Annotated in this window: 93 protein-coding genes (1 of these 93 cut by a window edge); 36 read left to right on the top strand and 57 right to left on the bottom strand. The window is 43.0% G+C overall.

Annotated elements, in window-relative coordinates; all coding sequences use genetic code 11:
* From AC1XUD_RS12080 to AC1XUD_RS12060, 5 genes are all read left to right on the top strand, one after another.
* A protein-coding gene (locus AC1XUD_RS12080) for a GH92 family glycosyl hydrolase (protein WP_483361257.1) crosses the window boundary here: on the top strand, nucleotides 1-1,450 show its 3' portion. 860 nt of this gene lie to the left of the window's left edge; 1,450 of the gene's 2,310 nt are visible here — the last part of the coding sequence; the start codon falls outside the window, past its left edge; it ends in the stop codon at nucleotides 1,448-1,450.
* A 304-nt stretch (nucleotides 1,451-1,754) separates the two neighbouring features.
* Nucleotides 1,755-2,903: an FAD-dependent oxidoreductase gene (locus tag AC1XUD_RS12075; protein WP_483361256.1), complete on the top strand. Its 1,149-nt coding sequence runs from the start codon at nucleotides 1,755-1,757 to the stop codon at nucleotides 2,901-2,903.
* 163 nt (nucleotides 2,904-3,066) lie between these two features.
* A complete protein-coding gene (locus AC1XUD_RS12070) occupies nucleotides 3,067-3,567 on the top strand; it encodes a hypothetical protein (RefSeq protein WP_483361255.1) in 501 nt (166 codons plus the stop codon).
* Nucleotides 3,568-3,664: 97 nt separating this feature from the next.
* The gene (locus AC1XUD_RS12065) at nucleotides 3,665-4,024 is read left to right on the top strand and encodes a DUF4180 domain-containing protein (RefSeq protein ID WP_483361254.1); all 360 of its coding nucleotides are present in this window, start codon (nucleotides 3,665-3,667) and stop codon (nucleotides 4,022-4,024) included.
* A gap of 171 nt (nucleotides 4,025-4,195) precedes the next feature.
* Complete coding sequence (locus AC1XUD_RS12060) at nucleotides 4,196-6,037, top strand: mechanosensitive ion channel family protein (protein WP_483361253.1); 1,842 nt, start codon at nucleotides 4,196-4,198, stop codon at nucleotides 6,035-6,037.
* Nucleotides 6,038-6,124: 87 nt separating this feature from the next.
* On the opposite strand, the gene AC1XUD_RS12055 is transcribed toward AC1XUD_RS12060, so the two are convergent.
* The 6 genes from AC1XUD_RS12055 to AC1XUD_RS12030 form a co-directional block, all read right to left on the bottom strand.
* Complete coding sequence (locus AC1XUD_RS12055) at nucleotides 6,125-7,474, bottom strand: alpha-L-fucosidase (protein WP_483361252.1); 1,350 nt, start codon at nucleotides 7,472-7,474, stop codon at nucleotides 6,125-6,127.
* Nucleotides 7,475-7,642: 168 nt separating this feature from the next.
* Nucleotides 7,643-9,358, bottom strand: coding sequence for an alpha-L-fucosidase (locus tag AC1XUD_RS12050; RefSeq protein ID WP_483361251.1), 1,716 nt, complete (start codon nucleotides 9,356-9,358; stop codon nucleotides 7,643-7,645).
* A complete protein-coding gene (gene fucP / locus AC1XUD_RS12045) occupies nucleotides 9,355-10,611 on the bottom strand; it encodes an L-fucose:H+ symporter permease (protein WP_483361250.1) in 1,257 nt (418 codons plus the stop codon). Before fucP ends, AC1XUD_RS12050 begins: the two co-directional genes overlap by 4 nt.
* Nucleotides 10,611-10,964 (bottom strand): L-rhamnose mutarotase, encoded by a 354-nt coding sequence (locus AC1XUD_RS12040; protein ID WP_483361249.1) that lies wholly within the window; start codon nucleotides 10,962-10,964, stop codon nucleotides 10,611-10,613. Before AC1XUD_RS12040 ends, fucP begins: the two co-directional genes overlap by 1 nt.
* Nucleotides 10,965-10,968: 4 nt before the next feature.
* Nucleotides 10,969-11,736 (bottom strand): SDR family NAD(P)-dependent oxidoreductase, encoded by a 768-nt coding sequence (locus AC1XUD_RS12035; RefSeq protein ID WP_483361248.1) that lies wholly within the window; start codon nucleotides 11,734-11,736, stop codon nucleotides 10,969-10,971.
* A gap of 248 nt (nucleotides 11,737-11,984) precedes the next feature.
* Nucleotides 11,985-13,208, bottom strand: coding sequence for an enolase C-terminal domain-like protein (locus AC1XUD_RS12030; RefSeq protein WP_483361247.1), 1,224 nt, complete (start codon nucleotides 13,206-13,208; stop codon nucleotides 11,985-11,987).
* Between the two features lie 173 nt (nucleotides 13,209-13,381).
* On the opposite strand from AC1XUD_RS12030, the gene AC1XUD_RS12025 reads away from it, so the two are divergent.
* Both AC1XUD_RS12025 and AC1XUD_RS12020 read left to right on the top strand, forming a co-directional pair.
* Nucleotides 13,382-14,257, top strand: a complete 876-nt coding sequence (locus tag AC1XUD_RS12025) for an AraC family transcriptional regulator (protein ID WP_483361246.1) — start codon at nucleotides 13,382-13,384, stop codon at nucleotides 14,255-14,257.
* 197 nt (nucleotides 14,258-14,454) lie between these two features.
* Complete coding sequence (locus AC1XUD_RS12020) at nucleotides 14,455-16,365, top strand: S9 family peptidase (RefSeq protein WP_483361245.1); 1,911 nt, start codon at nucleotides 14,455-14,457, stop codon at nucleotides 16,363-16,365.
* A gap of 457 nt (nucleotides 16,366-16,822) precedes the next feature.
* On the opposite strand, the gene AC1XUD_RS12015 is transcribed toward AC1XUD_RS12020, so the two are convergent.
* A complete protein-coding gene (locus AC1XUD_RS12015; RefSeq protein WP_483361244.1) occupies nucleotides 16,823-17,650 on the bottom strand; it encodes a glycosyltransferase family 92 protein in 828 nt (275 codons plus the stop codon).
* A gap of 307 nt (nucleotides 17,651-17,957) precedes the next feature.
* Here AC1XUD_RS12015 and AC1XUD_RS12010 point away from each other — a divergent pair, with 307 nt between their 5' ends.
* Nucleotides 17,958-18,983: a threonine aldolase family protein gene (locus tag AC1XUD_RS12010; RefSeq protein ID WP_483361243.1), complete on the top strand. Its 1,026-nt coding sequence runs from the start codon at nucleotides 17,958-17,960 to the stop codon at nucleotides 18,981-18,983.
* Nucleotides 18,984-19,123: 140 nt separating this feature from the next.
* Here the strand turns inward: AC1XUD_RS12010 and AC1XUD_RS12005 are convergent, their stop codons facing one another.
* The 3 genes from AC1XUD_RS12005 to AC1XUD_RS11995 all read right to left on the bottom strand — a co-directional run bounded on the left by AC1XUD_RS12005 (nucleotide 19,124) and on the right by AC1XUD_RS11995 (nucleotide 20,718).
* Nucleotides 19,124-19,525, bottom strand: a complete 402-nt coding sequence (locus tag AC1XUD_RS12005; RefSeq protein WP_483361242.1) for a DUF1398 family protein — start codon at nucleotides 19,523-19,525, stop codon at nucleotides 19,124-19,126.
* Nucleotides 19,526-19,552: 27 nt separating this feature from the next.
* Nucleotides 19,553-20,242 (bottom strand): DUF421 domain-containing protein, encoded by a 690-nt coding sequence (locus tag AC1XUD_RS12000; RefSeq protein ID WP_483361241.1) that lies wholly within the window; start codon nucleotides 20,240-20,242, stop codon nucleotides 19,553-19,555.
* A 68-nt stretch (nucleotides 20,243-20,310) separates the two neighbouring features.
* Nucleotides 20,311-20,718, bottom strand: a complete 408-nt coding sequence (locus AC1XUD_RS11995) for a hypothetical protein (RefSeq protein WP_483361240.1) — start codon at nucleotides 20,716-20,718, stop codon at nucleotides 20,311-20,313.
* 465 nt (nucleotides 20,719-21,183) lie between these two features.
* On the opposite strand from AC1XUD_RS11995, the gene AC1XUD_RS11990 reads away from it, so the two are divergent.
* Together AC1XUD_RS11990 and AC1XUD_RS11985 are read left to right on the top strand one after the other, a co-directional pair.
* Nucleotides 21,184-24,360, top strand: a complete 3,177-nt coding sequence (locus tag AC1XUD_RS11990) for a SusC/RagA family TonB-linked outer membrane protein (RefSeq protein ID WP_483361239.1) — start codon at nucleotides 21,184-21,186, stop codon at nucleotides 24,358-24,360.
* A gap of 26 nt (nucleotides 24,361-24,386) precedes the next feature.
* Complete coding sequence (locus AC1XUD_RS11985; protein ID WP_483361238.1) at nucleotides 24,387-25,982, top strand: RagB/SusD family nutrient uptake outer membrane protein; 1,596 nt, start codon at nucleotides 24,387-24,389, stop codon at nucleotides 25,980-25,982.
* Between the two features lie 92 nt (nucleotides 25,983-26,074).
* Here the strand turns inward: AC1XUD_RS11985 and AC1XUD_RS11980 are convergent, their stop codons facing one another.
* The 5 genes from AC1XUD_RS11980 to AC1XUD_RS11960 form a co-directional block, all read right to left on the bottom strand.
* Nucleotides 26,075-27,040 (bottom strand): DUF4249 domain-containing protein, encoded by a 966-nt coding sequence (locus tag AC1XUD_RS11980; protein WP_483361237.1) that lies wholly within the window; start codon nucleotides 27,038-27,040, stop codon nucleotides 26,075-26,077.
* Nucleotides 27,041-27,050: 10 nt separating this feature from the next.
* On the bottom strand, nucleotides 27,051-29,444 hold the full coding sequence (locus AC1XUD_RS11975; RefSeq protein ID WP_483361236.1) for a TonB-dependent receptor: 2,394 nt from the start codon (nucleotides 29,442-29,444) through the stop codon (nucleotides 27,051-27,053).
* A 551-nt stretch (nucleotides 29,445-29,995) separates the two neighbouring features.
* Entirely contained in the window at nucleotides 29,996-30,916 is a 921-nt protein-coding gene (locus tag AC1XUD_RS11970) for an SMP-30/gluconolactonase/LRE family protein (RefSeq protein WP_483361235.1), read from the bottom strand.
* Nucleotides 30,917-31,056: 140 nt separating this feature from the next.
* The gene (locus AC1XUD_RS11965) at nucleotides 31,057-31,536 is read right to left on the bottom strand and encodes a Dps family protein (RefSeq protein WP_483361234.1); all 480 of its coding nucleotides are present in this window, start codon (nucleotides 31,534-31,536) and stop codon (nucleotides 31,057-31,059) included.
* Between the two features lie 223 nt (nucleotides 31,537-31,759).
* Nucleotides 31,760-32,866 carry a Gfo/Idh/MocA family protein gene (locus AC1XUD_RS11960; protein ID WP_483361233.1) on the bottom strand — a complete coding sequence of 369 codons (1,107 nt, stop codon included), beginning with the start codon at nucleotides 32,864-32,866 and terminating at the stop codon, nucleotides 31,760-31,762.
* Nucleotides 32,867-33,081: 215 nt separating this feature from the next.
* Between AC1XUD_RS11960 and AC1XUD_RS11955 the strand changes: the two genes are divergently transcribed.
* Together AC1XUD_RS11955 and AC1XUD_RS11950 are read left to right on the top strand one after the other, a co-directional pair.
* Nucleotides 33,082-34,026: a ring-cleaving dioxygenase gene (locus AC1XUD_RS11955; RefSeq protein ID WP_483361232.1), complete on the top strand. Its 945-nt coding sequence runs from the start codon at nucleotides 33,082-33,084 to the stop codon at nucleotides 34,024-34,026.
* 100 nt (nucleotides 34,027-34,126) lie between these two features.
* Complete coding sequence (locus AC1XUD_RS11950) at nucleotides 34,127-34,747, top strand: alpha/beta hydrolase (protein ID WP_483361231.1); 621 nt, start codon at nucleotides 34,127-34,129, stop codon at nucleotides 34,745-34,747.
* Nucleotides 34,748-34,819: 72 nt separating this feature from the next.
* On the opposite strand, the gene AC1XUD_RS11945 is transcribed toward AC1XUD_RS11950, so the two are convergent.
* The 11 genes from AC1XUD_RS11945 to AC1XUD_RS11895 form a co-directional block, all read right to left on the bottom strand.
* Entirely contained in the window at nucleotides 34,820-35,224 is a 405-nt protein-coding gene (locus AC1XUD_RS11945; protein ID WP_483361230.1) for a hypothetical protein, read from the bottom strand.
* A 372-nt stretch (nucleotides 35,225-35,596) separates the two neighbouring features.
* The gene (locus AC1XUD_RS11940; protein ID WP_483361229.1) at nucleotides 35,597-35,974 is read right to left on the bottom strand and encodes a DUF3244 domain-containing protein; all 378 of its coding nucleotides are present in this window, start codon (nucleotides 35,972-35,974) and stop codon (nucleotides 35,597-35,599) included.
* 338 nt (nucleotides 35,975-36,312) lie between these two features.
* Nucleotides 36,313-36,690, bottom strand: coding sequence for a DUF3244 domain-containing protein (locus tag AC1XUD_RS11935; RefSeq protein ID WP_483361228.1), 378 nt, complete (start codon nucleotides 36,688-36,690; stop codon nucleotides 36,313-36,315).
* A 339-nt stretch (nucleotides 36,691-37,029) separates the two neighbouring features.
* On the bottom strand, nucleotides 37,030-37,407 hold the full coding sequence (locus AC1XUD_RS11930; protein ID WP_483361227.1) for a DUF3244 domain-containing protein: 378 nt from the start codon (nucleotides 37,405-37,407) through the stop codon (nucleotides 37,030-37,032).
* A 421-nt stretch (nucleotides 37,408-37,828) separates the two neighbouring features.
* A complete protein-coding gene (locus AC1XUD_RS11925; protein WP_483361226.1) occupies nucleotides 37,829-39,070 on the bottom strand; it encodes an MFS transporter in 1,242 nt (413 codons plus the stop codon).
* Nucleotides 39,071-39,288: 218 nt separating this feature from the next.
* Entirely contained in the window at nucleotides 39,289-40,062 is a 774-nt protein-coding gene (locus AC1XUD_RS11920; protein WP_483361225.1) for a 3-ketoacyl-ACP reductase, read from the bottom strand.
* A 136-nt stretch (nucleotides 40,063-40,198) separates the two neighbouring features.
* On the bottom strand, nucleotides 40,199-41,344 hold the full coding sequence (locus tag AC1XUD_RS11915) for a Gfo/Idh/MocA family protein (RefSeq protein WP_483361224.1): 1,146 nt from the start codon (nucleotides 41,342-41,344) through the stop codon (nucleotides 40,199-40,201).
* A gap of 143 nt (nucleotides 41,345-41,487) precedes the next feature.
* Nucleotides 41,488-42,309 (bottom strand): sugar phosphate isomerase/epimerase family protein, encoded by an 822-nt coding sequence (locus AC1XUD_RS11910; protein WP_483361223.1) that lies wholly within the window; start codon nucleotides 42,307-42,309, stop codon nucleotides 41,488-41,490.
* Nucleotides 42,310-42,466: 157 nt separating this feature from the next.
* Nucleotides 42,467-43,849 (bottom strand): glycosyl hydrolase, encoded by a 1,383-nt coding sequence (locus AC1XUD_RS11905; RefSeq protein WP_483361222.1) that lies wholly within the window; start codon nucleotides 43,847-43,849, stop codon nucleotides 42,467-42,469.
* 182 nt (nucleotides 43,850-44,031) lie between these two features.
* Nucleotides 44,032-44,937, bottom strand: a complete 906-nt coding sequence (locus tag AC1XUD_RS11900) for a helix-turn-helix domain-containing protein (RefSeq protein ID WP_483361221.1) — start codon at nucleotides 44,935-44,937, stop codon at nucleotides 44,032-44,034.
* 10 nt (nucleotides 44,938-44,947) lie between these two features.
* The gene (locus AC1XUD_RS11895; RefSeq protein ID WP_483361220.1) at nucleotides 44,948-45,499 is read right to left on the bottom strand and encodes a DUF4126 domain-containing protein; all 552 of its coding nucleotides are present in this window, start codon (nucleotides 45,497-45,499) and stop codon (nucleotides 44,948-44,950) included.
* Between the two features lie 257 nt (nucleotides 45,500-45,756).
* Here AC1XUD_RS11895 and AC1XUD_RS11890 point away from each other — a divergent pair, with 257 nt between their 5' ends.
* Together AC1XUD_RS11890 and AC1XUD_RS11885 are read left to right on the top strand one after the other, a co-directional pair.
* Nucleotides 45,757-47,523, top strand: coding sequence for an ABC transporter ATP-binding protein (locus AC1XUD_RS11890; RefSeq protein WP_483361262.1), 1,767 nt, complete (start codon nucleotides 45,757-45,759; stop codon nucleotides 47,521-47,523).
* 130 nt (nucleotides 47,524-47,653) lie between these two features.
* Nucleotides 47,654-47,998: a LuxR C-terminal-related transcriptional regulator gene (locus AC1XUD_RS11885; RefSeq protein WP_483361219.1), complete on the top strand. Its 345-nt coding sequence runs from the start codon at nucleotides 47,654-47,656 to the stop codon at nucleotides 47,996-47,998.
* 114 nt (nucleotides 47,999-48,112) lie between these two features.
* On the opposite strand, the gene AC1XUD_RS11880 is transcribed toward AC1XUD_RS11885, so the two are convergent.
* Together AC1XUD_RS11880 and AC1XUD_RS11875 are read right to left on the bottom strand one after the other, a co-directional pair.
* Nucleotides 48,113-50,677, bottom strand: a complete 2,565-nt coding sequence (locus AC1XUD_RS11880) for a penicillin-binding protein 1A (RefSeq protein ID WP_483361218.1) — start codon at nucleotides 50,675-50,677, stop codon at nucleotides 48,113-48,115.
* A gap of 105 nt (nucleotides 50,678-50,782) precedes the next feature.
* Complete coding sequence (locus tag AC1XUD_RS11875; protein ID WP_483361217.1) at nucleotides 50,783-52,249, bottom strand: DUF5723 family protein; 1,467 nt, start codon at nucleotides 52,247-52,249, stop codon at nucleotides 50,783-50,785.
* Between the two features lie 468 nt (nucleotides 52,250-52,717).
* Between AC1XUD_RS11875 and AC1XUD_RS11870 the strand changes: the two genes are divergently transcribed.
* Nucleotides 52,718-54,148 (top strand): circularly permuted type 2 ATP-grasp protein, encoded by a 1,431-nt coding sequence (locus AC1XUD_RS11870; RefSeq protein WP_483361216.1) that lies wholly within the window; start codon nucleotides 52,718-52,720, stop codon nucleotides 54,146-54,148.
* A 42-nt stretch (nucleotides 54,149-54,190) separates the two neighbouring features.
* Nucleotides 54,191-54,922 (top strand): esterase family protein, encoded by a 732-nt coding sequence (locus tag AC1XUD_RS11865; protein ID WP_483361215.1) that lies wholly within the window; start codon nucleotides 54,191-54,193, stop codon nucleotides 54,920-54,922.
* 192 nt (nucleotides 54,923-55,114) lie between these two features.
* Here the strand turns inward: AC1XUD_RS11865 and pheS are convergent, their stop codons facing one another.
* On the bottom strand, nucleotides 55,115-56,155 hold the full coding sequence (pheS, locus tag AC1XUD_RS11860; RefSeq protein WP_483361214.1) for a phenylalanine--tRNA ligase subunit alpha: 1,041 nt from the start codon (nucleotides 56,153-56,155) through the stop codon (nucleotides 55,115-55,117).
* A gap of 368 nt (nucleotides 56,156-56,523) precedes the next feature.
* Here pheS and AC1XUD_RS11855 point away from each other — a divergent pair, with 368 nt between their 5' ends.
* Entirely contained in the window at nucleotides 56,524-56,925 is a 402-nt protein-coding gene (locus AC1XUD_RS11855) for a LytR/AlgR family response regulator transcription factor (protein WP_483361213.1), read from the top strand.
* A gap of 96 nt (nucleotides 56,926-57,021) precedes the next feature.
* Here the strand turns inward: AC1XUD_RS11855 and AC1XUD_RS11850 are convergent, their stop codons facing one another.
* Nucleotides 57,022-57,738 (bottom strand): porin family protein, encoded by a 717-nt coding sequence (locus AC1XUD_RS11850; RefSeq protein ID WP_483361212.1) that lies wholly within the window; start codon nucleotides 57,736-57,738, stop codon nucleotides 57,022-57,024.
* 332 nt (nucleotides 57,739-58,070) lie between these two features.
* Between AC1XUD_RS11850 and radA the strand changes: the two genes are divergently transcribed.
* Nucleotides 58,071-59,438, top strand: a complete 1,368-nt coding sequence (gene radA, locus AC1XUD_RS11845) for a DNA repair protein RadA (protein ID WP_483361211.1) — start codon at nucleotides 58,071-58,073, stop codon at nucleotides 59,436-59,438.
* Nucleotides 59,439-59,443: 5 nt separating this feature from the next.
* Here the strand turns inward: radA and AC1XUD_RS11840 are convergent, their stop codons facing one another.
* The 3 genes from AC1XUD_RS11840 to AC1XUD_RS11830 are packed head-to-tail and all read right to left on the bottom strand — an operon-like array spanning nucleotide 59,444 to nucleotide 61,954.
* Entirely contained in the window at nucleotides 59,444-60,529 is a 1,086-nt protein-coding gene (locus AC1XUD_RS11840) for a hypothetical protein (protein WP_483361210.1), read from the bottom strand.
* A gap of 39 nt (nucleotides 60,530-60,568) precedes the next feature.
* Nucleotides 60,569-61,483 (bottom strand): DUF58 domain-containing protein, encoded by a 915-nt coding sequence (locus AC1XUD_RS11835; RefSeq protein WP_483361209.1) that lies wholly within the window; start codon nucleotides 61,481-61,483, stop codon nucleotides 60,569-60,571.
* A gap of 18 nt (nucleotides 61,484-61,501) precedes the next feature.
* Entirely contained in the window at nucleotides 61,502-61,954 is a 453-nt protein-coding gene (locus AC1XUD_RS11830; protein ID WP_483361208.1) for a septal ring lytic transglycosylase RlpA family protein, read from the bottom strand.
* A gap of 271 nt (nucleotides 61,955-62,225) precedes the next feature.
* Between AC1XUD_RS11830 and AC1XUD_RS11825 the strand changes: the two genes are divergently transcribed.
* Nucleotides 62,226-62,546: a DUF3276 family protein gene (locus tag AC1XUD_RS11825; protein WP_483361207.1), complete on the top strand. Its 321-nt coding sequence runs from the start codon at nucleotides 62,226-62,228 to the stop codon at nucleotides 62,544-62,546.
* A 171-nt stretch (nucleotides 62,547-62,717) separates the two neighbouring features.
* Nucleotides 62,718-63,818: a redox-regulated ATPase YchF gene (ychF, locus tag AC1XUD_RS11820; protein WP_483361206.1), complete on the top strand. Its 1,101-nt coding sequence runs from the start codon at nucleotides 62,718-62,720 to the stop codon at nucleotides 63,816-63,818.
* Nucleotides 63,819-63,897: 79 nt separating this feature from the next.
* Here ychF and AC1XUD_RS11815 read toward each other — a convergent pair whose 3' ends face one another.
* Nucleotides 63,898-65,166: a type IX secretion system plug protein gene (locus AC1XUD_RS11815; protein WP_483361205.1), complete on the bottom strand. Its 1,269-nt coding sequence runs from the start codon at nucleotides 65,164-65,166 to the stop codon at nucleotides 63,898-63,900.
* A gap of 262 nt (nucleotides 65,167-65,428) precedes the next feature.
* Nucleotides 65,429-67,363, bottom strand: a complete 1,935-nt coding sequence (locus AC1XUD_RS11810; RefSeq protein WP_483361204.1) for an ABC-F family ATP-binding cassette domain-containing protein — start codon at nucleotides 67,361-67,363, stop codon at nucleotides 65,429-65,431.
* Between the two features lie 193 nt (nucleotides 67,364-67,556).
* Here AC1XUD_RS11810 and AC1XUD_RS11805 point away from each other — a divergent pair, with 193 nt between their 5' ends.
* From AC1XUD_RS11805 to AC1XUD_RS11785, 5 genes are all read left to right on the top strand, one after another.
* Nucleotides 67,557-67,706 (top strand): hypothetical protein, encoded by a 150-nt coding sequence (locus AC1XUD_RS11805; RefSeq protein WP_483361203.1) that lies wholly within the window; start codon nucleotides 67,557-67,559, stop codon nucleotides 67,704-67,706.
* A gap of 78 nt (nucleotides 67,707-67,784) precedes the next feature.
* Complete coding sequence (locus AC1XUD_RS11800; protein ID WP_483361202.1) at nucleotides 67,785-68,369, top strand: precorrin-2 dehydrogenase/sirohydrochlorin ferrochelatase family protein; 585 nt, start codon at nucleotides 67,785-67,787, stop codon at nucleotides 68,367-68,369.
* 108 nt (nucleotides 68,370-68,477) lie between these two features.
* A complete protein-coding gene (locus AC1XUD_RS11795) occupies nucleotides 68,478-68,837 on the top strand; it encodes a BlaI/MecI/CopY family transcriptional regulator (RefSeq protein ID WP_483361201.1) in 360 nt (119 codons plus the stop codon).
* 21 nt (nucleotides 68,838-68,858) lie between these two features.
* The gene (locus AC1XUD_RS11790; protein WP_483361200.1) at nucleotides 68,859-70,820 is read left to right on the top strand and encodes a M56 family metallopeptidase; all 1,962 of its coding nucleotides are present in this window, start codon (nucleotides 68,859-68,861) and stop codon (nucleotides 70,818-70,820) included.
* Nucleotides 70,821-71,056: 236 nt separating this feature from the next.
* A complete protein-coding gene (locus tag AC1XUD_RS11785) occupies nucleotides 71,057-72,403 on the top strand; it encodes a glycoside hydrolase family 88/105 protein (protein WP_483361199.1) in 1,347 nt (448 codons plus the stop codon).
* Nucleotides 72,404-72,507: 104 nt separating this feature from the next.
* Here AC1XUD_RS11785 and AC1XUD_RS11780 read toward each other — a convergent pair whose 3' ends face one another.
* Entirely contained in the window at nucleotides 72,508-73,590 is a 1,083-nt protein-coding gene (locus AC1XUD_RS11780; RefSeq protein WP_483361198.1) for an alkaline phosphatase family protein, read from the bottom strand.
* A gap of 191 nt (nucleotides 73,591-73,781) precedes the next feature.
* Entirely contained in the window at nucleotides 73,782-74,627 is an 846-nt protein-coding gene (locus AC1XUD_RS11775) for a helix-turn-helix domain-containing protein (RefSeq protein ID WP_483361197.1), read from the bottom strand.
* A gap of 159 nt (nucleotides 74,628-74,786) precedes the next feature.
* Here AC1XUD_RS11775 and AC1XUD_RS11770 point away from each other — a divergent pair, with 159 nt between their 5' ends.
* Nucleotides 74,787-75,758 carry a phytanoyl-CoA dioxygenase family protein gene (locus AC1XUD_RS11770; RefSeq protein WP_483361196.1) on the top strand — a complete coding sequence of 324 codons (972 nt, stop codon included), beginning with the start codon at nucleotides 74,787-74,789 and terminating at the stop codon, nucleotides 75,756-75,758.
* Between the two features lie 96 nt (nucleotides 75,759-75,854).
* Here the strand turns inward: AC1XUD_RS11770 and AC1XUD_RS11765 are convergent, their stop codons facing one another.
* The 8 genes from AC1XUD_RS11765 to cobA all read right to left on the bottom strand — a co-directional run bounded on the left by AC1XUD_RS11765 (nucleotide 75,855) and on the right by cobA (nucleotide 87,239).
* Nucleotides 75,855-76,622 (bottom strand): carbon-nitrogen hydrolase family protein, encoded by a 768-nt coding sequence (locus AC1XUD_RS11765; protein WP_483361195.1) that lies wholly within the window; start codon nucleotides 76,620-76,622, stop codon nucleotides 75,855-75,857.
* A gap of 71 nt (nucleotides 76,623-76,693) precedes the next feature.
* Nucleotides 76,694-77,551 (bottom strand): DUF2306 domain-containing protein, encoded by an 858-nt coding sequence (locus tag AC1XUD_RS11760; protein ID WP_483361194.1) that lies wholly within the window; start codon nucleotides 77,549-77,551, stop codon nucleotides 76,694-76,696.
* Nucleotides 77,552-77,850: 299 nt separating this feature from the next.
* Nucleotides 77,851-78,339, bottom strand: coding sequence for a nitrate reductase associated protein (locus tag AC1XUD_RS11755; protein WP_483361193.1), 489 nt, complete (start codon nucleotides 78,337-78,339; stop codon nucleotides 77,851-77,853).
* Nucleotides 78,340-78,445: 106 nt separating this feature from the next.
* On the bottom strand, nucleotides 78,446-79,915 hold the full coding sequence (locus AC1XUD_RS11750; protein WP_483361192.1) for a rubredoxin: 1,470 nt from the start codon (nucleotides 79,913-79,915) through the stop codon (nucleotides 78,446-78,448).
* Between the two features lie 102 nt (nucleotides 79,916-80,017).
* Nucleotides 80,018-83,536: a molybdopterin-dependent oxidoreductase gene (locus AC1XUD_RS11745; protein WP_483361191.1), complete on the bottom strand. Its 3,519-nt coding sequence runs from the start codon at nucleotides 83,534-83,536 to the stop codon at nucleotides 80,018-80,020.
* A gap of 181 nt (nucleotides 83,537-83,717) precedes the next feature.
* On the bottom strand, nucleotides 83,718-85,034 hold the full coding sequence (locus AC1XUD_RS11740; protein ID WP_483361190.1) for a NarK family nitrate/nitrite MFS transporter: 1,317 nt from the start codon (nucleotides 85,032-85,034) through the stop codon (nucleotides 83,718-83,720).
* A 33-nt stretch (nucleotides 85,035-85,067) separates the two neighbouring features.
* Complete coding sequence (locus tag AC1XUD_RS11735; RefSeq protein WP_483361189.1) at nucleotides 85,068-86,423, bottom strand: alginate export family protein; 1,356 nt, start codon at nucleotides 86,421-86,423, stop codon at nucleotides 85,068-85,070.
* Nucleotides 86,424-86,474: 51 nt separating this feature from the next.
* Nucleotides 86,475-87,239, bottom strand: coding sequence for a uroporphyrinogen-III C-methyltransferase (cobA, locus tag AC1XUD_RS11730; protein WP_483361188.1), 765 nt, complete (start codon nucleotides 87,237-87,239; stop codon nucleotides 86,475-86,477).
* Nucleotides 87,240-87,506: 267 nt separating this feature from the next.
* Between cobA and nirB the strand changes: the two genes are divergently transcribed.
* From nirB to AC1XUD_RS11690, 8 genes are all read left to right on the top strand, one after another.
* On the top strand, nucleotides 87,507-90,023 hold the full coding sequence (gene nirB / locus AC1XUD_RS11725) for a nitrite reductase large subunit NirB (protein ID WP_483361187.1): 2,517 nt from the start codon (nucleotides 87,507-87,509) through the stop codon (nucleotides 90,021-90,023).
* Between the two features lie 114 nt (nucleotides 90,024-90,137).
* Nucleotides 90,138-90,491, top strand: coding sequence for a nitrite reductase small subunit NirD (gene nirD / locus AC1XUD_RS11720; RefSeq protein WP_483361186.1), 354 nt, complete (start codon nucleotides 90,138-90,140; stop codon nucleotides 90,489-90,491).
* 184 nt (nucleotides 90,492-90,675) lie between these two features.
* Nucleotides 90,676-92,103 carry an ATP-binding protein gene (locus AC1XUD_RS11715; RefSeq protein ID WP_483361185.1) on the top strand — a complete coding sequence of 476 codons (1,428 nt, stop codon included), beginning with the start codon at nucleotides 90,676-90,678 and terminating at the stop codon, nucleotides 92,101-92,103.
* 85 nt (nucleotides 92,104-92,188) lie between these two features.
* Nucleotides 92,189-92,878, top strand: coding sequence for a response regulator (locus AC1XUD_RS11710; RefSeq protein ID WP_483361184.1), 690 nt, complete (start codon nucleotides 92,189-92,191; stop codon nucleotides 92,876-92,878).
* Nucleotides 92,879-93,122: 244 nt separating this feature from the next.
* The gene (locus tag AC1XUD_RS11705) at nucleotides 93,123-96,491 is read left to right on the top strand and encodes a SusC/RagA family TonB-linked outer membrane protein (protein WP_483361183.1); all 3,369 of its coding nucleotides are present in this window, start codon (nucleotides 93,123-93,125) and stop codon (nucleotides 96,489-96,491) included.
* Nucleotides 96,492-96,511: 20 nt separating this feature from the next.
* Nucleotides 96,512-97,996, top strand: coding sequence for a RagB/SusD family nutrient uptake outer membrane protein (locus tag AC1XUD_RS11700; protein WP_483361182.1), 1,485 nt, complete (start codon nucleotides 96,512-96,514; stop codon nucleotides 97,994-97,996).
* A gap of 7 nt (nucleotides 97,997-98,003) precedes the next feature.
* Nucleotides 98,004-98,924: a zinc-binding metallopeptidase gene (locus AC1XUD_RS11695; RefSeq protein ID WP_483361181.1), complete on the top strand. Its 921-nt coding sequence runs from the start codon at nucleotides 98,004-98,006 to the stop codon at nucleotides 98,922-98,924.
* A 39-nt stretch (nucleotides 98,925-98,963) separates the two neighbouring features.
* The gene (locus AC1XUD_RS11690) at nucleotides 98,964-100,298 is read left to right on the top strand and encodes a DUF4302 domain-containing protein (protein WP_483361180.1); all 1,335 of its coding nucleotides are present in this window, start codon (nucleotides 98,964-98,966) and stop codon (nucleotides 100,296-100,298) included.
* Nucleotides 100,299-100,452: 154 nt separating this feature from the next.
* Here the strand turns inward: AC1XUD_RS11690 and AC1XUD_RS11685 are convergent, their stop codons facing one another.
* From AC1XUD_RS11685 to AC1XUD_RS11670, 4 genes are all read right to left on the bottom strand, one after another.
* Nucleotides 100,453-101,415, bottom strand: coding sequence for a metallophosphoesterase (locus AC1XUD_RS11685; RefSeq protein ID WP_483361179.1), 963 nt, complete (start codon nucleotides 101,413-101,415; stop codon nucleotides 100,453-100,455).
* A 434-nt stretch (nucleotides 101,416-101,849) separates the two neighbouring features.
* Complete coding sequence (locus AC1XUD_RS11680; RefSeq protein WP_483361178.1) at nucleotides 101,850-102,287, bottom strand: hypothetical protein; 438 nt, start codon at nucleotides 102,285-102,287, stop codon at nucleotides 101,850-101,852.
* A gap of 13 nt (nucleotides 102,288-102,300) precedes the next feature.
* Complete coding sequence (locus AC1XUD_RS11675) at nucleotides 102,301-102,813, bottom strand: DUF6973 domain-containing protein (RefSeq protein ID WP_483361177.1); 513 nt, start codon at nucleotides 102,811-102,813, stop codon at nucleotides 102,301-102,303.
* 203 nt (nucleotides 102,814-103,016) lie between these two features.
* Nucleotides 103,017-103,232, bottom strand: coding sequence for a hypothetical protein (locus AC1XUD_RS11670; protein WP_483361176.1), 216 nt, complete (start codon nucleotides 103,230-103,232; stop codon nucleotides 103,017-103,019).
* Nucleotides 103,233-103,903: 671 nt separating this feature from the next.
* Between AC1XUD_RS11670 and AC1XUD_RS11665 the strand changes: the two genes are divergently transcribed.
* Nucleotides 103,904-104,842 (top strand): TraB/GumN family protein, encoded by a 939-nt coding sequence (locus AC1XUD_RS11665; RefSeq protein ID WP_483361175.1) that lies wholly within the window; start codon nucleotides 103,904-103,906, stop codon nucleotides 104,840-104,842.
* 208 nt (nucleotides 104,843-105,050) lie between these two features.
* On the opposite strand, the gene AC1XUD_RS11660 is transcribed toward AC1XUD_RS11665, so the two are convergent.
* The gene (locus AC1XUD_RS11660; RefSeq protein ID WP_483361174.1) at nucleotides 105,051-106,268 is read right to left on the bottom strand and encodes a saccharopine dehydrogenase family protein; all 1,218 of its coding nucleotides are present in this window, start codon (nucleotides 106,266-106,268) and stop codon (nucleotides 105,051-105,053) included.
* Nucleotides 106,269-106,603: 335 nt separating this feature from the next.
* On the opposite strand from AC1XUD_RS11660, the gene AC1XUD_RS11655 reads away from it, so the two are divergent.
* On the top strand, nucleotides 106,604-107,089 hold the full coding sequence (locus tag AC1XUD_RS11655; protein WP_483361173.1) for a DUF456 domain-containing protein: 486 nt from the start codon (nucleotides 106,604-106,606) through the stop codon (nucleotides 107,087-107,089).
* A gap of 126 nt (nucleotides 107,090-107,215) precedes the next feature.
* On the opposite strand, the gene AC1XUD_RS11650 is transcribed toward AC1XUD_RS11655, so the two are convergent.
* The 7 genes from AC1XUD_RS11650 to AC1XUD_RS11620 all read right to left on the bottom strand — a co-directional run bounded on the left by AC1XUD_RS11650 (nucleotide 107,216) and on the right by AC1XUD_RS11620 (nucleotide 115,261).
* Nucleotides 107,216-108,583: an alkaline phosphatase family protein gene (locus AC1XUD_RS11650; protein WP_483361172.1), complete on the bottom strand. Its 1,368-nt coding sequence runs from the start codon at nucleotides 108,581-108,583 to the stop codon at nucleotides 107,216-107,218.
* A 209-nt stretch (nucleotides 108,584-108,792) separates the two neighbouring features.
* Entirely contained in the window at nucleotides 108,793-109,989 is a 1,197-nt protein-coding gene (eboE, locus tag AC1XUD_RS11645; RefSeq protein ID WP_483361171.1) for a metabolite traffic protein EboE, read from the bottom strand.
* Between the two features lie 148 nt (nucleotides 109,990-110,137).
* Nucleotides 110,138-111,331 carry a 3-dehydroquinate synthase gene (locus tag AC1XUD_RS11640; protein ID WP_483361170.1) on the bottom strand — a complete coding sequence of 398 codons (1,194 nt, stop codon included), beginning with the start codon at nucleotides 111,329-111,331 and terminating at the stop codon, nucleotides 110,138-110,140.
* 280 nt (nucleotides 111,332-111,611) lie between these two features.
* Nucleotides 111,612-112,481: a UbiA-like protein EboC gene (gene eboC, locus AC1XUD_RS11635; RefSeq protein WP_483361169.1), complete on the bottom strand. Its 870-nt coding sequence runs from the start codon at nucleotides 112,479-112,481 to the stop codon at nucleotides 111,612-111,614.
* Nucleotide 112,482: 1 nt separating this feature from the next.
* Entirely contained in the window at nucleotides 112,483-113,511 is a 1,029-nt protein-coding gene (locus AC1XUD_RS11630; RefSeq protein WP_483361168.1) for a TatD family hydrolase, read from the bottom strand.
* Nucleotides 113,495-114,361, bottom strand: a complete 867-nt coding sequence (locus tag AC1XUD_RS11625; RefSeq protein ID WP_483361167.1) for an EboA domain-containing protein — start codon at nucleotides 114,359-114,361, stop codon at nucleotides 113,495-113,497. Before AC1XUD_RS11625 ends, AC1XUD_RS11630 begins: the two co-directional genes overlap by 17 nt.
* Nucleotides 114,362-114,631: 270 nt before the next feature.
* Entirely contained in the window at nucleotides 114,632-115,261 is a 630-nt protein-coding gene (locus AC1XUD_RS11620; RefSeq protein WP_483361166.1) for an MgtC/SapB family protein, read from the bottom strand.
* Nucleotides 115,262-115,343: the final 82 nt, after the last annotated feature.

The raw sequence follows: 115,343 nt of genomic DNA, 5'->3' as shown, positions 1-115,343 counted from the left end.
AAGTATTGAAGGTGCTCGCCGTAATTTGGCGGCAGAGGTTTCTGGTAAAACATTTGAGGCTATCCGCTTGTCAAACCAACAGATATGGAACACTGCATTAGGAAAAATGCAGGCCAAGGGTTCTGAGCAGGATAAGGAATTGTTTTACAGTGCTTTGTACAGAACAAAATTGTCGCCCCGCCTTTTTTCCGACGTAGACGGTGGCTATCCGTCGTTTGCGGGAGGTACGCCGGAACAGAAAGCAGAAGGCTTTCAATATTACAACGATTTCAGTATGTGGGATACCTTCCGGGCCGCTTTGCCTTTGGGTAATATTCTCGAACCAAAGCAAGCCGGCGACTTGATGCAATCGCTCGTAAAAATGGCTGAACAGGGTGGGTGGATGCCCATTTTCCCTTGCTGGAATCACTACACAGCGGCCATGGTCGGCGACCATGCGATATCGGCGATTTCGGACGCATATGTCAAAAATGTGCGGAATTTTGATGTGAAAACTGCCTATACATACCTGCGGAAAAATGCCTTTGAAGTTAATGCAGACAGGAAGAGTTATGAATCTGGAAAAGGCCGACGGGCGATGGAGTCATATTTGAAATATGGATATGTGCCCTTGGAAGACAGTGTCTGGCAGGCTTTTCACAAACGCGAACAGGTGTCGCGTACACTGGAATACGCGTTTGATGATTTTTGTCTTTCAAAAATGGCACTTGGTTTAGGCGAGAAAAAGGATGCAGCAGATTTGGAAAAAAGAGCCCTCAACTATAAAAATGTGATCGATCCGGAAACTGGCTATGCGAGAGGGAGATATGCGGATGGGCGCTGGATCAGTCCGTTTGATCCTTTTGCAAAAAGGGTAAGCTTCATTACTGAAGGGTCGCCGGCTCAGTATACCTGGTTTGTACCCCAGGATATCCCCGGACTGGTCAGTCTTATTGGCGGCAAAAGTCGCTTCATTGCCAAATTGGATACGCTTTTTGAGCAGGGATATTACTGGCATGGCAACGAGCCCAATCATCAGATTTCTTACCTATATACCTACGGTGGACAGCCCTGGAAAACACAAAAATGGGTTCGGAAAATTCTGTCCGAAGAATATGATACATCCCCGGGCGGCCTAAGCGGGAACGAAGACGGAGGCCAGATGTCAGCCTGGCTGGTATTTAGTATGGCCGGTTTCTATCCCGTAACTCCTGCAACACCCGTTTACATTCTGGGTAGCCCTGTTTTTGAGGAAATGATACTCAAAACCGGTGAGGGAAAATCCTTTAAAATTGAAGCAAAAGGTGTCTCCGAAAAAGCCAGGTATATCCAATCTGCAACATTAAACGGCAATGCTTTCACCAAAACTTACCTGCTCCACGACCAGCTTCTAAAAGGCGGCAAACTCATATTGCAGATGGGCGAAAAACCGAATGAGAAATGGGGAACAGGGGTTGAAGATGTGCCTTGAAGAAGGGAGGAAGGAAAGGACGAAGGGAGGATGAAGGAAGGATGAAGGAAGGGAGGAGGGGGGAAGGGGATGGCAAACTGAAATTTTCTCGCAAAGCATTAATATAACCAACCAGCATTGATTGAGTGGCGAATTTGAACCCGCAGTTCCTTCCTCCCTCGTTCCCCTCCTCCGTTCTCCCTTCTTTCAAACATCATTTCTTAAGTATAAAATTGTCTGAAACTACGTTATTGCCTAATACTGTTTGGAGTTTTGGGCGGTCTTCCTTATTTTACGATACTTACCATCTTCCTTAACTCATCTGATGAATCGTAGAAATTTTTTCGAAAAGGCCTTGCCAGCGAGCTTTGCGGTAGGAGCTGTGGCTAGTGCCTGTGCTCCGAATTCTCCCAAGTTATATGCAGACAAGCATTATCATATCAACAAAGGATATCATCAGATACCTAAGCTGCGGCTTTCGATGGATCGGATTGTGAAGGAAACCGTGGGTTTGCGGCCGTTTCGGGCATCTGGTCCGCGGATCGAATCGCAGCAGCTGGGAAGCAAAACGTTGGTTCATAATTACGGGCATGGCGGAAGTGGCTGGTCGTTGTCTTGGGGAACGGGAAATATGGCGAGGAATATGGTATTGGCGACGAAGGAAAAGAAGGTGGCGGTCATTGGATGTGGTACGGTGGGCATTGCAACATCAAGGTTGTTGCAGGAAAGTGGATGTGAGGTTACGATTTATACGAAAGATGTACCACCGAGTGTGACAAGTAATCTGGCAACAGGAACCTGGTCGCCGGCGTCGCGGGTTTGCGATGTGAAGGTTGCCAAGCCTGAGTTTCAGAAGATATGGGAAGAGGCAACGCGGTTTTCCTTTCGCCGGTTTCAATTTATGCTGGGCATGGACGATATAGCCTGTTGGGCCGAAGAGTACAGCGTTTTTGCTGAGGAACCGGTATATGTGGCAGGAGGAGGAGGTGAGGATTTCGAGCTTCACGGTCTTATGCCTGAAAGAGTAAGATTGAGCTCGAAAGAGCACCCGTTTAAAGCTGATTATGTGACGAGACGCTCCAATTTGATGTTCAATATCCCGACTTACCTGCGCCAAAATCTGAATGACTTTCTGCTTTTTGGAGGTAAAGTGAAGATTCAGGAAATCAAAAGTCTGGAAGATATCGACGCGCTTCCGGAGAAAGTGGTTGTCAATTGTATGGGATTGGGGGCAAAAGCAGTTATGAACGATGAAGAACTTACTCCCGTTTCGGGCCAGCTTTCCTGTCTGATTCCGCAGTCGGACGTGAATTATAAGCTATACACTAAGGGAGCAAATTTCATTTCGCGCAAAGACGGTATCTATATCGGAAGTAACGGGATTATCGGTAACTGGGACACGACCCCAAGCAAAGAACAAACGGAAAAAACGGTGGGCATTCTCATGAAATTGATGGAGGATATGAAAGGGTAGTTGTCAGCCATTAGTTGTCAGCTTTTCGTTCGATCAGGAATATTCGGATGTTTAGCAATATTTATTAAAGTATGCAGGAAGACGAAACATCGCGAAGGGTTTCGTCTTTTCGTACTTTTTGGAATTTTAAGATACAAAAAGATCTCGCAGACATTAGATCGCTATGAATTTGAGTAAGACAACACGTCCTTTAACTGAATTTTTCTGGGCTGCAATCCCATTTGTTACTGCGATTATCATAATGCTGATATTTTTCGGTTTCCCTCAAAATGGAACTGTATCCTTGCAACTTTACGATACTTATTTTGCAGTACCATCTTGGATCGCCTTTATCCCGCCATTTCTGGTAGCAACATTTTTAGTTTATTTTGTTAAATGTTTTCTTAATTCGTTTGCTTCCGCCATATCAAATTTCATTTTGTTGGTTTCCGGATTGGTAATCGTTATTTCAATCACGGTTTCTATAAAGAAATATTCGAATATGTTCGCAGAAGCGTGGAGTATACTTCCGCCGATGTTAGCAATGAGTTCTGAAAAGATTGTGAATATGCAACTGGCGTTATTGCTGGATTTATTAGTTAACTATTTGATAGCGTTGCAAATAGGGGTCACTTTAATGTTGCTCTATGCACTGTATCGCAGGGGCGGAAATAAGTTGACATGAAAACGGCATGAGACTTTCCGGAAACGAAAGATGGGTATATTGGTTTTAGAACCGTAGGCTCGATAGTTTAAAATAGATAGTTCAACTACTTTATAATATGAACATCAAATCCCACGAAGCCAACCATATCAAAATAGCCGAATTGCAGGCTGAGAATATGGCTATTGCCAATGTTGGTGATGCAACTGATTTGTTGGGGAATCTATATTTTCAGGGTTTTGATCATGTCATCATCCATCAACACCATATCACCCCTGATTTTTTTGATCTGAAATCGGGTGTGGCGGGCGATATACTTCAGAAGTTTTCCAATTATCGGGTACGTTTAGCCATTGTCGGTAATTTTGAAGGTTTTCAAAGCAAGAGTATGAAGGACTTTATTTTTGAAAGCAATAAGTTAGGTAGTATCAATTTTGTTGATTCTGTGTCGGAGGCGATAACTAGGCTATCTGCGTGAAGATTTCACTGTCAAATATTCTTATCAATCCATAAATAACTATAAAACAACGAGTTAATGTATTCTCTTTCTGATGAAAATTATATGGTCTGGTAAATTTTATGTGTAGTAATTTCTTTAAATTGAGCTCCATTCTTCTGCTGGTTTCAATAATTCAGTTTCGCTCGATATATGAGTTTACTTCAATATTACTGGCCGATATTAATTATCGCTTTTTTTTGTGCAAGTGCTAATGCTCAACAGTCAAAAGGCAAGCCGGATGATTCGGGTAATTCTGAGATTTATCGGCAATATGATATCAAACTGAAGGAGCTGGAAAAGAGTCGTGCTGCTGATTCTCTTCGTCGCGTAATACTGGAAGAGGAGATAACAAAACTCGCCTCTACTGATAATTTGAAAAGGCGGGAATTGCTGGAGCAGATCGAGACCATTGAGCAACAAAGGGTTAGTCGCTTAGCGCAGAAAAAAGAACAGATCGAAAAGCTTCGGAGCAAGATTAAAGGGTATCCTGTGTTAGGCTTTTTTGAAGATACGCTCTTTAAAATTTATTCAAAGGCGGGGATGTTATCGGCCAGCGAACGGGCCCAAACCGTGACGCAGCGTATCAATAAGTTGGGTTCGGAATTATTATTTCGCCGCGATTCCCTTAAGATTGTTCCAAATGAGAATACGGTCGATGTGATGTTCCGCGACCAGATTCTTTTAAGTATCACTGAAAACGATGCCATTTGGAGTAATATCAGCCAGCACGAAGCAGCGGTTTTAACACGTGATAAAATTGCAAAGGAAGTAGAGCGATATAACAACGAAAGCAGTTTTTCCACTCTTGCCAAGAAGGCCGGACTGGCTGTGGCCGTTCTGGTCGCGCTTTCCCTGATTATTATATATATAGGGAAGCTATTTAGTTTTATAACACATCGAATTGAGATTCATAAAGACAGATACCTGCACGGGATTCACATAGGTGACTACGAGCTTTTAGACGTCAGGCGTCAACTAAGTTTTATCAGTACTGTCGGCAGGTTGATCAAATGGGTTTTGGTCATTCTTATTATATATATCGCGCTGCCACTATTGTTCGGTATCTTTCCTTGGACGGAAAATCTGGCAGGTCTTTTGATCAGTTATATAACGGATCCCACGATAAAAATCCTTCAGTCTATCTACGAATATCTTCCGAACCTTTTTACGATCCTGGTAATTGTCATTTTCTTCAAATATGTCTTGAAAGCGCTTCGGTTTTTGCGGCATGAAATTGAGCGGGGGCAATTAGAAATCGACGGTTTTTATGCAGACTGGGCAGCTCCAACCTTCCAAATAGTCCGCGTCTTGATTCTGGCGTTTATGCTGGTGGTTATTTTTCCTTATCTTCCAGGAAGTCAATCGCCTGTATTTCAAGGAGTTTCAGTATTCTTGGGGTTTTTGTTTACTTTCGGCTCTGCGAGTTCGCTGTCCAATATCATCTCGGGTCTTGTGCTCACCTATATGCGACTTTTCAAAATTGGTGACCGGATCAGGATAGGGGATGTAACAGGCGATGTGATCGAGAAATCATTACTTGTGACCCGCGTCAAAACGCCGAAGAATGAAATAGTATCAATCCCGAATTCGTCGATTATGAACAATCATACGACTAATTTCACCACTGAGGCAGAAGGGAAAGGACTTATAATTTATTCGACCGTGACCATAGGCTATGACGTGCCCTGGCACAAAATGCATGAAGCCTTAATTGAGGCGGCACTACGGACGGATGATATCCTCAGCGATCCCGCTCCATTTGTGTTGCAAACTGGCCTGGAGGATTTCTACGTGGCCTATCAGATCAACGCGTACATCCATTTGGCGTCGCAGCAAAATAGGATATACTCTGCCCTGCATCAGAATATTCAGGATGTTTGTGCCGAGCGCGACATTGAAATCATGTCGCCACATTACCGTGCTCAGCGAGACGGTACTGTGAGTACTATCCCCAAAATTGATCTTGATCTGGAAAAGAAAAATGAGGATTGAGCAAAGGACAAAGTCAGGCTTTATCCTCATTTTCGAAATTTTTCAATTTTTGCTAACGGGGTGCATCATGTTTATTTCAAAACCTTCTCAATACAGGTTTCGCTGTATCGTCTTCAACGTTTTCGTCTCTGTTCCAGTTTCAACTTCCAATAGATAAGGAACAGTGGTTGCCGGAGATAATTTCAATTTGACATTGGCTCCCTCCGTCTCAAACGGAACATTTTGACCGCCGTCCAAACGTGATATCTTTTTGAATTTAACCTTATCCGGTACCGGCAAAGTAAGTTCGGTCAAATCCTTGTTTAATATGTGCAGGTATATCTTCGTGCCTTTCCGGGTTGCGGCAAAATCCGTTGTTGGTTCATATGGTCCGCCATTGGTACTGTAGAAAGCTTCACCGTTCTTTTTTAACCAGGAACCCATTTCCAAAAGCATATCTGTCTGCCGTTTTTCAAACCGTCCATCAGGCATTGGGCCCACATTATATAACAGATTTCCACCGCCACCAACAGTTTTTGAAAGTGTTAAAAGACTTGTTTCCAGGCCTTTCATCTTGTCGTTTGGCTTCCAAGCCCACTGCTCACAAATGGTCATACAGGTTTCCCATGGTGAAGTGACATTATATGCTCCGACATGCTGCTCGGGACATTCCCAATCTCCTGCATATTTCTGTGCGTCCATCACTTTTTTGCCTTCTATACCAATAATCGCTTTGTCAACCCGATCATTGATAATCAGATTACCCTTCAATCCACGCAGATATGCATATAGATCCATACCCATTTCGTGCGTATAACAGTCTTCCCAGCCACCGTCAAACCATATCAGGAATGGATCGTAATTATCGATGATTTCTTTTAACTGGTTCTTCATGTAGACCAGATATTTGCTCATATCGGATGTCGACAATGGGCGTGGATCGCCGCCGTAACGGGTGGCATAATCCGGATGATGCCAGTCGGCAATAGAGTAATATACCCCAAAATCAATCCCGTATTTTTTACACGCAGCTGCCAGTTCTTTGAGAATATCTCTTTTATAGGGCGTCGACATCATGTCGTAATCGGTATACTTCGAATCCCAGAGACAGAATCCGTCGTGGTGTTTACTCGTTATTACGATATACTTCATACCGGCCGCTTTCGCTGTTTTTATCCACGTATCCGCATTAAACAAGACAGGGTTGAATTCTTTATACAGTGAATCGTAGTCCGTAATCGGAATAGTCCTTCCTCTTGACCAACCGATTTCCACACCTCGCAACGTGATAGGTCCCCAGTGGAGAAACATCCCAAATCGATCATCCTGAAAATGAGCAAGTGCTTCTTTATTAGTTTTCAAATTTGGATTGGCTTCTCCACCGCCAAATCGCTGGGCCTGTGTAGAAAGGGTGGTCAAGATTAAAGCAACGGATAGTGCGAATTTTTGATATTTCATGGGTTTAGGAATAAAAAGGGATTAAGGGGAAAGGGGTTAACAGGTTAAAGGTCAACGGGCTGGTCTCGTTCAAACGCAGAGTTAAAGGAGTAAATCGCTGAGTTACGCGGAATATATCTCTCTGCGAAACTCAGCGTAAAACTCTGTGCGCTCAGCGTTTAATCTTCATCAAAAAAGCTGAAACTCATTAATGCCGACATATCCTTTTGAATCCAATATGGCCAGACGGAATTTTTGGGCTGTTACTGGGGTAATGCTTTTTTTCCATTCACCCATTTGATTTCCACTGGCGATGGTTATCCATTTTCCATTCTGGAAATATTGGATCTCAAACTGTGTGATCTTCGAATTCTTATAGACTTTTTCGCTGAGTTTGATCTCGTCAACTGTAGCAGGTTTTCCAAGGTCGACGTCGAGATATCCTTTATGATTAAATAGCGCCATGCATTCTTCTGATTCGTAATGCAGTTTTTTACCATAATATTGAGTGAAATCTACATCTGAACGTCGGCCCGGTTTCCAGCATGTTTTGGCATTGTCATCAAAGGCCGCTTTTGGATCATGAAGGAATTGCCCCATCGAACTTGAAGCGGTCGCCGTTTTGCCATATGCCAACGATTTTGTGGTTGAGATGGGAATGACAGGGCGCAATGTGGCTGCTGGTTTGTCCAAAGTAAATTCAATAATTGTTGCGATAGAATCGCGCAGGTTTAACGGGACGTTGAGTTGAATACCGGTTTTGGTTTGAGTAAAACTGACAGACGGCCCATTCAGCAAATTAGCTTTGGTAATTTTTGCAGGTAAAGCAGGCAGGTCAATACTGGCAGATGAGTTTGTCAGCAAATGCAGGTATACCTTGTTGCCACGATAGGAGCTGATGTAGTCGGTTGCAGGAGTGAATACGCCGCCTCGGGTGCCATATACTGCTTCTTTATTCTTCGCAAGCCAGTCTCCCATTTCATGCGCTCTTTCGACAAAGTTGGGTGGGAAAACCCCGAGACTATCAGGGCCGATGTTGAAAAGCAAGTTTCCGTTTCCGCCTACACAGCGAAGCAAGGTATGGGTGGATTCTTTCAGGCTACGGGGTGTATCGTTGAATTTCCAGGCCCATTGGTGGCCCATATTGGTACAGGTTTCCCAAGGCACTGAGCTATATCCTGCCACAAATCCTTCGGGAGTTGTATAATCCGCATATTTCCCAAGATATGCATGGGACTCATCCGGATTAAAGGGCTCTAGTCTGTTATTAATAATAATGCCCGGTTGAAGTTTACGCGCCATATCAAAGATCCTCTTGGGTTCGATCGGGCTCGGATCTCCTTCGTAATCAATCCATAACAGACTGATTTTGCCATAGTTGGTCAGCAACTCCCGAGCCTGTTCGACAGCGCGATCGGCAAAGACAGGGTTCGTCTTTGGATCACGGCAATCCGGATCTTTCCAGTCGGCAACGGAGAAGTACCAGCCTATTGGCATTCCAGCTTTATGAGCCGCTTCTGCCAATTCTTTACAAACATCCCGGTTAAAGGGAGTATTCATAATATTGTATTCAATGGTCTTGGTATTGAAAAGGCAAAAGCCGTCGTGGTGTTTGGCAGTCAGTACGATATATTTCATACCGGAAGCCTTTGCCAGTTCAACCCACTTTGTGGCGTTGAACTGGCTCGGATTGAATTTCAGATAGAGGGAATCGTATTTTGTAGCTCCATAACCTTTTCGTGACCAGCTGATTTCCTTCCCGATTCTCGACACCGGTCCCCAGTGGATAAAAAGGCCCATTTTGGCGTCTTTCCACCAATCGAGTCTTTCAGATGGTTTCGTATTTTGCGCAAAACCGCTCAACGTACAAAGCAATAACAGGGTTAAACAAATGCTGGATTTCATGCTTTAACAGGTTCTAATTTTACAATTTGATGACCACTCTTGGCGTAATACACCAGGTAAGAATAGCATATTAAGGGAATAATAAATGCCCATTTGATGCCGAACGAGTCGGATATAAGGCCCATCAAAGGAGGAACAACAGCTCCGCCCACGATACTCATAATGATAAGCGACGAGCCGGTTTTGGTAAATGCACCCAGATCTTTTATGCTGAGTGTGAACAGGATAGGGTACATGACCGAAGTGCAAAGTCCGACGACGGACAATGCATAAACCGACAAATATCCCGTGCTTGCCATGGATATAGTGACGAGCACGATCGCCGATGCCGAACACGCTGCCAGCATTTTTGGTGGATTTAAGCTGCGGAGCCAGTATGCTCCTGCAAGCCGGCCGGTTAAAACCAGAGCCATGTATAAGGTAATGAACAATGCAGCATCACGTTCGGTCAAGCCGTTAATGCCGCTGGCTTTGGCATATCGAATCAGAAAGCTCACCACGCCAACTTCGGCTCCGAGGTAGCAGAAAACGCCGACGGCGCCCAACACTGTATGTCTGAATTTGAATATTGATTTAAGGCTGACCCGGCCTTCACCATCCTCTTTTATCTGGGGTAATTTTATAAAAAACAACAGACCGCCGATAACCACAAAAAGTCCCCCCAGGCTCAGATATGGCGTTTTTACCAATTGCGCTTCAGAATTGAGATGATTAACAAGTTCTGTTGAATTGAACTGCGCTACCGTAGCAGTCGGTATATCCGTAGCATGTAATAAAAATTGGCTGCCAATGTACGGGCCTATAGTTGCTCCGATGGATCCCACTGCCGACGCTAAGCTCAATCGGCTGGAGGCCCTGTCCGGATCTCCCAAAATGGAGATATACGGTGTGGCTGTCACTTCCAGAAAAGTAAAACCAGCTGCCATAATAAATAATGCTGCCAGAAAAAGTGGATAAAAACGGGTGTCGGCGGCAGGTATAAACAAGAATGCACCCGCTGCAGCAGTAAGCAAACCGGTGATCATGCCTGCGCGATATCCATACTTTTTAATATACTGCCCCACCGGAAGAGCCAAAAGGAAATACCCCCCGAAAAAAGCTGATTGCACTAGTGATGACTGGAAATCAGTAAGTTGGCAAGCTCTTTTTAGATGCGGAATCAATATGTCGTTGATATTGCGACTAAGGTTCCAGATGAACATCAGGCTCATGACCACCAAAAGAGGCACAACAACGCCGGTGCGGGTTTTCATTAAAGGCAATCGTTAAGTAAAAAAACTGGTGTCATTTCGGCCCAATGTTCGTTGGGCTGTGCTTCGGGTAATTTTTGTTGAAATCCTTCCATAAAAGCTGCCCATTCTGGTTGGCGTGGCATCGAACCCATGAGTTCAAAGGCGGCTTTCAGATCTGTGTTTTCTTCATGATCCAAAATCATAAATAGGTGATTTCCAATTCGGTATATCTGCATATCGAGTATTCCACCCACTTTGATTCCTTTCGGTATCTCAGGCCAGATGTTTTCCGGGCGGTGAATATTCTCATATTCAGCGATCAGCTGCGGGTCATTTTTCAGATCCAGCGCCATGCAGGTTCTCGTGGTTGGCATATGCTTATTTTTTATAACCTAGTTCTGCTCCACCACTCACCGGCATGATGCAGCCCGTAACAAAACGGGCCGAATCAGAAACCAGGAAGACGGCCACGTCGGCGATAACATCTCCCTCAGGACAATATCCCAGCGCGTGAATATTGTCAAGATATTGTTCAATTTGTTGAGTGTCTGGTTGTTCCTGAGACCACTTTCTGAGCATTGGTGTCCATACTCCAGCCGGACAAACTGCATTTACGCGAATACCAAAAGGCGCGTAGTCCAAGGCCATTGCTTTTGTTAGTGCACTCATTCCGCCCTTCGTGGCCACATATGCAGCATGATTTTCCTGGCCTATCTCTCCAACCATGCTACTTGTGTTTAGGATACAACCTTTGGTTTTCTTCAAAGCATCTAATCCGTGCACAGTCGTCCAGTATACACTTTTCAGATTGACAGAAAACAGATTATCCCATTCCTGTTCTGTTGTTTGATCAAGGGGTTTGGATGGACTTGCGATGCCGGCATTATTGTGAATGATATCAATCCGGCCGAAAGCTTCAATCGCCGAGTTGACCGCATTTTTTACATCTTCACCCTTCTCTACATCGCCAAGTGATATCAAGACAAACTCTTTTCCGAGTTCGGCTTGCAACAAATTCAACCTTTCATGATCCCGATCCATTACTAGCAGCCGAGCACCTTCCTTTACATATGCTTCCGCACAAGCCCGGCCAATACCTGCGGCTCCGCCAGTCAAAAAAACAATCTTGTCATTCAAAACTCCCATTGAACCGCTTTTTGCTGTTGGAAATTGGTTAATTTTTTATGTGTGTATGGTGTGGAGTTTTTAACCTTTGGGGAGTTAGCTGTTAATTGTGGCCCTTCGCCCAGTTGGCAAGGGTTAATTGTTAGCAAGCGTCTCCAAAACATGATATTGCTTTCATAACTAGGCAATTAGCTTTCGAGAATGGTCATGCGCCCCAGAACGAGTGATGTCTAACCAATCGCCAACCCCTAACAGCTAAAAACTAATAGCTACTTGAGGTCGCTGCTACTCCCTGCTTCCTGCGGAACCTGGTAATATGCGTCCACAATGTTCACAGGATTAACAAAATATTGCTTTAAATGCGGAATATGCTCTAAAAATAAATTTTCGTGCCCCATCCCGACGTGGTTAAACAAAACCAGATGCTGATGGATTTGTCCCATATCACCCACATGAGGAACTACCGGAATGCCCATTTTTTTAGACAAAAGACTGATCGTCAAAAACTCCGAGATACCGCCAACCCGAACGGCATCTACCTGGCAAAAGTCCATAGCCTTCGCCAGGAAAAAGTTTTTGAAAATCACCTTGTTCGGGATATGTTCGCCGGTCGCAACTTTGAGTGGCGCAATCGCCCGGGCGATGGTTTGGTGTCCGTAAACATCATCCGGGTGCGTAGGCTCTTCGATCCAAAACGGATTGATGTCGCCTAGTTTTTTACAAATATCCAATGCCTGCGGAACGTTCCATTTCTGATTCGCATCAACCATGATCGTCGCCTGATCGCCAGCGATTTTACGGATCAGACCAGCCCGGCGTATATCTCTGGACGGATCTTCGGATCCGACCTTTAACTTCAAGGCAGTGAATCCGTTAGCCATAGCCCTTTTAGTATTTTCAACAATCCTTTCGTCTGAGAAATTGAACCAACCCACCGAAGTATCATATCCCTTGTACCCGGTCTTTAAAACTTCGCATCTCGATTCACGTGTGGCTAAATTCTCTGTCAGTATATCCAGTGCTTGATCTCGCGTCAATATATCTTCCAGGTAACTCAGATCCAGTGTATTGACCAGTTGTTCAGGAGTTAAATCCAGCAATAACTTCCAAAGCGGAACCTGACGGGATTTGGCCCAGAGGTCATAACAAGCATTGACAATAGCAGCCAGAGCCAGATGCACAACACCTTTGTGTGGCCCAAGCCAGCGAAACGATGGAGAGTCGACCATTTGGCGATAAGTCACCGAGAAATCGGACATCAACTCCTCAATTTCCCTTCCCTGAACGCATTGGCTTAAATATTCGATTGCCTTGCAAACCAAATCTGTTCCGGCGCCCAGGGTAAAAGCGAGTCCGATGCCGTCCGTAAGTGAATTTGTCTTCAGGATACATACAGCATATGCATATTGCGGAGTGGTATGGGTTGCATCGGACCCCGCACCTTCTGCCAAAATAAATCTCCTGTCTTGTACCTCAATAGAGCGAATGATCATCGTTTTATTATCAATATAGTACTAGTATACTATAGGGCCGGGAGGAAGTTATTCCTTTAATAAATCAATTATGAGTTTGAACGATACAAAAAAAGATTAAAAAATCACGAATTCCCAATTATTGATTGATAATATTACGTACTATATTTGCATTGTATTTTGAATGATTTGTTATGAAAGCCACCTACACACTTCTGCCCGATTTTACGACCACGATCCGACCGTTTGTGATCAGAGAAATTGTGCGGCCGCAGTTCTCCTCAGACTTCCATTTTCATGACGAATGCCAGTTGGTATATGTTGTTTCTGGCAGCGGAAAGCGAATAATCGGAGATTCGATAGAGAGTTTTGAGCCGGGCGATATGACTTTTATAGGCCCTAACGTTCCTCATGTATGGTATTCAAATGGTGCGACACCTGATAACCCAAACCCTGATATTTCCATTGCGTTATATGTCAAGCCCGATCTGCTTGAAGGAGGATTAAAGCACTTGATCAACACCGATACTTTGAAGCAATTTTTTATCCAGGCAGAAAGAGGGTTGGTTGTTGTAGGAGAAAAAAAGGAGGTCATTACCCAACTGATGAAAGATATGCTGGGTCAGAATGGAATTCCGTTGCTTTCCAGTGTACTACAAATATTATCTCAACTCGTTGATCCTGAAGATGTCCGATGGTTGAGCGAGCCGAGTATTTTATCAGCGTACGCTACACGTAACGAAGGCAGGGTCTCGAAAACGATATCTTATATACATCAAAATTTCCGGGAGGAGATTTCGCTTGAAGAGGCGGCTTCTGTTGCAGGTATGCAGCTTCACTCATTTTGCCGTTTTTTCAAAACACTCACGAGCCGCACTTTTACTGATTTTCTAAACGAAGTCAGGATCGGTTTTTCCTGCAAACTTTTGCAACAGTCGGATCTGACGATTACGCAAATCGGTTTCGAATCCGGTTTCTCCAATATCTCCTATTTCAACCGTTCATTTAAAAAAATCAAAGGACAAACCCCGTCTGAATATAGGCTTGAGAGGGGTGGGAAGGGTATTTGAGAAAGATGAGCAAGCTTTCTCACAATAAATAAATCGAACATTTTCTTGTGCCAGTACTCATTATTGATACCTTGACCACTTAGTTCAAAAACACTTAACGCCCGTGAGAAAACAGCCCGGATTAGAAACGTAATTATTAATTTCAACTTTGGTTTGACTATTAATCTCTTCAACTAGTAGATAACTGCTCCTTTAATATGAAAAGAAATGTCCTGATTATCAGCCTTCTATTGTTTTCCGTTATAACTTTTGCCCAATCAAATCTAACCCCTGAGATGCTCTGGAAATTAGGTAGGGTGTCTGGTATGGGTATATCGAAAGATAAAAAGCAGGTGATCTATTCGGTGAGTACTATCGATATGGCCGACAACAGAAGCAATCGAAAACTGTATGCTATTCCCGTTGCTGGCGGAGATGCGCAGGAGATTCAAAACACGGACGCTTATCTGGCGAACGACCGTATTTCTGCAGATGGGAGGTATATCATTTCGAGTCAGGATGTGAAGGAGGAAAATGTGACAGGTGCTGACAAATATCCGGATCTGGCTAAATCCAATGCATATATTTATACATCACTTAATTATCGTCATTGGGATACTTGGGAAGATGGCAAATTTGGGCATGTTTTTGTGGCTCCATATGCGGATGGGAAAGCAGGTGAAGGTAAAGACATCATGGCGGGAGAGAAATTTGACTGTCCGCAAAAACCATTTGGCGGTGATGAAGACTATATCTGGCATCCGGACAGCAAGCACGTGCTATATGTAACCAAGAAAAAATCCGGGACTGCATATGCGGTGAGTACCAACACGGATCTGTATGAATATGATATCGAGAGCGGGAAAACCAGGAATCTGACCGAGCTTAACTTGGGCTACGACATAGCTCCTGCCTATAATCCCAAAGGTGAGCTGGCCTGGCTTCAAATGAAAAGAGATGGGTATGAGGCTGATAAACAGGATATTGTGGTAAGTAATGGTGTGAGTTCATTAAACCTGACGGCTCAGCGTGACGATATTCATGTAGAAGGATTTAAATGGGCAGATGACGGCAGCTATATCTATTTCACAGCGCCCATCGACGGTACTTTGCAACTTTTCAGAGTTAATTATCCCGGACTGACCAGAATGGCTGTTCGCATTGAACAAATTACAAAAGGCGATTTTGATATTGCGGGAATTGTGGGTGAGGCGGGTGATAAAATGATCGTTTCCAGAACGGACATCAATCATGCGACCGAGCTTTTTTCTGTTGATAAATCCTCAGGACAATTGATGCAGTTGACGCATGTGAACGATAAAATGTATTCGGATATCGGTATGTGCAAGACCGAGAGAAAGTGGGTTACAACGACTGACGGAAAGAAAATGTTGGTTTGGGTTGTGTATCCTCCAAATTTCGATCCTGCAAAAAAATACCCGACTTTGCTATACTGTCAGGGTGGGCCGCAGGCCGCATTGACACAATTTTATTCTTTCCGCTGGAATTTTCAATTGATAGCTTCGCAGGGATATATCGTGGTAGCTCCTAATCGCCGGGGTATGCCTGGGCATGGTACGCTTTGGAATGAGCAGGTGAGTAAAGACTGGGGTGGTCAGGTAATTCAGGATTATCTGAGCGCGATTGATTCGGAATCAAAACAACCTTATGTTGACAAAACGCGACTAGGGTGTGTAGGCGCAAGTTTTGGAGGCTTTTCTGTTTTTGCATTAGAAGGTATTCATAACGGCCGTTTCAAAACCTTTATTTCTCACGACGGTGTTTTTGATTTCCGAAGCATGTATGGCACCACGGACGAAATGTTTTTCGAGAATTGGGAAAAGGGAGGAAGCTATTGGGATAAGAACAATAAAGTGGCGCAACGGTCTTTTAGCCAATCGCCAAGCAACTTCGTTGATCAGTGGAAAACTCCGATTTTTATTATACAGGGAGGAAAAGACTATCGCGTCCCAATCGAACAAGGTCAGCAGGCATTTCAGGCGGTGCAGCTGAAGGGCATCAAAAGCAAATTCCTATATCTCCCCGACGAAAATCACTGGGTTCTCAATCCGCAAAACGCGATTGTTTGGCAGCGAGAATTTTTTGGGTGGCTGAAGGAGACTTTGTGAGGGTTGACTATTCTTTTATCGCGTTACAAACGCTTAACCAACTGAAACCGATTACAAATCGGTTTCAGCTCAAGCTAACTTCGATTTGCAATCGAAGTTGCATGGTACAGCGTTTGCAACGCGAATCACCGCTGCGACTGCAAATTTCGCTAGGATATCTATCGCGTTAAAAACGCTTAACCAGCTAAAACCGATTACAAATCAGTTTTAGCTCAAGCTAACTTCGATTTGCAATCGAAGTTGCATGGTATAGCGTTTGCAACGCGAATCACCGCTGCAATTGCAAATTCGGTTTTCGCTAGGATATCTATCGCGTTAAAAACGCTTAACCAGCTAAAACCGATTACAAATCGGTTTCAGCTCAAGCTAACTTCGATTTGCAATCGAAGTTGCATGGTATAGCGTTTGTAACGCGAATCACCAATAATAACAAGTCAGGTGAAGATATCCGGAAGCACTATTTTTCTTTGTTCAATATCTCCAATATCGTAACATCACGCACCTTATTAGATTCCGCATCATGATAGTAAAAGGCTTCGAGCTTCCGGGCTTTTCGTGTGTCGCTGATTCCCCGCTCTATTTTTTCGCGATATTCTTCAAGCGATCTGCAGTAATAATGGTTTAACTGAATTTTTTGCACGCTGATATCAGAAGTTGCATCATCAATCGAAACAAAATTTTCGTTAACACATTGTTTGTCATTGGTATAGCGAAAACAATGAGACTTAAATGCCGATTTTACATACTTAGGTTGGACAATACTTTTGATATGACTGTTTGCCGAAAATTCTTCATCCGAACGCATCGTAAAACTCTCCAACTGTGGTTTATTTGTTCGGTGCAAATGTCCGTTTGAGCCAAATATCAACCAGTTTACACCCAATCCGCCGTAATTTTCATATTCTCTCAAGAATTCAGGAAGGTTGCCGCTATCGTTTTTAGGCACAATAAATTCGTCGATATCAATGAAAGCTATCCACTGCGAAGTATTCCCATATTTTTTCAGACAGTGTTGATAGGCTTTCACGTGCATTGCTTTCCCGGGAAACTCTGTGACGGTGGCATATTGCAGTAAATTTAGATTCTCGAGAATATTTCTAACCGGGGTCTTACTGCCATTATCATAGATAAAAAAATGCTTCACACCGATTTTTCTATGATACTCTATCCATTCCTGAAAATACTGGTCTTCATCTTTTACAATGCAGCATATCGACAAATCATACGTTACCGGAACAGGTTTGGAAGAGAAAAATGAGCGGAAAAATTTAATGAAATCTGGCATTGATAATAAAAAAAATGAATTTTAAGACCCAAATAACGGATATAGGGCCGAAAGAACTATAAACTCAGCATCAATATTTGATATTGAAGTACATATTTGAAAACCTTTCTAAGCAGTTATGGTTGCAGGCGGCTAACTTCGATTTGCAATCGAAGTTGCATGGTAAAGCGTTTGCAGCGCAGATGTCGATTTGACAATATTAGGATAAAATGAGCCGATTCATGGAAATTTTAAATTGCCGTAGACATATGAAAAAGAGCGTAGTAAATTAGCCACTAAAAAAATACAGTACCGACAAATACGCAATATGATCATTGATTTGAGAAGTGATACCATCACAAGACCCACGAGAGGAATGCAGGAAGCAATGTGGAGTGCTGCGGTAGGTGATGATGTTTTTGGCGACGATCCGACGGTCAATGCTTTACAGGAAAAAGCAGCCACTCTGTTTGGTATGGAAGATGCGCTGTTTTGTCCGTCTGGTACGATGACTAATCAGCTGGCTATCAAAGTTCATACCTTGCCTGGGAGTGATGTAATCTGTGATAAATACTCGCATATCTATTTATATGAAGGTGGTGGGATTATGATGAATTCCCTTTCATCGGTCAAACTTCTGGATGGTGAAAGAGGAAGGTTAACGGCAGCGCAGGTCGCAGAGGCGATCAGTCCGGTGAACGATATCCATTCGACCGTTACGAGATTAGTTTCTTTGGAAAATACAATGAACAAGGGCGGCGGTGCTTTTTATGATTTTGAGGAGATAAAAAGAATCAAGGAAGTGTGTGTGGCAAATGAAATTCCCCTGCATTTGGACGGCGCCCGTCTTTTTAACGCTTTGGTCGAAACGCCGGAGACGACGGAGCAATACGGGCAAGTCTTTGACACGATCAGTATCTGCCTTTCCAAAGGTTTGGGTTGTCCGGTCGGCTCATTGCTTTTAGGTTCAAAAGCATCGGTTACCAAGGCCAGACGCTTCAGGAAAGTACTGGGCGGAGGCTGGCGTCAGGCAGGATTTCTGGCTGCTGCTGGTATATATGCGCTTGATAATCATATAGAGCGGCTTATAGAGGATCATGTTCGTGCAAGGAAAGTTGCCGCGATATTTTCAACACTTCCGGAAGTCCAGGAAATTTTCCCGGTAGATACCAATATCGTAATTATAAGGCTGGACGCAGCGGTATCTGAAAGGGATTATGTGCAGGATTTGTCCAAAAAAGGAATTCTGGCTTCTGCTTTCGGCAAAAATCTGGTCAGGTTCGTAACGCATCTGGATTTTACAGATGAGCATTTGGAATTATTGGAAAAGATTGTTTTGTATCGTGCGGGTTAGATATTAAATACTACTTTTCTTAAACCATTTAAGGGTACAGTCATTAAGTCCTGACTTTTCTTAACCCCTGATAGTTTAATCAAAAACCGTCAAGAAATTAAGGGCTATTAAGACTTGAACTTTCTGAAAAGTTCAAACAATTAAACTACCGGAATCGACTCCTCGTACTCATACTCCGAGTTGGGACCCTGATAGATTATGGTCATACCTTCCAGATCGGCCACATAGGACTGTATCCCGGCTGCACCGATTTCCCGCAGGAATGTGATATAGTCGATCTGGCCCTCCTGGGTCTTTTTGATCGCTTCTTTTACTTTTTCCAACTCAAAAGTTTCTGCACATTCGAAGGGCTCAAACTTCCCGTGAACAATCAGTTTTTCCCCATTCCTGGCAGTATATGTAGTTTTTTGGGATCCCACTTTCACCACATAATTGTCAATCCCCACTGCTTTCAGATTTTTTACAAGGTGTGGGTAGGGAAGCCCGGCTGACTTCTGGTCAACCGATTCGATTAGCTCTTCTGTTAATTCAATAAACTCCATATATGCTAATAATAAGAATATTCTAATTTAATTTCTGATTGTGTTAATGGCTTCAACCCACTCTTTCTTTTTACAAACGGGACACTCGTTTATGCCGAACGTCAATTCATCTGTGTGCCCGCAAAATGAACAGCTATATTTTCCTGGAAAGTCGATTGTAACATGCTTTTTCTCAAAGGCTTTCGGAAGAATAGGTAGTCCGAATTTTACTTTTGCGTCCGGAAAAAAAAATACGCTCACTTCACCTGACGGTTCAAGAAACGCATTTCTGACTTGTCCTAAGTGCTCAACTCCCCGTATTCTAAGTTCCGAAAAAAATTCGTCCTGCGCCAACACTTCTTTTTTAAAAGTTGTAACTGAAAAACGACCTTCCTCTATCAGACATACGGTTTTTCCTTCCACTAATACCTCGAACCACTTACTTTTGCCGGTCAGCCAGGTAACAAAGCGGTAGAGTGCTATCACGGTTGCAAATACCACGAAGGCTGGCAACAGCCCCACGTCATGGTAAAACATCGGGTCACCGGCGGCCGAACCTAATGCGATGATAATCACCGTTTCAAAAATAGATAATTGCCGAACTCCTCGTTTTCCTGTCGCCCTTAGTGCGATAAGTACAACAGAAAACATCACCATCGACCGAAAGATAACTTCAAACAGGAATTTTAAAGGGAGCTCATTTACCAAGAGCCGTTCCCATTCAAAAATTTCTTTCATCTATTTTATGTGAAGCCATAATTCTTACTTTTCTAAATATACCAATAATCAAGTTCTGTATCACAGCTTCATTTCCCCGTTTCATCTTCATCAGGAAAAATAATACCTGCCATTCTCGTATCAAGCTTTTGGATCATGTCATTAGACATCGCGTCAGCATAAACCCCATAACTACTTAAAAGTGTTCCGTTTACGCCATCCTGCGACTCGATCGCGTATAGAATCGAAGTGTCGGAAGGATTGCTCATTCCTTCAAACCTGTAAAATTCAACGATGTTGAACTGCTCCGGGGAAAGGGTAAGAATTACTCCGTCTTCCTTATGAACTTCGAGCGCGTGAGCAGTAAGGTTAAAATCGTATGTGAACCCTCTTTCTTTTAATTCTGCCAGTCTTTCCATTACGGTGTCTGGCTCGTTAGTATCCTGATTTTCAGGATTCATGCTTGGTTCTGCGGACGTATTTTCAGGGAGATTCATGATCGTTTCAGGTTAAAATTTAGACAGAATTTAACACGCGCCTCATATGGCAAGGAAGGATAAACCCTTCGCTCATTTCATTCTTAGACAAAAAGCGTGCCCATGTTTACAACCCGATGCCGTACCATAGGATTCTTCTTCTGGTGTAAGTAGATTTAGTTAAAAATATATTTAATTGATATAGTCTATATAAATAATAGGTTATTACCTTTGTCGCTCTTATCCAACTTCGGATGGAATGGTGCGTTTGGGGTAATCTGGTTAAATATTATTCCTTAATACTCGATCGTATCTAAGTTTTTTTGGACCTTATTTTGTTATATCTTTTATTTTAATAATACAATACAATTTGCGCTGTTTACTACTTATTGGTCAAATCATCGATCGGTCGCCCTTCATGCGCGCTTATCAGCGACAAGCATTTATTCCTAATCCATTAATAAAACTCTATCCAAATTTTGTAGTATGAGATCAATAATGTTTACCAAACGATTATCCACATTTGCCATGCATTTGTCCCTCGCCACGCTTGTTGGTGTTGGTACACATGCAGAATCAATTGTGAATAAATTGCCAGACGAGGCGTTGAAAAAAAGAACGAATATCTCGTTGGCAAGACTGGCAGCAGCCGATATTCAGGTATCTGGAAAAGTAACCGATGAAAAAGGGGAAGAATTGCCCGGCGTGAACGTCCTTGTGAAAGGCAGTAGGCTAGGTACATCCACGAATGCTAGCGGTGAATTTCAAATCAATGTAGCCGCAGACGGCGTGTTGGTATTTTCTTTTGTCGGCTATAAGGCGGAGGAAGTTTCAGTAGGTAACCGAACCAACATTAACGTTCAGCTAAAACCAGAACAAAGTTTATTAGACGAGGTTGTGGTTGTGGGATATGGTACTCAGAAGAGGAACAGTCTGACCAATTCAGTTTCGACGATCAGTGGGGCAGATGTAGCGCGTCGGCCGGTTTCGAATATTCAGCAATCATTTCAGGGCTTGATGCCGGGTGTTGCTGTTACCGATCTTGGGGGTTCGCCCGGGAAATCCAACGCGACAATTCGTGTGCGCGGGGTTACTACTTTTAATATCAATGGTAGCAGTACCAGTGGCTACGATATGAGCAAAAACGATGCACTAGTTATCGTTGACGGCATCGAGCAGCAATTGAGCGACATCAACCCGGATGATATTGAATCCGTTTCAATTTTAAAAGACGCCGCTTCGACTGCGATATATGGTTCGCGAGCAACCAACGGGGTTGTGATGATCACGACCAAAAGAGCAAAAGGAGGCAAAGTTCAGGTGGATTATCACGGATATTACGCGATTCAGAAGTCGAACAACGTGCCAGTGATGATGGATCTGGAGCCCTATATGAAAATGCAGGCAATTGCCTACACCAATGCGGGTTCGGCAGTGCCGGCAAGGTTTACCGACGAAGCTATAAATACCTGGGTGAACGCCACGGACCGCGAAAAGTATCCTTTGCCAAACACTTGGTTTAAAACTTTGTTACACGCAGCGCCACAGCAAAACCACACGCTATCGGTAGCTGGTGGTACTGATGTTTTGAGAACAAGATTGAGTGTTCGTTATCAGGATCAGGATGGTGTAATTGACAATTTCAGTAACAAAATCGGTGAAATCCGGTTGAATTCGGACTATACTGTTTCAAAGAGAATTCGGATCAGTGCGGATGTGAACTATCGCAATAATGTTTCCGCAAACCCGACGACCAATTCGGATCCATCAACCGGAACGGTTATCGCCCCTCTAAACAACTTCTTCCACGGCTCACTTTGGGCTGTTCCAAAATATTCTGACGGAACCTATGGATTAAGTACGCAGGGAAACAATCCACTCATGTTTATTGAAATCGGGGGTCAGTCGAAGCAAAGAACTGATTACCTGGCGGGATATATCAAGGGCGAATTTGATATTCTGGAAGGCCTGACTTTCTCGACGCAACTTGCAGGCCGCGGACTTTATACGCAGCAGAAGAATTACACGAATTCTTATACCAATACGGATAAGAATATGAACATCACCAAAGTTGTTGCAAATAACAGTTTGTATGAAATCCGGAATACGCTTCGGGAATATACAATCAACAATTTGCTGACTTACGAGAAATCTTTTGGTATTCATAATCTGAAAGCCTTGGTTGGTTATTCTCAAATCGGAAATACGCAGACTTATTTGACTGCATACCGCGAGCGCTTTTACAATAATGACATCGGTTCCATAGGGCAGGGAGCGAACGACGGTACGAAAAACAACAACGGACGTGATGCTCAATATGGCTTGAGATCGTTTTTCGGAAGAGTTAACTATGACTACAATGGTAAATACCTATTGGAAGTTAATGGCCGTTATGACGGTTCTTCCAAATTCACGGGTGATAAGCAATATAGCTTTTTCCCTTCTTTCTCAGCCGGTTGGAGAATATCAAAGGAGAGTTTCTGGGAGCCACTTGAAAATGTTGTTAACGACTTGAAGTTCAGAGGTTCGTGGGGTAAAACCGGAAATCAATCGGTGGATCTTTATAGCTACTACGCTTCTTTAACAGCCAACGGATACAGTTTCGGAGGAACGCCGGTTCAGGGGTATCGTCAGAATACGTTGGCAAACACGGGTCTTGGCTGGGAATCGACTACTCAGCTGGATTTAGGTCTTGACGCAGCGTTTTTTCACAAAAGGCTGAATTTTACGATGGATTATTATCGTAAACTCACTAACGATATCCTCTTAAACCTGGATATTCCGGCCACGGTCGGTCTGGCAGCACCGCCTCAAAATGCAGGATCTGTTGAAAATAAAGGTTGGGAGTTCAGTTTGAATTACCGAGGGGCACCCGGCAGATCAGGATTCCGTTACAGCTTTGGTGGAAATTTGAGTATTAATCAGAATATGGTGACGGACTTGAAGGGAACCGGTCCGTATATCACTGGTTCTGATATCGATCCAAGATATATCATCAAAAAAGGCTTGCCGATCAATACATTATGGGGATACAAAACGGATGGATTGTTCCAAACCCAGCAGGAAATTACGGACTATAAAGCTACCTATGCCGCTAATACTAAGCCCGGAGATGTTAAATACCTGGATCTGAATGGTGACGGAACGATTAGCGCGCTGGACATGACTAATATCGGGAATTCATTTCCGCGTTATACTTTCGGAGCGAACGGCGATTTCTCTTATAAGAATTTTGACCTGAATATACTGTTCCAGGGAGCGGCAAAAGTAGACGCACGTTTGGCTGGGGCATTGGCAGAGATGGGTAATCAGGAAGGTTTTACGCACGAGATTTATACAAATAATTACTGGACACCGGAGCATACCGATGCACGTTTCCCTCGTCCGGTTAAGTATGATTTGAGAAACGTGGCAACGTCTGACCGCCTTGTTCTGAACGGATCGTACCTGCGTTTGAAAAACGTCCAGCTGGCATACAACATCCCATCGACTTTGACTCAGAAAATTCATCTTAGCAGGGTTAGGGTGTATGTTTCTGGTACCAATCTTTTTACGATCTCGGAGTTGACAAAATGGAGTCTGGATCCTGAAGCTCCGTCCGGGCGGGCCGTGTATTATCCGCAAACCCGGTTGTTTACGATGGGTTTAAATCTTCAATTCTGATCGAAAATATCTTAGCTCGAACTATCATGAAAACATATAAATTAAAATATATCATCTTTTCAGCGCTCGTAGCGTCATCCATTTTGCTGGTCTCGTGCGACCAGGATTTGCTTGAAACCGTGCCTAATGACCGTCTTTCTGTCGATGTATTCTGGAGAAACGAAACCGACGCGAAATTAGCTGTAAACGGGTTGTATACCGATCTGGACAGCACCAATATCGTCTCCTGGGATGCACTTACGGAAATTGCACATACTAATCAACCATTTGATGTTCAGGCATATATAGAGCTTGGGCAATATGATGCGACTAGCTCTAAACTCTATGGCGAATGGAGAAGAGCGTATCGCGGGATTCGTGCGACGAGTTACTTTTTAGAAAATGTAGATAAAGTGACTACAACCAATCCTACACTTATCAATCAATTGAAAGGGGAGGCGAAGACATTGCGAGCATATCAATATTTAAAACTGGCTGCATTTTTTGGAGACGTGCCTTTGGTAACTTCTTCGATTTCGATAAGTGAGGCCAGCAGCCTGACCCGCAATCCCGTTTCTGAAATATGGGATTTTATAGACAAAGAGCTTACCGACGCGGCTGCCCTGCTTCCGACAACTTACCCGGCAACTGACAGAGGGCGAATTACTCAAGGAGCAGCGTTGGGTCTTGCAGCAAGAGCAAATTTGCTTGCTGGCCGATATCAAAAAGCAGCCGACGCGGCGGACAAAGTGATGAAACTGGGCATATATGGCCTGAATGATTCATATGAGAAGCTTTTCGGCTATGCAGCTGAAAATAACAAAGAAGTATTGTTGGATCGTCAGTTCATCAAGGATACCTATCCGATCAATGTTTTTGTTTTATTGGCACCATATAGCCAGAAAAACAGCCAAAGCACATATGTTCCGACCAAGAATCTTGTGGACTTGTATGAAACAGCTGAAGGTAAAAAAATAACCGATGCAGGAAGTGGCTACAAGCCGGAAACGCCTTATGTTAATCGGGATCCGCGTCTGAAATTTTCTGTTTTTTTGGATGGAGATATTCTTCCAAGCGGAATAGTTTTCAAGCCAGCGCCAAACAGCGGAAGTGCGGATGCTGTTGGAAGTACCTATATCGCTTCGACGACGGGTTTCAATATCAAAAAGTATATCCAAACGGACGACTTTGCCAATCCTGCCAATAGTGGTATCAATATCATTCTTCAGCGTTATGCAGAAATTTTGTTGACATATGCTGAAGCAAAAATTGAATTGGGACAAGTGGATGCCACGGTTTTGAGCGCGATCAACGCTGTAAGAAATGGCCGGACTGATGTGAAGCAACCATCAATTACTGCGACGTCTCAGGCCGATTTGCGAGAAATCGTGCGTCGGGAAAGAACCGTGGAGCTGGCATTCGAAGGACTGCATTTATTCGATATTCGTCGTTGGAAAACTGCCGCATCTGTCATTCCCGGACCGATTTATGGCATCAACTATACTGATAATAGCGGTGCGCTGACAACTGTTCAAGTAATTGGGGTCAATAAAGTGTTTGATGCAAGTCGTCACTATTTATGGCCTGTTCCACAAAAAGAAAGAGATCTAAATTCCTCATTGACCCAAAACCCAGGCTGGTGATGTGTTGATTATTCAATACCAGCCCTGAATGTGGGTTACAAGATTTAAGCTACTAAAGAGGGTATTTCCACTCATTAGTAGCTCAAATTCTTTTATGGTTTGTAGTCGGTAGTGCTCATATTATACGAAGCAAAGCATCCAAGTCCTCCACTCATATTCGTGTATATCAATGACGGCTCGGCGAATGGATTATCGTTATCACTGTTTTCGAGCGAGCGATGGTATTTGTAATAAGCTTCATCGGTATTGAGAATCGACATGCTTACTTGATCGATCTTCGTATCTGACCTGAATTTCAGAGATTTACCTTCATAAATAATCTCATTATAGGAATTTACAACCGAGGTATACCCTCTTGGAGAAGAGAACGACGTGCCATCAATATTGATATCGCTTTGGAATACATTTTTACCGATATCGTTATCCCAAGAAAATATTCGCTTTTCCTGCGCTCGAAGTACGCTTAGAGTTTGAGTATCCGGATCCCAGGTGTAGCCGTTGTATGAATATATTAGAAAGGCACTCACCCTGTAATAATTTGGCTCCCCTGCGATATCGTCCCAATGCATTCTTAGATCTACCTCTGGATATTCATAGGTATTCAAAGGCACGGTTGAATCAATTTTATATGTCAAGTCAAAATCTTTTAATGGAACCAAGGAACGTGGAACCGTGGTCTCGCCGTTAATCGTCCGTTTGCCATCGGTTACTTTTAAGAGATATTTCGTCCCGGCTTTAATGGAAAATAGTTGACTATCAAGAGTGTATAGCCTTGTTTCCGAATCGAATGGAATTTGGATTTCGTTTTGCCCATCGCTGATCGTAACAATTGCATTTTCGATAATTAAATCTCCTTCTTTTACAGTTTCAGCAAAATAGGGTGCGGACTCTGAAACAAGGGCGATGATATATGGCGATTGCGGCGAAATGAAGCATTGTACCACTAATTTGGAGTCGGTCGACGGCAATTTGTCGAGGTCAACATCCTGTACCAATGAGTCGCATGCAAATGTGACCAGTGCTAAAAGAAAAATGACAAGTCTGGCTAATATTTTCATGGTCGGAATGCTAAAACTTGAAATTGTAACTGAAAGACGGCAGTACCGGAAACAGAGAGTAGCGCTGGAGCACATTTTTCTCCACACCATTTCCGTCTGTGGTAGTATTGACATCGTAATAGAATGGATTTCGACGGTTATAGGCATTATATAATCCAAATTCCCAGGTTCGTTCGTGACGTTTTTTCTTCTTGTGAAATTGAATGGCAATATCCATTCTGTGAAATGCCTCGGCGCGGAAACTATTTTTATCGCCATATTCATTGGACCTTCGACCAGAGAAACTACCCGGCGGATTGCCATCGTAAGTTCCTGGGATGTAACGATCTCTTGGCGTTCTGAATTCCGATATCGGTAATGTCAGTGCATTTCCTGTTCCATATACCCAGGTTGCTGAAAGCGTTATCCGCTTGCTGATTTCATATATTCCAACGATTGAAAGATCGTGGCGACGGTCATATTTGGGGTAAAAAGTTTTGCCAAAATTGAGCTCGGGGAACTGCCATTTGGTCCAGGAAAGCGTATATCCAACCCACCCCGAAAGACGTCCGATCTTACGTTGTATGAGAAATTCCATTCCATACGACCACCCTTTTCCCGCGGTTACGTTTTCTTCCCAGGTTAGTTCGTTTGCATTTTCACCTGTTATCGATAAAAACGAGGATCCTTCCTTATAACTGATGATATTGTTCATTCTCTTGTAATAACCTTCGAGTGTAATACTCAGCGCTGGTCTTTCCAGATCTTTCGCAAGACCTATGGCCACCTGTCTGGACTGTTGCGGGGCAATTTTGTCCGTAGTCGGAACCCACAAGTCAGTTGGTAACCCCAGACCAGTGTTTGATAACAAGTGTATATATTGGTTCATTTGGGCATATGATGCCTTTGCAGAGAAGTTTTTAGCCAACCGGAGTGCGGATGAAAAGCGAGGTTCGGGCCTCAAATAGTTCTTCGTTTTAGTCTGGAAAGTACTCAACCGAAAACCCAGGTTCATTTTCAACGGTTCAATTGGCTGCCAGGTGTCTTCTATATATACCCCGGTTTCCAGCGTATTTACAGGTTGGACAGTCCGGACAATAGGGGTGGAAGTGAAATCACCTTGCACAGCCAGAGCTGAAGGGATAAAGCGGTGAATGGTCGCCTGTCCTCCAAACTTGATCGCATGGCTGGTGTTGGGATAATAGTCAAAATCCGTTTTTATACTCAAATCGCGAATGCGGCTGTCGTAATCCAGACTGAATTCATCTGTCCGATCCTCATATTCATCTCTGGTATAGGCACCGATATTAAAATTGAATTTGCTGAATATAGCCGAAGTGTTCATGAAGAGCTTTTGGTTGAACAAATGGTTCCAGCGCAGCGTAGAAGTGGCGTTTCCCCAATTCAACCCTCCAATTGACGACGATGTAGGGCTTTTCTCTACAACTTTGAACTTGTCCCTACCAAAATATCCGCTCAGATATAATTTATCCTTCGCGCCCAGGTCGTAGTTCACTTTCGCATTAAGGTCATAAAAATAGTACCCTGGCTTGACCTTGCTGATCTCTCCCTGCTGCTGTTGAGCAATCAGCGGTGCGGCGAGAAAATCGATATAAGTTCTTCTTCCCGAAATCAGGAACGACGATTTGCCTTTTACAAGCGGGCCTTCCAAAGTTAAGCGAGAAGAGATCAGGCCGATTCCACCTTCTCCGTGTAGTTTGTCTTTGCTTCCCTCTTTCATATTGATATCCAAAACGGAAGAAAGCCGACCGCCATATCTTGCTGGAAATCCTCCTTTTGTTAACTCCACACTTTTGAGGGCGTCGCTGTTGAAAACAGAAAAGAAGCCGAAAAGATGGCTCGCGTTGTAGACCGTCGCATCGTCAAGAATGATCAGATTTTGATCAGGACCGCCGCCCCGGACATAGAGACCGGTTTGTCCCTCGCTGCCCTTTTGGACGCCCGGCATAAGCTGTAAAATTCGGAGAACGTCTTTTTCCCCCATAAAGGCCGGAAGCTTTTTGATTTGTTCAATCGGAATTTCAATCTTGCTCATTTGCGAGCTCCGGCTGACAAACTCCTGCTGTCGCTTATCCGAAATGAGTACTTCGTCAAGATCATTGTCGGTTTTTAAAAGGATGTCTTTCTGGATATTTTGCGTCAAAACAATCGCAATATTCTGATGGTTATACCCGACAAATGAGAAGGTGAGTATTATGGAATCCTGAGAGGCGGGCACTGTGAGTGAATAGAAACCATATGTATTGGTGACTGTGCCGTAGCCAGAATTCTTAAGGTATACGTTGACTCCCGGCAATTGCTCCAGGCTTCCATATTCTTTGACGAAGCCACTGATGGTAATTTCTTTTTGCGCCAGGCACGATATGGTAGTCAAGAAGAATGAGATAGTGAGTAAAAAGCGCATGTTATGCTGGTAAGGAGGCGATTTGGATTAGACTGTTAATTCATATTCAGGTAGGCGTTTGGAAAAGTAAAGAGACCCTCGGAGGTGGTCACGATTTTAATAAGCAGAATCTTATTGAATATATACGCCAGGGGTGCGAACGCGGATACTATTTCTCTAACTGAGAAGCGTCTGATTTTAGTATTTTAATGCCTATTTAATTTTAGGTATATCTAAATTTTGGTGACGCAATGAGATTTGTGAATAGATTTTCTGTTGTGTTTTCGGAATATGCTGATAATGAGGCGATTGATTGATTCTGGTTTTATGAGTTTAAATCTCCGATAATTGTGATGGCATTGGTTCGAAACAGTGAAGCCGAACATATTTACATCAGGAAGTTCCTTGTTTTAAATCTGATTTAGTCGCCCCGGTATGTTCACACGCGATTCCTTCGTTGCCGAGTTTATAAAAATCAAGTTTCCCCATTCATTCAAATTCGTAGAGAAAGAATAAATGAGGAACTTTGAAATTCGTTAATGCAAATACTTGCCAGCCATTGGCCGGTTGGGTCAATTTATCCCTTTCACCTTCATTTTTAGTCCATAAACTGCCTTTTCAGCAGTGATAAATAGCATATCCCGTTTTTTACCACCGAAACAGATATTGGCTGTCCAGCCCTTGTGAATAGGGAAATGCGCGATTTTTTCTCCTTTTTTGTCAAAAACCGTGACACCGTCGCCGGTGATATACAGGTTGCCTTCGTTGTCCAGCGTCATACCATCCGACCCCATAGGGGCGAAAAGCGTTTTGTTTTTCAAAGTACCATCTGCCGCAACATCATATGAATAGGTTTTGCCTGCGCCGATATCTGCCACAAAAAGTTTTTTGCCATCCTTGGTTCCGATAATTCCATTAGGCTTTTTGAGCTTGTCGTCTACGCGGGTTAGCTTTTTATGATCCGGGCTTAGATAATATACGTGCTCGCCGTCTTGCTGCATGGCGGGGTCGCGTTTCCAGTAATCACGTTTGTATAATGGATCGGTCATATATATACCCCCATCCGGCGCGATCCACAAATCGTTCGGACCGTTTAATAGTTTGCCATCATAATCTTTAACAAGTACCGTCGGGTTCCCTTTTTTGTCAAAAGACCAAACCTGGTTGTCTTCGTCTGCGCAGGTTACAAGGTTTCCTTTCTTATCGAAATACATACCGTTTGAGCGACCCGCTTTGTCGGAAAAGACAGAAAATTTACCCGTTTCCGCATCCCAGCGAATGATCTTGTTGTTGGGCTGATCAGTGAAGAAAACATTGCCGTCTTTGTCTGGAACAGGCCCTTCGGTGAAACTATATCCTTCACCCAGTTTTTCTACCTGTGCGCCCTCTGCAACAATCGCGTTTTTGTCCATAATCTGAGCTGAAATCAGGGAAGGAGTCAATAAGAAAACGCCAACAAGTCCCTGTATGAATGATTTTTGAATATAGTGCATTTAATAATTGATTTGCAAAGTGATTTCCCTCAAAAGAAAATTAAAACTTAAACATACTTTATTAGAAGAGAGATATGCCTGCATCATAATAAAAAACCGCTTTCCTGCGAAGGGAAAGCGGTTGATATATAGTCTTAAATTTACTTTTTGCCGGCGAAAGAACGCAGCATCCAGGTGTTCTTTTCTTTGAACTGCATAAAACGGTTCACCATATCATTTGTGCCGTCGTCTCCGGCCTTATCGGTTTCTTCCAGCAGGTCGCGCTCCATTTCAATAAGTTTCGCCATATCGTCCAAAATCGCATCGACCATATCCAGGTCTTTCATTCCGATCGTGTTGATTTCTTTGATGGATGATTCCTCAATATAGTCTGCGAAACGGCTGTGAGGCGGCTTTCCTAATGTCAACACCCTTTCTGCGATCTCGTCAATCGTCAGTTGGGCGTTGGTATATAGCTCTTCAAACTTGACATGCAGCGTGAAGAAATTCTGGCCTTTGATATTCCAGTGGCAGCCTCTCAACTTTTGATAATGTATATGGTAGTTTGCCAGGTATTCATTCAACATATCCACCACAGGTTTAACGTCCTTTTCGTTCAGGCTTATTGTTTTGGCATCCATTTTCGTAGAAATTTAAAGTGAAACAATTCAGTTCACGTATAGTATCAAATGTTATGCCAGGGGCTTTCGGCGGTCGGCTTCACTCAGGATCTGATTTTTAAGATTATCAGCCCTCGAATGGCCAACTGCGTTCAGATTCCGGGCCATGATTTAATTAATATCACAAAGCCTTGCGTCAATCGTAACCTATCGCGTCCATTGCGGTTAAGTTCTTCCTTTCAAACTACTGATTAATTAACACCTTGCAGCCGCCCTTTCTAATACTCTCATACACCGCATCGACAACAATCATATCCTTTAAACCCTCTTCGCCCGTGATATGCGGATCAGGTTTATTGTTTAGAATGATATCGGCGAGGCCGTCCATTTGCAAAGTCTGGTGGGTAATGACCGGGAAATTCAGCGGGCCCAAATGTGTTCGTCCCTTGATAGGTCCATAACCAAAAGCCGGATTTAGTTCTGCAAAACCTTTTTCACCATTGATATACAGACGTTCAGAATTGTTAAAGTTATAGGTACAGCCACAGTTTGCAATTGCTCCGCTTGGAAAACCCAGTTGGAACGTGATCGTTTCGTCCACTTCGGCAAATTTGACCGGGTCCGTTTTTGTTTCCTGCGCCGTTACCCAAATCGGCTCTTCCCCGGTTCCATATCTCGCTCCGTTGAGAGAATATACTCCTACATCCATCATTGCGCCTCCGCCCGCCAAAGCTTTTTTCAACCTCCATTGCGTCGGGTCGCCAATTTTGAAACCCATGTAGTTATTAACATGCATGATTTTTCCAAACTCCCCAGCTTCCCGCATCCTTATGATCTCGCGTGTATTGGGCTCAAAATGAAGACGATATCCAACATAAAACCGCACACCGGCTTTCCTGCAAACTTCGACCATTTCCCTGGCCTGTTTCGCATTGTCGGCCAATGGTTTTTCGCATATCACATGTTTTCCTGTCGCCGCTATTTGCAATACATGCTTGTAATGCAGCGAGTTAGGTGTCGTTACATACACAATATCGATATCCGGATTGTTTTTGATCTGATTGACCGTGTCGTAGTTGTAAGTGTTCTTGTCGGGAATATTGAATTTCTGTTTCCAGCTGTCAATTTTAGAAGGAGTTCCGGACACAAGGCCAACCAGCGTAGCCATTTTGCAGTCCTGCATCGCTTTTGCTACAATATTAGCATACCCGCCCAATCCCATCAGCGCAACTCTCAGCTTCTTGTCATCCGGCAACGACGGGAATGTGTCGGCAGCATATGAAAAATCTGTTATTGCACTTAACCCAAAACTTAAAGAAAGCATCTGCAGAAAATCACGACGGGAGTTCATTGGCCAAAGTTTTAAAGTTGTTTAAATGTTAATTAAAGGATATGGGCAGATATATCTCCTTATATATTAACTTGTTGTGGCAGATAATTCGAAGGTATGGTCTGCTCCATGATAGCCCACTATCATTTTTTTGATTTTTTTATTCCCTTCGTGAACTAACACTGTAAAATAGATGTATATACATTAAATGTAACAACATATAAAATTCAGAACTTATGAAAACGCTCATTAATGGCTTGCACCACATTACAGCATTGGCAAGTGATGCTCAGAAAAATGTTGATTTCTACGTGGGGGTTTTGGGGCTGAGGATGGTGAAAAAAACAGTGAATTTTGATGCACCAGATGTGTATCACTTATACTACGGTGACGAAACCGGCTCACCGGGCTCTATATTGACATTCTTTCCATACGCAGGTCTTCAAAGAGGACGCAAAGGCGGAGGGCAGTTAACATATACCGCTTTTTCAATTCCTACGGCTTCGTTGAGCTATTGGATGGATAGATTGACCCAGTTCGGAATTCCTTATGCGGGTCCTTATCAACGTTTCAACGAAAGTTATTTGCGTTTTGAAGATTATGATGGGATGGGAGTGGAGTTGGTAGCTAATGGCAACGATACAAGACCAGGCTGGAACAACGGCAAAATTCCTGCTGAATTTTCAGTGAGAGGATTTTATACCGCCACATTAAACGAGTTCAATATTGACCGCACCGTTTCGCTTTTAACGGACGTGATGCAACATAAATTGATTGCCGAGGAAAAAGATTTGTTTAGATTTGAGGCTCCAAACGGTGGTCCTGGCTCATATGTCGATGTTTTGAAATCGCCAAATGATGTGCGTGCGTTGCAGGGGGCGGGTTCTGTACATCATATCGCTTTTGCCACTGATTCTGATGAAAGTCAGTTAGAGATCAGAGAGAATTTGTTGACGACCGGATATCACCCAACCGAGGTACTGGACAGGAATTATTTCCACAGTATTTATTACAGAGAGCCAGGTGGTATTTTGTTTGAAATCGCGACAAACCCTCCGGGATTTGCGGTGGATGAAGATGTGCTGACGCTTGGATCTTCGTTAAAATTACCGGAATGGTATGAGCCACGTCGCGAAAGGATCGAAGCTGGTTTGCCGCAATTGATTGCTTTGGCGAAATAATTAAACGCAGAGTTAATGGAGGTTGACGCTGAGTTACAGGGTTTTCTTGCTCAATATGTAACTCAGCCGACCAAAAGTTAGATAAATAAATATAAACGTGATGCACAGTTCAGACAGTTTGGTTTTTGGAGGGCAGCAAGTGGATATTGCTGATAAAGTGGTGATTATGATTCATGGAAGAGGAGCTTCGGCGCATAGTATTTTGGGTCTTAGTCAATATTTCCCAACTGAAAAAGTAGCATATCTGGCTCCTCAGGCAACTGGTGGGACCTGGTATCCCTATTCTTTTCTGGCTCCGATGGATCAGAACGAGCCGGGACTTTCATCTGGTCTCGAGGTAATTGGCGAGATCGTGGATCGTCTTATTGCTGATTATGGCTTGAGTAAGGACAGGATATACTTTCTTGGCTTTTCGCAGGGAGCCTGCCTGGCATTGGAGTATGTTGCCCGAAACGCGGGTAAATATGGTGGCGTGTTTGGATTAAGTGGAGGATTGATCGGTCCTCCGGGAACTCCGCGCAATTATGAAGGTTCTTTCGACGGCACGCCTGTATTTTTAGGATGTAGTGATATTGACTCCCATATTCCGAAGGAACGGGTAGTAGAAAGCGGCGAAGTTTTTAAGCGAATGGGAGCAGAGACGACTGTGAGATTATATAAGAACTTCGGACATAGTATTAATGAAGATGAAATAGATTTTGTGAATCAGATTCTTGCTTAGTTGACTGTAATCAAAACAGGCTGGTCGTTTGGCCAGCCTGTTTTTTGCGTATTTCCCCTCAATATGGTTTAATTAATTCAAGGCTAGTATACGTTCGCTGGTCTTTTCAGAAATGGAAATTGTCTTTTTTTCTGTCACATCGTTTGCGGTAACTTCAACCGTATAGGTACCATAATCGAGTTCGTTCAAAACCATTACTTTTCCGAATTTATCTCTGTTGGCGTCTACATACTCTCTATAGATGTAATTGCCACCTTTGTCACGCAGCGAAACGATTGTTCTCGTTGGAATGCCATACTTAAAGACCAGCACATTCAATTTGTTGTCCTTGTTTATAAACATCGTAGTGCTGAAACTGGATGCACTTCTGAGCATTTCCCGGCGCTCTTTTCTTGATTTTTTGTCTGCGTTTGCAGGAGAGAAAGTTGATGAAACCAGCAATAAGCTCATTATTGCTGAAAAAATTAAAGTTTTCATGACGTAAATAATTTGTTGGCTAATAGATGATTAATTTCAAAGTAATAGGTAAAATGTTGTCTTAATATCTGTTCATAGCTTACCTCCTTTCTGGTGAAACCTTTGGTTTTCAGTTTAATTGATGTTTGTGTTAATTTTTTTGTAAATATCTGTTTTTCAGTGTATTGGATTTCTGATCGGTAACCGTGTCAGGAGAACCTGTGTACTATCTTAGTCGGCTTATGGTTTGTGAGGGTAACATTGGTCAGAAATAAAATCCATATTTTTTTGCGAACGACTGTAGGTGAGAAAGCAAAAGACCTCCTCAAAACTGGTGAGAAGGTCTTATGTCGGATTCCTGTTTTCATGCGTTTGGCTGCTTAACTGACGATCTTATTTAATCGTAATCTCACGTTCCACATTTTCGGAAAGCTGCAATGTTTTGGTTTCTGTCACGCCGTTGCTGATTACTTCAACCTGATATTGACCAGGGTTCAGATCGTCCACGTTCAATTGCTTTCCGAACTTGGTAACCTTTTTACTTACGTTTTCGCTGTAAAGAATTTCACCTTTTTCATTTTTCAACAAAACAGTGGTGGGAGTAGCTGCGCCTGATTTTTCAACAAGTACATTGACTTTTCCCGCTTTGTTGACATAGATTCCAGTGGCAAAGGTTGACTTTTTGGTTTCTTTATCTTCTGCGTGAACAGCAACGGTTGCAGATGTAAAAATGGCAACGGCGATGGCGAAAGTATTGATTAAGTTTTTCATGGCTAAAAGTGATTTGTTATTGTGATTGAGTAACTAAAAGAACATGACAAATATATATGTTATCACAGGTACTATGTTATACAAAGTACATGAATGGTGATTTCAGTTGGATGAGTGGCGGGGTGGTAAAATGAGTGAATGGGCCGGGGGCGCTGACGACGAATCTGAGAATGGGCGAATGAGTGAATGAGTGATTGTTTCCGGCCTCGAAAACGCCGAATGGAGATAGTCAGCCGAATAATTCGGATGGTCATTACATAGAAGAAGAGCCTTCTCAAAGTATTTGGGAAGGCTCCTGGGCAATATATTTACTGGTTTTAGTCGGTTGATGAGTAGTCTTACTTGATGGATATCTCACGTTCCACATTTTCGGAAAGCTGCAATGTTTTGGTTTCTTTCACACCATTGCTGATGATTTCAACCTGATATTGACCAGGGTTCAGATCATCTACATTTAATTGTTTTCCAAATTTGGTAATCTTTCTACTGAAATTTTCGCTGTATATGATCTCCCCTTTTTCATTTCTTAATAATAAAGTGGTTGGTGTAGCCGCTCCCGATTTTTCGACAGCTATATTGACTCTACCTGCTTTGTTAACATAGATTCCAGTGGCAAAGGTTGACTTTTTGGTTTCTTTATCTTCTGCGTGAACAGCAACGGTTGCAGATGTAAAAATAGCAACGGCGATGGCGAAAGTATTGATTAAATTTTTCATGGCTAAAAGTGATTTGTTATTGTGTTTGAGTAACTAAAAGAACATGACAAATATATATGTTATCACAGGTACTATGTTATACAAAGTACATGAATGGTGATTTCAGTTGGATGAGTGGCGGGGTGGTAAAATGAGTGAATAGGCCGGGGGCGCTGAAGACGAATATGAGAATGGGCGAATGAGTGGATGAGTGATTGTTTCCGGCCTCGAAAACGCCGAATGGAGATATTCAGCCGAATAATTCGGATAGTCATTATATAGAAGAAGAGCCTTCTCAAAGTATTTGGGAAGGCTCCTGGGCAATATATTTACTGGTTTTTAGTCGGTTGATGAGTAGTCTTACTTGATGGATATCTCACGTTCCACATTTTCGGAAAGCTGCAATGTTTTGGTTTCTTTCACACCATTGCTGATGATTTCAACCTGATATTGACCTGGGTTCAGATCATCTACATTTAATTGTTTTCCAAATTTGGTAATCTTTTTACTGAAATTTTCGCTGTAGATGATCTCTCCTTTTTCATTTCTCAACAGTAAAGTGGTTGGTGTAGCCGCTCCCGATTTTTCGACAGCTATATTGACTCTACCTGCTTTGTTAACATAGATTCCAGTGGCAAAGGTTGACTTTTTGGTTTCTTTATCTTCTGCGTGAACAGCAACGGTTGCAGATGTAAAAATAGCAACGGCGATGGCGAAAGTATTGATTAAATTTTTCATGGCTAAAAGTGATTTATTTTTCTGTTTGAGTAACTAAAAGAACATGACAAATATATATGCTATCACAGGTACTATGTTATACAAAGTACATGAATGGTTGAATATGTTACATGAGTGGTGCGGGTAAAGAACGAGTGAATTTTTGAATGAGTAAATGAGTGAATGGTGGAGCGAGCCAGGGTCTCGGATGACGAGCGAGTGAATATATGGGTTAGGGTTGGCCGGACAGTATTGACGCATCAATTGATCGAAAAGCCCTCTCAACGCGAACTGAGAGGGCTTTTGCCATACAATCCCTTATACAGATCTCTGAAATTTAAGCAATTATGTAACAAGCCATGACTACACTTTAACAACAACTGACCACTTATGACATGCCGCCACAACCCCTTTCCATGCCTGACATATAGTTCTATGACAGCTATTCTTTTTCCACATAATTCATGTCTTTGGTGAAAGTCTCTTCCAGGAAATAGAGTGCTCCCAAAGCCAGAGCTGATGTTGCAAGACCTAGTAATAGTCCGCTGTGGATCACCCCCAAGTCCGGCTTGAAGTGGACAAAAAGTGCTGCGAGTGGTATCGTTGCACCTCGAACGAAGTTTGGAACGGTGGTCGCGACGGTAGCACGAAGGTTTGTGCCGAACAATTCTGCGGCAATGGTGATGAACAATGTCCAATACCCGTTGCAGAAACCGAGCATGGCAACGATAATGTAGAACGATAAGGTACTATTCATCGGGAATAAAAGATATGCGGTCATCATGATGAGCGACAGTCCGATAAAGATGCCGATCACCTTTCGTCTGCTTTTCAGATACTGACTTAGCAAACCACTGGCAATATCCCCAAAAACTTGTCCGGAAAATGCGAGCATTACAGCCTTTCCTGCATTGATTCCTTCCACTCCTTTCGCAATACCAAATTCCGGAGAGAAGGTGATCAGGATACCAACCACAAACCATATGGGCAGACCGACTAAAATGGCCAGCAGATATTTGCCAAACCGTTTTGAGTTTGTCAATATCATCAAAATATTTCCACGATCAACGGAGCGGTCTTTCACACTTTGAAACATTCCCGATTCAAATACATTGAATCGAAGAATGAGCAGGAGCAATCCCATTCCACCACCAACAAAATAGGAGACGCGCCACTCAAACATATCAGCAACAAAGTAGGCTAAAATAGCTCCCAATACCCCCAAGGTGGCAACTAACGTCGTTCCAAACCCGCGGATCTCTTTTGGCAAAACCTCTGTTACCAGCGTGATTCCGGCACCTAATTCTCCTGCCAGACCAACGCCCGCAATGAAACGCAAGATGGAGTATTGGGTCATATCCGTTACGAAGCCGTTGCCGATATTCGCCAGAGAATACATAATAATGGAGCCGAAAAGCACCGAAAGCCTACCGCGTTTATCGCCCAATATGCCCCACAAAACACCACCGATCAACATTCCTGCCATCTGGCTGTTGAGCAAAGTAATGCCCTCCGTCAGCAACTGATCGTCTGGAATGTTGAGCGCTTTAAGACTGGGCACGCGCACGACACTAAACAGAAAAAGGTCGTACATATCAACCAGATAGCCAAGCGCGGCTACTATTACCGGAACCTGCAGGAGTTGAGAAAGCAACGACGGATTAGACTTTTCGGATATTGACATATCGGGATATGGGTTAGGAAACCTCCTTAAAAAGCTGAAAACAAAACTTTTGTCAATCTATATATGCCAGTTTGACTTAGCATTTCTACATAAATCGTTATTGGTGCACACGGCACGACCATCACTAAAATAACATCGGCTTTCGACTCCGAGCTTTCGGTCAGCGATTAAAGAAAAACTGACCAGTTCCTGACCATCTAAGACAAAACGTGACCACCCTAAAGCCTGTCGATCAGCATCCCCCCATCAACGCCGATCACTTGACCCGTCGAGTATGGAAAATCACCGCGTGTGAGCGATGCTACTGCCTTGCCGACATCTTCCGGAGTTCCCCACCGTGGTTGCAACGCGATGCCTCCTGCGAACAGGTTATCGTATTTTTCCTGCACTTTGGATGTCATATCCGTGGCAATAATGCCCGGTCTGATTTCGAATACAGGAATGCCATATTCGGCCATTCGTACAGCAAAGAGCAAATTAGTCATCGCGAGTCCGGCTTTTGAAATACAATATTCACCTCTGTTAATAGATGCAACTGTGGCAGAAATAGAAGTAACGAAAATGATAGAGCCTTCAAAGTCAACATCTTGCTGCTTATCTGCTGCCATACGCTTTGAAATACTTTGAGTCAGAAAAAAAGGGCCTTCCATATTCGTTTGAACCACTTCACGATAATTATCGACACTTGTCTCAAGTATATCCAGTCGTTGACGAGGGGCTATACCGGCGTTATTTACCAGTACATTTATTTGCCCAAAAGCGTCATATGCTGTTTTTACAATGTGCTCACGATCAGCTGCGTCCGCGATGCTTCCCTGGCAATAAACTACTTTCGCGCCAAGTTCCCGCAATTCATTCAGCGTATCGGCAGTGTTTTCTTCCGGTCTGACACCGTTGATCGCAAGGTCGTAACCTTCCCGGGCCAGCGCTTTTGCAATACCCAGACCAATTCCGCGACTACCACCAGTTATCAGTGCTGTTTTCTTTTTCATTTTTTGGCTATTAGGTTTAAGGTGTTAGCTTTTAGTTTTTTTACTTCGGCTTTCGGCTGCTGTAAAATATTAACTTTAGGGGCTTGGATATTATTTTTTACTAACCCCTAAAAGCTAACAGCTAATAGCTCCACATTTAAAGTTCTTCAATATTAACCCATTGGCGCTTCTCCCAGCTTTCGATGCCTTTTTCGGCCAACTGGACACCTCTTGCTCCGGCCTTTAAATCCCAGGGAAACGGTGTGTCCTTTACAATATGCTTGAGGAATAATTCCCACTGGGCCTTAAATGCGTTGTCATATTGTTCCTGCTCAGGCACTTTTGACCAGCCTTCGAAAAACGGAATAGGTTGCGGAATATCCGGATTCCAAACCGGCTTTGGCGTATTGCCATAATGCTGAATATAACACTCACGCAGACCAGCAACTGCAGAGCCTTTTGTGCCGTCTACTTGCAGCGTCAATAAATCATCGCGACGAACTCTCACAGTCCATGACGAGTTAAATTGGGCTATAACATTTCCTTCCAGCTCAAAAGTGGCATAGCAGGCATCGTCGGCAGTGCATTTATATGGCTTTCCATTTTCATCGATACGTTCCGGGATATGCGTAGCGCCGAGACACGAAACAGCCTTTACGTTTCCAAAAAGGTTGTCAAGGACATATCTCCAGTGACAAAGCATATCCACGATAATACCGCCGTCATCCTCTTTTCGATAGTTCCACGAAGGGCGCTGGGCAGGAATACTGTGACCTTCAAATACCCAGTATCCAAACTCGCCCCGAACTGAGAGAATCTCTCCGAAGAAATCGCTCTCCATCAATCGCTTTAATTTCAGCATGCCAGGCAGCCAGAGTTTGTCCTGGACTACACCGTTTTTGAGACCAGCTTTCGTCGCCAGATCATATAGTTCTAATGCTTCGTCGGTCGTCGTTCCTGTTGGTTTTTCACAATAGATATGTTTGCCAGCCAATATCGCTTTTTTGATAGCAGGCGCACGACGCCCCGTTACCTGGGCATCAAAGTATATCTGATATTGCGGATCATTTAAGACAGAATCGAGGTCGGTAGTATATTTTTTTACGCCCGATTGTTTGCAAAGGGCCTCAAGTTTTGAGGCATTGCGACCTACCAGAATCGGGTCGGGCATAATGACTTCGTCAGCCGAAATTTTCACGCCACCTTGTTCTATAATTGCCTTTATTGAGCGAAGTAAATGTTGGTTGGTACCCATCCGGCCCGTAACGCCGTTCATGATAATACCGATGGTATGTGTTGTCATATTTAGCTTTTAGGTGTTAGCTATTAGGGGTTAGTGAAAATTCCTTGGTTTGTTTTTAGGTATCTCTTTAATTTTGAATGAGTGAATGGCTTGCCCGGAATCGCTCCATTCCTCCCTTTGTCCCCTTCTTCCATCCTCCCTTCTCAAACCCTCGCCAGAAACGCCTCAGTAATCTCTTTTAAAAACACATTCTGATCTTTTGCCCAGTGGATATCGGAGAATATTTCTACTTCGCAGAAACCATTGAAACCGGTGGCTTCCACCCATCCTCTGATCTTTTTGAGGTCAATGCAGCCTTCGCCCATCAACCCGCGATCATTAAGCATATCAAGGGTGTTGACTTTCCAGTCGCAGACATGATATGCGAATAGATTTCCGTTGGCACCGCATCTTGCAATTTCTTGTTCCAGGTTCGGATCCCACCAGAGGTGATATACATCCACCGCCACGCCCACATATTTGGATTGGATGGCTTCAGCCATATCATTAGCCTGACCCAATGTGTTGATTGCCGAGCGATCAGCTGCATACATTGGATGCAACGGTTCGATACCCAGCTTGACATTCAGTTTTTCGGCCAGCGGTAATATGGTTTCAATTCCCTCCTGAATCTGCTTGCGGGATATTTCCAACGATTGATCAGGTGACGCGCCACACACGAGCACGATTAACGGAGCACCCAACGCCGCAGCTTCTTCCAGAAGTTTCCTGTTATGATCAATAGCTTTTGCGCGCCCCGCGCTACTGGCGCTTGGAAAAAAACCGCCGCGCACATATGAAACGACTTCGAGACCCGCATTTCTGATCAATTCGCCCGACTTGTGCGGGCCAATTCCTTCAATGGCGTTTTGCCAGACACTCATGCCTTTCACCCCCGCCGCCGCATATCGATCAACAGCTTCTGGCAAAGTCCAGGGTTTGGTGGTAATGGTGTGAATGCAGCAACGATCTAAGGATATGGACATTTTCAATTGTGGTTGAATTTGAATGTATTCTACTTCGGCTGTCGGCCTTCATAAATCAGATCAGGACAATTAACAATTAGTAGCTTAATACAAGCTCCAAGCTAACCGACCAATTCCAAAATGATAGTCGGGACTAACCGCCGACTGCCGAAAGCTATCACCTTACCGCCCCCAAATACGAATAATACGGTAAGCCTTTATTGATTCGCTGAAGGTATAGTGCAACCTCTCTCGCATGATAATCTCCCCACATACTGGATTCGCCGCATGGTATTTTCTGACCGGCAGGGATATGGTCCCAGCCGTTAGGACGATGGTAAATGCTATGTAAAATCAATCCTTGATGCGTTGGATCGGTTGATAAGTACGGTTCTGCAAATAAGGTATCAAGCGCCGTTAAACCAGCCTGCCAGTATTTAGCTCCGGCGGTGGTGTCGCCGTGGTCGGATAGATACTTTCCTAAACGCAGAAGTCCTTGTGATCCAATGGCCGCCGCAGAGCTGTCTATTGGTTCAAACTCATTATATGGATCGGATGCTCTTGAAAAATAATCGCCCAGTTTATGTAAATGTGGTGCGCCAGTGTCCCAATATGGAATTCCGTCGGCAGCGGTATTGTCAATGTAAAAGTCGCAGGTTGCTTTCGCGGCTTTCAGGTATGTTTTTTCCAATTCAGCTCGACCGCCTAGTGGAGACAATTCTTCATCCGCAAAATATGGCAAGCTCTCCAGTTGTTCAGCAAAACCAATCATCGCCCACGCCAAACCGCGTGTCCATGTTGTAAAGCCCGAAAAACCTTGTTGTGAATTAGGACAACGGAAGTTGCCATCGGTAATATTGAATACACTTTCATGCGCTGAACGTCCCCAAACATCATAACTATCGCGCCCTTCACCATAATACACAGAATATTTCGCGGTGGAAAGCGAATGTAGAGTTCCCCGTTCCAGTAAACTGGTTTTGAGATCATTTTCGCCCATGTGGCTATGTCCCAACAAATGAGAAACCATCAAAGCACGAACGGAACGAATTGTGTCCACAAAAAGGGAATGCGGCCCGTTGAAAGAATGTATATAACCCTGGCCGTTTTGGATGCTTGTCCAGCGGTTAGCCTGAACTGCGCCGGAAATTTTGAGCGCTATTTCATAGAAATTCCTCTCCCATTCATTTTCAGGAATTCGACCTTCGTTCATCAGCCGCAATAAATTGCCATATGTACTGACATTGTTAAAGCCATGATCATGCACACCAAAGTGACCCACATGAGAAGCCATACTTTGCACCGTTTTTTGTTTGGCACTTTTCAAAAAAGCAGTGTCGTCTGTTGCGTCATATTGTAATACCTCCGCACCATATTGAAAACCCTGGGTCCATTCCGTCCAGCCGCGCAGGGTGTATTTGCCGTCAACCGTAAAAACAGGAGTACCTTTTGAATTATCGTATTCCTTATTGATCAGATTTATTTTTGCAGCTGAAACCTCCCAAAGGCGGTCCAACTTCGGTTGCAGAGATGCAGCGGTAAGGTTGTTTCTTATTTGCATAAATCAATGAATGAAGTCGTCAGGTTTTGTCGGGAGATGGTAACTCAATTGTAAAATCGACAAAGATTTTAATTGGAAAGCCAAGTCGGATAAACCCTGCTGTGGTATTATTAAGTCTTGTTATTTTTGTACAATACAAAGATATCCTTCCCGAGTGCTGACATCAAGGTACATTTCAGGTATTAAATGGTACTTTTCCGAACCAAATCTCGGTATTCGTTGGGGGTGAGTCCGGTCTTCTTTTTGAAGATGCGACTGAAGTAGGAAGGGTCTTCTATATGAATGTGATAGGCAATTTCTTTAGCGTTCAACTGAGTAAAGACAAGAAGGCGTTTTGCCTCCAGAAGCAGTTTTTCAAGTATATATTCCTGACAAGAGATATCCAGAAATTTTTTGACTTGTTTACTGAGATAGTCGGGCGATACTGACAGTGCCTGGGCATATTGCTGCACTTCATGCCACTTGAGAAAATTCTTTTCAACCAATTCCTGAAACCTTCCGATAAGCTCTGGCGTGGCATGAATTGAGTTGGACTCGTGTTCCCGAATGTGAAACGTGTTTTCCGATTTTTGTAACAATAACCCCAGATATCTCCCGATCAGCGACTGGTCTGGTTCCGTCAATAAATGCTCCGTGGTCATATTCTCTACCAGATTATGGAAATATCGTTTCTCTTGATCGTTGAGGGTTAGAATGGGCCGTTTTTGTAGTGTTTGAAAAAAAGTGAATTTAGAGAGGTGGGTACTGGTAGGGTTGTAGAACGAGTAATATTGTTCTGAAAACGCAATAATAAATCCCTTGCAAGGCGTGGCAAAATTGAGCAAATGTACCTGGCCAGGGGTTATGAAATGTATACCCGCGTCCACGATCGGATACGAATGAAAGTCAATCTCATGAAATCCCCGCCCTTCTTCAATAAACAAAACTTCATAATAATTATGGCGGTGTGGCATATCCGTCGGCATCGGCGTGCTAGGCAAAGGAGCGCCTTGCTGAACACCCGCACTGTTTTTAAAGCGGTAGATTTTCAGTGACGGAATAGCACCTTGCGACTTCGGAAGTGTATGAACCGGAATATTGCCCGACATGCAGGAGTGTTTAACTTTTGAGCTGGCGTATTTTACTTAGAAGCCAGAAAACGAGTAAAACTACCAATGCCAGGCAGATGATCGGGATGAAAATTGCCATGAATGAAAATCCTGCGGACGCGATATTCTCCGTCGTGGAAACCAACGGATTACCTATTCCAGCAGTTGTTTTTGAAGATAACAGACGTAAAAGCCCGGTTCCGATTTGCACAACTCCGGCAGTGCCACCCCCGACGATGAGGCCTAACGACCAGTGAAGCAACGGATTATCAATTTGCACAAACGAAAATGTAAGAAAGCTGCCAGCTATAAAAGCAGCAGGAGTGGCAATCGTATCCAGCAAATTATCAATGAAAGGAATATAATATCCGGCGATCTCAGCGGCTGTGGCCGTGAGAAAAAGGAAAAATGCAGGCCAGGATGCAAGCCATAAATAGTTTTCACCAGGAGTTATCCAACCATTCATTGACGCAATATTGGCCAGAAGCAAAGGTAAAAAGACCCTGAAACCACAACTTGCGCTGAGTCCGATACCGAGACATATGCTGAGGAAGAGTTCCATGGGAGTGTAAATTATCGGATTTTGGTTTATTCAAAAACAGGTTATTTCTTTAATAAACGAGTATTTTTCCTTTGAATGGTTGGGAAAATCGAAATCAATGTCGGGATTTGATTTTATTAAAAACAGAATTCCTCGGATTTATGTGATGAATTTTGTCATTTTGCTGTTTAGTTTGAACGTGGTATGACGGAATGAAGGCAATTCTGTTTTTGACACTCTATCAAAAAATTAACAGGTATAAAAAGGAAATCTATATTGTGAATCAGGAGACTAAAAGCGGACAGATATTTGACCTTCCTACTCTTAAACGTTTATATGTATTCGTTCAACCCTATAAAAACCGGTTTTACCAGTTAATTGGTATTATTCTGCTTAATGCTGTTCTAGCTCCGCTTACCCCGTTGCTGATTAAATATACAATTGATACACCGATTCCCAATGGCGATTACGCGCTTTTAACAAGGATGTTAATCATCATGCTGGTTGTTTTGGTAGTTCAGAGTGGGGCGCAATTTCTGAATACTTATATGTCAGGTTGGCTGGGGCAATATATCATTCGCGACATCAGAGTCCAATTATATAAAAAGATCATATCGCTGCGTTTGAAATTTTTTGATCAAACTCCCATTGGTCGTCTGGTTACCAGAACAATATCCGACGTGGAAACCCTATCTAATGTATTCAGCGACGGTATGGCCGCAATAGCTGGAGATATTCTCCAACTGGTTTTGATCATTGCAGTGATGTTTTACACCGACTGGAAATTGTCTGTCATCAGCCTTTCGATGATACCTTTGATGCTTTTTTGTACTTATGTTTTTAAGGAGAAAATAAAAGATTCTTTTAATGAAGTTCGGGCGGCAGTGTCTAATCTCAATTCATTTGTGCAGGAGCATATTACGGGTATGAGTATCGTACAAATATTTGGAAGCGAGGATATTGAGTATAAGAAATTCAAGGAAATCAACAAAGTTCACCGCGACGCCAATATCAGGTCAATTCTTTACTACTCTGTATATTATCCTGTTGCTGACGTAATATCTGCTGCCGGAACCGGACTGGTCGTCTGGTATGGCAGCAAGCAGATATTAGACTCGAGCGTTTCTTTTGGTACGGTGACAGCCTTCGTCATGTTTATCAACTTGTTTTTCAGACCTATACGACAGCTGGCCGATCGCTTCAATACATTACAAATGGGGATTGTAAGTACTGACCGTATTCTGAAACTTCTGGACAGTGACGAATTTACTTCCAACGAAGGCACATTTGCGCCGGATCATGTGGATGGGAAGGTGGAATTTAAGGACGTGTGGTTCGCATATAACGATGAGGACTATGTTTTGAAAAATATCAATTTTAAAGTCGAAGCCGGTAAAACAATTGCTTTTGTCGGAGCGACTGGCGCAGGTAAATCATCCATTATCAATTTGTTGAGCCGATTCTATGATATTAATAAAGGACAGATACTGATTGATGGGGTAGAGGTACATGATTATGAACTTAACGCCCTCCGAAAACATATCGGTGTAGTCTTGCAGGATGTATTTTTGTTTTCAGATACCATTGAAAATAATATTCGTCTCGGCGATGATACGATCACCCACGATAAAATAGTGGAAGCTGCCAAACTCGTTGGCGTTCATGATTTTATAGAAAGGCTGCCGGGCGGGTATACCTATAATGTTATGGAACGTGGAGCCACGCTTTCGGTAGGTCAGCGTCAACTCATATCATTTGTGAGGGCGATGGTTCACGAGCCGAAGATTATTGTGCTCGACGAAGCGACATCGTCGGTCGATTCTGAAACGGAAGAGTTGATACAGAAAGCGATTGAAAAGCTGATGAAGGGACGAACGGCTATCGTGATCGCCCACAGATTATCTACGATTCAGGAGGCCGATAAAATTATCGTCGTCGACAAAGGCCAGATCATGGAAGAAGGTAATCATGAGGAACTGCTGGAAAAACAGGGCTTTTATTCTAATTTGTATCAAATGCAGTATAAAGAGGTACTCAAGATATAGCTATTACCGTTAAATAATACGCGTCGAAATATTTTGGAATAGTTGAAGTAGTTTAATAAAATTGTTGCAGAAAAATACTTCTCAACTTTGTGGAAAGCTTAAGATAATCAGGATCTTAACCTTTCGGCACATGCGTACTGCTCACCAAAATCTCAAATCAGCTTTATCAAATGTTACGGCGCTCACCTTGTCTGAGTGGAACATCCTATTATTTGTCAGCGAGGGAATGAATAGTAAAATGATTGCTGTGCGCGTGAATTTAATGCCTAAAAGCATCGATAACTATAAAAACAGGATTGGTAAAAAGCTTGGCCTTAAAGGGTACGGCAAGCTCATTGGCTTTGCCATTAACAATAAGAGTTACTTGAAGAAAGTTTTTGATCTTTTGCAGGTAGTTGATAGTAATTTAACGAATGTAAATTCTGCTCAGAGAAGACGGCATAGGAAGAAAGTTCTACTAGCAATAGCTGAGTAACCATAAAGGCCGATTCCTCCCATCTGGTGTTTATTTCAAAACGTTAACAGAATGGAGCATAGTATAAAAATGAAAAACGGCGATTTTACGATCACCGTTTTTCATTTTTGTACGTTATGGTTTACGTTTCGCAGTGTCCAGTGGTATCGGAGGTGGGCCAATCAGCAACTCATCTTCCGGGTTAACATTGATTTTGGATGCGCTGTCTACTTCTATATTAGTCGTGTCAGAATCTGTTGGTTGATAATAAGTCGGACATTGATATGTTTTTTCCACTTTAAATCCAGGCTTCGGAAACGGTCCCGGCAATATCCCGATTGACTTATCCTTGTATACTTTTTCCAAAAAACTACCCACAATAGGCAAAGCAGTTTTGGCTCCTTCGCCCAGGTTGGTCGTCCGGAAGTGAATGCTTCGGTCGTCGCCTCCAACCCATGCACCTACGACCAGATTATGTGTCACACACATAAACCAGCCATCTGAGTTATTTGAAGTGGTTCCGGTTTTGCCACCAATTTCATTTCCATTACCTGTTACGTTGAATCTCCAGCGTATACTCCCCGAAGTCCCGCCCGGTTCTTCTACGCCCCCGCGCAGCATTTGAATCATGAGGAATGCAGATTCTTTGCTGATTGCCTGACGGTGTTCCGGCTCGAATTCAACAATTACACTTCCTTTGTTATCCTCGATTTTGGTTACAAGAATCGGTTCCGTATAACTGCCACTATTCACAAAAACGCTATAGGCAGCTACCATATCGTAAAGAGACACGTCAAACGGCCCCAAACCAATCGATGGAACCGGCTTTAATGGCGTCGTTATCCCCATTTTCTTGGCATATTTCACCACGTTTTCCGGACCGACCCGATCGGTAAGTTCCGCAGTGACAGAATTGATCGACTGCGCCAAGGCTCTTTTCAGGGTCATATTAGTGTAAGACCAGCCTCCGGTTGCATTCCGGGGCTTCCATTCTTTCTCAACGCCATCTTCCATATAAACCTTTGAAAATGGCTTATCTTCAATCTGATCACAAGGATTCATATTGAAAGAGCTGTCATCAATAGCGGTTGTATATACAAATGGTTTGAAGGTAGATCCAGGTTGTCTTTTCCCTTGTTTTACGGCATCATATTTGAAATAGTTGTAATCTAAACCACCCACCCAGGCTTTTATCCTTCCATTGTGAGGATCCATTGCCATCATCCCTGCACGTAAAATCCGCTTATAATAGTCAAGAGAGTCCATCGAACTCCAGTATTTCTTGATCTCACCACTCGTTTTCCAGTCGAAAACCGTCATGGTGTCCTTCTTATTCAAGTAATAATCGACACTGTCCGGGTTGTTAGGAAATTTCGCCGCAAGCGAGCGGTATCGGCTTGTTCTTTTGACAACAGTCTGCAGAAAGTCAGGGATCTCTACACCATTTTCATCCGTCCATGGCTTCCGATTGCTCCAGTGGTCTTCAAAAACACGCTGTAATTCCTTCATCCGCTGCGTCATGGCTTGTTCGGCAGCAGCCTGCATTCTGGAATCGATTGTAGTATATATCTTCAAACCATCCGTGTAGAGGTCATACCCATTTTCGTCTCCCCATTTTTTAACAAAATCGACAACGGCATTTTTGAAGTAATTGGCATTGCCGTCATATGGCGTCTCGAATTTCGTATGCAAAACAATGGGCAACGCGCTGATGGAGTCTGCCTGTTTTTTTGACAGATATCCGTATTTTGCCATTTGCCCGATCACCACGTTTCTCCGTTCTTTCGAGCGCTTCGGATTTCGGATCGGATTGTAAGTAGTGGTGGCTTTTTGCAGGCCCACCAAAACGGCTGCTTCCTGAACATTCAAACTGTCCGGGGACTTGCTGAAATACGATTTCGCGGCAGTGTTTATTCCATATGTATTATTTCCGTAGTCGACGGTATTGAAATACATCGTGAGGATCTCCTCCTTGGTGAAATTTCTTTCCAGTTTAATGGCCGTGAGCCATTCTTTGGTCTTGTATATCACTGTTTTCAAAACCGGCACATACCCCAGCAAACCTCTGGAGCCGCTTCTCCGTGTTTTGAAAAGTTTTTTTGCAAGCTGCTGCGTGATCGTACTACCACCCCCGCGATCAGTTCCACCCGTAACAAGTCCCATCGCAACGCTTGCCATGGCTTTATAGTCAATTCCTGAATGACGGTAGAAACGGATATCTTCTGTCGCAACAAGGGCTTTCACAAGATAGGGCGAAATCATTTTGGCAGTTACGGGAGTGCGGTTTTCTGTATAGAATTTACCGATCATCACGCTGTCAGAAGTGTAAATCTCAGAAGACTCGTTTAGCTTCGGATTTTGCAAATCTTCAACGCTTGGCATACTTCCCATTAGCCAGAGGAAGTTGGTTTCTACACAAAATATATAAAAGGCGGCACCAATGAAACCGTATAAAAATATCTTCCAGCTGATCGTGATCGGTTTGTAAAATTTCGACTCCCGATCAAATTTTTCGTGGCGCCATTCCCGGAAAGATTTTCTGTTTTTATGCAAAGACGCAGCGAAATTATCCACGCGCGCTTTTCCCACGATGAGCACACCCAATTTATAAAAAATCAGATATATCAGGGACTTGATCTGATTGACAGCGTATTGAAGAAGATCTTTGGCTTTTTGGTACACGTTTTTGATTACTTCCATCAAACGTTAAGATTCATAAAGATTTCAAAGATAACAAAACAAGTAAATTTATGGGTATATCCTATCGCTGGAAAATTGTGGGTGTGAAATTTACAATAATGTATATCAATTCCTTCTGCCGAATACTCTCTGAAGAAACGACTCCCTCGGAGGCCAGCACTTGTTTCTTTCCTCCGGGGGCTGCCTGAACAATCCGGCTGATATACCAAAGTAGAGATTGAACGCTCTTGGTTTTCCAATATTAAGCACGCCGGTAAGATGATCGGTTCCAAACCATAGCGGGCCGATTCTTCCCGCCAAACCAATTGCAGGTGACCGGTATCTGTTCATTAACGTGATTGGCACAGATAATTCGTACCACTTGTTTTCATATCGCGGGGTAACGGACACTACAGATTCTGCTTTCATTCCGAACGCACCTTGCGAGATCAGGTTTTGAACCCATAATCCACTGACATAAACATTCGGCTGAACGTGATAGTCGATACTGGCCTGAAAGGCCATCGGCAATACTGACCGGAAATTGGGCGCCACCGTTGGTCCGCCATTAAGTGAATTGTTGACTGCATTGAATATTCCCTCCGAACCTTTCATATTCTGAAAGTCGTCATATCTAAAGACCTTGTCAGTAGTATGTGTTTCCTGCTGCAAAATATAAAACGGATTCTTGAAATGAATTTTGCCAATATCAGTAAGCGAAACAGCAATTCGATACAAGTATTTGTTTTTTGAGGCATCCCGCTGGCGCGTACCTTTTTCGGTATAACTGAACTTGTTAATGTCCGGACGATATTCGTAAACAGCTCCAATATCAAATCCCCAGCCACCACCCGGAGCAGCGTCGCCGAAAAGCCAGGCGGGAGTAGGTTTAAAATTAGAAAAGCCCTCATCTTTCGTCATCGCATATTTGACGTTGATTTGGTCGACATATATTAATTGTCGTTGATCCTGCCAGGCTGGATCCGGCAAAACGGTGAAGGCAGAATTTTCTACAATTGCATGTGCATTATATAGTCCTATCAGTCTTTTCACTGTAACCCCCACCTTGAGAAAATCAGTTTCATTATCTATCGCCACTCCTCCCAAAGTAAAAGCCAACTCACCAAAACCATTGAAATGGAGCTGTCCGGACTGATTTTCGTAAGTGATCCCGTGGAGATCTTCGAGCCGCGCGGTTTTTGAAATCAGCCTAGCCATGGGCTCCGTGAGTTGCGTAGTATTCAATATGTATCTCCCTCGACCGGTTAGCGCAAGGCCAATTTTTCCATTGTAGAGGTTCACCATAATCGACGGGACACGGACATCGCCACCAGCGTTGATATACTTATGTTTGCCGTTTAACTTCTCATCAAGATAGGCTCTTGGGAAGAGAACCGCACCCTTTTCGTTCCGGTATTCGTCAGAAACAGTGTTGGTAATGAGGCTCAGAAAAGAGTAGGGGGCATCGAATTTGACGTGGTTGTTGGCGGTGTAAAACTGCGTACCTGCTAAGTTCAGAAAAACACTATAACGTGAGTCGGCAACAATTGCAGGATTATGATATAGCGCGTTGGTTCCCGCGTAGTTACTCATGGCCACTCCTGGCAAATGCTGGCCGAAACAGTTTATTTCGGTTCCCAAACAAAGCACTAGCAAAGAGTAGAAGAATTTATTCATCGTTACAATGAAGTGTGATAAAAGGGGTGAGTTATATTAAGATGCAAAATAAGGAGTATATTGACCGGTTTCCAAGGCTGCGGAAGATACAACGTAAATTATATAATCAACTAATATTTTTGTGTCACAAATTATTGAACGGGTTGAAAAATCTTGATCATTTTAGGAATATTCGGGTGGAGCAAGATATCATTTCCGGCGTTTAATTGTATTTGAGAATTGAAAGATAGGATAAGATTGATACACAATTATACGATATGTTCTGGCGTTTTTCGGGATTAATCTTTCGAATTTGGGGTGTATATAAATATTTTGTAAATTGAAATAATGACCATATATTGTTCTGTGTTCTTTTAAAATATACTTATTCAAATTTTGAGTTGTATGAATTTTTCATTTTCCGGCTATAATACTGAGAATTTTTATGATGAAATGTTTACCGCCGAAGGTGGGATCCGCCCCGGATATGAACATTTGAAAAATAAATTTGAAAATCTATCCCATGAAGACCTTAAAAACCGACAGACCGTAACCGAGCGAGCTTTGCTTTCGATGGGTATTACTTTCAATGTATACTCGGAAGGAGAGGGGACTGAGCGGATTATGCCGATCGATATTATTCCGAGAGTACTGGCAAATGCCGAGTGGGAATGGCTGGAAAAAGGATTAAAACAACGGATCAAAGCGTTGAATATGTTCATTGACGATGTTTATAATGAGCAGAATATATTGAATGATGGCGTAGTTCCCCGCGAACTGATCGAATCGAGTAAATGTTTTCTCAAACCGTGTATTGGCCTTAAACCTCCGAAAGGAATATGGTGCCACATAACGGGTACCGACTTAATTAAAGGAGACGACGGGACTTTTATGGTATTGGAAGATAACTTGAGATGCCCTTCCGGCGTGTCTTATATGCTTGAAAACAGAGAGTTGTCAAAGCAGATCTTTCCTGACGTCATGGCTCGCACTGGAGTTAGGCCCGTTTCTGATTATGCCACTCGCTTGCTTCAAATGCTTCAGTATCTGGCCGACAGGCCCAATCCGACGGTCGTGGTGTTGACCCCGGGTATTTACAACTCCGCTTATTTTGAACATTCGTATCTGGCTCAGCAGATGGGTGTTGAACTGGTTGATGCACGCGATCTCGTTGTGTCAGACGGATATGTGAAGATGAAAACGACCAGTGGGTTGCAGATCATCGACGTAATATATCGCCGGATTGACGATACATTCCTGGATTCCGAGGCTTTCAATCCTGATTCGCTGATTGGTATCCCCGGCATCTTCGAAGTATATAAGAAAGGGAGAGTCGCGCTTGCGAACGCGCCTGGCACGGGAGTTGCTGATGACAAAGTTGTGTATGCATATGTACCACGGATCATTAAGTATTATCTTGATGAGGAGGCGATCATCCCGAACGTGAAAACCTACATATGCGGAGAACCTGATGATATGGAATATGTATTGGCAAATATCGAAAAGCTGGTAGTTAAGGAGGCGAATGAGGCAGGGGGGTACGGTATGTTGATCGGACCAAAAGCAACGCCTGAGGAGCATGAGCTTTTCAAAGAAAAAATAAAAGACAACCCAAGAAATTACATAGCACAACCAACAATTTCTCTTTCAAGAGTTCCGTGCATGATCGAGGGCCATGCAGAAGGAAGACACGTGGATTTACGTCCTTACATACTCTATGGTGATGAGGTTAGCGTGATTCCGGGTGGACTGACCAGAGTGGCTCTACGCAAAGGTTCGTTGGTGGTTAACTCCTCACAAGGAGGCGGTGGTAAGGATACGTGGGTATTGTATTGAAAATGAGTGGATGGGAGATGGATTTAATATAACACACTTAAAATGCAGAGAGAGATAACGGAATGGTATAGTCATTCTTTAAATAAGAATATGCAGGTCGCGGTTTATGGTCATTATGGTTTCGCCCTGATGATGATTCCAACCGCAGCTTCGGATTATCTGGAGTATGAAAGAAATGGCATCATTGACAGTCTCGAGAAATACATTTATGAAGGGAAGGTAAAAGTATATTGTATCAACAGTATCAATGACGAAAGTTGGCTGAATCCACATATGCATGGTTACGATCAGGCGATGCGGCATCAGGCATACAACGACTATATCATTAGAGAAGTCGTTCCTTACATTAAAGATACGACCAGTGCAAAAACGGATATTATAGCCTGTGGAATTTCATTTGGAGCGCTTCATGCGGCCAACCAGTTTTTCAAGCATCCTGAGATTTTTCAAGGCCTGATCGGGATAAGCGGTTGTTATGACCTGAGTGTTTATTCCAATGGGTACTTTGACAACAATGTATATTTCAATTCACCCGTTCATTATCTGCCTCAATTAAGAGTTGAGTCACATTTGGCGATGTACCGTCAGAGCAGGCATATACATTTTGTCACTGGACAAGGTGCATATGAAGTTCCTGACTATTCAAGATACATTTCATCCATTCTTAGCCTGAAGGATGTTCCGCATGAATTGGATATATGGGGATACGATATTCCACATGACTGGTGGGCCTGGAGAAAAATGCTTCCTTATTATATTGAAAGTAGGTTTTAGAATTCTCAGATTAGGTAAGGAATTGTGATTGATAGTTAGGTGTTGTCATTCATGGCAATAAATTGTTCTTACAGATGGACTGACCGTCGAAAACCGAAGTTAGAATACTGGTCGTCAGCCGACGTCCCCAATAAATAACGAAGCTCAATTCTGTTGCCAGAATTGAGCTTCGTTATTTATTGGGCTTTGTGCTTATGCTCCTTCAAATTGTCGTAGAAAACGAACATCATTTTCGGTGAACAACCTTAGGTCGTTGATGCCATATCGTAGCATCGTAATACGCTCAATACCCATCCCGAAAGCGAACCCGGTATATTCCTTGCTGTCGATTCCGCAGTTTTCCAGAACATTAGGATCCACCATTCCCGATCCTGCGATTTCAACCCATCCTGAGTGTTTACAAACATTGCAGCCTACTCCTTTACATATGAAACAGGTGACGTCAATTTCAGCACTTGGTTCTGTGAATGGAAAATAAGATGGACGTAAACGAATCTTTGAATCCTTTCCAAACATCTCTTTGGCAAAATGATATAGTGTGTCTTTCAAATCCTTGAACGACACATTTTTGTCTATATATAAGCCCTCCACCTGATGGAAAACGCAGTGCGCTCTTGCTGAAATGGCCTCATTACGGAACACGCGGCCCGGCATGATTGAACGGATCGGTGGTTTTTGTCTTTCCATTAACCGGATCTGCACGTTAGAAGTATGCGTTCTCAAAAGCACGTCTTCCTGAACACTTTCTTCGCTTTTAGAAATGAAAAAAGTATCCTGCATTTCACGGGCAGGGTGGTTATCTGCAAAATTCAACGCGCTGAAATTATACCAATCCTTTTCGATTTCAGGACCATATGTAACATTGAAGCCCATTCTTTCGAATATTTCAATGATTCTCCTTCTCACAATTGTCAAGGGATGCAGCGTGCCCTGCTGGTTTGGAACGTCAGGCAAGGTGAGGTCAAATTTCAATTCACTTTCCTGAGCACCGGAGCTTTCAAGTGTTTCGCTGAATGACTGAAATTTTTCCTGCGCAAAATTTTTCAGCGTATTCAGTTCTTGTCCAACAGCCCTTCTGTCTTCCTGAGGAATATTTTTCAAGCCATCAAACAGCTCCGTCACCACTCCTTTTTTGCTGATATAACGTAACCGATAGGCTTCCAATTCTTCTTTGTTGGATACCTGGCTGCTTTCAATTTCTGATATTAGTTCTTTTACGCGCTCTGAAATCATTATTGCAAATTGTTGAGGCAGTTTAACCTGCATTTTACTACTAATTACCGCCCTTCGCTCACCTGACTGCAAATAAAAAGGCAAAAATCAGGTGCAAAGATATGCAAAGTTCCGTCAGCTGATATGTCTTAAAGGTCCGGTTTGCAGATAGCGGCTTGAAATTCCAGAATTTGGTCATTTTAGGGTATACGTAAAATTACGCGTTTTACTAAGTGTCGCTACTGCTTTTGCATTCTGAATATATTTTAATTATTTGATAATCAGTATCTTATGTGCATATGCGTAGTTTTACGCTCTTTCCTTATTAACCGATTCGTGGTACTTTTGACACATAGGTTTTTGATCACATAAAGACAATTATTCAGGCTATGAAAACTTTTCCGTCCATCTCAGGTTCAACTTCTCCGTTAAGTAATGTAGGTTCTAGAAACGCATCTTTAATTTCTGTTCAGTCAATGGGTCACACCATTTTATTGAAGCCGGAAATGATTACCCTATTGGAGGGAGAGGGTAACTATACTTTTATATACACAAACAGTGGTAAGAAGTATCTTGTTTCAAAAACTTTGAAATCGCTTGCGGAACATCTGAACAGCAGCTTTATCAGGGTACACAAATCATATCTTGTAAACTCTGAATATGTGGTTGAAAGACTTGAAGATGACAGGCTGCTGAAAATGGCCGGCGGAAAAGAAGTGATGGTTTCCCGTAGAAAAACGAAGGAGATCAGTACATATCTGGATCATAGCGCGATGAGAATCAGCGCCTAACCAGCAAAAAAAGAAGTAAAATTAGTGGGTTATTCATAAATCAACAGCAGCCTTCGCATGATCGGAGGCTGCTTGTTTTGCTTAAGTAGAAGGCGATTAAAATAATTTAAGACCTAGTGTGACCTGCCAGGAGTCAATCTTTTGCTTCACACTTGTGCCTGCCTGACCAGACGAACCGTATACATCGAAAGTTGCGATATTGGTAAACGAACCTTCCTTCCGGACATCAAGACTGAAAGAGCCAATATCCAGGCCGACGCCCAACTGATACCCGAAAGTCGCCTCGGAAAGAGAATTGTTAGCATTTGAGGTGTAGTGACGAAATGCATCGGACAAAGACTGATTATCTCCAACTCGGAACGAAGCCACCGGGCCGGCAAGCACTCGGAACGGGCCACCTTTCAAACCGATCAGCAACGGAACATCAATATTGGTGAATTTGAATTTTACATTTTGAGTGACAACTCCCTCAGCCTCTGTTTTTTCAATATTCATAGTGCCGCCTTTTGTCGAAACCAGTACCTCAGGTTGAATAAAAATTGTTCTTCCAAACCTTGCATAGATTCCACCCACTGCTCCTGTTCTGGTGTCGAAGCTTGCTTTTAAATTGTCTTTAACTTCCTTTCCGTCATATCCCAGATATGGATTTCCTGCGTCGTCATGCCTTGTCGTAAACACATCGCCCATGCTCAGCCGGGACAGATTTACGCCGCCTTTAATTCCAAACGCAAAACCCTTCTTCTGCGCATGAGCAGTAGTGAAGAGTAGCATCGAAAGAAGGCAGGCGGATATTACTTTGGTAAGGTTGTTCATCGAGTAAAATGTAGTTAATCGGACTAATAACGTCAATCTTCAAAAAAATATGCCATGATCGATTTATATTTTGACTTAGCGGGCTACAATATGGTGGGATCGTGTGCCAAAGAGTGCCTAAAATCAAAATATAAGCTGTGGAAACGCTCATGTTGACCCACCGAAAATATTTGAGAATAAGGATTACAAACAAAACCATCATGTTAATCAGACAATTTCCCACTTTTCAACGAACTTTGAACTGACACCCGAACTAAAGAGGTTATAAAGCATCAGAGTTTGATGGTCTCAATAAAAACTAAAAGCTAACACCTAACTGCTAAAGCTCAAACATGGCCAAAGCCAAAACAGCATATTTTTGTCAGGAATGCGGGTATAACTCTCCAAAATGGATCGGGAAATGCCCTTCATGTGGAGAATGGAATACTTTCGTACAAGAAGTAATTGAAAAAGAGGATAAAAAACTATCGGTTTCGTGGAAGTCTATCAGCTTCGTCAGCAAACCAAAGGCGATCAATGATATAGTATACGAAAACGAGCCCAGGATCCACACGTTGGATGCTGAACTCAACAGAGTTTTAGGAGGGGGGATTGTTCAAGGGTCGCTGGTCTTGATAGGTGGGGAGCCGGGTATCGGGAAGTCGACATTGATGCTGCAGATTGCGCTGACTCTTTCCGGAAAACGGGTTTTGTATGTTTCAGGAGAGGAATCGGAGCAGCAAATTAAAATGCGGGCGGAGAGAATGACAGCTAAAAGTGAGAATTGCTATATACTCACGGATACGCAAACTTCCAGTATTTTCAGGCATATCGAGGAGTTTAATCCGGAAGTGCTCGTTGTAGACTCCATACAAACCATGCAGTCTGCTTACATCGAGTCTGGTGCAGGAAGTGTATCGCAGGTTCGGGAGTGTACGGCGGAGTTTATGAAATATGCGAAGGAAAGTGGTGTTCCGGTATTTCTGATCGGACATATTACGAAAGACGGATCTTTGGCTGGGCCTAAAGTGCTGGAACATATGGTTGACACGGTTTTGCAGTTCGAAGGAGACCGCCACACTACTTATCGTATTTTACGAACCATTAAAAACCGTTTTGGAAGTACCTCAGAGTTAGGGATATATGAAATGCATGGAAGTGGGCTGCGGCAGGTAAGCAATCCGTCTGAAATATTGATATCGCAGCGCGACGAGCCGGTAAGTGGAATCGCTATTGGGTCGATGATGGAAGGAAACAGACCTCTATTAATCGAAATTCAGTCGCTGGTAAGTGTCGCAACTTACGGAACGCCACAGAGAAGCAGCACCGGATTTGATGCAAAAAGATTGCAGATGTTGTTGGCTGTACTGGAAAAACGAGGGGGCTTTAGATTCGGCGTTCAGGATGTTTTCCTCAATGTAGCCGGTGGACTGAAAGTGGAAGATCCAGCTATTGACCTTTCCGTAGTGGCGTCGCTGGTATCTTCATATGAGGATAAATTCATATCGCCATCTGTTTGCTTCGCTGCAGAGGTTGGCCTGGGAGGTGAGGTTCGTGCCGTAAGCAGAATTGAAAGTAGGATATCGGAAGCTGAGAAACTGGGTTTTAAGAAAATATACATATCGAAATACAACAGCAAAGGCTTGGATCTGGATCGATCCAAATTAAAAGTGGTTCCAGTAGCAACGTTGGACGAATTTTTTATGGATGTATTCCGGTAAGGATATCAATAAGAAGAATAGAAATTTTTGAGTCGCCTGGTAACCTGATCGTAAAGCGGGTTGCTGAATTCTGTGAATAATTGGTTTGGATCAGGCGGATTTATTTCCTGACTTTTACAATTGGCCAATTGTTCTGTGGTTAAACCGACAGGGCTTCCAGTACATGTCCACCATTCGCATACCCACTTGTGTTCGCTGGAAAGACGATCGGTTAATATCACTTCCTTGGTATTGAAATCCCGGATCTGGATTTCCATGATACCTTCCGATGCAATTGTTTTTAGGAAGTGAATTATTTTACCTGATATGGTGTCCACAATGGCCACGGAATTAGTTGCCAGTTTGGGCTTGTCGATCACGAAACTATATATCTTTAGAACCAGTATTTGATCCGGACGGAGGTTCCCGTTATCATGTCTGGTGAAAAACTGAAGAAATCGATTTATTTTTTGACAGCTGTCAACCAAAGACTGTACTCTGGAATTTAGCTGAGTATTGGAAATTTGATAGTTATTGGGCTCCATGATGATCGAGTCGATCAATATCCTTGTGGAAGCCTGATCAAACGATATTTTTAATTTTTCACCAACTTCTCCAAAACCGGGTGATATCTGATTGGCTTTTGAGTAATGTTCAAACGCCGTTCTTGCGTCAGCCTTCACACCCGTTGTCAAAAGACGATCGCCTTCGTTGTTCCTGTCATTAGCCGCAAGTTTGCGAACAACAGTTTCCTGATTTTCGTAATCTACCGGTTTTACAGCGGCACAACTCTTGCATGTTGAAATGGAGTCATATAGCGCATTGAGTTTGATATAAGAAGATAGATCAGTTTCCCATTTGAAGATGTTTTCGGAAACTGAATTATTGCGTACAATAGCCAGATGCTTTTTCTGAGTGGACTCATATGCCCTTTTTAGCGATTTTAGAGCTTTAGGGCTGCTCGGATTTGTTCGAAAATATGCAATTGTTCGGTAGATGGATTCACGATTAGAATCCAATTTCTGGTCAACACGTGCCGTTTTACATCCGTCAAACAAATATCCGATCACCACGACGGAAACCGAAAGGAATACCCGTCTTAGATTTTTCACATTTTCTGATAGAGGTTCAAATAACGTTTCGTCCTCAAGTTACTTCATTTTGGAATGTTTTACCAGATATGCCATCAGAATAGGATCGAAACCTCTTGCGATATCAGCTTCGATGAAGTCGATTTTGTACTGTCCGCACTTCAGTTTAAGCTTTTGGTAAAACTCACCGACAAATTTTTGGTAAGGCGCACGAACCTGATCAGGCTGCAATTTGATCCTTTCGCCGGATTCCAGATCGATAAATTCATAGGGACGATTTTCAAAAGAGAACAACTCCTCGGTACTGCGGTCGGTTACGTGAAAAAGAAGGACTTCGTGAAGATTATGCCGAAGATGCTGCAGTGCTGAAAAAAGCAGGTCAGCTTCCTCCAGATTTTCAAACATATCACTGAATATCACAACCAACGAGCGTTTGTGAATTTTCTCAGCTATCTCGTGTAGTATTTGTGCAACAGAAGTTTTGCGTAGGGGGCGATTGGTTTTGAGCTGCTTTTCCAAATCTAGCATGATCTTGTGAACATGCGATGGGGTTGATTTTACAGCAGTTTGAATTTCAATTTCTTCCGAAAAAGTACAAAGACTAACAGCATCCTTCTGGCGCTGAAGCAGGTGAGCAATACTAGCCGCTGCCATGATACTGAACGTCATTTTACCATAATCTGCTTCCGGATAATACATTGAAGAAGACGTGTCGAGAAGAAGATGACAGCGTAAATTGGTCTCTTCCTCGTATCTTTTTACGTACAAACGATCTGTTTTGGCAAAGACTTTCCAGTCGATATTGCGCGTCGATTCGCCTGTGTTGTAAAGCTGATGTTCGGCAAACTCAACGGAGAAACCGTGAAAGGGAGATTTGTGCAGTCCGGTGATAAAGCCTTCCACCAGCTGTTTGGCCAGAAATTCAAGGTTTCCGAATTCTCTTATTTTTGCAAGGTCTAACCTGCCGTTGGCCATTTAGTATATCTACTTAAATTATTTGGATCGCATTGAGATAATCTTTCCCGAACCCGGGTCCAGCTCTTCATCGGTACCAAGCAATACCATTCCCTCACTACCGACTACTCTGATACTCACATTTCCAACTCCGGCACCGACAATTCCTAACGATTTCGCAGCCTCTTTACTTACATCTATAACCCTGTTTCTGGAATATGGTCCTCTGTCGTTCACCCTGACAATTACTTTGCTGTTATTATCCAGATTCGTTACCTCCAGCATTGTATTTAAGGGATAACTGCGGTGGGCGGCGGACATTTCGGAGGCCTTGTGAACTTCTCCAAAAGCGGTTTTGCGACCGTGGAATCTTGAAGCGTAAAATGATGCTCTGCCTCTTTCAACTTTGCCCAGTTTTACCTGAGCTTCAGCATATTCAAAACAGCCGGCTGTCAACAGAAGAACAAAAACCAGAATCCGATTATAAGTCATATCTGAGTGTTTTGGTGGAACATTAATAAGCCCGTTGGGGACTTATTATACTGCTAGTAGTCACCTATTTATCGCGGTTGGCGAAGGCGAATTCTTCAAATGTAACAGAATTAGATGACAAAAAAGTATATATGCACCGAAAAAAAGCTTCAGAAAAGTGTCAGAATGCCCGTCAGAAAGGCTGAATTGAGTAATATCTTTTGGATTTTTTGTTAGGTGCAATAAACTTTCTATTTTAGCGTTCGAAAACCTATTTAACAAACACAAAATAGTGGAAGACAGAGAGCAAATCTACTCCAAAAGGGTTAGGGCAGGAAAACGGACTTATTTTTTCGACGTTCGCTCTACGCGATCTAACGATTATTATTTAACGATCACAGAAAGCCGTCGTCACCCGCAGGGAGACGGGTTTACGTACGAGAAACACAAAATGTTCTTGTACAAAGAAGATTTTGATAAGTTTGTTGAGGCTCTGAAAGACGCCGTTGACCACGTTAAAACTGAATTGATGCCGGAAGTGGACTTTTCTCAATTCGAATCCAAGAACGATGAGGTGGATGTAGTGGGTGAGTCGGATCTGAAGTGGGAGTAATTTCCTGAGCTTTACAAATAATTCCCCTGGCCTTTGGAAGTGTTTCCGAAGGCTTTTCGTTTTGATTTGATATATCACTTTTTCAATGGCGATGGATTTCAGCGCCTTAATGACTACTTTTGTCTTTTCTTTTGAAAGATAACTTAGTTGTATTACTGTAATATTATATAAATGAGTCTTCAATGCGGGATCGTAGGTTTACCAAACGTAGGTAAATCCACCCTTTTTAACGCTATTTCAACAGGTAAGGCAGAGGCTGCTAATTACCCGTTTTGCACAATTGAGCCGAACGTTGGTGTCGTAACCGTTCCGGATGAGCGTCTTGATATACTTACCGAGCTTGTCACTCCACAGAAAGTAATTCCAACGATCATAGAATTTGTGGATATCGCGGGGCTTGTGAAAGGAGCGAGCCAGGGAGCTGGTTTGGGGAATAAATTTCTTGCCAATATTCGTGAAGTTGACGCTATCGTGCATGTTGTAAGATGTTTTCAGGATGAAAATGTGGTACACGTAGAAGGTCGGGTTGACCCGGTTTTCGATAAGGAAATTATCGATATCGAACTTCAATTGAAAGACTTGGAGTCGGTTGAGAAAAAAATTCAGAAAACGGAGAAAGCTGCTCGTGCGGGTGATGCAAAAGCGAAAGCCGAATTGGAATGGTTGAAAACGTATAAGGCGACATTAGAGGCAGGTAAAAATGCCAGAAGTGTTCAGATAGACGCAGAAACAAAAGAATCCGTTATCGGAGATTTGCAATTACTGACGGCGAAACCTGTGTTGTATGTTGCGAACGTCGACGAAGGTTCGATGATTTCCGGCAACGAATATTCGGAAAAATTGAGAGAAGCTGTAAAGCATGAAGGTGCGGAAGTTATTGTACTTTGTGCAGCCATTGAGTCTCAGATTTCTGAAATAGAGGATCCCGAGGAGCATGAAATGTTTTTGGGTGAATACGGATTGACGGAGTCAGGTTTAAGCAAACTGATCAGAGCCTCATATGCATTATTGAATCTGATTACTTACTTCACGGCAGGTGTAAAGGAAGTACGTGCATGGACTATCGTGAGAGGTTGGAAAGCTCCTCAGGCTGCTGGTGTGATTCACTCAGATTTTGAAAAAGGCTTTATCCGTGCAGAAGTTATCAAAATTGGTGATTTTCAGCAATATAAAAATGAAGCAGGCGTGAAAGAGGCTGGTAAAATGGCTGTGGAAGGTAAAGAATATGTAGTTGCGGACGGAGATATTATGCACTTCCGTTTTAACGTTTAGCCCGTTTAATCAGGCGATTTCAACACGTAAAAAATGCCGACGAATTGATTCGCCGGCATTTTTTATGTGTGATGATGTCTCACCTTCTCCGGTTCCATTCCACAGTCCGATATCCAACCAATAGATCTGATCGCCCGGCTGGTGGTCTAAAATAAACCAGTATGTCAAAGTCGTTTTCAGTTGTTGCATAATTTCCTTCAATCAGGGATTCATCGGCTTTTTTTGTTCGGGAGTCTACAGCCGTATAATCAAAATTCACGACACCTTGCTTTATCAATATCTCGGCCTCATAAACGCCCGTGTCGTCATTGAATTTCATCCGGTTGCGGTCGTTCAACTGCCACAGATTGAAGCCTCCGTTTACATAATAGGTCAGTTCCGGTTCTTCCTCGGCTTTGAGGGAGAATACGACAGGAGTATAATCTGCCTCGATACTTCCCCTCCCTGATTCGCTTTGATCAACGATATATCCACCGTTAAAGTCATCCAGTTGCAGGTGGCCGTCCGTACGCGATTTGTCAGGGAATAGTATCAAACGGGTAATATCCGATCTTTCCACCGTTTCAATTCCATATCCCCTGGCAGCCAATGTTCGGCTATCAAAATATCGAAACTCGTTTCCTCCCTGAAATGTGTTTTCCAGATTAAAGAAATTATATTCCAGCAACTTATCAAAGGGACGAACGTTGCTCGGCTTAAATCCAGTTTTAGACTGATCCCAGCGAAAGTTCTTTCGCATGACCACTTTAAGGTCCGTCTGGGGTGCATTCAGGTTTAAACCGCCATAGTCAATACTAAAATCGATCTGCTGATCAGTTTGCTGTTGCGATATCCCTTGGGAAAACCGTGCCTTGGCCGTGATATTGACTTTGCTGTCATAAACCATGAACCTGCGACTACACACAGGATTTCGGTTTTCATAAATAACCAGAACATAATTTCCTGAAAGCTTCAATCTTGGAACAGTAAGGCTGTAGTGATAATAAGGGACTTTGGTGCTAAACGACTGCTCTCTGTCATTAATAATATAGTCGTTATATTCATATGTATATTCAATTTCGTTCAATACGGATTTTGTCCAATCGGAATTGCAATGAAAAATTTTAGCTCTGAAACTGGAAGATTGTCCGGAAAGATCGTCAAACTCAAGTACCAATGGATTTTGACTTTGTAGCGATATTATCGGAGGACTTAACAGGCGCTTGGGATCTTCCAAATCCGATATAGACGGGTAGAGCAGTACCGTCGCAATTTTGTTTGTATATATCTTGTCGTCCATGGCGACAGGTTCCTGTGCATGGACTGCGATGAAGCAAAATAGAAGTATAATTGTCAGAATTTTATGCATTGCTAAACAGGGTGAAAAATGAAGTTGCCAAAGTATTCTTATTTCATGGAAACGCCAAGCAGTAACGATTTGGTACAGGATATAATGATATGTCAGCGGAATAAAGACTGCCACAAAGGCACGAAGAATGGAAGAAAGGTTTAATTTAATGGAACATCCTTGGTTTATTGGTGCCTCAACGGGAAAATAAATATCAAGGGTATTCTAATATACGGACATAAAAAAAGAGGCAACGAGGCCTCTTCTTATCAATAATATTAAGTTAAGCTAGCTCTTCAACAAGCAACATGGCGTTTTCCCATTCGTCGTTGGCTTTTTCCAGCTTTTGTTTTACTTCCGCGTAACGTTTGGTTGCAGTAGACTGTGCAGCAGCGTCATCATATATTTTTGGATCAGCGAGCGTTTTCTCCGCCTCACTTTTCTCTTTTTCCAGATTGCTTATCTTCAGCTCAAGTTCTTCAACCAGCTTTTGTGCTTTTTTTAGTTTTTGAGCATCTTCACCGGACGTTGACTTGTTAGCTTTTGCCTCGGTTTTGACAGACGCCGTCTTTTGTGGCGGTGCGCTGCTAACTACAGCCTTGTCGCTCACAGCGGATTCGAGCCCCCTTTCTTCTACCCAAATTTCGTATTCTTCATATGTTCCAGGATATTCCTTGATCTGATGGTCTTCGATATACCAGATTTTATTGGCAATATTTTCAACGAAATAACGGTCGTGGGAAACCACGATATAGCTGCCTTCATATTGCTGCAAAGCCTGGATCAGGATATTGACGGATTGCATATCCAAGTGGTTGGTAGGCTCATCAAGCAGCAGGAAGTTAGCCTGAGAAAGCAATACTTTTGCCAAAGCAACACGGGATTTCTCACCCCCCGAAAGCACTTTGATCTTCTTGAAAACATCGTCTCCACTAAACAGGAAGCAACCCAATACTGTTCGTAATTCCGTTTCAGTTTTGGTTGGATTGGCATATTTCAGCTCCTCGATCAGGTTATGCTTCACGTTCAACGATTCCAGCTGGTGCTGCGCGTAAAACGTAAATTCAACATTATGTCCAAGTCGTCTTTTTCCTTCAATCGGCTCAGTACCTGCTACAACACGTAATACTGTAGATTTACCACGGCCATTCGCACCGATCAACGCGATTTTGTCGCCCCGTTCCATTGAAATGCTCGTGGTGTCAAGAATAACCTTTTCGCCATATGCTTTGGAAGCGTCTTCTAGCTGAAATACGTGACGGCCTGGCTGCGTAGTGAATTGAAAGCGGAAGTGAACTTTTGCATTTTCGTCCACAACAGCATCGACTACATCCAGTTTGTCAAGTGCTTTAACCCGGCTTTGAACCTGTTTGGATTTTGTGGCTTTTGCTTTAAACCGTTCGATAAAACGCTCCGTCTGGCGGATTTTGGCTTGTTGATTCTCATAAGCACCACGCTGAATTTCATTACGCTGATCTTTTTCCTCCAGATAGTAAGAATAGTTTCCAGAATAATAATTCAACTTTCCGCCCGATACTTCGACTGTGGTATCGATCGTATTATCAAGGAATTGCCTATCGTGGGAAACGACGATCACAGCTCCTTCGTAACTTTGAACATATTTTTCAACCCACTGAATAGACGGTAAGTCAAGGTGGTTTGTAGGCTCGTCGAGCATCAATAATGAAGGTTTTTGCAAAAGCAGTTTGGCCAACATTACGCGCATACGCCATCCCCCTGAAAACAACCGAAGCGGTCTTTGCAGGTCATCGGTTACAAAACCAAGCCCTTCCAATATCGCCTCCGCTTTGGATTGAACAGAATATCCGTCCAACGCGTCGAACTCATCCTGAACACGTGCCAGCTTGTCAACAAGTTCATCGCGGTAGTTGGTCTCCATTTCGTGGAGAATCTTGTCAATTTGTACCTGCAACTCATTCTGTCTTTCAAAAGCCTGCATGGCAACCGAAAGAATAGAGTCGTCTGTTTGGTATGAAAGTAAATCCTGATTCAAAAATCCGATGGTACAGTCGCCAGCTTTGGATATCGAGCCGCCGTCAGGCTGAAACTCACCATTGATCATCCGGAGCAGCGTAGATTTACCAGTTCCGTTCAGACCAATCAGGCCGATTTTTTGTTTTGGTTTAATATGCAGCGACGCACTATCGTAAAGTGCACGGTCGCCGAGGAAATAACTTAGGTTCGTAATCGCGATCATGGTGCAAAGTTACGGGAAAGAAGCAGATAGCGAAAATTAGAATAGTAATAGTTACACTGTTGGTGCAAGTTCAATGCTTATTATACCGTTTTATTGTAAATTTGATTAGTATATTGATATATTGGGGTAATAAAAAAGTGTTACTGGTGCGGTTGAAAGTTGTTGTATATCATTAGAATTAAATTCAGGAACTATGTATTTAGCGTTGGAATGGTCATTTGAAAATGGGCAAGTGGTGCTAAATGAACCCCTGCCTTCTTCGAAGAAAGCGAAGGTTATCGTTTTGTTCGAAAAAGAGATAGATCTAAACCTTGGCAGAGAAAGGTGGGGTACAAGTACCTGATAGATCAGGAGTTACAGTAAAAGTTCGTATTTGCTCACCTGACGATTTTTAAGGAGCTAAACATAATTACCTCATATTTTGAATAACCTATTCCCTATATTTCTTAAACTCGAAAACCTTCATACACTCATCGTGGGTGGGGGATACGTTGGTCTAGAGAAAATTACCGCAGTGTTAGGCAATTCTCCTCGCGCAAAAGTAACGCTCGTTGCGCCGGAAATTGGGCAGGAAATCCGGGATATCGCTTCCAATAATCCACTGGTTGATCTGAATTTCAGAAAGTTTGAAGAAAGCGATTTGGCGGGAAAGGATTTGGTAATTATTGCAATCAATGATCGAACCCAAAGTGCAGTAATTAAGGAGCTTGCTGCCAAGCAGCATATCCTCGCCAACGTGGCAGATACGCCCGATCTCTGCGATTTTTACCTTTCTTCTGTTGTAAAAAAAGGAAATCTGAAAGTAGCCATATCCACCAACGGAATGTCGCCGACCATGGCGAAACGACTGAAAGAAGTACTTTCAGAGGCGCTGCCTGACAATCTCGAAATGGCCATGGAGCAACTCCAGGCCGTACGTAATATGTTAAAAGGAGATTTCGCATATAAAGTCGACGAGCTCAATAGGATAACCTCCGTACTTGTTGACAAAAAAGCGGAATTGTGAGAATTTTCTGAAATAGAAATCAAAATATTTTCAAAGAATAATTATAAAATTGATTGCTTGTATTTCATAATTACGAAACTTTCGTAGATTTACGAAAAAATCGTAGATTTGGAAAAGCTAACACAGCCAGAAGAAGAAGCCATGCAGGCCGTTTGGAAAGTGGGAGAGGGAAATGTCAAGTCATTTTTACCTGAACTCTCTGACCCCAAGCCGCCCTATACTACACTCGCTTCGATCATCAAGAATTTAGAAAAGAAGGGATATCTAACTAGCCGCCTGGTGGGTAATACTTATATCTATTCTCCTGCTATCACGGAAGAGGCTTATAAACAGAAGTTTGTGGGTAACGTCGTGAAGGATTATTTCGCCAACTCATATAAAGAGATGGTCAGCTTTTTCATTGAGAAAAAGAAAATCTCTGCCGATGAACTCAAAGAGCTGATTGAATTGATTGAAAATAAAAAGTAAGGAATTCTAAATCAATTAGCCATGGCACACTTCATTGATTACTTGTTAAAAGTTTCTTTAGGCCTCGTTTTGGTCTACCTGTTTTACCGACTTATATTAAGTCGCCACACATTTTACACCTGGAACCGCTGGTGCCTCCTCATGTATTCGATACTAGCGTTTATTATTCCAATAATCAACATCAGTCCGGCGATACATGAAGCGGGGGAGGTTCCAAATGCTATTGTTGAAGCAGTTCCCGCTCTACCTAAAATTGAAGATGCTGTTTCCATATACCGGACTTCTACTTCAAACCTCCACAAACCGTTGGAAAGTAAGTCATTGCCTTCCATAGAGATATGGGATATTGTTTTTTGGATTTTTCTCGCTGGTTGTTTGATCAGAGTTGCTCAGATATGCAGTCAGCTATATGCTTTTCGGCGTATTAAAAAACGATCGGAATTGATATATATGAAGGGTGTATCGGTATATCACCTCAAAGAAAATATTCTTCCATTTTCATTCTGGAAAAGCATATTTTTGAATCAAAATGCTCATAGCGAGGAAGATAAGAATCGAATAATTGTCCATGAATTAGCCCATGTCAATCAGCTTCATTCACTGGATATTCTGTTTGCTGAATTGCTATGTACCGTGTGCTGGTTTAATCCTGCTGTCTGGTTGATACGCCATGCAATTCGTGAAAACCTGGAGTATATCGCAGACCGTGAAGTGATTCAAAAAGGGACTGGGGCCAAAGAATATCAATATTTACTTCTAAAAGTTTCAGGAAATCATATGAGCGGAATGGTGAATTATTTCACTTTCTCCTCTCTGAAAAAGCGCATTCTGATGATGAACAAGGTAAGATCCGCTCGTATTCATTTGATCAAATTTGGGTTTGTACTTCCGTTGATCTGCGTTTTACTGGTTGCTTTCAGAAATAATAAAGCGTCGTTTTGGTCCGAATTTGGTGGTATTGGATCCAAGCAGCCGGTGATTATCACCGGAATTCTAAGAGACAGTGAATCGGGCCAGCCACTTCGCGATTATAAGATGGATATTCTATTCAATACCGTCGACTTTGTGGTTGATTCAGTTTCATTAAAATTTGATAAAACAGAGCGTCAGATGATCGCATCAGTACGAACTGATGATGATGGATTTTATTATTGGGTGGATACGGTTGCCAGCCGAATCGATATTCCCAATAGTCAATATGCATTCGAATTAAGAGGGTCAGAATATGAATATGGGGGAAACGTATGGTTTCAAAATGAAAGTGATAATTGGCAACTGTTTGGTGAAGTTACTTATCTAGTCAAAAAATCATTAAAAGCCGGCTTTCATGACTGGTATAACCAAAATATAACAAGCTTGGTTAAGAGATATGTTAGCAGGGATGAAATTAAGTCAAATCTCATCAAAAATTCTGTTGCATTTGTGCAGGAGCATGAGCTTAAAATGAATTTTCGAAACGCATACAAAAATCCCAGCCAAATCGTCACCAAATTCCAAAACGGGTATTTTGATCAAAATAGAGATTTGATCGGATATGTTGGGCAGATGCAATTTTACATTGATGGAGAGGAAGTTACTTATGATAAAGTCAATTATAACTTCCGGTTTAGACAGCCTAATCTGGTGAATTCCAATCGAATTGAAATTCAGGAACGGTATGCTACGAAGATGTATTACTTCACTTCAGATACCAACCGCGACGCACCGCCTTCTTCTATTGTTAAATCTAAAAACGTGGAGTGGATCGATGTCTCCAGGTTTGATATGGCGGTTCTGGATAAGGACTCATTTTATCTGAATGGATTTTGGCAAGTGAACGGTGTAGGTAGTAATATGAGACCCGAACGGGGCGAAATCAAACGGATAGCGTTGCTGAAGGGAAAATTGGCCAGATACTATAACAAGAACTTTGAAAAGCTCTGGTGGATCGAGACACGACCGGCAGAAGAAGTGGTCGGAAGGCCTGATTTTGCGAAATTATAATAGATCAAGCTCCTTCCATCCGGTGGGAGCTTTTAGTTTCAGTTGGAAGATCCAAAATAAAATGTAAAATAATCAGCAACGGGGGATAAGATTTGGAGAGGGCTGGTCTTACAGTGGTTATTGACTTCGGGTGAGATTTTAGTGAAAAATACCCGAATCGAAAAGCATTAAGTTCACATATCCTTTTTATGAGTATGAATTTTGCGTCCCAAATTCAACAAACAACCCTAACCGTAATGCTTCTCTCTGGCTTGTTATTTCAAGGGTTTCAGACTGAGGCTCAAAGAAATGTTACCAAGGCCAACGATTCCAATACGCCGCTCCATCTACTACAGCCCGACTATCCGATTCCTTACGGTGTAGTAAAAAAAGAGAATATCAAGGCCGATCTGGATCGGATATATGGTTATCTCAATAAAGTTACTCCGGCCGGATTTGTCAATTCCAAAACTGGCGAGAGGGTTACGGATCTGACTAAAATTGATAACAATACAGCACTTCAAAAGGGTGATTTCAGGATAGTAAGCTATGAATGGGGCGTGACGTACGGAGCGATGTTGCTGACCAGCAGAATAACCGGCGATCCGAAATTCAAAGAATATGCTGATTCAAGGCTGAAATTCATAGCCGAATCGGTTCCGTATTTTAAGAAAAGTAGCCAGGCGAATACCGACTGGGCGACGGCGGGGCCTTTGCGTGGACTTGTCGATCCGCATGCGTTGGACGACTGCGGCGCGATGTGTGCGGCGATGATCAAGGCCACCAGGGATGGAAGTAACGGAAATTTTCGTCCTCTGATCGACAGTCATATCGACTATATACTGAATAAGGAACATAAACTGAGCGACGGTACCCTCGCCCGCAATCGGCCACAACCCAATACCATCTGGCTTGATGATCTCTTTATGGCTGTTCCTGCACTGGCTCAAATGGGTAAACTTACCGGCGAGACCAAATATTATGACGAAGCCGCGAAGCAGGTTATTCAGATATCCGACCGGATGTTTAATAATCAAAAGGGGGTGTATATGCATGGCTGGGTAGAGGGAATGACAGAGCATCCACAATTTCACTGGGCAAGAGCGAACGGCTGGGGTATTTTGACGAAAGTGGAACTACTCGATGTACTCCCGGAAAACCATCCGTCCAGACCCAAAATTCTGGAATTGTTAAAGTCGCATGTTAAAGGATTAGCATCGTATCAGTCAGGCTCGGGTTTCTGGCATCAGCTTTTAGATCGTGAAGATTCATATCTGGAAACCTCTGCAACGGCCATTTATGCCTATTCAATTGCCAAAGCAATTAATAAAGGCTGGATTGACGGACTGGCATATGCACCCATGACACTCCTGGCATGGAATGCGGTTTCCACTAAAATCAATCCAGAAGGTCAGGTTGAAGGAACGTGTGTAGGAACGGGAATGGGCTTTGATCCTGCCTTTTACTACCACCGCCCGATCAGTCCGTTTGCAGCACATGGATATGGCCCTGTAATAATGGCCGGCGCCGAAATTATAAATCTCTTGAATACTAAAGCATTTGAAATCAATGATAGCTCCGTGCAGCTGTTGCAGAAAAAGTGAGGTATTTTCGGGTTTCAGCATTTAGGTTTAATAATTTCAACGCTGATTTACAATAACCTATTTGAAAAACGAGCCAATGAAGCCTCGTGCAAAAAGTGAAATCTCTATTTTCTGAAAACTGAGAAGATAGGGGTCATTGCCTGATGGGTTTTGGGCTGGTAATTAAAGCCCAGAACGGCCGCGATGGTTGACGCCAATTGCGCCTGATAAAGCTGACCTTTCTCCACCAAACCAGATCCGGGTTTGGTATCGGGTCCCATTGCCGCAATCCATATCTGGCCCGAATCTTTAATCTGTGGTCCGTGGGTAGTCCATTGCTGCTTTACAGCATCGCCGCGTCCATGATCACATGTAAGCAGAAGCGTGGTTTTATCTCTGTATTGCGGAATTGACTGGATAAGCTTCCATAATTCCGATATCATGTTATCTTCCGCTCGAGCCGTTTCAAGATACTGATCGTAATTGCCTGCATGTGCAAAAGCATCTGTTTCTCCAAGTGCAAGATATAACACCCTGGGCTTATATGCTTTTACATATTCTCTTGCAGCAAAATAGGTAAGCAAATCGGGTCTCTCGGTCGTGGGTTTTGCTGATAGTTGCTGCATCTCGTTTAACAGGCGGAACTCCCGGGAATTAAAATCGAGAGAGTCGCTGTCGGCGTTTATATAGACTTTGCTATGTTCCCGATCCATCAGATATGGAAATAGATCGGAAGTTGCGAACAAGGCAACTTTTCCTTCAAATCCTTTTTGCTGATTGATGAATTCAAGTACGTTTTGAGACTTGCTGATCACCAGTTTGTTTGAACTTATGGCCGGATCTGCATAGCCGGTAAGCATTTCGCTGAATCCCGGGTAGGTCATCTGGAATGGATTAGAAACATTCACGAAATTTTGTAAATACCTGTTTCCATATATCTGACCTTGCACGCCAACGGTTTTCCAGAGAAATGGGAACAATTTCTCCCGTCGTACTTTGAAATCAACGTCCCAAAATCGGTTTTGAACCTGGATTTTATTTTTGGTAAATGCTGGAATGTTGATCAAAACAGAGTCGGCGCCACCAAAAACTTCCTGCCATCTCATGCCATCGAGCACAACGACCACAAGATTTTCGGTTTTTTGAGATTGAGCAAATGAAAAGCTTGTTGCAGCCAAAATAAAAAAGATAAGGAATCGGGTTTTCATGAATCTGAACTGGCTAGAGAAATATAAATCACGACTTTGATACCCCGTTTTAGGATTGATAGGCCATTTTTGACATATAATATTCTTGACATATTTGCCCATTCGGCTTATATCAACATCGATATTGAGAAGCTGTTTTGTTTGGAGGAGAATTTCTGGGTTGTTTAATTGTATTCGCGGATTTTACGGCCTTACACCTGATATCTTTTTTTAAATTCGGAAGGGTTTTCACCGACCAGACTTTTAAAAAGCTTATTAAAGTACGACAGACTCTCAAAGCCCACTGCGAAGCAGGATTCAGAGACTGTTTTGTTCTGCAGGAGATAATTTTTGGCTTGATTGATCCGATATTGATTTACAAAATCGGTGAAGGTCATTTTTGCATTCTTTTTGAAAAACCGACAAAATGCTGCGGTTGTCAAATTTACTTCCTGTGCAACTTCATTCACGTCTGGCGTCTGATCGAAATGATGCTCTACATATCTGTATATCAAATCCATACGCTGCTGTTCCCGCTCGAACGATTTGTTAGCAGCAGGTTTTGTATTCAAAATCTGCATATCCTCAGAACCGGCAAGTATTTTCAATATCTGAATTAGTGATAAAAGCCGGTCAAATTGATCCAGGCTGGGAAGTTTTTTTAGCTTCTCACCAACAAGTTGCTTTGTTTCCCCCGAAAATGATAAACCATAGTGCGATTTTTCGAACAGCGTTTTGATCGCCGAAAATTCGGGAATAGACAGAAATTCCTTTCCGAGAAAGTTTTCCTTCATTTGAATGATCACCTGTTCGCACTGCGTTCTTACGCCGTAATCAAAGTTAAGGTGCGGGATATTTGGACCAATGAAAACAAGATCGCTCCCTTCGTATACAGAAATATGGTCGCCCACATGGCGCGTTCCGCTGGTGCCTTCCACAAAAACAATCTCATATTCCGGATGGAAATGCCATAAAAAGGTATCATAAAGCCCAGGAGTCAACAAAATGTTAAATGAACTCCCTTGGTCCGCTTTGATCTCTTCCCGAATAATTTTCATAGCAATAGAATTGATAAGTAACGCTGAATTTGCACGAACCTTCATTCAAATTAATAAAGTTGTCAATAGAGAGCAAATAGTGGTTATCTCAAAGGTGGTTGAGCGTTGATCTGTATGGTAGCTTTGTCCTATTCAATCATGATAAAATATCAAATGAAAATGGAAACTCGTACAATGGCTCCGACTATGATTCCAGATAACGCCCACAAAGATATTCCGGGCAACCCATCTACAGCCAAGTCTAGCGCAATTAGGTTGAATGACCGCAGCAATGGCAAACCACTGCAACTTTTAACCGAAGAACAATGGGATTTCTGGATTACCAATGGGTATATCGTGATCAAAGATGCCGTTCCAAAAGAAATGGCCAGGGCAACGGCAGATTTTCTGTGGGAGTTTGAGGAAAAGGATCCAAACGACCCTGAGACATGGTATACGGAGCCACGTGCTGAAATGAAGATGAAAGAGCTGACCAATACCGGTATGGTGGAAGTGTATAACAACCAGGCTTTGTGGAACAACCGGCAATTTCCAAAAATACACCAGGCTTTTGCCGATATATGGGGGACAGAGAAATTGTGGGTAACCATCGACCGCGCCAATCTCAATTTTCCCCTTCGACCGGGTTTTGAATATAAGGGTTTCATCCACTGGGATTACGATCCGGAGACGAAACCTCAAAATGTGCAGGGCGTTTTGGCGCTGGCTGATCAGGATGATGAGAATATGGGGGGCTTTCAGTGTATTCCCGAGCTTTTCCGCACATACGATACCTGGAAATTGACGCAGCCTGACGACCGGGATCATTTTAAACCCGATACCACCGGATTTGAGCCGGTAAAAGTAAAAATGAATGCAGGAGATTTACTGATATTCAACAGTTCACAACCACACGGAATTCGAGCAAACCGAAGCAAGGATAAGGTCAGGATTGCACAATATATTGCGATGATGCCGGCGCAGGAAGACGACGAGGCATTACGTCAATGGCGTATCAATTCATGGAGAGACAGAATTGCTCCTGAGGGATATGCCTTCCCCGGAGACCCGCGCAATTATGAAAAAACGAAATATGGCACGGCTGAGTTATCGCCTTTGGGAAGGAAATTATTGGGTTTGGATAAATGGTAGCAATTTAACGCAGAGTTAAGGGAGGGGCGCGCCCAGTGTGGATCGCTGAGTTTCGCAGAAAGTGTTAACAACTCAGCGAAACTCAGCGTTGAACTCTTAATACTCTGCGTTGGCCATCATATCTTTTGCAGAGCCTTGTAAATACAGAGCCGTAACTTCTTCCGTTAAGGTATCAAAGACCAATATGCCTTCCTGAATTTCATTTAGTTGTCCGATGAGCTGACCCGAATTATCCCATATAGATGACTTTCCCGGACACTTGTATGCTCCGGTTTGGCCGATGCAATTCGCCATAAAAGTAGTCATGCCGTACTTACGCGCAGTTTCTGAAAGTTGCTCTATGGATTTTGCGACCCCGTTTATCGACTCTACAACACTGGCCATATAGATGTCCGCACCATTTTCGAACGCTCGCGCTGAGTGCTCCGGAACGCTTAACTCATAGCATATCGCTACTGCGATTTTAGAAGATTCTATCCTGAATTCATTATACCCATGTCCGGCAACAAAGTAAGGAGTTTCAGAATGATGCAGAAATTGTTTGGAAAACGTGGTCCGTGACTGATGGGGTTTGAAAAGAATCATACTGATTGCCACGCCGTTTGGCTGTTTCGTAGGCGCTCCTATTCCGATGGTAATATTCTTTGAGTCGCTGATCTCCTGAAATATGTTGAATCGTTCATCGTTCTGATCGGTTGCTAATTCACTCGCAATCTGAGGCTCGTATCCGGATACTGAAAGTTCCGGGAAGATAATAACATCGGCTTTCTGGTCAGTAGCCAGATTGATCAGACTGACATGGTTTGTGATATTGAGTGCGATATCTCCACTTGCAGGCCGGAATTGGGCGATGGAAAGTTTCATGAGGAGTGAGATTGATTGAGGTTTTGAATGTCATGATAAAGGTAATAGTCTCTTTTAAAACAATTGTACTGTCACCCAAACACCCAACCAACTATCGCTGGTCCCCAGTACATTTTGGTGAAATAATATGTGCCCAGCATCAGAAAGCCAGTCACGAGAACCAATATTAAAGCGAAAACGAAGTTGAGGATACCGGATGTTCTGAATTGATTCTTTTGAATAAAAATTTCGGCGACGAGCAGGTTGGGTATATAAAAGAAAAAGGCCATCACGCGGTCGAAAGGGCCCGTAAATGTATCGTTGTGGCCAACTGCATCAGTTAAGAAAAACCAGAATCCATAATCCATTCGATATAGCCAGGAGCCGATCGCGAGGGCGTATAGTCGCAATGCCCAGGCACGATGCCGATCCAATCTTCGCACTACGGCATGTCGGTAAGTTTGAACACCGGCGATGAGCATGAGAATACCATAAATTCCAAAACCAATATCCATAATTAATCCGCCGATGGTTCCGGTGAGCATTATAAAAACTAAGCCTCCTATACCGGCGACTATGCAGGCGGTAACATAAACCCGGCCAATCCAACGATGTATAGCGGGGTATTTGATTCTTACGGAGTTAATTAGCTGAATGCTTCCAAGAATCAGGATGATACCTCCCATGGCAAAGTGAATTCCGATTCCTGCTGTAGATTCTTGCTCATTTTTGTGATATAATCCAGGTAATATATTGTTCCATTGCTCCAAATGGCCACGGAAAAATTCAGCCGCGTAAAATGCGATGATATATAAACCAAAAAGTCCGGCACTTACCCATACAGTGGTGACCAGCAAAAGACTCGCCCAGTGCAGTGCGATCTCACCAAAATTTCGGGAGGTTTTAGTTGGCTCAAAAATAATGTCCTGTTCGCGAATATTGTCTGCCATGTTAGGAACAGCCTCTGAATCTTGAAGTTAATATCTAACGGTTAAGTTAAGGAAAAGACGATTTGTAAATAAATTTTGGGCAGAAATTTGTGTTCTGAATTATCAAATGGTTGAAGTGGGATTCATTTTAATTAAACAATACTGACCGGTTGCGATTGAATGGTGACAGTTGCGATGAACAATTCGGCATGATCCAAAATTACAATTAGTTGTGTTGAAGTTTTTTATCCAAAATCTTTCTCAACAGCAAGATTACCTGACAATGTCATGACATCTCCTGACTAATACAGTTTCCTCAGTTAATCCATATACAAAGCCCTTACATCCACTGGATTATGAAGTCCAAATTCCCGCATTGCTGCCGGGAAGTTTTTCCCTTCGTGGCCTGAACGACTGAGTTTTACCAAGGCAAATCGCTGCAGGGTGCTGAGGCTAAGCCATTGTGTAAGTGTAGGTGGCTGACAATCCCATTCTATTGCCTTGTCAGATACTTCTTCGGGAATGTCTGTCAGGTCATTCCAGTTGTCGGAAATGTGGCTTAACATTTTAGGACTGTTGCCTGTAATTTGGTAGATATGCTCTTTTACGAAATAGCTATATTGTTCAATTTCAATATGATTGCCGCACTGCGCATATGCAAGCGTTTTCTTTGTTTGGGTTGACATTTTCGCCCATTCAGCGAGCGTCAGTTTGATCATGCAAGTATCCAGCTTATATCTGACGATCATCGGGATACATTTCAGACTTTCTACAAAGTCATCTTCGAATTTGAAAAATATGGTTTCCATAGTAGTTTTAAATTTTGCACGCAAAGCGGAAAAGTTAAGGTCGTTAAGGTTTATGAATCAATATTATCTCAGAGAAAACTAAAAGCTAACAACTGACGGCTAAGTGCTAAAAGCTCATAGCCGGATGCTCCGCTTCAACAAACTCAGCTTTTGAGGTGTCGCAAGTTGGACAGCAGTAATCTTCTGGCAGATTATGAAACGCCGTTCCCACTTTAATCCCCTGACCAGGATCTCCATATGCCTCGTCGTAAATCGTAAAACAATCCGGGCATTGGCGCACCAGTTTGTGCGCTTCCGGTTTGTGAGTTTCACTCACTTCAACTTGCACCGTCGCAAGTTTTTCTCTGGATTGCAGGTTATTATATCTCATGCAAAGTCTTTCCAGCTGACCAGCAAGCTGCATTTTGAAAAGGCCGAGCTCGAAAGGAATATAGGTTCGGCTGTTTGGATTAAAGTGCTCAGTATGAAATATATCATATGCGGTGAAAAGAGAGATCGGGCCCATTTTAAGATATGGCCGTTTCCGAATCAAAACCGAACCGAAGACCTCCGATTTCGGCAAGGTTTGTATGCCAAAACATAAACCAAAAGTTCGGGTATCGTTCTTGTCAAAATACCGGATGAGTTCTTTACGAAGCAAAGTTCCGTCCTCGTTCTGATCTTCCGTTTGCCAGGCTAGTTCGCTTGCAGCGTGACGGACATTGATATGGTGTTTCGACAAAAGTCCGCTCCATTCCGAACGGTATTGATCTTCTATTCCTTTGATAATAAGGGATTTCCATGGAGTTGTGCATACTTCTCCAATCCGGCTGCGAAGGCATAACGCGCACATATCCAAGAGAAAATCGATTTCAAATTGCTCATCTCTTTTGTAAAGTCCCAGCCAGGTTCTGGACTCATATCTATTGAATCCTTCATAATAAGGAAGCGAGAAAGCGGGAAGTTGCAATTCGGTGCTGATTGGCAACGAGATATACGACATTTCTTCTTTGATCGACCCTGCAAAGTGTTCTATATCAAATGGTTCTTCCGAACCGGCGATTTTGAGCAGCTTATTTTCCACAGCCGCAGCAACCTTGCCAATATGGTTAGTGTATATCAAAAGCGGCCATTTGTAAATCGTATTTTGTCTTTTTGGACGGAGGTACAGATACCAGTAGTGAGGTTCGGGTGATGAAATAAAATTGATATTTCCTGTAAAAAACGGCGTAAAACTCTGATTTGAATCTGAAATATTGATTTTGAGAGCTGGTTGGTAGTCGAAGCTATCGAGCAGGGTATGATATTCGCTGGATCCAAGCCATTGACCGGTTCTGAAAACTTCTTCGCCACAGTAGGAACTGATGATATTCGGGTGCAAATCGCGACCGATTTCGTAAGAAATTTGCTGACTTTTCAGGTCCTTTTCAAATCCAGGTATATCATCGTTATGAACCTGAATCAGAAGTTGTTGCCGCGAGCCAAACTTTACCTTCCGAACACCAGCTTGCAAGGCTGTTTTCAGAATTTTGAAAAGCAGCCCGGGAGAAACAATACCTCCCGGAAGGTTGAACTTGACGATAAAATAATCTCTCATGGTATTTCAGTTTCTGTCAGTTAACTTTTTCATGTGTGTTTAAGATTAAGAAATTAAGGTGCATTAAGACTCCTAACTCCTTGATTGTTCAAAGCTTTAAATTCATACTGCCATATTCTCTTTCATCTTCTCCAAAATTGACCGCACTTCCGGACGGCAGGATCCGCAGCCTGTGCCTGCTCCCGTTTGCTGACATAGTTTTTTGAAATCATCGCACCCACCCTGAATAGCTTTTTCGATATTTCCCGCACCTACATTGTTACAGGAACAGACAATTTTACCCAGAACAGGCTCTGCCTTTTGGCTCGAACGAAGCAGTTGTAAACGCTTTTCTGAAAGTTCGATACCATTGGTAATCAGGTCTTTAAACTCCGAGAACTCGTTTTTATCTCCGATTAATATGGTGCCCACCAGTTTGTCGCGGTGAACGATACATTTTTTATAGTACCTCTTCGATTTGTCGATGAATATAATTTCCTCATAATCAAGATCATTGGCTGGCACTTCGATGATCCCGATGCTACACAGATGCAAACCTTCCATTTTTAGTATATTCATCGAAGTACTGCCAACATATGGCTGAGCAATATCTCCGGCGATGAATTTGGCAGCGACTTCCGCTTGCTGTTCCGCGGCAAGGGTAATACCCCACATTTTCCCGTACCATTCTGCAATTTCGCCAACTGCAAAAATATCCGGATCGGAAGATTGCATATAGTCGTTCACCACCACACCGCGCTTGCATTCAAGACCGGATTCTGTGGCCAGTCCAACCTGCGGAACTGTGCCAATCGCGAGAACAACGACATCGCAGTCGATATTTCTACCCGATTTAAGTTTGATTCCTGTCAAACTCTCTGTTCCTGAATAAGTTGAAACTTCGTCATTGAAGTAAATATCAACACCTCGCTCTTCTAATTCCTGATACAAAAGCTGACTCGCAACAGGATCCAGCTGACGTTCCATCAATCGCCCACTGCGCTGAATGACAGTAACATGTATATCGATTTTTCGCAAGGATGCTGCCAGTTCGAGTCCCAATATCCCGCCCCCGACGATTACTGCTTTAGCATCAGGCTCCTGCAAAAACGGAAGCAGGGTATCAGCGTCCAATCGCGATCGCATATTGAATATGCCAGGGATTTTCGGAACACCTTTGGGGGTAAACGCACTGCTTCCGGTGCCAATAATGAGTTTGTCGAATGAGTGTTCAATGCCCTCAGAATCAATCACTATCTTGTTTTTTCGATCAATACGAATAATGCCGACTCCTTTGTGAACCCGAATTCCTGCTTCTTCAAACTGCTCCTCCCGCAACTTCACGAGTTGCTCCCAAGTTTGGTCTCCGCTGATATAGTCGGGTAAAAGTACACGGTTATAAAAAGGGTATATCTCTTTTGAAAACACATGGATTTCGTCGCTGGTATTTAACGTTCGGTAAGAATTGATGAAACCCAAACCGGCTGAACCTGCCCCAATGATGATGATTTTCTCAAAGGGTTTTCGATACAACTCAACCTGAACGGCAGTGAATTTAAAGTCAGGCTCTTTGGAACGCGGGTCGACCAGCGCATTGGTTACATTATTCGCTCGCGCCAGGTCTTTTCCAAATATCTTGCCCCAGTGCATGGGTAAAAAACATACCCCTTGCTTCACATCCTCAGACAGTTGGGCTTTTACACGGACTTCGCCACGACGTCCTTTTAAAGATATCAATGCACCGTCTTCGATATTGCGAACCAAGGCATCAATCGGGTTCAATTGCAAAAGAGGCTGGGGGATATGCTGTTTCAATCTTGCAACCCGACCTGTTTTGGTCATGGTATGCCACTGGTCGCGGATACGACCAGTCGTCAGAATCATGGGGAAATCAACGTCAGTTGGTTCCGATTCGTTACCGGTCGGAACTGCATGGATCTTTGCTTTTTTGTTTGGAGTATAGAACTGATGATCGGCGAAAAGCCGTTTTGTGCCACCTTTCGGGGTGTTTTTTTTATCTGTTTTTGCAGGAAATGGCCATTGAATACTCCGATTATTTTTAAGGAAATCATAGTCGACACCCGTGATATCAATGCTTGTATTGGCAGTTGACTTTGCATATTCTTTATATACTTCTTCTGCATTACGGTAGTCAAATCCAATTTTAAACCCCATTTTATCCGCAAAGCGCCAGATAATCTCGGCATCTGGCAAGGCTTCTCCTGGAGCTTCCACAACTTTGGGAAGGAACGTAATGCGTCGTTCGGCGTTGGTCATCGTTCCTTCCTTTTCAAGCCATCCGGCAGCCGGGAGTACAACGTCGGCATATTTTACTGTATCCGAGCGTTCCGATATATCCTGAACTACCACAAATTTGGCTTTCTCCATTGCCTTTTCAACAAGATTTACGTCCGGCATACTCACTAATGGATTGGTGTTGATAATCCAAATGGCTTTCAAAGTCCCTGCGTTCAGCGCGTCGAACATTTCGGTGGCGGTCAAACCTGGCTTGTCATTTATCGAAACCGGAGTTTGCCAAAATTCCTCCATCTCCTTCCGGTGAACCGGATTAGTTACGTCGCGGTGGGCTGGCAAGATATTAGCCAAACCACCCGTTTCTCGACCACCCATCGCATTCGGCTGACCCGTAAGTGAGAATGGTCCGTTGCCTGGTGTACCAATTCGCCCGGTAATGAGGTGCAAATTGATTAGTGAAAGATTCTTGTTGACGCCAATCACCGATTGGTTTAAGCCCATTGTCCAAAGAGACAGAAAACCTTTCGACTGTCCAATCCAATGTGCTGCTTTCAGGATATCATCTTCTTCGATTCCGCATATATCAGCTGCATCAGCAACTGATATTTCAAAAACCTTCTCAGTCAGTGCTTCAAAACCATCTGTATGGTCTTGAATGAATTCATGATTAATATATTGATTCTCAATTAATACTCTTGCGATGGCGTGGTTTAGTACTACATCTGTACCCGGATGAATGGCAAGGTGAAGATCTGACGAGCGTGCAGTATCTGTTTTTCGAGGGTCGCAGCATATGATCTTTACGTTTGGATTCGCAGCCTTACGCGCCTCTATTCTTCTCCATAAAATCGGGTGGCACCAGGCAGGATTGGCGCCCGTTACAAAAAATACATCCGCTTCTTCGATATCGTCATAACAAACCGGAACACTGTCTTCGCCAAGCGAAAGCTTGTAGCCAACAACAGCGGAACTCATGCATAAACGTGAATTGGTATCGATATTGTTGGAACCAATAAATCCCTTAATGAGCTTATTGACAAGGTAATAGTCTTCCGTCAGACACTGGCCCGACACATAAAATGCTACTGAATCAGGTCCATATTTTTTGATTAAAGTTTTAAAAACAGAAGCTGTTCTTTCCAAAGCATCATCCCAGCTCACCTGCTGCATTGGCATGGCTCGGTTGTATCTCATACGCGGATATAGAATCCGATCCGACTGATCCATTACGGTATAATGGAGGTTCATTCCCTTTGAACAAAGCATTCCTTTGCTTGATGGGTGTTCCTTATCTCCTTCGAGCGCAAGTTTGCCACTGCTGTCTTTATGAATAACGACACCGCATCCTACACCGCAGTAGCAGCAAGTCGATTTATGAGTGGTCATATCAATGAGTGAATCGGTGAATGAGAGAATGAGTGAATGTCGCGCAGGATCAGTCCTTTCGGAGTCGCATTAGCCCGTTTGAATATGAAGTGAGTGGCTTTTCAAAACTGGGTTACAATTTGTGCGCGTTTCAAACGCTGAACCATTAGACACCGATTGCAAATCGGTGTCAGCTTCAATATCAACTTCTTACAGTTACAGGTTCAAGCGTTGCTGTTTCGGATACGAATTCAGGTGTTTTATTAAAATTGACCAGAGCGACGATGGCTGAGATACAGGCAATGGCTAATCCGATATATATGAACGCCTGACTGTAACTGATCGAGCTGGATTTGAACAGGAAGCCTGCTAAAACCGCGCCTACATTTCCGCCCGCGCCTACAATACCACTTACCGAGCCGATCGCTTTTTGATTTACAAAAGGTACAATCGCGTAGGTAACGCCATTCGCCATTTTCAGGAACATTGCGAAACCCAGCATGGAACCTATGGCCATCGGCAAAGTGCCGCTCTGTGCAAACAATGCGATTCCGATGGCTTCGCAGGCAAGGAATAGTGCCAGTAATCTGCCTTTTCCCGAAAGTCCATATTTGTTACCCACTTTATCTGCCACAATACCTCCTAACGCTCTTGCAAAAAGATTCATCAATCCGAACGATCCAGCCAGAATTCCGGCGACTTCAAGCGATGTTCCGAAGTTGTCAAAGAAGTAAAGTGCAGCAACGTTGTCGAAAGTGATTTCTATACCGAAGCAAGCCGCATATGCGAGAAATAACGCCCAGGTTCTCAAATCTTTCGCCGCATGTAGCAGTGTTCCTTTTGCTTTTGGTGCTTGTGGAGAGGATAATGGGAGGTCTTCAAAATTGCCTGCTGGTGTATCTTTTGTGAAAAAATAATATACGAAAGCAAAAATGAACAACATTACGCCAGGGATAATCATCGCGATTCTCCATGCTTGTTCAGGAACGAAACCCAAACCGATAATTCCTGCAAAAATCAGTGGCATTACCATATTGGTTACACCGCCACCCAGGTTTCCCCAGCCTCCGGCCACCGCGTTGGCAGTACCGACGATTTTCTTGCTAAACATCACAGAAGTGTGGTATTGTGTGATGACAAAAGATGCACCGATAACGCCGATTGCCAGGCGGAATAATAAAAATCCTTCGTAAGAATGCACTAATCCGACAGTCATAACCGGGATCGAACAGATGCCTAACAATGCGCTATATGTTTTTCTTGGCCCCCAGGTGTCGCACAGTTTTCCAATCGCAATACGTGCAATAACAGTAGCAAGTACGGAGGCGATGATGATATTCCCAATTTGTTCTTTGCTTAAACCCAGGTCAGTTTTGATAACCGACATTAAAGGTGCCAGTCCGAACCAGCCGAAAAAACAAAGGAAAAATGCCATCCAGGTCAGGTGAAAAGTGCGCATCTGCACGCCCTTGAAACTGAATATGTTTAACTTCTCAAGCGGTTTGTTTGTAGTTTCCATTTTGAACAGGAGTAAAACGTGAAAAGAAAATGACTATTTGAAAAATTCCGGTTTGATATTGATCATCAGATATGCCCAGCTGGCCATTTTTTGAGGATCTTTTACAGCTTTAATCTGAGCTAAACTGCTGGTGGTGAGGTATGCGCAATATCCAGCCTGAAAGCCGATGTATTTGGTCAGGTTGTAGTTCGCAATGATATCCAGCTCATTTCCAAGATTTCCTGAAAGCTTTTGATCGTTCGCATTTGTGATCGTGCTGGGACTTGAAAATTGGTGAAAGTCAGCGTTGATCATTAATTTCTGGGATGCCTTGATCGTGCTGTGTAGGTAAAGGTCTGATAATCCGCCATTTCCGAATCCATTGGCTGCATAGAAGTAGTCCATCTGTCCCCAGAATTTGTGGGGAGTTCCATATAATGGATCAAAAGTTTTATTTTGACTTGATCCCGCGGCGCTACCCGAAGTGTAATCATATCCGGGACCGATGGAAATCGCCTTATTGACGGTATAATTTGCTTTGACGCTGTACATATATGCACTCAGATTCTTGCCTGTCTTGTCCTTGCCAAATTGGACGAAAGTACTGGCAGTAATATTCCAGCTTTTACCGATTGATGTTTGTAAATAAGGGCCCGCAGTAACGCGACTCCATGTACCTTTTTGAAGCGTTTTTACACCACCTGAATCGGTCGTAAACTTCTGAAAATCGTCTTTTAAAGCCAAAAACGATATATAACCCTGTTTCAGTTTTTTATTTGCATATACATATTCCATTGACTTGTACATGGTGCCGATTCCGTTCGTTCCTGCTGCATATCCCGTTGGTGTTCCGTCATATATCGTACCTGTTTTAAGCTCACGGTTTTGGTTATACGCGGCGCCGAGATGAATATAGAAACCTTTCGTTCCATATTTAAGAACAGCCGCATCGTGGCGTCTCGCTTGTTGCAGCCAATCCAGGTTTCCCAGCAAGCGACTATCATCATAAAGCAACTCCTGCCGACCGATTTTCAGAGAAAGGTCATTGCCTTTTTTGATTTGGGCAGTGTCCAGCAGGCTTATCTCTCCCCATGCCTCGTGCAGCATCAATCCGTTCAGGCTTGCATTTGTGGTCCTGTTGTTGGTAGATGCATCCTGGCCCCAAACGCGCACATCCTGAACTGTGACGCCGAACTTCATTCGATAAGTCTGGTATCCGGCGGTGAGGCGGGTTCTCTGCGAAGTGAAAAAAGCAGGTGTACTCCCTTTTTCTAGGGGACTTCCCTGGCCGTACAAAAGTTCGCTTCTCGTTCGCAGTTGCCCGCCGAAAGAGAATTGCGCCAGCGTATCAGGAGATATCCCGCAAAGCAAACCGATACACAGTGTCAGAATGTAAATGTAAGTTTTCATAATCGTATGAATAGGAAGTGAATGAGTACGCTATCGAAATACTGCGGAGGCTCAAATAACCTCCATACTGTAATTATTGTTGATGTATTCCATTGTATATGAAGGGTGTAGCCCTACTACTTCTCCGATAACCATTATGGCTGGTGTTCCGATATTTTGTTCTTTAACGAGGTAAGGTATTTCCCAGACCTGACCGATCACGCTTCTCTGATCTGCCCTCGTGCCGTTTTGTATTACAGCCATCGGCAGGTTTTCTCTGCCATTGGCTTTATATATATCGCATATTTCTTCGAGTTTCGACATGCCCATCAGGATAATGGCGGTCGCCTGAGACTGAGCGGCTAACCGGATATCTTCGGAAATCTCGCCTTTTCTGGTTGTGCCGGTGATTACCCAAAAACTTTCACTTACTCCTCTTTTGGTGACAGGTATCTCTAAAGCTTCCGGCACAGCGATACAGCTGGATATGCCCGGTATAATTTCGCAGGGAACGTTGTTTTTTCTCGCAAATTCCATCTCCTCATAACCGCGACCAAATACGAAACCGTCTCCGCCTTTTAGTCTCACGACGTGCCCTTTGCTGTATGCGAGATGAACCATTAAGCCGTTGATTTCATCCTGTGGGAAAGATGGCATACCGGATCTTTTGCCTACATAAATTTTGATGGCATGCTCGGGTGCAAATTCTAACAATTCTTCATTGGCAAGATCATCATATAAAATGGCGTCCGCATTCTGCAATGCTTTAACTCCTTTGACTGTGATCAGGTCTTTGTCTCCAGGTCCGGCTCCTACTAATGTCACATGTGCTTTCATGATATCCGTTGTTATATTTGAAATGTACTATATGTAGTAAAAATCAACTATGTGAATTATTGGTTCAAATTTATGGTCAATATTTTATAAAACAATACATTTTCGAAAAAATATGTTTCAAAAAACAATTAAAAGCAAATAAAAAATTAGGTTTTGCCAAAAACACGATTTAATTTTGATGCATAGTTATATGGTACAAATAACCATATTATTGGAATAGTTCAAAAATGTAATGAAGTTTTTATAAACATATAGTAGATAATAACTATGAAAGCACAAAACAGTATCCACATTGTAGTTGTCGGAAATGGCATGGTTGGTTATAAGTTCTGCGAGAAACTTCTTTCCAGAAACCAGAACAACCAACCGATCAAGCTTACAGTTTTTGGAGAAGAGCCTCGTGTTGCGTACGACAGGGTACACCTTAGTGAGTATTTTGCTGGAAAAACTGCTGAGGATCTGGAGCTTGCGTCTGCTGATTGGTATGAGGAAAATGATATATCCTTATATCTGTCGGATCCTGTTGTTGATATAGATCGCGATACTAAGACATTACGATCTCATCATGGAGTAGTGGTTAACTATGACTATCTAATAATGGCTACTGGTTCGGGTGCGTTTGTTCCCGGCATACCCGGCGTTGAAAAAGATGGTGTGTTTGTATATCGTACTATAGAAGATCTTGAGTGTATAGAATCATATGCCAGAAAAGCTAAAAAAGGAGCGGTAATTGGTGGAGGTTTGCTTGGTTTGGAAGCGGCAAAGGCACTGTTGGATCTGGGGTTGGAAGAGGCACACGTGGTCGAATTTGCTCCGAGACTAATGCCACGGCAAATTGACGGTGCAGGATCGGATATTCTGAAAGCGCAGCTCGAATCGCTCGGTTTGAATATTCACCTGTCAAAAAGCACACAGGAAATTACGGGGGAGGATGCAATAACTGGTTTGTTGTTTGCAGATCAGTCCGTTCTGGATATAGATATGCTGGTGATATCAGCAGGTATCAGGCCTCGTGACGAGCTGGCTAAAATTGCAGGATTGGAAACCCATCCGCGAGGAGGTATTGTGGTTAATAATCATTTGCAAACATCTGATCCTCATATATTTGCGATTGGGGAATGTGCATTGGTTCATCATATGATATATGGTCTGATCGCGCCGGGTTATGAAATGGCTGAGGTTGTTGTCAATAACTTGCTGGGCGGAGAAAAGGAATTTTTGCCTTTTGATATGTCTACCAAACTAAAATTGATTGGTACGGATGTCGCCAGCTTTGGGGATGCGTTTTTGGAAGAACCTGCTTGTAAGACGATTAGGTTCGAAAACAAAGCGAGCGGCGTTTATAAAAGAATTAATATATCGTCTGACGGTAAGACATTATTAGGCGGTATGCTGGTAGGAGATGCCAGTCAATATAATATGCTGCTTCAGGCGGTGAAAAGTCAGTCGATATTGCCTCCAAACCCGGAAGATCTGATACTCGGATCTCGGGGCGGTGAGTCTGATGAGGCTGGTATCATGAGTTTCCCTGACGAAGCTTTGATATGTTCCTGTGAGGCAGTGACGAAAGGGATGATTTGTCATGAGGTAAGTGAAAACGGACATACGACAGTGGATGCAATTAAAAAATGCTGCAAAGCCGGGACTGGCTGCGGTGGTTGCGTGCCGATGGTGAAAGACCTGATTCAGGGTGTTTTGAAACAGCAGGGAGTGTATGTGAGAAATGTAGTGTGTGAACATTTTGACCATTCACGTCAGGAACTGCTGGATTTGGTTAAGATGAATAAACTCAAAACCTATGGAGCCGTTCTGGACCACTTCGGAAAAGGTGATGGTTGCGAAGTTTGTAAGCCCGTTGTCGGTTCTATATTGGCCAGTTTATGGAACGAGAATATTCTCCAAAAAGACAGGGCGACAATCCAGGATTCCAACGACCGCTTTTTGGCCAATATTCAGAAAGGGGGTACCTATTCAGTTGTACCCAGGATACCGGGTGGTGAGATTACGCCTGAAAAACTGATCGTTATCGGCCAGGTTGCGCAGAAATATGGATTGTATACCAAAATAACCGGTGGACAACGTATCGATTTATTCGGAGCGCACGTGGGCGACTTACCATTAATATGGGAAGAGTTGATCGCAGCTGGATTTGAAAGCGGACACGCATATGGTAAATCTTTGAGAACAGTGAAAAGCTGCGTGGGGTCTACCTGGTGCCGTTTTGGCGTTCAGGATTCGGTCTCCTTCGCGATTGAAGTGGAAGACAGGTACAAGGGGTTGCGTTCACCGCACAAATTAAAATCTGCCGTTTCGGGTTGTACGCGTGAATGTGCCGAAGCGCAGAGTAAGGATTTTGGAATTATTGCTACCGAAAAGGGCTGGAATCTATATGTCTGCGGAAATGGAGGTATCAAACCCCAACACGCCCAACTTTTGGCGAGCGATGTAGACAAAGAAACATGTATTAAGCTCATAGACAGGTTCCTGATGTTCTATATCAAAACCGCTGATCCGCTTACGAGAACTGCAACATGGTTAAATAAGATGGATGGAGGCATGTCGTACCTGAAAGCCGTTGTTGTTGACGATATCCTGGGTATGGGTGCAGAATGGGAAGTTGAAATGCAGACTTTGATTAATAATTATGCATGTGAATGGAAGGAAGTTGTTGAAAATGAGCATTTAAGAAAACGCTTCTCTCACTTTGTCAACATTCCGGAAAAAGATCCAACGGTAGAGTTTGTCCAAATGCGAGATCAGGTTCGGGCAAAAGAGTGGGCATAGCAATGGACTTCGGCTTTCGGCAATCGGCTTTTGAATTACCGAAATGTCAGAATTGAGTTGTAAAACCAGAACCCAGGTAAAACTAATAGCTAACTACTAAAAGCTCCTATTCAAATGAACAATATCTCAAGTATCAAAGACAGAATTACATGGCACAAAGCTTGTCATGTGAGTGATATCCCTGAAAATGGTGGCGCGTGCGCACTGATCGAGGGAAAACAGATTGCGATTTTCAATTTCGCCAGACGAGGCGAGTGGTATGCGACCGACAATCTTTGTCCGCATCGTCAACAAATGGCCATTGCACGTGGTATGATCGGAAGCCAGGGTGATGAGCCAAAAGTGGCTTGTCCGTTTCATAAAAAGACATTTTCGTTGCGAACGGGAGAATGTCTCAGCGATGATTCATGCCATATTTCTACGTTTCCAATTCAGATAAGAGAGGAGTCAGTTTTTATAGGGCTATAATTGAGGACGTCGGCTTTCGGCAGTCGGCTATCGGTTTGCCTGATAAAGTGATGACCAAAGGTAATACATGACGACGCCTGACCAGAAATGACAATCCCCGACAAAAAATGACAAGCCTTGACAAAAAAGTGCCAAGCAAGTTTGATATTTGGTCATATATTTTGGTAGGATAACAACGACTATTATGGAAAAGATTGACAAGAGAGTGGCTGGAAGTCTGACAAGGTTTTATATAGTCGCTCTGTTTGTCGTTGCTTTGCTTACGCTCAGCGGTCTCTTTTTGATCAGAAAAACCATCAATAGTCTCAATCATGATGCGCGGGTCGTGAATCTGGCGGGCCGGCAACGAATGCTGAGCCAGCGATTGACGAAATTGGTTATTGCTAGAACGCAGCGGCTGCCGCTAAAAGACTCGGTGGATTTTGATTCTTTGTTAGGGATATGGCAAGAAAACCAGGGGCAACTGGCGGAAAGTCGTCTGGAAACCGATCAGGGGCTGATCACATGGAAAAGTGAGCCATTGGATCGGATGTTCCTGAGAATTCAGCCGGTTTTCGATTCCCTGTTTTACAACTTTTCTAATGTGAATCTGACAAAAAATCTTGCCTCTGCAGAATCCAACCGAATCAACCAAATTCTTGCCCTGGAACCGGTATATCTTGCTCAGATGAACGATATCGTTTTCCAGTTCGACAAAGAGAGTTTTGAAAGGCTGGAAAATCTGGAACGAATTGAATGGATACTGGATATCATGACTATTCTTGTCTTGTTTCTGGAAGGTGTGTTAATATTCCGACCGGTTGTGAACACGACGCGACGAGTCGTCCGGATGCTTTCAGAATCGGAGAATAATCTTCGCGATGCCAATCAGCGGCTGAAGGATATTAATACTGAACTCGTCAATACCCAAAATGATCTTTTTCTGTTAAAAGAGGAAAAATACAGGTCCCAATTATCAGAGGAAAGGGTGAGGGCTACGGCGATCATCGAAGGTCAGGAGCTCGAAAGGAAACGCTTCGCGATGGAGCTTCACGACGGATTGGGACAAATGCTTACCGGCCTGAAACTGAATGCCGAAAAGCTTCACAGCACGGTTGTATATGACGAAAAATATCACAAACGGTTTGATCATCTTTTGTCGCTGATTCAGGATACGATTGTCTCGACCAGGCAGATATCTTTTAATCTTATGCCTTCCGTATTGAGTGATTTTGGCCTGGGTTCGGCACTGGGGCTACTTTGTAATGAAATGAGCGGTTCATTGGATATCGCAATTAATTATAAAGGGCCAAAGGAAAGGTTTCCGCTGTCCCATAATGTAGAGACAAGTCTTTATCGAATTGCGCAGGAAGCCCTGAATAATGCCTTGAAACATGCCCGCGCTACAATAATCCGGATCGGGTTAGTGAATTATGACGATCGGATTGTTTTAAAAATTGAAGACAACGGCTCCGGTTTTGAGATTGAGGGAAATGGGGAGAGCCGAATTTTGTCACTCAGTCACAATGGAATAGAGAATATCAAAACCCGCACGGGCCTGCTGAACGGAGAGGTGGAGATCATTTCAAATCACGAAAGTGGTACGGAAATTATCGTCACTATAAAGAAGTAGTGACTTTTTAATGCCGGATTCTGCTCGGAAATCATTATTTTCGAAGTAACCATTTTCTACACAGCCCTTATTTCTGCAGTTTAATATGTCTGTTCGCCTCCTCATAGTTGATGATCATGCCGTTGTAAGGCAAGGTATTATAACGCTTCTTGAAGACGAGGAGGATATTCTGATCGTTGGCGAAGCAAGTGATGGCGACGAAGTGGAGGATGCAATCAATAAGTGGAAACCAAACGTCGTTCTGCTGGATCTTACGATGCCGAGGATGTCGGGTATAGACGTAATTCGTACCATATCACCACAATATCCGGAAGTTAAGATGCTCGTTTTCAGCATGCATAACAATTCTGACTATATCCTGGCGGCCGTTCACAATGGCGCAGCGGGCTATTTGCAGAAGGACACAGGACGCGCCGAGATTTTGAAGGCAGTCAGAAGTGTCGCGAAAGGAGAGCTATATTACCCACCCAATGTCTCTTCTGTTATCATTCAATCCATGGTAAAACATACTTCACGCGGCACAGTCAAAAGTCCGGAAGGGGAGGAACGCAAAACTGGCGTGTCGGTTTGGGAAAAAATCACTTCAAGAGAACAACAGATTCTCAATTGTTTGATCGACGGGTTGAGCAGCAAGGATATAGCGCACCGTTTTGATATCAGCGTTAATACTGTTGCCAATCAGCGGGCAAGTATCATCAGGAAAGCCAACGTGAAAAACACTGCAGAATTGATCAGTATGGCGCTTACCGAAAAACAGTCATCGAAAGCACAATAATTTTATAGATTTAGTGTTTTACAAAAGGTTATTGTGTATAGTTGTGCTGTTGCATCTTTTTTGTTAGATATAACGTAGATTATACATTATATAGAAGTTTTTGCAAAATGTAACCGTAAGAATCATTCTTGTTTTCTTTTGCGAGTAAAAATGCAGGTAATGGTTTTTTTATTCTGATATTACGATTAAGTAAGTTTGCCAACTGTTAAATAGCGTCGATTTAGATTAAATCTGTACTTCTCATATGATGGGTTATTGTCGAATCAGTGGAATGATCCGCGCCAGCGGAGCACTCGGATTTTTGCTTTTCTTTATTCTGTTCATTAGTCTCCCGGCAATTGCCTTCTCAGCCAATATTGACGTAAAAGGTACCGTAAAGACCACCACGGGAGAAGTCCTGATCGGTTCAACGATCCGTATTAAGGGCACTCAGAAAGGGACAGTAACGAACGAAAGAGGAGAATTCGTTTTGCAGGATGTCAACGAAGGCGCGACTTTGGTGGTGAGTATGGTAGGCTTTCTTCCACAGGAACTGCCTGCAACAGCGAAAATGACCATCATCCTGGCTGAAGACGCGGTAGGTTTGCAAGACGTGGTTGTAACTGGCTTTCAGCAGATTGACAAAAATAAGTTTGCAGGTTCGGCAGTTACTATGAAATCGGACGATGTCAAGATCAATGGTTTGCCCGATGTGAGCCGGATGCTTGAAGGTCGTGCTGCCGGGGTTTCTATTCAAAATGTTTCCGGTACATTCGGAGCTGCTCCCAAAATCCGTATTCGCGGCGCCACTTCCTTAAATGGGGATAACAAACCCTTATGGGTAGTAGATGGGGTTGTTTTGGAGGATATTGTCAATATTTCCAACGACCAACTTTCCAGTGGTGACCCGACCACATTGCTTGGTTCCGCAGTTGCAGGTTTAAACCCGAACGATATTGAAACATTTGATATTCTAAAAGACGCCGCCGCCGCTGCGTTATATGGCGCGCGTGCCATGAATGGTGTGATCGTGATCACCACAAAAAAAGGGAAAAGCGGAAAACCGGTGATCAGTTATTCTGGTAATTTTAGTACCCAGATGATACCCAGTTACCGTAATTTTAATATCATGAATTCTGCTGAGCAGATGTATGTGTTAAACAATCTGGAGCGCGACGGATACCTGACAACCAATATCCTGTCAAAGCCCGATTATGGTGTTTACGGAAAAATGTACAACTCCATGGCCGGAGACGAGAAAGGGGAATTTCCACTCATGAACACGGAAGAGGCCAAAAGAGGTTTTCTGAACAGATATGCCAGGGCGAACACCAATTGGTACGATGTCCTTTTCAAACAGAATTTTATTCAGGAGCATTCGCTAAGTATCTCTTTCGGTACGGATAAATCCCAGTCTTACTTTTCTACGAGTTATCTGCATGATAATGGTTGGACAATTGCAGATAAGGTTAGCCGATACACGCTCAATTTCCGTAATAATTACAAGCTATCCGACAAGGTTTCTCTTGGATTTTCGACCTTATCTTCTGTTCGAATGCAGAAGGCTCCGGGTTCATTAAGTCGCCGGAGCAATCCGGTTGAAGGGAAATATGATCGGGATTTTGATATTAACCCTTTTAGTTACGCTCTTAATACCAGCCGCACGCTCACGGCATACGATGAGAACGGGAATCTGGAGTATTTCAGAAGGAATTTTGCGCCTTTCAATATTGTAAGTGAGCTGGCCAATAATAGTATCAATCTGAACCTCGTCGATATGAGGTTGCAAGGCGATCTTTCCTACAAAATAACACCGCATCTCACGTACGATTTTTTAGGGGCCTTAAGGTATATCGTGACAAGTCGCGAGCATATGATCACCGAGAAATCCAATATGGCCAATGCATACCGTGCGGCGGACAATTCTACGATAGCTCAGGCTAACAAGTATTTGTATACCGATCCTGATGATCCGAATTCCTACCCGGTCATAGTGCTTCCAAGTGGTGGTTTTTACAATACCAACGAGGACCAGATGAAATTTTATAACATCAGGAACAACCTCCGTTATAACAATACATTCAAGTCGCGGCACAATATCAATTTCCTGCTAGGTCAGGAAATTAAGTATACCGACCGACAGAATTCCAACAACACCGGATACGGATTTCAGTATGATCAGGGAGGAACACCTTTCGTTGATTATAGAATATTGAAGCAAACCATCGAGCAGAATTTCCAATACTACGGAATGAGAAGGGATTATGACCGCTTCGCTGCGTTTTATGCCAGCGCGGGTTATACCTTGGATGATAAATACAATTTCACCGCCTACTTCCGGTATGATGGCTCCAACTCGTTTGGTAAATCAGCTCAGGCCCGCTGGTTGCCAACTTACACAGTTGCTGGTTCATGGAATTTCGATAAAGAAGGTTTCTTTAAAAATTCATCCTGGTTGAGCATGGGCAGGATTCGCGCCAGTTATGGACTCACCGCCGATACAGGACCTTCGACCAATACAGCAGTATTATTCCAAAGTATGATTACCAGAAGGCCATATCTCAGTGAAAAGGAATCGGCCATTCAGCTTAAATCTTTGGAAAATACTGAACTGACCTGGGAGAAGCTATATAGTGGAAACCTAGGGCTTGACTTAGGGCTTTTCAGAAATCGCATCAATTTGTCGTTAGATGGATATCTTAGAAAAAGCTTCGATCTGATCGACCAGATTAAGACATCGGGTATTGGTGGTCAGATTTTCAAAGTCGCCAATTATGCCGATATGGAGTCATATGGGGTCGACTTTTCAATTGATGGGGTTCTTTGGAAAACTAGAGATTGGGACTGGCGTTCCAGAATTACTGTCGGATATTCGAAAACCAACATTACCAACGTTGATAACAATCCGACGATATTTGATATGGTGAAAGCCGAAGGAGCCAATGTGCAGGGAAGACCGGTAAGAAGTCTTTTCTCAATCGATTTCAGTGCATTGAATCCGAAAACAGGTGTTCCGGTATTTCTGGATGAAAATGGGGAAATAAGCTCGGACGTTTATTTGCAGGATCAAAATGTATCTTATCTGAAATACGAAGGACCTGTCGATCCGCCAATTACGGGAGGTTACAATAACACTTTGACCTATAAAGCCTTTTCCTTAAATGTTTTCCTTACTTATCAATGGGGTAACAAAATCAGGTTGAATGCACTTTACAAACAATCTACAGGTAAGCCGGGCTTTAGCGATCTGGATGCTATGCCACGAGAATTTCTGGATCGCTGGGTAATGCCGGGAGACGAGAAAGTTACCACTAATCCGAGTTTGAGCGATCAGGTGGAACTAGCATATCTGACAGGAACATACCCATATAACAGCTATAACTACTCGACTGAAAGAGTAGCAAAGGGAGATTTTGTTCGATTGAAAACAGTATCGCTTGCATATAAAGTACCACTTCAATTTTTGCAAAAGGTGGGACTATCGGCTGCGAGTATTCAGCTGTCGGCCATCAACCCGTGGTTGATATATGCCGACAAGAAACTGAAAGGTCAGGATCCGGAATTCTTTAATTCGGGAGGGGTTGCGCAGCCTATCCAGAAACAGTTTACTGCGGCTTTAAAATTGACTCTCTAGTTGATAAAAGATATTGATTGATGAATAAGCTAAATTTCATAAAAAGAATACTGCTCGTTTTGCCGATCGTCTGTCTGACGTCGTGTGAGGAGTTTTTGTCGAAAGAGCCTGACAGCACCAGGGCGTCAATTACGACGCCTGAGCAGGTATCGAAGTTGCTGGTAACAGCCTATCCTAATGCCGGATATGTCGTGTTTGGTGAATCCATGAGTGACAATGTGAATGATAAGGGAACCGGCGAGGACGATAAGACCAATCGTTTTTCTTATATGTTTCAGGAGGTGGAAGATGATGTCAATCAGGAAGATTCGCCATCGCTGTACTGGGTGGAATGTTACCGCGCGATCTCGGTTGCCAATGAAGCACTGGATATTATCAGCCATGCAGAAGATCCGACAGAATTCGAGGCGCAGAAGGGTGAAGCTTTGGTTGCGAGGGCATATGCTCATTTTATGCTGGTCAACAATTTTAGCAAATTCTACGATCCGGCCACGGCTTCCTCCGATCCCGGCGTGCCATATGTGACTGCTCCAGAGACAGTTGTTATTAAAAGTTATCAGAGGGGAACTGTTGCTCAGGTGTATGAACAAATTGAAAAAGATCTGTTGGAAGGTCTTCCATTGATACTTGACGGATCGTATACTGTACCGAAATATCATTTTACCAAGGCGGCTGCTAACGCATTTGCTGCGCGTTTCTATCTGGTAAAAAAGGATTATGCAAAGGTTGTTCAGTATTGTAATCAGGTTTTCCCGACAACTGATATCGGCCCCTATTTGAGGCCTTGGAATACAACTTATGCAGATATGTCACCTGCTGAGTTGACTAATATCTATTCTCGCGCCACCGAGCCTGCTAATCTTTTATTGATTGAAACTGCCTCCTTATATGGACGATATGTTGCAAGGTATTGGTTTGGAATGGATTATTTGAAATGGCAGGAAATATCAGTAAGTGAACAGATTTTCGGAGGAAGCGCGAGCTGGGTTTACCCGCTTTATTATCAGGGTGACAATAATTATTTTATACCCAAACTCACGGAGTATTTTGTACGCGAATCGGTAAACGCAGAGATTGGATTCCCGTATGTAATGCTGCCTGTTTTTACAGCGGAAGAAGTGTTGTTTAACAGGGCAGAGGCCAACGCATTTTTGGGCAAGTCTGCTGAGGCGATTACCGATCTGAACCTGTATGCAAGCAAAAGATTAAGAAACTACAATGCTTCTACTTTCAATCTTACAACAGCAAAAATGACGTCGTTTTTCAGAAACTATCCTGAGTTTGCGTATACCAACAATAATATAGTTAATAGTGTGCTTGCCTTCAAAAGGACGGAATTTCTGCAAGAAGGTATGCGTTGGTTTGATATTCAAAGAATGGGGATTCCGGTTGAGCACGTAGTAAAAACGGGTCAGGTGATATCCGTACCTAATGGAGATCCGAGGAGAGTTCTTCAAATACCTCAGGCAGCGCTTGCATGGGGACTGGAAAAAAATTCAAGATAACACAGCCATGATAAAATCAATATTCAAACTAATTTTTGTATTGACCTTCGTGTCCGGATTGAGTTCCTGTAAAGAAGATGGTATAGGCGATATTACCGAGTACCCGATTTTGTACCCCGAAAATTGGGAGCCAGGGCCGATTGATCAATGGATTCTGGATAGTTTGACGAAACCTTATAATATCTCTGCTAAATATAAATGGGATCAGTTTGAGTTTACAAACGTGACCAAAACTTTGGTGCCACCGGAGGAAGGTCAGGTTGTGCCGCTGTTGAGTACGATAAAAAAGGCTTGGACCGTGCCTTATGTGGACGAAGCGGGGTTAGTATTTTATAACAAATATTCTCCCAAATTCTTCATTCTTTCGGGAAGTAACGAATACAATGTGGATGGTTCTGTGGTACTGGGAACAGCAGAAGGGGGAAGAAAGGTGGTTTTGTACGGCGTAAATCTGTTCAAGATCAAAGGAATGGCTGGATACGATCCTGCACGGGATTCGAGTTTTGTTAAGGATTGGTTTTTACATACCATTCACCATGAATTTGGCCATATTCTGCATCAGAATATACTATATCCTGTTGAATACAAGGAAATTACAAAAGGTTTGTATCAGGGTGGAAACTGGATCAACTGGTCGGATGAAGATGCACGACGCGATGGCTTTATCACGGCATATAGTTCGGTGGACTTTAATGAGGACTTTGTGGAAATGATCGCGATGATGTTGACGGAAGGGAGAGAAGGGTTTAATAATATCGTAAACTCTATTCCGGAAGGAACGAGTCCGCAGGGGACAACCAAAGCGCAGGCACAGGCTTATCTACGGCAGAAGGAGGCAATTGTGGTTTCTTATTACAAGAATGCCTGGAATATTGATTTTTACAGTTTGCAGAACCGGACGAGAAGTGCAATGAATAAATTGTTCTGATGATTCCAGCTGATATTTATGCTATTAAAAACTAAAAATATGACTAGTGAGGTACGGAGGCCAGTTTACGCGAAGGCATCGATCCTGTATTTGATTTTACTGGCAATCACTTTTTATTCCTGTGAAAATAAGGATGAAACCCTTTTTGAGAAAACTGCAGAGGAGCGATTGTCCGAGGCCCTGACAAAGTATCAAAACACATTGATCGAAGCACCATATGGCTGGAATGCGGTGATATACCCGGGTGGAGGGGGAAGTTATGGCTTCTATTTCAAATTTACGGATAAGAACCGGGTGGCGATGTATTCTGATTTTAAAGATGCTTCTGCCGTTACATCAAAGGAAAGCAGTTATCGGTTGACAGCACTTCAGACACCTGTGTTGATTTTTGACACCTATTCTTATCTTCACGTACTCGCCGACCCAGATGAGGACGTCAACGGTGGAGTAAGAGGTTTAGGTCTTGCGTCCGACTTTGAATTCACAATTTTCGATGACTCCGTTAAAACGGACCGCATCGCTCTTGTCGGTCGGAAAAACAACAGCAGATTGATTCTCACCAGAGCAACCCAGGAACAAGCCACTTCTTATACCAATGGCGACCTCGCTGACGCCATGGCTTTCAATAATATATCCAAATATCTGGCTTACTTTAAAAGGGTTACAATTGCTGGCGAAAATTATGAGCTGTCAGTCAACCAGAATGCTCGGCTGCTGCAAATGACCTGGCTCAGTGGCGGCACTGGGAAGTCGCATACCACTGAATACTATTTCACAGGAACAGGTCTCACCTTCGGCAAGCCTTTGGTAAACGGCTCAACTACAATAACCGGCTTTACCAACATAACCTGGAACGCTTCTGCGGCACAGTTGAAAATATCGGTAAACGGTTCGACAGGTACAGTGGTGGAAGCGTCAAAGCCGCTGGTTGTTGATATCGACGCGCCTAGGACGTGGTGGAACGAACCTATTGAATCAGGCGGCGACTGGCGAACGGTGGATGGTTTTCACGTCAATGGAGTCGACGATGCATTTGGGCTGAAAGAGCTGACCCAAGCCGGTAATGAGTATTGGTTTTATGTATATCAGCCTGGATATGAGACTACCAATGATTTATTTGCTCCGGTGTTCTACGTTGATGGAAATGCCACATATTATTATGCAGATGCGCCTAGAAAACCTACATTCACATCGGATGGACGGGTAATTTTCAGTTCAGCTGGAACCTATGGCGCCGTACCTACTTCGGGTCCTGCGTTTAATACGAAAAATCAACTTTATGACTCCAATGGCTATTATTTGATAAGGACTTCCGCCACTACATATGATATGGTAAGTGCGAAGGACGCAAAGACCTGGATCAGTTGGCAGTAAGTGGAAGAATGCCGGCTGTTTGAAAAGATGCTTAAAGTCCTACTGCGGGGAAATGCTCTTGTCTACTTGAAACAGGAAAATAGACAGATGGCCATTTTCAGGATATCCTAATTACTGGGAGGATACGTTGTTTCAAAGTAGTATGAGAATATACCTACTTTTTTAATTCCGTTTCATAAAGAACAGTCCCCTCATGGTTGATTGCTTTGACATTCAGCCGATGACTGTCCAAAGAGAAGTACATAAATCCATTTTCGGAAGCTTGAAATTTGCTGTAGGGAATATTAGCGGAGACCTGAGTCAGTTCGGAACCAGCACCGGAAATGAAATGATTGGTATATCCCTCAGGTTTGAGATGCTGGAGGGAGTGATCATGGCCAGCCAGATACACGTCTACTTTATATTCCTCAAAGATAGGAGATAAGGCAGCCCTGATTTCCAGTGTATCATCGTTTTTGATACGTGGCCCCACGGTATACCCTGGATGATGACCCACAACAATTTTCCATTTTACATCCGAAGAAGCCGAAGCAAGTGTAGTTTTTATCCAATTCAAATGCTTTTCCTTGCTTTCTTTTCCTTCCTCGCCCAATATCTGCATGGTATCGATCATCACAAAAAAAGCCTTTCCCTTTTCTTTGCCAAGTGAGGCTTCTTTGGAATAATAACGTGCCGGCATTTTCCAGCGACGGCTCACCTTGCCATATCGGAGCTGCGCATCCGGATCTGAACCGTAGTCATGATTCCCCAAAACCGCAAACCAGTCGCATTGTAAGGAATTGGCAGTATATATATTTTCGAAGGAATAGTGCCACAGAGGATCGTGCTCGCTGATTACGCCTAACGGATAGAAATTATCTCCCACCGAAATCACAAAGTTATTGCGATGCGTATTGGCCCAAAGTCCCATTTGTTTTCCTACCTCCAGTTGCCGGTCTTCGCCATTCCGTCCCCAATCGCCAAGCGCCATAAAGTACAACGAATAAGGGTCTGCCAGGCTGCCCTGAGCGGAAAGGTCTTCACTTTCCAGATGGGTTACACCATTGTCGGCCAGAATCTCAAGAGGATTCAGAAGAGAAGCTCCCAAGGTAGATATAACAAATTCCCTGCGTTTCATAAGTCGATATAATGTAGTCTGGTATATGGAATGGCAAAGGTAAGAGGTGAGTGGTTTTTTACTAAAAATTAAATACCAATTTTCTTCGATATGTGACTAAGATTGAGGAAGCTTTTTATTCTTTGCAGTAGTGTCCGGGCAATGTTCAGCCTAATTTTAAGAAGATCTTTTTTCGAGCTCGACGTCAGCCAACTGCGAGCGCAAGTCGGTGATTTCCCGTCGGAGGGAGTTAGAGAAGAATATGATGAAATTTGGTGTTGATGAATGTCACCCAGATAGACATCATCTATGGAGTGCATTAATTAGAGGTAGGAAAATCACTTCCTTCTTGTCAATGCACCCCAAACATTCGTGATGGTATCTTAAAACTATTAATAGGCGATCCCGTCACGCCGTACGATGTATTTCACCCACCGAGATAGGATCTTATACTATTACAAATCCGGGTTGCCATTACTTTTCACAGCCTCGCGGGGAGTGTTGACCGTTAAAATACTGTCTAGTTTACTGCTGGTTAATCCTACATTGGCCAAATCTCCGAACGTAAATTGTTGTACAACTAGGTTTTCTATGGTCTTTTCATCAACGTTTTTGAATTGAGGGCCCCATCCACTATCTCCACCCACGGTGAGTAATCCGCCACCAGGATAATAGTTCAAAACAAATTCGTGCGTTGATACTACCTCATAATACTTTCTATCACGTTTACTATCAACATAATGATGATTGAGCATTGATACGGCTTCTGCTTTTCTCGACTCGTAGTCTCCTCCTTTTAAATATACGGTATCAACTTCAGGATCAATTTTGTCAGCGCATCCTAAAAGCAGGTAAATAGCCAATACTGAGAATATAATTTTTGATAATTTCATGGAGATACTGTCGTCAAAGTCGAACGTGAACTAAATGATTATTAGGGCTGTACAAATTATTGTACAAATTGTCCCAAGTGGTCTGATTATCACCGCCATGCCAGTTTAAGATATCTATCATAGGATGCAATGCACAAGAATTGGCTTTAGCATAAAATGTATTAATTATATCTCCCTGGCTAGGCATTTTTCTCAATGGGCCCACACCCCATTTAGTTTCAATCTTCATCCATTCCCTAGCCGACATATTGTTGTACAAGTCCATGGCCTCCTCTATTGTTTGGCGCTGATTTCCATTATTATCTTTTTCATGGGCGGAAGTGCCATCTTGGGTAAAATCAATGGCTTGATTTTCACTGGCTGGAGAGCCTTTTAAAATATAGAGGATAGTGAGCGCATTCCACGCTGCATGCCTAAATGCGTTTCCTTTACCTGTTGGGGGATCATTAGGATATAGGTTTTTATACCATGCAGTGGCATCAGTAGACGCCTGCACATAATGTTGCGCATATCCAGGATTTCCCAATAAGTGATTTCTTTCTGGGACTGTTAGGTTTGTAGGCGAGATCCCAGTAAGTTTAGCGTTGTCGTTGCTCTCGTTTTCGATGGAAACTACTTCTTGAGCAATTTCCGGACGCGCAAGGAGCGAATAGTAGTCGAAAATGACCAGTCGGTTAGAGTCGACTTCTGCAACTGTTTTGAAATCTGGAAAATCTTTAAAAATTCTCTTTAGATCTTTGTCTGAAATAGGTCCACCGAATTGATCATCGGGAATTTCCCTAAATGTTTTTTTAATACCGCGGCTAGATCCTCGTAGCTAATTTTAGACTTCTTCTTTCCCTCAGTTTTTAAACCGGCATCTCCAGAGAGGTCATTGTAATATGACTCAAACTCTTCCGGTGTTAAAAACAAATGTTCCTTTTGGAAGTCCTCCGGAATAACCACCCTTGTATTTTTAAAGGTTACGATTTCTTAAGTCTTGATTCCACCTTCAGGATGAGATTCTAAGACGTTCGGTTCTTGACAGCCCTAGCCCGCAAAAAGTACTGATGCGGATAGCAAGATTTTAGTTGTTGAAAAATTCATGCATAGATTTTTTTCAGGTTAGTTTAAACACCCTCGACTTTCGAGGTCCACTTTCGGACGATATAAAACAGTTAAGTAACCGGTGGTAGAACTAAATTGAGTAAACGGTAAATGTCATTCGTGTACTGCTCCTTTTCTGGCTCATAATGAGCAATTTCTGAGGTCTTAATAGAATAATCGGCCCGAAACAAATGTTCGGGCGGATAAGGATTTTAGATTCGATAATTTTGGTTCTAAGGAGGTCAGGTTTTACCGAGTCGTTCGGAGTTTTAGAACAGTTTATTCGAAGTTGTTATAAAAAATTCTGCATATTTTATCTTATGGGAAAGCCATAAAGAGCCGAAGCCTGTTTGCTAATTGTTATTCGGGATTTCGAATTTGTGATGTTTTGCCTTCTGAGATGGCCTCGAAAAGTTATTGTTTTCAGTGAAATGAACCTTGGGTCGATCCGCATTATTTTCAAACTGCAAACATAAATACCAGATAAATAATAATATTGGATAAAATTCAATTTCAAATTTCTAGTGAAAATGAAAAGTTTTTCTTTGCTATCAGGTTTGTTGCTGATCATATATCTCTTGCCTACTCAAAAATCACAAGCGCAGAGTTATGCATCCGATTCCATTCCACATACTATTTTGTGGAAGGTTTCCGGGAATGACTGTAAGAAACCCTCCTATGTACTAGGCACGATGCACCTGTCTCCGGCTGATTGGTTATATGCTTATCCAGCAATGAAGTATGCGATTGACAGTACTGAATTTCTCCTTTCGGAGGCATTTACAACTGATCAGATTCCTGATTCTGCTATTCCAAAATCAAGGAGATTGAGAGCAATCGATATCATGACCGCGGAGCAGTACAAGTTTGTGGATTCATTTTTTGTGGCGAGGGTCGATGAGGGAATTACAGGAAATCCCGACGCGGTCGAGATGACGGTTGGAGAAATGGCTGGTGCTATACTTTCGACCTTGCAACACGGTGCTCCTGCTGGCAGCACTATTGAGAGCGGGATGGATGCACAAATTTTTGCTCGTTTTGTCAGCAGCGGGAGAAAGGGTGCCAGGCTCGACAGGATTGAAACAACAGAGTTTGATTCGAGCTCTACGAAAAATGCTGAAAGGTATTTCACAAGAATATTGAAATATGTAGCTGGAAGCGACAAGCCCGACTGGAATGTCTACGGCGTTAAAGATGTCGCGAAAACCATTTCTGATTTCCAAAAAATGAACTTAAGCTATCAATTGGACGTGGAAGACCAAGGAATAGGCGAGCCATATGAAGATTTCGATTACGTCCCTCTAAAAGTCAGAAATCAAAATTGGATACCCAAAATCGTTACCAATATCTCTCAGAAATCATGTTTAATTATGGTGGGATTTGGTCATTTGCGATACCAAACCGGCATTATCTCACTGTTGCGGCGAAAAGGATATACAGTGGAGCCGGTTGTGCTTAGAAAAAATTGAAGGTCAAAAGCATAGCTACCGGTTCGTCATTCTTCGTCCATATTCCACCTGCGGTCTTTTATGTGGTCGAAATAGGTTCGGCTTGCATAAATTTTTAATCGTGAAATCAGCCGATCAGTTTCCCTGTTTCATGTCGTAGTCTGATGCCGTATTGATAAAAAAAGCCGGAATTCATCATCCCGGCTTCTTCAATATATATCAGCAGTAATTACGCCGGATATTCGTGAGGCAATGGCATATTAACTTGTTCGTTCCATGGCAGACCGTGGACATTGAGCAGGTCCATAAATGGATCCGGATTCAGTTCTTCTACATTAAACACACCTGGTTTTAGCCATTCTTCATTGGTAAGCATTAACATAGCGCCGATCATTGCCGGTACCCCGGTTGTATAGCTTACTGCCTGAGCGCGAACTTCGCGGTAACATTCTGCGTGATCGCAGTTGTTCCAAACGTAATATGTTTTTTCTTCACCATCCTTTATGCCTTTGATCTGGCACCCGATGGAAGTCTGACCTGAATAATTTTCACCCAAAGAGTCCGGAGCGGGTAGCACCGCCTTCAAAAATTCCAAAGGAACGATATCCATTCCCTGAAATTTGATCGGCTTGATACTTGTCATTCCCACATTTTCAAGAACATTCAAATGTGTAATATATGCCTGACCGAAGGTCATCCAGAAGCGGGCGCGTTTCAGTGTCGGGAAGTTTTTAACAAGCGATTCCAATTCTTCGTGATATAACACGTAGCTTTCTTTTGGCCCGATTCCTGGATACTCGATCGGCTTGTGGATTGACATTGCCGGGATTTCTACCCATTCCCCGTTTTCCCAATACCGTCCGGGCTGAGTGATCTCGCGTATATTGATTTCCGGGTTGAAGTTTGTGGCAAAAGCTTTACCGTGGTCACCAGCGTTGCAGTCGATGATATCCAGATAATGCATTTCATCAAAATGATGTTTGTTGGCATATGCCGTATATACCTGCGTAACTCCCGGGTCAAATCCGCAACCCAGAAGAGCCATCAATCCGGCATCTTTAAAACGCTGCTGATAAGCCCATTGCCAGCTGTATTCAAACTTTGCAACGTCTTTTGGCTCGTAATTAGCAGTATCCAGATAATGTGTTCCTGTTGCTAAACACGCCTCCATTAACGTCAGGTCCTGGTAAGGCAACGCTACATTGATCAATAATTTCGGCTGAAAACGTTTGATCAACAACACGGTTTCAGCGACGATATCTGCATCTACCTGAGCTGTTTCGATGCTAACACCGTGCATTTCCTTAATTTCGGCCGCAATTTTATCGCATTTAGCTTTGGTACGGCTTGCCAGCATGATTTCAGAAAAAACCTGGCTGTTCATTGCGCACTTGTGTGCCACAACACTTCCAACGCCGCCCGCACCAATGATAAGAACTTTTGACATGTATGATTAGAATTATTGAATGATATAACCGTTGAATGATAGCGCGTTGTTATTTTGCGCAAAGATAGGACGACCAGCGGTTTTTTGTGTTAAGAAGATGGTAAATTAATGTGGGGGTCAGGCCGATGTGATATTTATAACCGATCTGAGCTTGCTGATGAACTGCGATCGTTCTAATATGACAAGCTGCCCAAAGAGTCTGAAAATGCTGAATCACCGTTAGTATAAAAGTTGGTATTTACTTTATTCGCTATTTTACCGTTCAAAAAAATCGGGGATCTGTTTTCGCGGCGGTATATATATTTGTTAGGAAACTTTTGCACACTTAATGTATTATGGATTTATTCCTTCTTATTCTTGGTATCGCTTGTTTATTGGTTGGGTTGGCCGGGGCAGTTTTACCTCTACCCGGACCGCCGCTGAGTTTTGCTGGCCTTATATTGCTGGATTTGACTAAATATGTGGAGTTTGGAAACGTAGTCCTGATTGGTTTTGGGGTGGTGACGGCTATATTGCTCGTGCTGGATTACTATATTCCGATATGGGGTACGAAAAAATTTGGTGGTACGAAATACGGAGCGATAGGAGCGACGCTCGGCCTTTTGGTGGGCTTTTTTGTCATTCCCGGAATCGGAATTTTTCTGGGAACTTTCCTAGGCGCTTTAATCGGCGAGTTAATTGGTGGGTTCGGAGCAAAAGATGCTCTCAAATCGGCATTTGGATCATTTGTCGGCTTTGTTACCGGCATCGCCATGAAAGTATTACTATGCCTTGGAATGATCGTTTACTCGATTGTTGGCCTTTGGGAGTATTTTACGTGAATACTCCCAAAGGCCACCGGAATTCGTAGCGTTAGCCAGTGAATGCTTGTCAGATTTTGTCATGAAATGGTCATGCAATTGTGACAACAGGACTGGTATTATATCAAACACCTGTTTTAATTGTTATTAATCGGTGAGCGTTTTCCAAATCACGTCGAAAACTTCCGGTGCCTCAATTTCAGTTGGACTATATTGATCATTTGTTACTAAAACCGGATGATAATCTTTCCCCGCGTTGATTGCTCCGTGTGAGCCTTTGATTAAATCTGCATCAAAAGGTATTACATCCATCAAGTACCTGAATCCCAGTTTTTTACGCAACAGTTTGTATCCGGCTCTCAGTTTTATGAACGGATTTTTTTGATCCATAAACATTTCAACCGGATCGTACCCTGGCTTTTTGAATATCTCCACTAAACGTGCAAAATCTGGTGCCTTGGCGTCGTCATACCAATAATAATAGGTAAACCAGCTGTCAGGTTTTGCGACAATGACTATGTCTCCGCTGCGTTCGTGATCCAAATGATACGCTTTTTGCGCTTCCTTGTCGAGTATTAATTCAATACCCTTATTGTTTTGCAAAACCTTAATAATCTGATCTTTAACTGACTCGTCGTTCAGGTATATATGAGCGATCTGATGATCAGACACGGCAAAAGCTTTGGATGCTCCTGGATCCAGCAACTCATACCAGCGTTCAGTTCTAACCGCAATTAAACCTTCATCCCTCAGGATTCGATTAATATGGATCGGATTATTTACCGGATTGATACCATACTCGGAAAGCAGGATGATACTGGCATTTTTAGACTCATAATAATTGACTAAATCCTCTACTACCTTATCAATTTCAGCCAATTCCTTGCTAATCTTGGAAAAATCCGGCCCGAATTTTTGAAGACAGTAATCCAGATGCGGGAGGTATATCAGTGTCAGTGTTGGGTCATGTTTCTTATCAACCGATATCGAAGCGTCGGCAATCCATTTGGTGGATTTGATATTGGCATTTGGTCCCCAAAAACTAAAAAGTGGAAATTGACCCAATTCCTGCTGTAATTCGTCTCTCAACGAAGCAGGATGCGTGTAGCAATCGGGCGCTTTCACACCGTCTGCATGGTACTGAGGTCTTGGAGTTACAGAATAGTCGGCGGAAGAATACATATTATACCACCAGAACATCTTCGAACAAGTGAAATTCGGATCGAGCTTTTTTGCCTTGTCCCATATCTTTTCACCGAATACAAGCTTATTGGATTGCTTCCAAAACTTGATCTCCGAATCCTCCCGATCATACCATCCATTCGCGACGATACCATTTTCAGCAGGCCATTTACCTGTGACATAAGTGCTTTGAGAAGTAGTAGTCAAAGCAGGTAAAAGTGGCTTGATGGTATTCAAATGCCTTTTTGCGACATAATTTTTCAAGAAAGGAGTATTCTCTCCAATCAAGTTCGAGCTTAAACCAACTATATCTATTACAACTGTCTTATTCATAATCAGGTTTTAATTTTGAATGAAAGAATGAACCGGGTGGCTGGGTCTTTAATAAAGAATGTTCGGCCCATTTCAAACCTCGTTTCTCGTTCCATGCGTTAAAAACGTTGAACTATTGGAAACCGATTGCAAATCAGTTTCAGCTGATATTCGGCTCATTTCAAATTCCTTCGTCCATTCACGCATTTCTGTGAGCCGATTGCTAAAGTCTATCCCAATACCTCTTTCACCCACTCCAATTCCCGAACAATCGACTCACCGATTGGCTTTTGCATATCATCCGGCAAGACACCCCAGGTGTAGGTTTCAACTTCCAAAAATCTGGTAAAGGGTTCTTTCTTATGGAGTTCCAAAGTCCGGACAATATCATTTCTTGTTGAACCTAGCAATCCATAAGTTTCAATAAATAGCGGCACGTGGAAATGAACCCGCCATTCCGCGTGTTTGTCTCCAAAATTCTCGACTGCTTCCGGAAGATCCGTAAAATGAAGCAGTTCGTTTCCGGATGTTTGCGCAACAACCTGATGAAGATATACCGGCTCATCAAAAGCTTTGATAGCATTTAACCTGGCCTCACGATCTTTTGCAAAATCGACCTTTAACGCCGAACTGATTTGAATCCGTCCGGTCCTGATGCCGATTTCATTCAAACTGGCTAGTATTGTTTCCGGTTCTTCAAACCCAACTGCCGCATGGCAGATATCGTAGCAAAGGCGGATATGAGTCAATATGGTATTTCGGGCATCTTCTTCACTGACTTGATATTTGCTTACCAAATACGCAATACCTGTCGGTAACAAACTTGCCTTGTACCAATTCACAAAATCATTGATATTGTCGAGAATTCCGTCTGGCTCCGGTTCTATATCCAGATGTAAAACCTGTCCTTTTGTATTTTTGATTTCAAGAAGTTCATCTAAAATCAACAACAGATTTCCCGTTGCTTTTTCGGTTGCGAAAAGCTTTTCGGTTTCAGTCGGCCACCATGGGCTATATGACAACGGAGGCGTTGAAACACCGCCTTCCATGTCAGCAGGAAGCAATTCGCTAAGAATTCTGAAAAGCCGGATGGTATAGTCTTTTCGATCGGTTGTCGTCCAGTCGGGCGCGTGTACCTGATCTTTTACCACGGTGTTGTGAAAACCCCCAAATGGGAAGCCGTTGATCACGAAAACATATATATCTTCGGCTAAAAGCCAATCTTTAAACTCGGCCAGGTTTTTGGGTTGACTCAGAGCAAGGGACGCTTCATTCGCAATACGTAAACCAAGTCCAAATGGCTGATCAGGAGATAATTTGGATTTGATAAATGGGAGATTGTCTCTCAGACTTCGAAAATGGTCTTCCCATTTTTCGCCGGGATGAATATTGCTGCAATAGGTGAGGTGTCCGTATGGCGTATTCATTAAAAATTCGGGTTAGGTATTAAATTTAAAAGGCACTTAGTCAAATTTTCTTTGCCACGAAGTCACTAGGAATAGAGTGCTGATTACAAACTCCTTAGTGTCTTAGATTGTTTGTGGCAATTTTAACTTAACCGCGGATGCCTTTTACTTAAATCTGATGCGTGGGATTCGCATGAAAATGCAATTCTTCCAGTTCGTCAACTGATTTAGAAATGAGATCCGCATCCAGTTCGTGAACCTCAACACCTTTTCCGATGGATTCCAGCAGCATAATTGTCAGCTGGCCACCCAGGTGCTCCCGGAATTCTTCAATTCCGTTCCGGAGATTAATTTTATTGTTTTCAGACAAATGAGGGTGATATAGCTCAAAACCCAAACCTGAAAGTGTATTGAGAATTCTCGTCAAATCCTGCAGGCTCAGCATACCCTTTTCTTTAGCATATATACAGTCCAAAGCAATACCAATCGCCACCGCCTCACCATGACGAAGCGTGAAATTGGTAAGATATTCTAGTTTATGAGCTGCCCAATGGCCAAAATCCAGTGGTCGGGAAGAGCCGAACTCGAAAGGATCGCCGCCCGCTATATGGTCAGTATGCATTTCTGCACAACGGTGGATCAGATAGGCCATCACCTGCTCGTCTCTGTCAACCAAAGCTTTGACATTTTGTTCGATCCATTCAAAGAACGAAGCATCTTTGATCAATGCAACTTTGATAGCTTCTGCAATTCCGCAACGCCAGTCGCGATCGTCGAGCGTTCTGAGAAAAGTAAGGTCATTAAAAACGGCTACCGGAGGCACGAATGTTCCAAGAAAATTCTTTTTCCCCCTGAAATTTATACTATTTTTCACCCCAACACCTGAATCATTTTGCGACAAAACTGTAGTTGGAATGCGTATCAATTTGATACCTCTATGTGAAACTGCTGCGGCATATCCCACTAAATCCAATATCGCACCACCACCAATCGCGACGATAAACGAATGCCTGTCGATGGCGTGATGGTCAACTGCTTCAACCAGTTTCTCAAAAATAGCGGGATCGTTTTTGCACGCTTCTCCACCAGTTACTGTGATAATTTCGTCGGCAAGGCGGATATGCGATATTGATTCTGAAAAGTATGATTTAATCTGAGTCGGAATATCCGGATTCAAACTCACAAATCCTTCATCCATGATTATCAGGGCTTTGCGCTGAAAGCCCGATTCCTGAACTGCTGAAAAATAATCTTTGAGGGTAGTATTACTGATGTCAAACAAGTGCTCGGTGAAGAAAACTGAGTACTCATAAAATATCTGAAATTTTTGGTTAATCGGTTGCATGTGGGTTAAGGACTTCAATTTCTGATCGTAACTGTCTTAGCATAACATTAATTAAGCGCAAAAGTACTTCAGTCATCGGTGATTATCTTTATTTCTAATTTTATTTTAATAGTGCGATATGGTGAATCAAAGTGGCAATTGTATTTCTAAACTGATAATTTGTTTCGTAAATATATCAAAATCAGTATGTTAAGATACATTTTTTAAAAGCTTTCACGCAGGGCGCTAACGATTTTCGCGAATCCGGAAAAAACCAAGATCAACGGAAAACTAAAAGCTGACCCCTAACTGCTAAAAGCTAAGTAACCGCAAACGCTTTCGCTAGATATAAACTTAGCGGCAGCAACGCCAGCACAGCCAATGCAACCGGCCAGAAACCGAAAACAATACACCACGAGGCGTTCATGACGATCAGTGAAATTACTCCCGCCTTTACAGCCTTGCCAATCAAAGGACCAATTGGATTTTGAATTGCATTCCACAACGGTCGGCCGATCAGCCAGGCGTGTAATAAAATAAAAGGACTCGCCCAGAGCAGATTTCCCTTACCCGACGCGATATACATTTGTACCAATAATACGATCAGATAAAGTACAGCTGCAATGTAAAGCGTTTTCTTTTTTCCGCCATGCACCTCGTCCTGGCTGATCATCGTGATCGCACCAATATATATGATAGGTACGAGTGCAATTAAACCCCATTGCTGAAAAGACTCAGGAAACACGCTCATACCCAAAAGCAAATTTCCGCCACGGCACATTCCCATCACAACAGGTCCGAAAAAGGAGTGATGTTTTGCAAAACGATTATATAAAATGGTCAAAAGCGCAATAATAAAGGCAATTTTGCCGCTCAACGGGCTGAAGTAACCTGCGCTCGCAACACCGATCACATGCAGAGATATACCCAAAGCAGACGCAGCGGTCAACGAAACTTTACCGCTGGGGATTGGTCGTTCCGGCCTTTCAATAGCGTCAAGTTTTGCATCGAAAACGTCGTTTAGAACTACACCACCACCGTATAACCCGATCGTGGATATGACTAACGGCAACGGAGAATAATCTGAAAACGTAAACTGGGCAATCGCCAGTCCTGCTAATATATCGGCAACTGCCGTGACAAGGTTTGCAGGCCGGGTTAACTGCAAGTAGGGTTTTATATCGTTCACTTTATTGTATTACAAGGGAATCCCTGGTGGGGTTGAGTTGCTGGCCTCCTCTTAAAATGGAGTTGCCATGAAATTTTTCGGTCGGATCCGCCTCCAACCCTGACTCAAAATCAGAGGTATCAATCTGTCCGCTTTTACCAAACGCATCAATTGCGTTTTGATAAGTAACCAGCCGGATCGCTTCGTCGGATATTCCTCTCATTTTCATTAGCGCGGCTGTTTTTGGAATAGCTAACGGATCAGAAATTCCCCAATCAGCTGCGGAATTAATCATTATGCGCTCAGGACCATATTGTTCCACCACTTTAACCATACGTTCATTTCCCATTTTGGTAAACGGATAAATGGTGAAGGCAGCCCAAAAGCCTTGGTCTAACACACTTTTTACAGTTTCTTCATTGTTATGGTCCACAATCACCCACGAAGGATCGATGCCGTGTTCCAGCGCGATGGCCATACTCCGTTCCGTACCTTTTTTCTTATCACGATGAGGTGTATGGATTTGAACCGGAAGGTTGGCTTTCTTTGCCAATTCAAGTTGTAAACGATAGTATTTTTCTTCAGCAGCCGTTTGGTCATCAAAGCCAATTTCTCCAATACCAACCACCCCTTCTTTATATATGTAAAGGGGTAATATCTCCATTACCTGTTCTGCTAGTGGCTCATTATTAGCTTCCCGGGAGTTGAGCCCCATCGTGCAATAATGTTTAATGCCAAATTGGGAAGAACGGAAACGCTCCCAGCCAACCAAACTGCTGTAATAATCTTTGAAGCTGGAAAGCCCTGTCCTCGGCTGGCCCACCCAAAATGCAGGTTCGATCAAAGCTACAATTCCCGCGGCGTGCATAGCCTGATAGTCGTCAGTCGTGCGCGAAACCATATGGATATGCGGGTCAAAAAAGCGCATACCTTTAATCAGGTCGCGGTAGTCGTTCCATTCTATATCACGGTGAGCCGGGGATGCGATATGCTCATCGGTCTCGTCAAAATGAGACGGGTTCGGGATATTTTCGTTATGGTTGAGGCACATAGGTATTGAGGTCTGTAAATTCGATATCTGCCCAGGTAAGCGTACCGGCAGCAACTTCTTTTTCTAATTCCGGAAATTCTGAAAGCAATATTAAGGCAGGTGCATAACCCGATTCGTAAGAGGCAATTGCCGCCGCTTTCCGGTTATCTGCATTCCCCGATTCGAACAAATGCTTCATATCAGCAACTAGGGTTTGGTTCATATATGGGCTAACCAATCGCCAAACCTGGGGTGCCACGAAACGGCCAGCCGCCCAACGTTCATGCGCGAAATCTGAAAGAGTATATGCAAGATGTTCATTCGCACGATTTTTCAGTCCAATAATGAAATGAATAGGCTTATCGTTAAAAATGGTTTTCAAAACAAGCTGATTCCAAGCCAGTTCGCTGAAGTATTTTTCCGGATAGGTGTTGTGTAAGGCAATCGCGTCGAATACCAATCCCATATTAGACCGAACTGCGTCGGTAGCCCGGAAAAGCCATTGTTCGGGGTAGGAGAGAACTGGAAGTGCGGAATATAGGGCAACTAATTCCTTCATTTCAGCGGTGTCGAAAAGCGTTTCTATATTCTTGATATACGGCTCTTTAGAGCTGTCGTCAAGCTGCGTTAACAACCAAACACGCGACAAAGTCACTAACGACCACCCTGAAATTTCAAGGGTTACGGCATTGTCATTTATGATATGGGTACCCTCAATTGTTTTTTTGGAAAGAAATCTGGGAGCAGAGACAAATGCCGTCATGATCTCCATCGGACCCTGAACGCTCTTATCTGCCAGCCAGTCAGCTTCGGTGGGCGATGCATATTGCAAAATCAAAGCCCATATTTTTTGCTGAATTGTACTTGACATAGGGGTTAAATTTATTTGTAGACAAAGGTTACCTGTATCCTTAGCAAAAACAACAATAAAAGTTATTCAAAATAATGATACGGAACATGTTCACTTTATAAAGGACTATTACGCACTTTTATAACGCAATCAAAACAATTGAAGTTTTAGTGGTCTGCTATTTTTTGATTTAAACGCAGAGTTAAAGGAGTGTAACGCTGAGCTACACAGAGTTTTATTTGTCTGCGCAGTCTGCGATAAATTCTCCTAACACCGAGTTTGAAATTTGATTTAAAAATCAAACTCTACAACTGCATTATCATTCAATAATCGATTCGTAAGTTCCATATGTGCTTTCTCGGTTCCTTGTAAAATCCAGTTACCACTGATATGGCTTCCGGTTTTACTTTGTTCAGATCTCAATATTTTCAAATCGTATTGGCGAAACAGATCTTCGTATTTAGTCAATGCTTGCTTGTCGTACACACACATCAGCCGGTAATTACGGATTTGATTATATCTCCTGATCATGTTTTGCAGCGGAGAGAGAATCACCAGCGAAAAACCGGATATAACGAAACAGGCGATAGACAAATAGTAATATCCTGCTCCAATGCCCATTCCAAGGGCTGCAGTAACCCAAACGATAGCAGCAGTTGTAATTCCCACCACCCGGTTATTTTCCCGGAAAATGATCCCTGCGCCAATAAAACCGATACCTGTCAGGATATTGGCAGCGATGCGGCCAGCATCAGCACTGATTTTGATGGAAAGAATGGTGAATAATGTAGTGCCGACAGAAATCAGAATCATCGTCCTCAAACCTGCAGATTTACTACGATACTCTCTTTCAAACCCGATGATCAGCCCCAGGGCAAAGGATATCAATAATTTATAAAGGTCTTCGTTTTCCAGATGCATATTTTTGGTTGTTATTCACCACGGAGTTCAGAGAGTCTCTCACGGAGTTACACTGAGTTTATGATACAAAACGTTTATTCCA

The sequence above is a fragment of the Dyadobacter sp. HNCC25DJ184 genome (genome assembly GCF_056895215.1).
Note: the sequence above shows the minus strand (reverse complement) of the source record. Positions and strands in the feature narration are given on the sequence as shown.

Coding starts and splice junctions, on each gene's coding strand:
- AC1XUD_RS12075 (WP_483361256.1), top strand. CDS start 1,755: ATGAATCGTAGAAATTTTTTCGAAAAGGCCTTGCCAGCGAGCTTTGCG.
- AC1XUD_RS12070 (WP_483361255.1), top strand. CDS start 3,067: ATGAATTTGAGTAAGACAACACGTCCTTTAACTGAATTTTTCTGGGCT.
- AC1XUD_RS12065 (WP_483361254.1), top strand. CDS start 3,665: ATGAACATCAAATCCCACGAAGCCAACCATATCAAAATAGCCGAATTG.
- AC1XUD_RS12060 (WP_483361253.1), top strand. CDS start 4,196: ATGAGTTTACTTCAATATTACTGGCCGATATTAATTATCGCTTTTTTT.
- AC1XUD_RS12055 (WP_483361252.1), bottom strand. CDS start 7,474: ATGAAATATCAAAAATTCGCACTATCCGTTGCTTTAATCTTGACCACC.
- AC1XUD_RS12050 (WP_483361251.1), bottom strand. CDS start 9,358: ATGAAATCCAGCATTTGTTTAACCCTGTTATTGCTTTGTACGTTGAGC.
- fucP (WP_483361250.1), bottom strand. CDS start 10,611: ATGAAAACCCGCACCGGCGTTGTTGTGCCTCTTTTGGTGGTCATGAGC.
- AC1XUD_RS12040 (WP_483361249.1), bottom strand. CDS start 10,964: ATGCCAACCACGAGAACCTGCATGGCGCTGGATCTGAAAAATGACCCG.
- AC1XUD_RS12035 (WP_483361248.1), bottom strand. CDS start 11,736: ATGGGAGTTTTGAATGACAAGATTGTTTTTTTGACTGGCGGAGCCGCA.
- AC1XUD_RS12030 (WP_483361247.1), bottom strand. CDS start 13,208: ATGATCATTCGCTCTATTGAGGTACAAGACAGGAGATTTATTTTGGCA.
- AC1XUD_RS12025 (WP_483361246.1), top strand. CDS start 13,382: ATGAAAGCCACCTACACACTTCTGCCCGATTTTACGACCACGATCCGA.
- AC1XUD_RS12020 (WP_483361245.1), top strand. CDS start 14,455: ATGAAAAGAAATGTCCTGATTATCAGCCTTCTATTGTTTTCCGTTATA.
- AC1XUD_RS12015 (WP_483361244.1), bottom strand. CDS start 17,650: ATGCCAGATTTCATTAAATTTTTCCGCTCATTTTTCTCTTCCAAACCT.
- AC1XUD_RS12010 (WP_483361243.1), top strand. CDS start 17,958: ATGATCATTGATTTGAGAAGTGATACCATCACAAGACCCACGAGAGGA.
- AC1XUD_RS12005 (WP_483361242.1), bottom strand. CDS start 19,525: ATGGAGTTTATTGAATTAACAGAAGAGCTAATCGAATCGGTTGACCAG.
- AC1XUD_RS12000 (WP_483361241.1), bottom strand. CDS start 20,242: ATGAAAGAAATTTTTGAATGGGAACGGCTCTTGGTAAATGAGCTCCCT.
- AC1XUD_RS11995 (WP_483361240.1), bottom strand. CDS start 20,718: ATGAATCTCCCTGAAAATACGTCCGCAGAACCAAGCATGAATCCTGAA.
- AC1XUD_RS11990 (WP_483361239.1), top strand. CDS start 21,184: ATGAGATCAATAATGTTTACCAAACGATTATCCACATTTGCCATGCAT.
- AC1XUD_RS11985 (WP_483361238.1), top strand. CDS start 24,387: ATGAAAACATATAAATTAAAATATATCATCTTTTCAGCGCTCGTAGCG.
- AC1XUD_RS11980 (WP_483361237.1), bottom strand. CDS start 27,040: ATGAAAATATTAGCCAGACTTGTCATTTTTCTTTTAGCACTGGTCACA.
- AC1XUD_RS11975 (WP_483361236.1), bottom strand. CDS start 29,444: ATGCGCTTTTTACTCACTATCTCATTCTTCTTGACTACCATATCGTGC.
- AC1XUD_RS11970 (WP_483361235.1), bottom strand. CDS start 30,916: ATGCACTATATTCAAAAATCATTCATACAGGGACTTGTTGGCGTTTTC.
- AC1XUD_RS11965 (WP_483361234.1), bottom strand. CDS start 31,536: ATGGATGCCAAAACAATAAGCCTGAACGAAAAGGACGTTAAACCTGTG.
- AC1XUD_RS11960 (WP_483361233.1), bottom strand. CDS start 32,866: ATGAACTCCCGTCGTGATTTTCTGCAGATGCTTTCTTTAAGTTTTGGG.
- AC1XUD_RS11955 (WP_483361232.1), top strand. CDS start 33,082: ATGAAAACGCTCATTAATGGCTTGCACCACATTACAGCATTGGCAAGT.
- AC1XUD_RS11950 (WP_483361231.1), top strand. CDS start 34,127: ATGCACAGTTCAGACAGTTTGGTTTTTGGAGGGCAGCAAGTGGATATT.
- AC1XUD_RS11945 (WP_483361230.1), bottom strand. CDS start 35,224: ATGAAAACTTTAATTTTTTCAGCAATAATGAGCTTATTGCTGGTTTCA.
- AC1XUD_RS11940 (WP_483361229.1), bottom strand. CDS start 35,974: ATGAAAAACTTAATCAATACTTTCGCCATCGCCGTTGCCATTTTTACA.
- AC1XUD_RS11935 (WP_483361228.1), bottom strand. CDS start 36,690: ATGAAAAATTTAATCAATACTTTCGCCATCGCCGTTGCTATTTTTACA.
- AC1XUD_RS11930 (WP_483361227.1), bottom strand. CDS start 37,407: ATGAAAAATTTAATCAATACTTTCGCCATCGCCGTTGCTATTTTTACA.
- AC1XUD_RS11925 (WP_483361226.1), bottom strand. CDS start 39,070: ATGTCAATATCCGAAAAGTCTAATCCGTCGTTGCTTTCTCAACTCCTG.
- AC1XUD_RS11920 (WP_483361225.1), bottom strand. CDS start 40,062: ATGAAAAAGAAAACAGCACTGATAACTGGTGGTAGTCGCGGAATTGGT.
- AC1XUD_RS11915 (WP_483361224.1), bottom strand. CDS start 41,344: ATGACAACACATACCATCGGTATTATCATGAACGGCGTTACGGGCCGG.
- AC1XUD_RS11910 (WP_483361223.1), bottom strand. CDS start 42,309: ATGTCCATATCCTTAGATCGTTGCTGCATTCACACCATTACCACCAAA.
- AC1XUD_RS11905 (WP_483361222.1), bottom strand. CDS start 43,849: ATGCAAATAAGAAACAACCTTACCGCTGCATCTCTGCAACCGAAGTTG.
- AC1XUD_RS11900 (WP_483361221.1), bottom strand. CDS start 44,937: ATGTCGGGCAATATTCCGGTTCATACACTTCCGAAGTCGCAAGGTGCT.
- AC1XUD_RS11895 (WP_483361220.1), bottom strand. CDS start 45,499: ATGGAACTCTTCCTCAGCATATGTCTCGGTATCGGACTCAGCGCAAGT.
- AC1XUD_RS11885 (WP_483361219.1), top strand. CDS start 47,654: ATGCGTACTGCTCACCAAAATCTCAAATCAGCTTTATCAAATGTTACG.
- AC1XUD_RS11880 (WP_483361218.1), bottom strand. CDS start 50,677: ATGGAAGTAATCAAAAACGTGTACCAAAAAGCCAAAGATCTTCTTCAA.
- AC1XUD_RS11875 (WP_483361217.1), bottom strand. CDS start 52,249: ATGAGTAACTACGCGGGAACCAACGCGCTATATCATAATCCTGCAATT.
- AC1XUD_RS11870 (WP_483361216.1), top strand. CDS start 52,718: ATGAATTTTTCATTTTCCGGCTATAATACTGAGAATTTTTATGATGAA.
- AC1XUD_RS11865 (WP_483361215.1), top strand. CDS start 54,191: ATGCAGAGAGAGATAACGGAATGGTATAGTCATTCTTTAAATAAGAAT.
- pheS (WP_483361214.1), bottom strand. CDS start 56,155: ATGATTTCAGAGCGCGTAAAAGAACTAATATCAGAAATTGAAAGCAGC.
- AC1XUD_RS11855 (WP_483361213.1), top strand. CDS start 56,524: ATGAAAACTTTTCCGTCCATCTCAGGTTCAACTTCTCCGTTAAGTAAT.
- AC1XUD_RS11850 (WP_483361212.1), bottom strand. CDS start 57,738: ATGAACAACCTTACCAAAGTAATATCCGCCTGCCTTCTTTCGATGCTA.
- radA (WP_483361211.1), top strand. CDS start 58,071: ATGGCCAAAGCCAAAACAGCATATTTTTGTCAGGAATGCGGGTATAAC.
- AC1XUD_RS11835 (WP_483361209.1), bottom strand. CDS start 61,483: ATGGCCAACGGCAGGTTAGACCTTGCAAAAATAAGAGAATTCGGAAAC.
- AC1XUD_RS11830 (WP_483361208.1), bottom strand. CDS start 61,954: ATGACTTATAATCGGATTCTGGTTTTTGTTCTTCTGTTGACAGCCGGC.
- ychF (WP_483361206.1), top strand. CDS start 62,718: ATGAGTCTTCAATGCGGGATCGTAGGTTTACCAAACGTAGGTAAATCC.
- AC1XUD_RS11815 (WP_483361205.1), bottom strand. CDS start 65,166: ATGCATAAAATTCTGACAATTATACTTCTATTTTGCTTCATCGCAGTC.
- AC1XUD_RS11810 (WP_483361204.1), bottom strand. CDS start 67,363: ATGATCGCGATTACGAACCTAAGTTATTTCCTCGGCGACCGTGCACTT.
- AC1XUD_RS11805 (WP_483361203.1), top strand. CDS start 67,557: ATGTATTTAGCGTTGGAATGGTCATTTGAAAATGGGCAAGTGGTGCTA.
- AC1XUD_RS11790 (WP_483361200.1), top strand. CDS start 68,859: ATGGCACACTTCATTGATTACTTGTTAAAAGTTTCTTTAGGCCTCGTT.
- AC1XUD_RS11785 (WP_483361199.1), top strand. CDS start 71,057: ATGCTTCTCTCTGGCTTGTTATTTCAAGGGTTTCAGACTGAGGCTCAA.
- AC1XUD_RS11780 (WP_483361198.1), bottom strand. CDS start 73,590: ATGAAAACCCGATTCCTTATCTTTTTTATTTTGGCTGCAACAAGCTTT.
- AC1XUD_RS11775 (WP_483361197.1), bottom strand. CDS start 74,627: ATGAAAATTATTCGGGAAGAGATCAAAGCGGACCAAGGGAGTTCATTT.
- AC1XUD_RS11770 (WP_483361196.1), top strand. CDS start 74,787: ATGGAAACTCGTACAATGGCTCCGACTATGATTCCAGATAACGCCCAC.
- AC1XUD_RS11765 (WP_483361195.1), bottom strand. CDS start 76,622: ATGAAACTTTCCATCGCCCAATTCCGGCCTGCAAGTGGAGATATCGCA.
- AC1XUD_RS11760 (WP_483361194.1), bottom strand. CDS start 77,551: ATGGCAGACAATATTCGCGAACAGGACATTATTTTTGAGCCAACTAAA.
- AC1XUD_RS11755 (WP_483361193.1), bottom strand. CDS start 78,339: ATGGAAACCATATTTTTCAAATTCGAAGATGACTTTGTAGAAAGTCTG.
- AC1XUD_RS11750 (WP_483361192.1), bottom strand. CDS start 79,915: ATGAGAGATTATTTTATCGTCAAGTTCAACCTTCCGGGAGGTATTGTT.
- AC1XUD_RS11745 (WP_483361191.1), bottom strand. CDS start 83,536: ATGACCACTCATAAATCGACTTGCTGCTACTGCGGTGTAGGATGCGGT.
- AC1XUD_RS11740 (WP_483361190.1), bottom strand. CDS start 85,034: ATGGAAACTACAAACAAACCGCTTGAGAAGTTAAACATATTCAGTTTC.
- AC1XUD_RS11735 (WP_483361189.1), bottom strand. CDS start 86,423: ATGAAAACTTACATTTACATTCTGACACTGTGTATCGGTTTGCTTTGC.
- cobA (WP_483361188.1), bottom strand. CDS start 87,239: ATGAAAGCACATGTGACATTAGTAGGAGCCGGACCTGGAGACAAAGAC.
- nirB (WP_483361187.1), top strand. CDS start 87,507: ATGAAAGCACAAAACAGTATCCACATTGTAGTTGTCGGAAATGGCATG.
- nirD (WP_483361186.1), top strand. CDS start 90,138: ATGAACAATATCTCAAGTATCAAAGACAGAATTACATGGCACAAAGCT.
- AC1XUD_RS11715 (WP_483361185.1), top strand. CDS start 90,676: ATGGAAAAGATTGACAAGAGAGTGGCTGGAAGTCTGACAAGGTTTTAT.
- AC1XUD_RS11710 (WP_483361184.1), top strand. CDS start 92,189: ATGTCTGTTCGCCTCCTCATAGTTGATGATCATGCCGTTGTAAGGCAA.
- AC1XUD_RS11705 (WP_483361183.1), top strand. CDS start 93,123: ATGATGGGTTATTGTCGAATCAGTGGAATGATCCGCGCCAGCGGAGCA.
- AC1XUD_RS11700 (WP_483361182.1), top strand. CDS start 96,512: ATGAATAAGCTAAATTTCATAAAAAGAATACTGCTCGTTTTGCCGATC.
- AC1XUD_RS11695 (WP_483361181.1), top strand. CDS start 98,004: ATGATAAAATCAATATTCAAACTAATTTTTGTATTGACCTTCGTGTCC.
- AC1XUD_RS11690 (WP_483361180.1), top strand. CDS start 98,964: ATGACTAGTGAGGTACGGAGGCCAGTTTACGCGAAGGCATCGATCCTG.
- AC1XUD_RS11685 (WP_483361179.1), bottom strand. CDS start 101,415: ATGAAACGCAGGGAATTTGTTATATCTACCTTGGGAGCTTCTCTTCTG.
- AC1XUD_RS11680 (WP_483361178.1), bottom strand. CDS start 102,287: ATGAAATTATCAAAAATTATATTCTCAGTATTGGCTATTTACCTGCTT.
- AC1XUD_RS11665 (WP_483361175.1), top strand. CDS start 103,904: ATGAAAAGTTTTTCTTTGCTATCAGGTTTGTTGCTGATCATATATCTC.
- AC1XUD_RS11660 (WP_483361174.1), bottom strand. CDS start 106,268: ATGTCAAAAGTTCTTATCATTGGTGCGGGCGGCGTTGGAAGTGTTGTG.
- AC1XUD_RS11655 (WP_483361173.1), top strand. CDS start 106,604: ATGGATTTATTCCTTCTTATTCTTGGTATCGCTTGTTTATTGGTTGGG.
- AC1XUD_RS11650 (WP_483361172.1), bottom strand. CDS start 108,583: ATGAATAAGACAGTTGTAATAGATATAGTTGGTTTAAGCTCGAACTTG.
- eboE (WP_483361171.1), bottom strand. CDS start 109,989: ATGAATACGCCATACGGACACCTCACCTATTGCAGCAATATTCATCCC.
- AC1XUD_RS11630 (WP_483361168.1), bottom strand. CDS start 113,511: ATGTGCCTCAACCATAACGAAAATATCCCGAACCCGTCTCATTTTGAC.
- AC1XUD_RS11625 (WP_483361167.1), bottom strand. CDS start 114,361: ATGTCAAGTACAATTCAGCAAAAAATATGGGCTTTGATTTTGCAATAT.
- AC1XUD_RS11620 (WP_483361166.1), bottom strand. CDS start 115,261: ATGCATCTGGAAAACGAAGACCTTTATAAATTATTGATATCCTTTGCC.